General features: G+C 67.7%; 97 protein-coding genes, 2 tRNA genes, 1 other RNA gene and 1 riboswitch (2 of these 101 running past the window's edge). Of the genes, 64 read left to right on the top strand and 36 right to left on the bottom strand.

Features of this window, described 5'->3' with window-relative positions; genetic code table 11:
- Positions 1-1,165 carry the 5' portion of an MASE1 domain-containing sensor histidine kinase gene (locus ACVCL3_RS03835; protein ID WP_447100484.1) on the bottom strand. Its footprint begins 434 nt before the window's first position, so 1,165 of the gene's 1,599 nt are visible here — the first part of the coding sequence; the start codon lies at positions 1,163-1,165; its stop codon lies beyond the left edge, outside the window.
- A 96-nt stretch (positions 1,166-1,261) separates the two neighbouring features.
- Here ACVCL3_RS03835 and ACVCL3_RS03830 point away from each other — a divergent pair, with 96 nt between their 5' ends.
- Positions 1,262-1,897, top strand: a complete 636-nt coding sequence (locus ACVCL3_RS03830; RefSeq protein ID WP_395118124.1) for a response regulator transcription factor — start codon at positions 1,262-1,264, stop codon at positions 1,895-1,897.
- A gap of 12 nt (positions 1,898-1,909) precedes the next feature.
- On the opposite strand, the gene recN is transcribed toward ACVCL3_RS03830, so the two are convergent.
- Positions 1,910-3,583, bottom strand: a complete 1,674-nt coding sequence (gene recN, locus ACVCL3_RS03825) for a DNA repair protein RecN (protein ID WP_447099056.1) — start codon at positions 3,581-3,583, stop codon at positions 1,910-1,912.
- A gap of 122 nt (positions 3,584-3,705) precedes the next feature.
- Here recN and hrcA point away from each other — a divergent pair, with 122 nt between their 5' ends.
- The 5 genes from hrcA to dapB all read left to right on the top strand — a co-directional run bounded on the left by hrcA (position 3,706) and on the right by dapB (position 9,508).
- Complete coding sequence (gene hrcA, locus ACVCL3_RS03820) at positions 3,706-4,767, top strand: heat-inducible transcriptional repressor HrcA (RefSeq protein ID WP_395118128.1); 1,062 nt, start codon at positions 3,706-3,708, stop codon at positions 4,765-4,767.
- Positions 4,768-4,848: 81 nt separating this feature from the next.
- Positions 4,849-5,382, top strand: a complete 534-nt coding sequence (gene grpE, locus ACVCL3_RS03815) for a nucleotide exchange factor GrpE (RefSeq protein WP_395118130.1) — start codon at positions 4,849-4,851, stop codon at positions 5,380-5,382.
- A gap of 98 nt (positions 5,383-5,480) precedes the next feature.
- A complete protein-coding gene (dnaK, locus tag ACVCL3_RS03810; protein ID WP_447099055.1) occupies positions 5,481-7,397 on the top strand; it encodes a molecular chaperone DnaK in 1,917 nt (638 codons plus the stop codon).
- Positions 7,398-7,506: 109 nt separating this feature from the next.
- Positions 7,507-8,634: a molecular chaperone DnaJ gene (gene dnaJ / locus ACVCL3_RS03805; RefSeq protein ID WP_395118134.1), complete on the top strand. Its 1,128-nt coding sequence runs from the start codon at positions 7,507-7,509 to the stop codon at positions 8,632-8,634.
- 82 nt (positions 8,635-8,716) lie between these two features.
- Positions 8,717-9,508, top strand: a complete 792-nt coding sequence (gene dapB / locus ACVCL3_RS03800; RefSeq protein ID WP_447100483.1) for a 4-hydroxy-tetrahydrodipicolinate reductase — start codon at positions 8,717-8,719, stop codon at positions 9,506-9,508.
- Between the two features lie 37 nt (positions 9,509-9,545).
- Here dapB and ACVCL3_RS03795 read toward each other — a convergent pair whose 3' ends face one another.
- Positions 9,546-10,241: a 2OG-Fe(II) oxygenase gene (locus ACVCL3_RS03795; RefSeq protein WP_395118139.1), complete on the bottom strand. Its 696-nt coding sequence runs from the start codon at positions 10,239-10,241 to the stop codon at positions 9,546-9,548.
- Positions 10,242-10,456: 215 nt separating this feature from the next.
- On the opposite strand from ACVCL3_RS03795, the gene carA reads away from it, so the two are divergent.
- Genes carA through greA form a run of 3 tightly spaced genes read left to right on the top strand, consistent with a single transcriptional unit; the run spans position 10,457 to position 15,286 of the window.
- A complete protein-coding gene (carA, locus tag ACVCL3_RS03790) occupies positions 10,457-11,584 on the top strand; it encodes a glutamine-hydrolyzing carbamoyl-phosphate synthase small subunit (protein WP_395118141.1) in 1,128 nt (375 codons plus the stop codon).
- A 1-nt stretch (position 11,585) separates the two neighbouring features.
- The gene (gene carB, locus ACVCL3_RS03785) at positions 11,586-14,813 is read left to right on the top strand and encodes a carbamoyl-phosphate synthase large subunit (protein ID WP_447100482.1); all 3,228 of its coding nucleotides are present in this window, start codon (positions 11,586-11,588) and stop codon (positions 14,811-14,813) included.
- The gene (gene greA / locus ACVCL3_RS03780) at positions 14,810-15,286 is read left to right on the top strand and encodes a transcription elongation factor GreA (RefSeq protein WP_395118146.1); all 477 of its coding nucleotides are present in this window, start codon (positions 14,810-14,812) and stop codon (positions 15,284-15,286) included. Before carB ends, greA begins: the two co-directional genes overlap by 4 nt.
- 227 nt (positions 15,287-15,513) lie before the next feature.
- Here greA and ykgO read toward each other — a convergent pair whose 3' ends face one another.
- The 4 genes from ykgO to ACVCL3_RS03760 all read right to left on the bottom strand — a co-directional run bounded on the left by ykgO (position 15,514) and on the right by ACVCL3_RS03760 (position 19,202).
- Complete coding sequence (gene ykgO / locus ACVCL3_RS03775; protein ID WP_007080705.1) at positions 15,514-15,639, bottom strand: type B 50S ribosomal protein L36; 126 nt, start codon at positions 15,637-15,639, stop codon at positions 15,514-15,516.
- Between the two features lie 62 nt (positions 15,640-15,701).
- Complete coding sequence (locus ACVCL3_RS03770) at positions 15,702-16,613, bottom strand: LysR substrate-binding domain-containing protein (RefSeq protein ID WP_447099054.1); 912 nt, start codon at positions 16,611-16,613, stop codon at positions 15,702-15,704.
- Between the two features lie 231 nt (positions 16,614-16,844).
- On the bottom strand, positions 16,845-18,863 hold the full coding sequence (locus ACVCL3_RS03765; protein ID WP_447100481.1) for an oxidoreductase: 2,019 nt from the start codon (positions 18,861-18,863) through the stop codon (positions 16,845-16,847).
- An 81-nt stretch (positions 18,864-18,944) separates the two neighbouring features.
- Complete coding sequence (locus ACVCL3_RS03760) at positions 18,945-19,202, bottom strand: acyl-CoA-binding protein (protein ID WP_395118152.1); 258 nt, start codon at positions 19,200-19,202, stop codon at positions 18,945-18,947.
- 104 nt (positions 19,203-19,306) lie between these two features.
- On the opposite strand from ACVCL3_RS03760, the gene cmk reads away from it, so the two are divergent.
- The 11 genes from cmk to bla all read left to right on the top strand — a co-directional run bounded on the left by cmk (position 19,307) and on the right by bla (position 30,215).
- Positions 19,307-19,987, top strand: a complete 681-nt coding sequence (cmk, locus tag ACVCL3_RS03755) for a (d)CMP kinase (RefSeq protein ID WP_395118154.1) — start codon at positions 19,307-19,309, stop codon at positions 19,985-19,987.
- A 176-nt stretch (positions 19,988-20,163) separates the two neighbouring features.
- The gene (rpsA, locus tag ACVCL3_RS03750; RefSeq protein ID WP_395118156.1) at positions 20,164-21,837 is read left to right on the top strand and encodes a 30S ribosomal protein S1; all 1,674 of its coding nucleotides are present in this window, start codon (positions 20,164-20,166) and stop codon (positions 21,835-21,837) included.
- Positions 21,838-21,909: 72 nt separating this feature from the next.
- Positions 21,910-22,209, top strand: coding sequence for an integration host factor subunit beta (locus ACVCL3_RS03745; RefSeq protein WP_395118158.1), 300 nt, complete (start codon positions 21,910-21,912; stop codon positions 22,207-22,209).
- Positions 22,210-22,330: 121 nt separating this feature from the next.
- The gene (locus ACVCL3_RS03740; RefSeq protein ID WP_395118160.1) at positions 22,331-22,579 is read left to right on the top strand and encodes a DUF1049 domain-containing protein; all 249 of its coding nucleotides are present in this window, start codon (positions 22,331-22,333) and stop codon (positions 22,577-22,579) included.
- The gene (lapB, locus tag ACVCL3_RS03735; protein WP_395118162.1) at positions 22,576-23,748 is read left to right on the top strand and encodes a lipopolysaccharide assembly protein LapB; all 1,173 of its coding nucleotides are present in this window, start codon (positions 22,576-22,578) and stop codon (positions 23,746-23,748) included. The genes ACVCL3_RS03740 and lapB overlap by 4 nt, the downstream gene beginning before the upstream one ends.
- A 7-nt stretch (positions 23,749-23,755) precedes the next feature.
- Complete coding sequence (locus tag ACVCL3_RS03730; RefSeq protein ID WP_447101562.1) at positions 23,756-24,781, top strand: MraY family glycosyltransferase; 1,026 nt, start codon at positions 23,756-23,758, stop codon at positions 24,779-24,781.
- Positions 24,768-26,666: a polysaccharide biosynthesis protein gene (locus tag ACVCL3_RS03725; protein WP_447100480.1), complete on the top strand. Its 1,899-nt coding sequence runs from the start codon at positions 24,768-24,770 to the stop codon at positions 26,664-26,666. Before ACVCL3_RS03730 ends, ACVCL3_RS03725 begins: the two co-directional genes overlap by 14 nt.
- Positions 26,663-27,538, top strand: coding sequence for a UTP--glucose-1-phosphate uridylyltransferase GalU (galU, locus tag ACVCL3_RS03720; protein WP_395118166.1), 876 nt, complete (start codon positions 26,663-26,665; stop codon positions 27,536-27,538). Before ACVCL3_RS03725 ends, galU begins: the two co-directional genes overlap by 4 nt.
- Positions 27,539-27,616: 78 nt before the next feature.
- Positions 27,617-28,906, top strand: a complete 1,290-nt coding sequence (locus ACVCL3_RS03715) for an NAD(P)/FAD-dependent oxidoreductase (protein ID WP_447099049.1) — start codon at positions 27,617-27,619, stop codon at positions 28,904-28,906.
- Entirely contained in the window at positions 28,903-29,250 is a 348-nt protein-coding gene (locus tag ACVCL3_RS03710) for a tRNA-binding protein (RefSeq protein ID WP_395118170.1), read from the top strand. Before ACVCL3_RS03715 ends, ACVCL3_RS03710 begins: the two co-directional genes overlap by 4 nt.
- A gap of 92 nt (positions 29,251-29,342) precedes the next feature.
- A complete protein-coding gene (gene bla, locus ACVCL3_RS03705) occupies positions 29,343-30,215 on the top strand; it encodes a subclass B3 metallo-beta-lactamase (RefSeq protein WP_447100479.1) in 873 nt (290 codons plus the stop codon).
- A gap of 18 nt (positions 30,216-30,233) precedes the next feature.
- On the opposite strand, the gene ACVCL3_RS03700 is transcribed toward bla, so the two are convergent.
- Positions 30,234-31,157: an MBL fold metallo-hydrolase gene (locus tag ACVCL3_RS03700; protein ID WP_447100478.1), complete on the bottom strand. Its 924-nt coding sequence runs from the start codon at positions 31,155-31,157 to the stop codon at positions 30,234-30,236.
- A 151-nt stretch (positions 31,158-31,308) separates the two neighbouring features.
- On the opposite strand from ACVCL3_RS03700, the gene ACVCL3_RS03695 reads away from it, so the two are divergent.
- Together ACVCL3_RS03695 and ACVCL3_RS03690 are read left to right on the top strand one after the other, a co-directional pair.
- Positions 31,309-31,650 (top strand): hypothetical protein, encoded by a 342-nt coding sequence (locus ACVCL3_RS03695; RefSeq protein WP_447100477.1) that lies wholly within the window; start codon positions 31,309-31,311, stop codon positions 31,648-31,650.
- A gap of 9 nt (positions 31,651-31,659) precedes the next feature.
- A complete protein-coding gene (locus ACVCL3_RS03690; protein ID WP_447100476.1) occupies positions 31,660-32,088 on the top strand; it encodes a DUF2231 domain-containing protein in 429 nt (142 codons plus the stop codon).
- Here ACVCL3_RS03690 and alkB read toward each other — a convergent pair.
- The 5 genes from alkB to ACVCL3_RS03665 all read right to left on the bottom strand — a co-directional run bounded on the left by alkB (position 32,066) and on the right by ACVCL3_RS03665 (position 37,060).
- Positions 32,066-32,722 carry a DNA oxidative demethylase AlkB gene (gene alkB, locus ACVCL3_RS03685; protein ID WP_447100475.1) on the bottom strand — a complete coding sequence of 219 codons (657 nt, stop codon included), beginning with the start codon at positions 32,720-32,722 and terminating at the stop codon, positions 32,066-32,068. The two genes, ACVCL3_RS03690 and alkB, sit on opposite strands and share 23 nt — an antisense overlap.
- Positions 32,719-33,450, bottom strand: coding sequence for a 2OG-Fe(II) oxygenase (locus ACVCL3_RS03680; protein WP_447100474.1), 732 nt, complete (start codon positions 33,448-33,450; stop codon positions 32,719-32,721). The genes alkB and ACVCL3_RS03680 overlap by 4 nt, the downstream gene beginning before the upstream one ends.
- Positions 33,447-34,523: a bifunctional DNA-binding transcriptional regulator/O6-methylguanine-DNA methyltransferase Ada gene (ada, locus tag ACVCL3_RS03675; RefSeq protein WP_447100473.1), complete on the bottom strand. Its 1,077-nt coding sequence runs from the start codon at positions 34,521-34,523 to the stop codon at positions 33,447-33,449. The genes ACVCL3_RS03680 and ada overlap by 4 nt, the downstream gene beginning before the upstream one ends.
- A gap of 154 nt (positions 34,524-34,677) precedes the next feature.
- Positions 34,678-35,379 carry a pirin family protein gene (locus ACVCL3_RS03670; protein ID WP_447100472.1) on the bottom strand — a complete coding sequence of 234 codons (702 nt, stop codon included), beginning with the start codon at positions 35,377-35,379 and terminating at the stop codon, positions 34,678-34,680.
- Positions 35,380-35,497: 118 nt separating this feature from the next.
- Positions 35,498-37,060, bottom strand: a complete 1,563-nt coding sequence (locus ACVCL3_RS03665) for an SDR family NAD(P)-dependent oxidoreductase (protein ID WP_447100471.1) — start codon at positions 37,058-37,060, stop codon at positions 35,498-35,500.
- A gap of 280 nt (positions 37,061-37,340) precedes the next feature.
- On the opposite strand from ACVCL3_RS03665, the gene ACVCL3_RS03660 reads away from it, so the two are divergent.
- Complete coding sequence (locus ACVCL3_RS03660) at positions 37,341-38,237, top strand: hypothetical protein (RefSeq protein ID WP_395118189.1); 897 nt, start codon at positions 37,341-37,343, stop codon at positions 38,235-38,237.
- 15 nt (positions 38,238-38,252) lie between these two features.
- Here the strand turns inward: ACVCL3_RS03660 and gcvP are convergent, their stop codons facing one another.
- The gene (gcvP, locus tag ACVCL3_RS03655; protein ID WP_447100470.1) at positions 38,253-41,120 is read right to left on the bottom strand and encodes an aminomethyl-transferring glycine dehydrogenase; all 2,868 of its coding nucleotides are present in this window, start codon (positions 41,118-41,120) and stop codon (positions 38,253-38,255) included.
- Between the two features lie 38 nt (positions 41,121-41,158).
- Positions 41,159-41,256, bottom strand: a riboswitch (glycine riboswitch).
- A 191-nt stretch (positions 41,257-41,447) separates the two neighbouring features.
- On the opposite strand from gcvP, the gene ACVCL3_RS03650 reads away from it, so the two are divergent.
- A complete protein-coding gene (locus tag ACVCL3_RS03650) occupies positions 41,448-41,855 on the top strand; it encodes a VOC family protein (RefSeq protein WP_447100469.1) in 408 nt (135 codons plus the stop codon).
- A gap of 126 nt (positions 41,856-41,981) precedes the next feature.
- On the opposite strand, the gene ACVCL3_RS03645 is transcribed toward ACVCL3_RS03650, so the two are convergent.
- Positions 41,982-42,068 (bottom strand) — tRNA-Leu (locus ACVCL3_RS03645).
- Positions 42,069-42,202: 134 nt separating this feature from the next.
- Here ACVCL3_RS03645 and rnr point away from each other — a divergent pair.
- From rnr to ACVCL3_RS03630, 3 genes are read left to right on the top strand one after another with little or no spacing between them, the layout of a single operon-like run.
- The gene (rnr, locus tag ACVCL3_RS03640) at positions 42,203-44,902 is read left to right on the top strand and encodes a ribonuclease R (RefSeq protein WP_447100468.1); all 2,700 of its coding nucleotides are present in this window, start codon (positions 42,203-42,205) and stop codon (positions 44,900-44,902) included.
- Positions 44,899-45,645, top strand: coding sequence for a 23S rRNA (guanosine(2251)-2'-O)-methyltransferase RlmB (gene rlmB, locus ACVCL3_RS03635; RefSeq protein WP_447100467.1), 747 nt, complete (start codon positions 44,899-44,901; stop codon positions 45,643-45,645). Before rnr ends, rlmB begins: the two co-directional genes overlap by 4 nt.
- Positions 45,642-45,923: a CBU_0592 family membrane protein gene (locus ACVCL3_RS03630; protein WP_395118204.1), complete on the top strand. Its 282-nt coding sequence runs from the start codon at positions 45,642-45,644 to the stop codon at positions 45,921-45,923. The genes rlmB and ACVCL3_RS03630 overlap by 4 nt, the downstream gene beginning before the upstream one ends.
- 45 nt (positions 45,924-45,968) lie before the next feature.
- Here ACVCL3_RS03630 and rnt read toward each other — a convergent pair whose 3' ends face one another.
- Both rnt and ACVCL3_RS03620 read right to left on the bottom strand, forming a co-directional pair.
- Positions 45,969-46,658: a ribonuclease T gene (gene rnt / locus ACVCL3_RS03625; protein ID WP_447100466.1), complete on the bottom strand. Its 690-nt coding sequence runs from the start codon at positions 46,656-46,658 to the stop codon at positions 45,969-45,971.
- A gap of 12 nt (positions 46,659-46,670) precedes the next feature.
- Positions 46,671-47,177: a redoxin family protein gene (locus ACVCL3_RS03620; protein WP_447100465.1), complete on the bottom strand. Its 507-nt coding sequence runs from the start codon at positions 47,175-47,177 to the stop codon at positions 46,671-46,673.
- Positions 47,178-47,309: 132 nt separating this feature from the next.
- Between ACVCL3_RS03620 and ACVCL3_RS03615 the strand changes: the two genes are divergently transcribed.
- Together ACVCL3_RS03615 and ACVCL3_RS03610 are read left to right on the top strand one after the other, a co-directional pair.
- Positions 47,310-47,762 carry an Hsp20/alpha crystallin family protein gene (locus ACVCL3_RS03615; protein ID WP_395118210.1) on the top strand — a complete coding sequence of 151 codons (453 nt, stop codon included), beginning with the start codon at positions 47,310-47,312 and terminating at the stop codon, positions 47,760-47,762.
- A 106-nt stretch (positions 47,763-47,868) separates the two neighbouring features.
- On the top strand, positions 47,869-48,765 hold the full coding sequence (locus ACVCL3_RS03610) for a DnaJ C-terminal domain-containing protein (protein ID WP_447100464.1): 897 nt from the start codon (positions 47,869-47,871) through the stop codon (positions 48,763-48,765).
- A 204-nt stretch (positions 48,766-48,969) separates the two neighbouring features.
- On the opposite strand, the gene typA is transcribed toward ACVCL3_RS03610, so the two are convergent.
- Both typA and ACVCL3_RS03600 read right to left on the bottom strand, forming a co-directional pair.
- Entirely contained in the window at positions 48,970-50,796 is a 1,827-nt protein-coding gene (gene typA / locus ACVCL3_RS03605; RefSeq protein WP_447099034.1) for a translational GTPase TypA, read from the bottom strand.
- A gap of 221 nt (positions 50,797-51,017) precedes the next feature.
- Entirely contained in the window at positions 51,018-52,415 is a 1,398-nt protein-coding gene (locus ACVCL3_RS03600; RefSeq protein ID WP_447100463.1) for a GntP family permease, read from the bottom strand.
- A gap of 164 nt (positions 52,416-52,579) precedes the next feature.
- On the opposite strand from ACVCL3_RS03600, the gene ACVCL3_RS03595 reads away from it, so the two are divergent.
- From ACVCL3_RS03595 to ACVCL3_RS03550, 10 genes are all read left to right on the top strand, one after another.
- Complete coding sequence (locus tag ACVCL3_RS03595) at positions 52,580-54,868, top strand: TonB-dependent receptor (protein ID WP_447100462.1); 2,289 nt, start codon at positions 52,580-52,582, stop codon at positions 54,866-54,868.
- Between the two features lie 136 nt (positions 54,869-55,004).
- The gene (locus ACVCL3_RS03590) at positions 55,005-56,039 is read left to right on the top strand and encodes an extracellular catalytic domain type 2 short-chain-length polyhydroxyalkanoate depolymerase (RefSeq protein WP_447099032.1); all 1,035 of its coding nucleotides are present in this window, start codon (positions 55,005-55,007) and stop codon (positions 56,037-56,039) included.
- Between the two features lie 410 nt (positions 56,040-56,449).
- Entirely contained in the window at positions 56,450-59,860 is a 3,411-nt protein-coding gene (locus tag ACVCL3_RS03585) for a PAS-domain containing protein (protein ID WP_447100461.1), read from the top strand.
- A gap of 91 nt (positions 59,861-59,951) precedes the next feature.
- Positions 59,952-61,373 (top strand): cbb3-type cytochrome c oxidase subunit I, encoded by a 1,422-nt coding sequence (locus tag ACVCL3_RS03580; protein ID WP_447100460.1) that lies wholly within the window; start codon positions 59,952-59,954, stop codon positions 61,371-61,373.
- Positions 61,370-62,359 (top strand): cbb3-type cytochrome c oxidase subunit II, encoded by a 990-nt coding sequence (locus ACVCL3_RS03575; RefSeq protein ID WP_447100459.1) that lies wholly within the window; start codon positions 61,370-61,372, stop codon positions 62,357-62,359. The genes ACVCL3_RS03580 and ACVCL3_RS03575 overlap by 4 nt, the downstream gene beginning before the upstream one ends.
- Before the next feature lie 10 nt (positions 62,360-62,369).
- Complete coding sequence (locus ACVCL3_RS03570) at positions 62,370-62,522, top strand: hypothetical protein (protein WP_447100458.1); 153 nt, start codon at positions 62,370-62,372, stop codon at positions 62,520-62,522.
- Positions 62,523-62,536: 14 nt separating this feature from the next.
- Positions 62,537-62,986 carry a cytochrome C gene (locus ACVCL3_RS03565; protein WP_395118230.1) on the top strand — a complete coding sequence of 150 codons (450 nt, stop codon included), beginning with the start codon at positions 62,537-62,539 and terminating at the stop codon, positions 62,984-62,986.
- Positions 62,987-63,152: 166 nt separating this feature from the next.
- Positions 63,153-63,323, top strand: a complete 171-nt coding sequence (locus ACVCL3_RS03560; protein WP_395118232.1) for a hypothetical protein — start codon at positions 63,153-63,155, stop codon at positions 63,321-63,323.
- An 82-nt stretch (positions 63,324-63,405) separates the two neighbouring features.
- On the top strand, positions 63,406-63,747 hold the full coding sequence (locus ACVCL3_RS03555; protein WP_447100457.1) for a carboxymuconolactone decarboxylase family protein: 342 nt from the start codon (positions 63,406-63,408) through the stop codon (positions 63,745-63,747).
- Between the two features lies 1 nt (position 63,748).
- Entirely contained in the window at positions 63,749-64,699 is a 951-nt protein-coding gene (locus tag ACVCL3_RS03550) for a PLP-dependent cysteine synthase family protein (protein ID WP_395118236.1), read from the top strand.
- A gap of 45 nt (positions 64,700-64,744) precedes the next feature.
- On the opposite strand, the gene ACVCL3_RS03545 is transcribed toward ACVCL3_RS03550, so the two are convergent.
- Complete coding sequence (locus ACVCL3_RS03545; RefSeq protein WP_447100456.1) at positions 64,745-66,451, bottom strand: hypothetical protein; 1,707 nt, start codon at positions 66,449-66,451, stop codon at positions 64,745-64,747.
- A 198-nt stretch (positions 66,452-66,649) separates the two neighbouring features.
- Positions 66,650-67,309 carry a response regulator gene (locus ACVCL3_RS03540; protein WP_447100455.1) on the bottom strand — a complete coding sequence of 220 codons (660 nt, stop codon included), beginning with the start codon at positions 67,307-67,309 and terminating at the stop codon, positions 66,650-66,652.
- 105 nt (positions 67,310-67,414) lie between these two features.
- Between ACVCL3_RS03540 and ACVCL3_RS03535 the strand changes: the two genes are divergently transcribed.
- The 6 genes from ACVCL3_RS03535 (at position 67,415) to ACVCL3_RS03510 (ending at position 77,172) form a co-directional block, all read left to right on the top strand.
- Positions 67,415-69,265, top strand: coding sequence for a 3-hydroxybutyrate oligomer hydrolase family protein (locus tag ACVCL3_RS03535; RefSeq protein WP_447100454.1), 1,851 nt, complete (start codon positions 67,415-67,417; stop codon positions 69,263-69,265).
- A gap of 180 nt (positions 69,266-69,445) precedes the next feature.
- Positions 69,446-71,971 carry a TonB-dependent receptor gene (locus ACVCL3_RS03530; protein WP_447100453.1) on the top strand — a complete coding sequence of 842 codons (2,526 nt, stop codon included), beginning with the start codon at positions 69,446-69,448 and terminating at the stop codon, positions 71,969-71,971.
- Positions 71,972-72,098: 127 nt separating this feature from the next.
- Positions 72,099-74,393 carry a glycosyl hydrolase family 95 catalytic domain-containing protein gene (locus ACVCL3_RS03525; protein WP_447100452.1) on the top strand — a complete coding sequence of 765 codons (2,295 nt, stop codon included), beginning with the start codon at positions 72,099-72,101 and terminating at the stop codon, positions 74,391-74,393.
- A complete protein-coding gene (locus tag ACVCL3_RS03520) occupies positions 74,390-76,033 on the top strand; it encodes a trehalase family glycosidase (protein ID WP_447100451.1) in 1,644 nt (547 codons plus the stop codon). Before ACVCL3_RS03525 ends, ACVCL3_RS03520 begins: the two co-directional genes overlap by 4 nt.
- A 74-nt stretch (positions 76,034-76,107) precedes the next feature.
- Complete coding sequence (locus ACVCL3_RS03515) at positions 76,108-76,617, top strand: peptidylprolyl isomerase (protein ID WP_395118250.1); 510 nt, start codon at positions 76,108-76,110, stop codon at positions 76,615-76,617.
- A gap of 135 nt (positions 76,618-76,752) precedes the next feature.
- A complete protein-coding gene (locus tag ACVCL3_RS03510) occupies positions 76,753-77,172 on the top strand; it encodes a YidB family protein (protein ID WP_447100450.1) in 420 nt (139 codons plus the stop codon).
- A gap of 46 nt (positions 77,173-77,218) precedes the next feature.
- Here the strand turns inward: ACVCL3_RS03510 and ACVCL3_RS03505 are convergent, their stop codons facing one another.
- Positions 77,219-77,473, bottom strand: a complete 255-nt coding sequence (locus ACVCL3_RS03505; RefSeq protein WP_395118254.1) for a GlsB/YeaQ/YmgE family stress response membrane protein — start codon at positions 77,471-77,473, stop codon at positions 77,219-77,221.
- A 160-nt stretch (positions 77,474-77,633) separates the two neighbouring features.
- Here ACVCL3_RS03505 and ACVCL3_RS03500 point away from each other — a divergent pair, with 160 nt between their 5' ends.
- On the top strand, positions 77,634-78,833 hold the full coding sequence (locus ACVCL3_RS03500; protein ID WP_447100449.1) for a pyridoxal phosphate-dependent aminotransferase: 1,200 nt from the start codon (positions 77,634-77,636) through the stop codon (positions 78,831-78,833).
- A gap of 111 nt (positions 78,834-78,944) precedes the next feature.
- The gene (locus ACVCL3_RS03495) at positions 78,945-79,928 is read left to right on the top strand and encodes a malate dehydrogenase (RefSeq protein ID WP_447100448.1); all 984 of its coding nucleotides are present in this window, start codon (positions 78,945-78,947) and stop codon (positions 79,926-79,928) included.
- Between the two features lie 116 nt (positions 79,929-80,044).
- Here ACVCL3_RS03495 and ACVCL3_RS03490 read toward each other — a convergent pair whose 3' ends face one another.
- Entirely contained in the window at positions 80,045-81,253 is a 1,209-nt protein-coding gene (locus tag ACVCL3_RS03490; protein ID WP_395118260.1) for a cation:proton antiporter, read from the bottom strand.
- A 75-nt stretch (positions 81,254-81,328) separates the two neighbouring features.
- Positions 81,329-82,783 (bottom strand): MFS transporter, encoded by a 1,455-nt coding sequence (locus ACVCL3_RS03485; protein WP_447099016.1) that lies wholly within the window; start codon positions 82,781-82,783, stop codon positions 81,329-81,331.
- 183 nt (positions 82,784-82,966) lie between these two features.
- Between ACVCL3_RS03485 and rnk the strand changes: the two genes are divergently transcribed.
- From rnk to ACVCL3_RS03465, 4 genes are all read left to right on the top strand, one after another.
- The gene (gene rnk / locus ACVCL3_RS03480; protein WP_395118264.1) at positions 82,967-83,374 is read left to right on the top strand and encodes a nucleoside diphosphate kinase regulator; all 408 of its coding nucleotides are present in this window, start codon (positions 82,967-82,969) and stop codon (positions 83,372-83,374) included.
- Positions 83,375-83,435: 61 nt separating this feature from the next.
- On the top strand, positions 83,436-85,826 hold the full coding sequence (ligA, locus tag ACVCL3_RS03475) for an NAD-dependent DNA ligase LigA (protein WP_447100447.1): 2,391 nt from the start codon (positions 83,436-83,438) through the stop codon (positions 85,824-85,826).
- Entirely contained in the window at positions 85,826-86,782 is a 957-nt protein-coding gene (epmA, locus tag ACVCL3_RS03470) for an EF-P lysine aminoacylase EpmA (RefSeq protein ID WP_447100446.1), read from the top strand. The genes ligA and epmA overlap by 1 nt, the downstream gene beginning before the upstream one ends.
- 218 nt (positions 86,783-87,000) lie before the next feature.
- The gene (locus ACVCL3_RS03465; RefSeq protein WP_447100445.1) at positions 87,001-88,305 is read left to right on the top strand and encodes an MFS transporter; all 1,305 of its coding nucleotides are present in this window, start codon (positions 87,001-87,003) and stop codon (positions 88,303-88,305) included.
- Positions 88,306-88,386: 81 nt separating this feature from the next.
- On the opposite strand, the gene ACVCL3_RS03460 is transcribed toward ACVCL3_RS03465, so the two are convergent.
- Together ACVCL3_RS03460 and sbcB are read right to left on the bottom strand one after the other, a co-directional pair.
- Entirely contained in the window at positions 88,387-89,073 is a 687-nt protein-coding gene (locus tag ACVCL3_RS03460) for a DUF2461 domain-containing protein (protein WP_447100444.1), read from the bottom strand.
- Positions 89,074-89,145: 72 nt separating this feature from the next.
- Positions 89,146-90,588, bottom strand: coding sequence for an exodeoxyribonuclease I (gene sbcB / locus ACVCL3_RS03455; protein WP_447100443.1), 1,443 nt, complete (start codon positions 90,586-90,588; stop codon positions 89,146-89,148).
- A 69-nt stretch (positions 90,589-90,657) separates the two neighbouring features.
- Between sbcB and orn the strand changes: the two genes are divergently transcribed.
- The 4 genes from orn to ACVCL3_RS03435 all read left to right on the top strand — a co-directional run bounded on the left by orn (position 90,658) and on the right by ACVCL3_RS03435 (position 94,600).
- Positions 90,658-91,221, top strand: a complete 564-nt coding sequence (orn, locus tag ACVCL3_RS03450; protein ID WP_395118278.1) for an oligoribonuclease — start codon at positions 90,658-90,660, stop codon at positions 91,219-91,221.
- A gap of 37 nt (positions 91,222-91,258) precedes the next feature.
- Positions 91,259-92,167, top strand: coding sequence for a dihydropteroate synthase (folP, locus tag ACVCL3_RS03445; protein WP_447100442.1), 909 nt, complete (start codon positions 91,259-91,261; stop codon positions 92,165-92,167).
- A gap of 44 nt (positions 92,168-92,211) precedes the next feature.
- Complete coding sequence (glmM, locus tag ACVCL3_RS03440) at positions 92,212-93,564, top strand: phosphoglucosamine mutase (protein ID WP_395118282.1); 1,353 nt, start codon at positions 92,212-92,214, stop codon at positions 93,562-93,564.
- A 100-nt stretch (positions 93,565-93,664) separates the two neighbouring features.
- Complete coding sequence (locus tag ACVCL3_RS03435) at positions 93,665-94,600, top strand: isopenicillin N synthase family dioxygenase (protein WP_447100441.1); 936 nt, start codon at positions 93,665-93,667, stop codon at positions 94,598-94,600.
- A gap of 45 nt (positions 94,601-94,645) precedes the next feature.
- On the opposite strand, the gene ACVCL3_RS03430 is transcribed toward ACVCL3_RS03435, so the two are convergent.
- The 3 genes from ACVCL3_RS03430 to ACVCL3_RS03420 form a co-directional block, all read right to left on the bottom strand.
- Positions 94,646-95,059, bottom strand: coding sequence for a hypothetical protein (locus ACVCL3_RS03430; protein ID WP_395118285.1), 414 nt, complete (start codon positions 95,057-95,059; stop codon positions 94,646-94,648).
- 95 nt (positions 95,060-95,154) lie between these two features.
- Positions 95,155-95,826, bottom strand: coding sequence for a DUF6445 family protein (locus ACVCL3_RS03425; protein WP_447100440.1), 672 nt, complete (start codon positions 95,824-95,826; stop codon positions 95,155-95,157).
- Between the two features lies 1 nt (position 95,827).
- Positions 95,828-96,640 carry an SDR family NAD(P)-dependent oxidoreductase gene (locus ACVCL3_RS03420; RefSeq protein ID WP_447100439.1) on the bottom strand — a complete coding sequence of 271 codons (813 nt, stop codon included), beginning with the start codon at positions 96,638-96,640 and terminating at the stop codon, positions 95,828-95,830.
- A 98-nt stretch (positions 96,641-96,738) separates the two neighbouring features.
- Between ACVCL3_RS03420 and tpiA the strand changes: the two genes are divergently transcribed.
- From tpiA to ACVCL3_RS03395, 5 genes are all read left to right on the top strand, one after another.
- Positions 96,739-97,506, top strand: a complete 768-nt coding sequence (gene tpiA, locus ACVCL3_RS03415; RefSeq protein ID WP_447099004.1) for a triose-phosphate isomerase — start codon at positions 96,739-96,741, stop codon at positions 97,504-97,506.
- A gap of 23 nt (positions 97,507-97,529) precedes the next feature.
- Positions 97,530-97,994: a preprotein translocase subunit SecG gene (secG, locus tag ACVCL3_RS03410; protein ID WP_395118293.1), complete on the top strand. Its 465-nt coding sequence runs from the start codon at positions 97,530-97,532 to the stop codon at positions 97,992-97,994.
- Positions 97,995-98,006: 12 nt separating this feature from the next.
- Positions 98,007-98,091: transfer RNA gene (locus ACVCL3_RS03405), tRNA-Leu, on the top strand.
- 247 nt (positions 98,092-98,338) lie between these two features.
- A complete protein-coding gene (locus tag ACVCL3_RS03400; RefSeq protein WP_447100438.1) occupies positions 98,339-98,599 on the top strand; it encodes a hypothetical protein in 261 nt (86 codons plus the stop codon).
- 110 nt (positions 98,600-98,709) lie between these two features.
- The gene (locus ACVCL3_RS03395; RefSeq protein ID WP_447100437.1) at positions 98,710-99,363 is read left to right on the top strand and encodes a response regulator; all 654 of its coding nucleotides are present in this window, start codon (positions 98,710-98,712) and stop codon (positions 99,361-99,363) included.
- Positions 99,364-99,457: 94 nt separating this feature from the next.
- Here ACVCL3_RS03395 and ACVCL3_RS03390 read toward each other — a convergent pair whose 3' ends face one another.
- Positions 99,458-102,685 (bottom strand): Rne/Rng family ribonuclease, encoded by a 3,228-nt coding sequence (locus ACVCL3_RS03390; RefSeq protein ID WP_447100436.1) that lies wholly within the window; start codon positions 102,683-102,685, stop codon positions 99,458-99,460.
- Positions 102,686-103,116: 431 nt separating this feature from the next.
- On the opposite strand from ACVCL3_RS03390, the gene ACVCL3_RS03385 reads away from it, so the two are divergent.
- Complete coding sequence (locus ACVCL3_RS03385; protein ID WP_447107255.1) at positions 103,117-104,022, top strand: RluA family pseudouridine synthase; 906 nt, start codon at positions 103,117-103,119, stop codon at positions 104,020-104,022.
- On the opposite strand, the gene ACVCL3_RS03380 is transcribed toward ACVCL3_RS03385, so the two are convergent.
- Positions 104,023-104,364, bottom strand: a complete 342-nt coding sequence (locus ACVCL3_RS03380) for a 4a-hydroxytetrahydrobiopterin dehydratase (protein WP_395118305.1) — start codon at positions 104,362-104,364, stop codon at positions 104,023-104,025.
- 167 nt (positions 104,365-104,531) lie between these two features.
- Between ACVCL3_RS03380 and ACVCL3_RS03375 the strand changes: the two genes are divergently transcribed.
- On the top strand, positions 104,532-105,140 hold the full coding sequence (locus ACVCL3_RS03375; RefSeq protein ID WP_395118307.1) for an NfuA family Fe-S biogenesis protein: 609 nt from the start codon (positions 104,532-104,534) through the stop codon (positions 105,138-105,140).
- 73 nt (positions 105,141-105,213) lie between these two features.
- Here ACVCL3_RS03375 and ACVCL3_RS03370 read toward each other — a convergent pair whose 3' ends face one another.
- Positions 105,214-105,567: a c-type cytochrome gene (locus ACVCL3_RS03370; RefSeq protein WP_395118309.1), complete on the bottom strand. Its 354-nt coding sequence runs from the start codon at positions 105,565-105,567 to the stop codon at positions 105,214-105,216.
- An 18-nt stretch (positions 105,568-105,585) separates the two neighbouring features.
- The gene (locus ACVCL3_RS03365) at positions 105,586-105,909 is read right to left on the bottom strand and encodes a c-type cytochrome (protein ID WP_395118311.1); all 324 of its coding nucleotides are present in this window, start codon (positions 105,907-105,909) and stop codon (positions 105,586-105,588) included.
- Between the two features lie 267 nt (positions 105,910-106,176).
- Here ACVCL3_RS03365 and ssrA point away from each other — a divergent pair.
- Positions 106,177-106,531, top strand: a transfer-messenger RNA (tmRNA) gene (gene ssrA, locus ACVCL3_RS03360).
- 239 nt (positions 106,532-106,770) lie between these two features.
- The gene (locus ACVCL3_RS03355; RefSeq protein WP_447107244.1) at positions 106,771-107,742 is read left to right on the top strand and encodes an alpha/beta hydrolase; all 972 of its coding nucleotides are present in this window, start codon (positions 106,771-106,773) and stop codon (positions 107,740-107,742) included.
- 15 nt (positions 107,743-107,757) lie between these two features.
- On the opposite strand, the gene ACVCL3_RS03350 is transcribed toward ACVCL3_RS03355, so the two are convergent.
- The 3 genes from ACVCL3_RS03350 to ACVCL3_RS03340 all read right to left on the bottom strand — a co-directional run.
- Entirely contained in the window at positions 107,758-109,197 is a 1,440-nt protein-coding gene (locus ACVCL3_RS03350) for a c-type cytochrome (protein ID WP_447100434.1), read from the bottom strand.
- 155 nt (positions 109,198-109,352) lie between these two features.
- Positions 109,353-112,148 carry a protein kinase domain-containing protein gene (locus ACVCL3_RS03345; RefSeq protein WP_447100433.1) on the bottom strand — a complete coding sequence of 932 codons (2,796 nt, stop codon included), beginning with the start codon at positions 112,146-112,148 and terminating at the stop codon, positions 109,353-109,355.
- Positions 112,149-112,218: 70 nt separating this feature from the next.
- On the bottom strand, positions 112,219-112,484 hold the 3' portion of the coding sequence (locus tag ACVCL3_RS03340) for an ECF-type sigma factor (RefSeq protein ID WP_395118319.1). 265 nt of this gene lie beyond the right edge of the window; 266 of the gene's 531 nt are visible here — the last part of the coding sequence; its start codon lies off the right edge, out of view; the stop codon is at positions 112,219-112,221.

Genomic DNA, 112,484 nt, shown 5'->3' with positions numbered 1-112,484 from the left:
GGATCGCCGGGCGCAGGTCGTCCAGCAGGCGATGCAGGGCGCGGCGCATGTGGGCCAGGATGGTGTTGATCGAGATGCTCACGTCGTCCATCCCGACCTCGTGCAAACGCGCCTGGGCCAGTTTCACGTGGGTCTGGATCGCGGTGATGTTCTGGCCCAGTTCGTCATGCAGTTCGGCCGCAAGATGCCGCCGCTGGTTCTCGTCGGCCTGCAGGTTGCCGCGTGCGGCGTCACGCAGTTGTTGGGCCAGATGATCCAGGCGGCGATTGACGGCCCCGAGGTAGACGTTCTGCTCCGCCACCCGTTCGCTGCTGCGCCGCAGGGCGTCGGTGGCCGAACCGAGCATCAGCGCGCCGGTGCCTGCCACGGCCAGGAACAGGTAGGCGGCGGCGGTCGAGGGCGTGTGGCCCAGGTGCACGTCCACCAGGGTCATGCCCAGACTGGTGATCAGCATGGCGAGGCTGGCGCCGCGCCAGCCATGGCGGAAGGCGAAAAACAGCACCGGCGCCAGCGACAGCACCCGCGCGAACTGCGGCTGCGGCGCGGCGCGCTCGGACAGCACCAGCAGGATGGCCATGGATGGTGCCAGCACCAGCAGCACGTCCGTCAGCAGGCGCATCACCGAGGCACGCTCCAGCCGCGTGTGCAGCAGCATGATCAACACCGGCGCCACCAGCAGGATGGCCAGATAGTGGCTGAGCAATTCCTCGGCGATGACGCGGACCATCAACTCTGGCGTTTCCGACCAGTTGGTGAATGCGAGCAGCGCGGCGTCCGCGGCGGTCGTGACCGTGACCACCAGCACCACCGAAAGCAGCAGCCGGGTCACGTCCTGCGGGCTGTGCAGGCTGGGATGCAGGTGCAGCCGGCGCAGCAGCCACATGCAGGCCATCATCACCAGGAATGCCGGCAGCACGTCTGCCAGCACGCCGCTGATGTGCAGCGGTGATCCATGCCACCAGGCGGCGCCGGCGCAGGCGAGCAGTTCCGCGGCGAGCAACCAGCCCCAGTGGCGCAACGGTACCAGCAGAAGTGCGGTGAAACGCAGGCCGTAGGGCAGCATCCAGTAGGGTTGTGCCGTGGCGCCGAGCAGCAGCCACAGCACCAGATAACCTGCGCCGATGAGCGGCCCGGAATCGGGCAGGAGAGATGGCTTGAATCGCATCCGGCGATGGTACATGCGCCGTGCGCGGGGTGGCGTGCCGGGGTACTTGGCCTGGCGTGCTGTCCCGGGCGCGCCTTCCTGTGTCAGAGTAGGAAGATGTACAGCATCGTTCTGGTTGACGACCACGCCATCGTTCGAGAGGGCTTCAAGCGCCTGATCGAGCTGGAATCGGACCTGGAAGTGGTTGCCGAATGCCGCAACGGCGACGACGCGGTGGAGGCGGTCGGCCACTGGCGCCCGGACCTGGTGGCGCTGGATCTTTCCTTGCCCGACGGCAGCGGTTTGCCGTTGATCGAGCATCTGCTCAGCGTGCATGCGGCCACTCGCGTGGTCGTGTTGAGCATGCATGATGGCGACGCTTACGTTTCCGAGGCGTTGCGCCGCGGGGCCAGCGGGTTCGTCACCAAGGGCGTCGCGCCGGAGGAACTGGTGGCGGGCCTGCGCGCCGTGATGCAGGGCGAGTGCTTCCTCAGCTCGGACCTGCGCCAGCGCCGCACCGAGCGCCCCAACGACGCGCTCGATCCGGTCAACCGGCTGACCGCCCGCGAGCGCGAAGTGTTCCTGTTGCTGGCCGGGGGGCGCACGCCCAAGCAGGTCGCTGCCGACCTCGGCATTGGCCAGAAAACCGTGTACATCCACCGTGCCAGCCTGATGGGCAAGCTCGGCGCCGGATCGGAACTGGACCTCTATCGCATGGCGACCGAGCGCGGCCTGCTGTCGACGACGGTCTGAGGACAGCCGCCTTCAGGTCGCCTGCGCGCGCTCCAGCATCTGCCTGGCGTGAGCCCGGGTCTCGCGGGTGATTTCCACGCCGCCGAGCATGCGAGCCAGCTCGTCGCGCCGGCCTGCGGCGTCCAGTTGTTCGATCCGCGTGCGGGTGGTGTCGCCGTCGCTCTGCTTGCTCACCCGCAAGTGGGCGTGACCTTGCGCGGCGACCTGCGGCAGGTGGGTCACGCAGAGCACCTGGCGACGGCTTCCCAGCGCACGCAGTTTCTGGCCGACCACCTCGGCGACCGCGCCGCCGATGCCGCTGTCGACCTCATCGAAGACCATGCTGCCGATCGAATCCTTGCCCAACGTAGCCACTTCGATGGCCAGACTGATGCGCGCAAGTTCGCCGCCGGAGGCGACCTTGCGCAGCGGCCGCGGTGGCTGGCCAGGATTGGCGCTGACCAGCAGCTCGCAGCGCTCCCGGCCCTGGGCGTCGGGTTCGTCGCCGGGCGTCGGCACCAGCTCGACGCGCAGTACGCCACCGGCCATGCCGAGTTCGCCCATCAGCGCACTGACTTCCTCGCCGAGCTTCGTCGCGGCAGCCATGCGCGATTGACCCAGCAGGTCCGCCGCGCGGGAGTATTCCTGTTGCAGGCGCTGAAGCTGACCGCTCAACTGTTCCAGTGCGTCGCCGGCGCCTTCGAGTTCGGCGTGCTCGGCGCGCAGCGCCAGCAGCCTCTCGTGCAGGGCTTCCGGCGGCAGCCGGTGGCGGCGCGAGAGCGCGTGCAGATGGCTCAGCTGCTGGTCGAGCGCGGCGTAGCCGGCCGGATCGAGATCCACGTCTTGCGCATAGCGGCCCAGTCCGTCGGCGGCTTCGCCCAACTGGATACCGGCGTTGTCGAGCAGCTCCAGCCAGGGTGTCAGCCGGTCGTCCAGGGCCGCGAGCTTGCCCAGCTCGGCATGCGCTCGACCCAGTGCCCGGCGCAGGGCGAACTCGCCCTCGCCATCGAGCAGTTCCACCACGCCGGCGCTGCCTTCCGCCAGGCGGTCGGCGTTGGCCAGGCGCTTGTGGTTGGCCTCCAGTTCGGCCAGTTCGGTGGGTGGCAGCGCCCATTGCTCCAGTTCCGCCAATTCATGGCGCAGCAGCTCCAGCCGAAGTTCGTGATCCTCGCCGCCACTGAGCTTGTGCATGCGCTGGTTCAACTCGCGCCACTGCTCCGCCTGGCGGCGCACCTGGGCGATCAAGTCATCGTGGCCCGCATAAGCGTCGAGCAAGGCCAGCTGATGGGCCCGCGAGAGCAGCGCCTGGTGTTCATGCTGGCCGTGGATCTCGACCAGCAAGGCGGCCAGCTCTCCGAGCTGGCGCGTGTTGGCGGGGCGGCCGTTGATCCAGGCGCGGGAGCTGCCTTCGGCACGCAACACTCGCCGCAACTGGCAGTTGCCGTCTTCGTCGAGTTCCTCCCGGCGCAACCATGCCTGCGCGTCGGGCAGTCCGGTCAAATCGAACTCCGCGGCCAACTCGGCGCGGTCGCTGTCCGCGCGGATCATGCCGCTGTCGGCGCGTGCGCCGGTCAGCAGCATCAACGCGTCGACCAGCAGCGACTTGCCGGCGCCGGTCTCGCCGCTGACCACGGTCAGGCCGGGGCCGAAAGACACCTCGGCGGCCTCGACGACGGCAAAATGGCGGACATAGAGCGAAGTGAGCATGGGCAGTTCGGCATTGGAATGGGAGAATTGTAGCGGGAGCCCGGGTGGGCAAAACACCGCATTCGCTTGCAAGCCGCGCGTGCAGACCTTATTTCTGTCGGGTCTCAGGAACTGCTACGGACATGATCCTTCCACACGGCCATGACCTCGATGCCCGCACGCGGCGCCTGCTGCGCGCGCTGATCTCCCAGTATCTGGTCGACGGCGAGCCGGTGGGGTCGCGCACGCTGGCGCGCTCCTCGGGGCTGGACGTCAGTCCGGCGACGATCCGCAACATCATGGCCGACCTGGAAGACGCCGGCCTGGTCGCTTCGCCGCACACCTCGTCAGGCCGCGTACCCACGCCGCGCGGCCTGCGCCTGTTCGTGGACAGCCTGATCGAGTTGCAGCCCTTGCCGCGCGCCGAACTGGCGCGCTTGCAGAGCGAACTGCCACCGGGGCCGGCCACCACGCGCGACCTGCTCGGCAACGTGTCGACTTTGCTCTCGGCGATGACCCGCTTTGCCGGCGTGGTGACGGTGCCGCGCCAGGCCGACTTCCCGCTGCGCCACATCGATTTCGTGGCCCTGCCCGATGCGCGGGTGCTGGTGATCCTGGTGTTTACCGACAACCAGGTGCAGAACCGCATCGTGCAACTGCTCAAGCCGTTGCCCGCCGGTGAGCTGGAGCGGGCGGCCAATTATCTCAACACCCACTTCGCCGGGCTGCGCGTGGACGATATCCGCGCCCACTTGCTGGCCGAGGTACGCGAAACCGGCAGCGAGCTCAACCGGCTGCTGGCCAGTACGGTGGAGCTGGCCACGGCCTCGTTCGCGCCGCAGGCCAGCGATGCCGACATGCTGGTCAGCGGGCAGACCAACCTGATGGCCTGCGCCGAGCTGGCCGACCTGCAGCGGCTGCGCGACCTGTTCGACGCGTTCCAGCAGAAGAACGAGCTGCTCCAGCTGATGGAAGTCTGCGCGAAGGCGCCGGGGGTACGGCTGTTCATCGGCGAGGAGTCGGGCTTCGCGGCACTGGATGGTTGCAGCGTGGTCACGGCCAGCTATGGCGCGCAGGGGCGAATGCTCGGCGCGGTCGGCGTGATCGGACCCACGCGCATGGCCTACGAGCGGGTGATTCCGGTCGTGCAGGCCACGGCCGGATTGCTGAGCGACGCCTTGAATCGGGTCGCGGTGACCCTATAACCGGCAGCAGAGGCGGGATTTCTGGTTGATTTGGATGGCGGGCCACGGTGCCGGCCGCGAACTTTTTGTTGGGAGTGACGCATGCACGACAACGACACCCAGGCGCATGACGAGGCCATGGACCCCGGGTCGGCACCAGCCGTCGACGGCGACCAGTTCGCCAAGCTGCAGGCCCGCGTGGCCGAACTGGAGGCGATCAACGCCGAGCTGCAGGAAACGGTCTTGCGCGAGAAGGCGGAGATCGAGAACCAGCGTCGGCGCCTGCATCGGGACCTGGAGCAGGCCCGGCGGTTTGCCAACGAGAAACTGCTGAACGAATTGCTGCCGGTATACGACGGACTGGAGAGCGGCCTGGCAGCCGAGGGCGGCGACGTCGCCTCGATACGCGAGGGCCTCGGCCTCACCCTGAAAGCGCTGCTCAAGGTCGCCGGGAACCACGGCATGGCGCAGGTCGATCCGATCGGCCAGCCGCTCGATCCCGAGCGCCACCACGCGGTGAGCATGGTCGCGGCCCCCGGCCAGGCGCCGGGCACCGTGGTCAGCGTGCTGCAGAAAGGCTACGTGCTGAACGATCGCCTGCTGCGCCCGGCGCTGGTCGCCGTGGCGAAGGACTGAGCGCATCGCACGCCGCCGTCGGCATTGAATCGCTGCGGCAGAACCCCATCTGGAAACCATCGCGGCCGCCGGGCCGCCAATAGATTCGGAGCATGAACATGGGCAAGATCATCGGCATCGACCTGGGCACCACGAACTCCTGCGTGTCCGTGATGGACGGCAGCACGACCAAGGTCATCGAGAACTCGGAAGGCGATCGCACCACGCCCTCCATCGTCGCCTTCACCAAGGACGGCGAGGTGCTGGTCGGTGCCTCGGCCAAGCGCCAGAGCGTGACCAACCCGAAGAACACCTTCTACGCGGTGAAGCGCCTGATCGGTCGCAAGTTCAACGACGCCGAGGTGCAGAAGGACCTGAACATCGTGCCGTTCGGCATCGTGGCGCACGACAACGGCGACGCCTGGGTGCAGACCTCCGACGGCAAGAAGATGGCGCCGCAGGAAATCTCCGCCAAGGTGCTGATGAAGATGAAGAAGACTGCCGAGGACTACCTCGGCGAGACGATCACCGAGGCGGTGATCACGGTGCCTGCCTACTTCAACGACAGCCAGCGCCAGGCGACCAAGGACGCCGGCCGGATCGCCGGCCTGGAAGTGAAGCGCATCATCAACGAGCCGACCGCGGCCGCGCTGGCCTATGGCTTGGACAAGAAGGGCGGCGACCGCAAGATCGTGGTCTATGACCTCGGCGGCGGCACCTTCGACGTGTCGATCATCGAGATCGCCGAAGTCGACGGCGAGAAGCAGTTCGAGGTGCTGGCCACCAACGGCGACACCTTCCTCGGTGGCGAAGACTTCGACATGCGCGTCATCGACTACCTGGTCGAGGAGTTCCAGAAGGAGCAGGGCATCGACCTGCGCAAGGACCCGCTGGCGCTGCAGCGCCTGAAGGATGCGGCCGAGCGCGCCAAGATCGAGCTGTCCTCCAACCACCAGACCGACGTGAACCTGCCGTACGTGACGGCCGACGCGTCCGGCCCGAAGCACCTCAACATCAAGCTGACCCGGGCCAAGCTCGAGGCGCTGGTGGAGGATCTGGTCAAGCGCACCATCGAGCCGTGCCGCACCGCGCTGAATGACGCCGGCCTGCGCGTGTCCGACATCAACGACGTGATCCTGGTCGGCGGCCAGACCCGCATGCCCAAGGTGCAGGAGGCAGTGAAGGACTTCTTCGGCAAGGAGCCGCGCAAGGACGTCAACCCGGACGAGGCCGTCGCCGTGGGCGCGGCGATCCAGGGCGGCGTGCTGGGTGGTTCGGTCAAGGACGTGCTGCTGCTCGACGTGACCCCGCTGTCGCTGGGCATCGAGACCATGGGCGGCGTGATGACCAAGCTGATCGAGAAGAACACCACCGTGCCGACCAAGGCGGCGCAGACCTTCTCCACCGCCGACGACAACCAGACCGCGGTGACCGTGCACGTGCTGCAGGGCGAGCGCGAGCGCGCCAGCGCGAACAAGTCGCTGGGCAAGTTCGACCTGCAGGGCATCGAGCCGGCGCCGCGCGGCATGCCGCAGATCGAGGTCACCTTCGACATCGACGCCAACGGCATCCTGCATGTGTCGGCCAAGGACAAGAAGACCGGCAAGGAACAGAAGATCGAGATCAAGGCCGGCTCGGGCCTGTCCGACGAGGAAATCCAGCGCATGGTCGCCGATGCCGAGGCGAACAAGGAAGAGGACAAGAAGTTCCACGAGCTGGTCGCCACCCGCAACAAGGCCGACCAGCTGGTGCATGCCACCCGCAGCGCGCTGAAGGAGCATGGTGGCAAGGTGCCGGCCGACCAGCTGTCCACGATCGAAGGCGCGTTGTCGGATCTGGAAAAGGCCAAGGATGGTGACGACAAGGCGGCGATCGAGGCCAAGGTCGAGAAGCTGGAGCAGGTGGCGCAGGCGCTCTACGCCGCGGCGCAGGGCGGCCCGGCCGATGCCGGCGCGCAGTCCGCGCCGGGCGGCTCGGCGCAGCCGGACGACGTGGTCGATGCCGAGTTCACCGAAGTGAAAGACGACAAGAAGTAAGCGGCATCGTCATCGGCACGGCCCGATGGCCAGCCCGCGCCAGGAACGTTCCTGGCGCGGGCGGTTTTGCGGATGGTGCCATGGGGCGGACGAGCATGTGGATGCATGAATGAGCAAGCGTGATTACTACGAAGTGCTGGGTGTGGAACGCACCGTCACCGAAGTCGAACTGAAGAAATCCTTCCGTCGGCTGGCCATGAAGTACCACCCGGATCGTTGCCCCGACGACCCGACCGCGCAGGACAAGTTCAAGGAGGCCAAGGAGGCCTACGAAGTGCTGTCCGACGAGCGCAAGCGTGCCTTGTACGACCAGCACGGCCACGCGGCGTTCGAAGGCGGCATGGGCGGCCGCGGCGGCGCCGGGTTCGGCGACGTGGGCGACATCTTCGGCGACATCTTCGGCGACATCTTCGGCAGGAATGGCGGTGGCCGCGGCCGGCCGCGCCGCGGCTCGGACCTGCGCTACATCATGGATCTCGACCTCGAGGAAGCCGTGTTCGGCGTCAGCAAGCAGATCGAGATCCCCACCCAGGTCAATTGCCATCACTGCAACGGCAGCGGTTCGGCCGACGGCAAGGTAGCCAAGTGCGCGACCTGCCATGGCCACGGCCAGGTGCGCATGCAGAACGGCATCTTCTCGATCCAGCAGGCTTGCCCGCATTGTGGCGGCACCGGCCAGGCAATCGAGAATCCCTGCCGCAAGTGCCACGGCGAGGGACGCATCGAGGAGACCCGCACGCTGTCCGTGCAGATCCCCGAGGGCGTCGACAACGGTGACCGCATTCGCCTGAGCGGGCAGGGCGAGGCCGGCCCGTCCGGCACGCCTGCCGGCGACCTCTACGTGGAAGTGCGCGTGCGCGAGCATGCGATCTTCCAGCGCGACGGCAGCGACCTGTATTGCGAACTGCCGATCCGCTTTTCGCAGGCTGCGCTGGGCGCCCAGTTGCCGGTGCCGACGCTGGAGGGCGAAGTCCCGATAAGCATTCCGCCGGAGACGCAGACCGGCGCGCAGTTCCGCCTGCGCGGCCGCGGCGTCAAGTCGGTGCGCAGCAGCCGCCACGGCGACCTGATTTGTCGGGTGGTGGTGGAAACGCCGGTGCGCCTGACGCGCCAGCAACGCGAGCTGCTGGAGTCGCTGGAGGCCACGTTCAGCGGCAGCGACGCCGACAAGCACACGCCGCGCGCCAAGGGCTGGGTCGACGGCGTGAAGAAATTCTGGTCCCGCGTGACCGCCTGAGGCGAAGCGGGCCTGCGGCCGCCACCCCGCGGCCGGGCTGCGCGGTTAGCATGGACGCCTGACCCCGAGGAATGCTGCGCCGATGACACGCCCCTTTCGACTCGCCGTGAACGGTGCCTCCGGCCGCATGGGCCGCGCCTTGCTCGACTTGCTGGGTGCCGACGGCGACGCCGAACTGGTGCATGCCGTGGTGGCGCCGGGGTCGATCCACGCCGGCCAGCCCGTGCCCGGTGTGGCAAACGGAACCCTTCGTTACGCGCATGACTGGACGCAGGCGCCGCCGATCGACGTCATTGTCGATTTCAGCACGCCTGCGGCGCTGGGAGCTGCGCTCGACCATTGTCTGGAGCGCGGCATCGCACTGGTCAGCGGCACCACCGGCATCGACGGCGCGCTGACGTCGCGGTTGGCCGATGCCGCGCGGCAGATCGCGGTCCTGCGCGCCGCCAACTTCAGCCTCGGCGTGGCGATGCTGGCGCGGCTGTTGCGCGAGGCGGCGTCGGCCCTGCCGGCCTGGGATCTGGAGATCGTCGAAGCGCACCACGGTCGCAAGCGCGATGCACCATCCGGCACCGCCCTGGCGCTTGGCGAGGTGGCGGCGGCCGCACGCCACACCACGCTGGAGGCTGCGGCGGCATTCGAGCGTGGCGGCGAGCGCGTCGACGGCAGCATCGGTTTCGCCGTGATCCGCGGTGGCGACATCGTGGGCGAGCACCAGGTCATGCTGATCGGTCAGGGCGAGCGGCTGGAGCTGGTCCACCGCGCCACCGATCGCTCGATCTTCGCGCGTGGCGCGCTGCATGCGGCGCACTGGCTCGCAGGCCGGCCAGCCGGTCAGTGGCGGCTGGAGGACGTCATCGCCACGCGGCCCTGAAGCATTTCCTCCGGCGCTGCCGGAGCCTGATCCCGGCTCAATCGCGATGTGCGGCGTTGCGGCCCCGGCTGGCGCCGAACTTCCGGTCGAGGCCGCCGAAAACCTTCTTGAACGCCCGCGAGAACTTGCCGCGGCGGGTCTTGCGCAGCTTCTCTTCCTCGCTGGTGAGCCAGGCGACCTGGATGACGCGGCGTTCGCCCTCGTACGGCAAATGGCCGTGGAAGGAGTTGTCGCAGCGCTTGAACACCGCAAACTCGCCGTACAGTGGAATCAGCTCGGGCATCACCATCGCGTCGATGTCGTCCATGCTGTGCAGGAATCGCAGGCAGCCGGCGCTGGTGTCAGGCCATTGGCCGTTGAGGTAGAGCAGGGCGGTGGCGATCTTCGACCGGCTGTCGGTGTGGATCGTGCCGTGGCGCTTGTTGAGCATGCGACACAGGGTGACCAGGGTGGGATAGCGGTCCAGCTCCTCGATGCCCAGGCGCTTGCCGATGGCGCGGGCGAACTCCGGGGAGGTCAGGCCCTCGATCAGCGCATTGACGCTGGCGCCGCAATCGGCCGGTTCGTAGGGGAAGAATCCGGCGCTGGCATAGCGCGGGAAATCGCGATCGAGATCCGCACGCATCTCGTCGGGCAGTTGTCCGTGGGCGACCATGAACGGGAAAGGCTGGTGCCGGATCGTGGTATCCGGGCGATCGAGACGCGCGGGGTCCAGCAGTACGACGGCACCCATGGGACGTCCAGCTCCATTGAAATGAGGCCTAGTGTACCGTTCGCGCTCCATACGCGACGCACCGGGCATCGGCCGATTCATGCTGCCGCAAGGTGGACAGGAACGTGCCTGCAGCCTATCATTGCGACCCGCCCGGAAAGCTTCCCCTCCAAACTCCACAAGCCAGCAATACTGCGGCTTGCGGACTTTGCTGCATCAAAAAGGCGGTCCTTGTTATGTCGCATCCTGCCCTGCTGGCCCTCGAAGACGGCAGCATTTTTCATGGCCACGCCATCGGCGCCGTTGGCGAAACGGTCGGCGAAGTGGTCTTCAATACCGCCATGACCGGTTATCAGGAGATCCTCACCGATCCCTCCTACGCGCGCCAGATCGTCACGCTGACCTACCCGCACGTCGGCAACACTGGTGTCAACGAGGTGGATGTGGAGTCGAATCTCGTGCATGCCGCCGGCCTGATCGTGCGCGACGTGCCGCGGCGTGCCAGCAACTGGCGCTCCACTCGCAGCTTGCCCGACTACCTCGCCGACCACGGCACGGTGGCCATCGCCGGGATCGACACGCGCCGGCTGACCCGCATACTGCGCGAGAAGGGCGCGCTGGCCGGTTGCATCGTGGCGGGCGCGCAGGTCGACGCGGAAGATGCCCTGGCCAAGGCGCGCGGCTTCTCCGGCCTCGCCGGAATGGACTTGGCCAAGGTCGTGGGCACCGGCAAGCCCTACAGATGGAATCAGGGCTGCTATGACCTCGATCGCACGGCGTTCAACCAGCCGGCCATGCAGTTCAAGGTGGTGGCCTACGACTTCGGCACCAAGCTCAACATCCTGCGCCTGCTGGCCGAGCAGGGTTGCGACATTACCGTGGTGCCGCCGCAGACTCCCGCCGCGGAGGTGCTGGCGATGCAGCCCCATGGCGTGTTCCTTTCCAACGGCCCGGGCGATCCCGCTGCGTGCGATTACGCGATCGAGGCGACGCGCGTCTTCCTCGACGCGAAGATTCCGCTGTTCGGCATCTGCCTGGGCCATCAACTGATGGGGCTGGCGTTGGGCGGACGCACGCTGAAGATGAAATACGGCCACCACGGCGCCAACCATCCGGTGAAGGATCTGGACGACGGCCGCGTGCTGATCACCTCGCAGAACCACGGTTTCGCGGTCGATCCGGCCAGTCTGCCGGCCCATGTACGGCTGACCCACCGCTCGCTGTTCGACGGTTCGCTGCAGGGTTTCGCGCTGACAGATCGCCCGGCCTTCTGTTTCCAGGGCCATCCCGAGGCCAGCCCGGGACCGCATGACATGGGCTATCTGTTCCAACGTTTCGCCAAGCTGATGCAGGAGGCTCGCTGAGATGCCCAAGCGCAATGACATCAAGAGCGTGCTTATCATCGGCGCCGGCCCGATCGTGATCGGCCAGGCCTGCGAGTTCGACTACTCCGGCGCGCAGGCCTGCAAGGCGCTGAAGGAAGAAGGCTTCCGCGTCATCCTGGTCAACTCCAATCCCGCCACGATCATGACCGATCCGGACACCGCCGACGCGGTGTACATCGAGCCGATCAACTGGCAGACGGTGGAACGCATCATCGCCAAGGAGCGCCCGGATGCGGTGCTGCCGACGATGGGTGGGCAGACCGCGCTCAATTGCGCGCTGGACCTTGCCGACCACGGCGTGCTGGAGAAGTACGACGTCGAGCTGATCGGCGCCCGGCGCGAAGCGATCCGCATGGCCGAGGACCGCGAGCTGTTCAAGCGGGCGATGACCGAGATCGGGCTGGACAGCCCCAAGTCGGACGTGGCCAAGAACTTCGAGCATGCAGTGGAGATCCAGGCCCGACTCGGTTTCCCGGTGATCATCCGGCCCAGCTTCACGCTGGGCGGCACCGGCGGCGGCATCGCCTACAACAAGGAAGAGTTCGAGACCATCGTCAAGCGTGGCCTCGACATGTCGCCCACCCACGAGGTGCTGATCGACGAATCCGTGCTGGGATGGAAGGAGTTCGAGATGGAAGTGGTCCGCGACACCGCGGACAACTGCATCATCATCTGCGCCATCGAGAACCTCGATCCGATGGGCGTGCACACCGGCGACTCGATCACCGTGGCACCGGCGCAGACGCTCACCGACAAGGAATACCAGCGCCTGCGCGATGCCTCCATCGCGGTGCTGCGCAAGATCGGCGTGGATACCGGCGGCTCCAACGTGCAGTTCGGCATCAACCCCGACGACGGTCGCGTGGTGGTGATCGAGATGAATCCGCGCGTGTCGCGCTCCTCGGCGCTGGCGTCGAAGGCCACCGGCTTCCCGATCGCCAAGGTCGCCGCCAAGCTGGCGGTGGGCTACACGCTGGACGAATTGAAGAACGACATCACCGGCGGTCGGACCCCGGCCTCGTTCGAGCCGTCGATCGACTACGTGGTTACCAAGATCCCGCGTTTCGCCTTCGAGAAGTTTCCCGCGGCCGATGCGCGCCTGACCACGCAGATGAAATCCGTCGGCGAGGTGATGGCGATCGGCCGTACCTTCCAGGAGTCGCTGCAGAAAGCCTTGCGCGGGCTGGAAATCGGCAAGACCGGCCTCAATCCCACCGGCCTGGACATCGGCACCGACGACGGTCTGGCGGTGCTCAAGCGGGAGCTGCGCGAGCCGCGTCCCGATCGCGTGTTCCACCTGGCCGATGCGTTCCGCGCCGGCCTGTCGCTGGAGGAGGTGTTCGAGCTAAGCCGGGTCGATCCCTGGTTCCTCGCCGCGTTCGAGGACATCGTGCTGGCCGAGACGGAGATCACCCGGCAAGGCATTACCGCGCTCGACGCCCCGCGTCTGCGTGAACTCAAGCGACTCGGCTTCGCCGACGCACGCATCGCCGAGCTGCTCGGTACCGACGAGGCCTCGGTGCGCCACCTGCGCCACACTCTGGGCGTGCGTCCGGTGTACAAGCGGGTGGATTCCTGTGCCGCCGAGTTTGTCACCGGCACCGCCTACATGTACTCGACCTACGAGGAAGAGTGCGAGGCGCTGCCCACCGATCGCGACAAGATCATCGTCCTCGGCGGCGGCCCGAACCGCATCGGGCAGGGCATCGAGTTCGACTATTGCTGCGTGCATGCGTCGCTCGCGCTGCGCGAGGACGGCTATGAAACCATCATGGTCAACTGCAATCCGGAAACCGTGTCGACCGACTACGACACTTCCGACCGGCTGTATTTCGAGCCGGTGACCCTGGAAGACGTGCTGGAAATCGTCCACCTCGAAAAGCCCAAGGGCGTGATCGTGCAGTACGGCGGGCAGACCCCGCTGAAGCTGGCGCGTGCGCTGGAAGCGGCCGGCGTGCCGATCATCGGCACCAGCCCCGACTCGATCGACCTGGCCGAGGATCGCGAGCGCTTCCAGCAGATGATCGAGAAGATCGGGCTGAAGCAGCCGCCGAACCGCACCGCGCGCAACGCCGACGAGGCGCTGGCGCTGGCCCGCGAGATCGGCTACCCGCTGGTGGTGCGCCCGAGCTACGTGCTTGGTGGCCGCGCGATGGAAGTCGTGCACGACGACGCCGACCTGTCGCGCTACATCCGCGACGCGGTGAAAGTGTCGAACGATTCGCCGGTGTTGCTGGACCGCTTCCTCGACCACGCGGTCGAAGTCGACGTGGACGTGATCGCCGATGCCGCTGGCACCGTGCTGATCGGCGGCATCATGGAGCACATCGAGGAGGCGGGCGTGCATTCGGGCGATTCGTCCTGCTCGCTGCCGCCGTATTCGCTGAGCGCCGATATCCAGGACGAGCTGCGCCGCCAGGTCAGCGCGATGGCGAAGGAGCTGAAGGTCGTCGGCCTGATGAACACCCAGTTCGCGATCCAGGGCGAGACGGTCTACATCCTGGAAGTGAACCCGCGCGCCTCGCGCACGGTGCCGTTCGTGTCCAAGGCTACCGGCGTGCCGCTGGCCAAGATTGCCGCGCGCGTGATGGCCGGGCGTTCGCTGGAGAGCATGAACGCGACGCGCGAAGTGATCCCGTCGTACTTCTCGGTGAAGGAGGCGATCTTCCCGTTCCTGAAGTTCCAGAACGTCGATCCCATCCTGGGACCGGAGATGCGCTCCACCGGCGAGGTCATGGGCGTCGGGCGCAGCTTCGGCGCGGCGTTCGCGCGTGGCCACGAGGCCGCGAGCATCCGGCCGCCGTCGTTGGGCAAGGTGTTCCTGTCGGTGCGTGACGGCGACAAGGAGCTGCTGTTGCCGGTGGCCGCCGAAGTCATCGCGCGCGGGTTCAGCCTGGTGGCGACCGCCGGCACCGCCAGCTACCTGACCGCGCATGGCGTAAAGTGCGAGCGCATCAACAAGGTGATGGAAGGCCGGCCGCACATCGTCGACGCGATCAAGAACGGCGAAATCGTCTACATCGTCAACACCACCGAGGGGAAACAGGCGATCGCCGATTCCTTCTCGATCCGCCGCGAGGCGCTGCAGCACCGCGTCACCTACTCGACCACGGTGGCTGGTGCCCGCGCGCTGGTGCACTCGCTGGATTTCCGTGGCGGTGGTGAGGTCCACAGCCTGCAGGAACTGCATCAGGAGCTGAGCGCATGAGTCGTGCCCCGATCACCAAAACCGGTTCCGAACGCCTGCGCGCGGAACTGGAACGGCTGAAATCCATCGAGCGCCCGCGCATCATCGCGGCCATCGCGGAGGCTAGGGCGCACGGCGATCTCAAGGAGAACGCCGAGTACCACGCCGCGCGCGAACTGCAGAGCTTCACCGAGGGGCGCATCGCCCAGCTCGAAGGGTTGCTGTCGACCGCCGAAGTCATCGACGTGTCGCGGCTCAATGCGGGCAAGCGGGTGGTCTTCGGCGCGACCGTCGACCTGGAGGATGAGGACAGCGGCACCCCGGTGACCTACCAGATCGTCGGCGACCTGGAGGCGGACATCAAGCAGAACCTGATTGCCGTCTCCTCGCCGATCGCCCGCGCCCTGATCGGCAAGAGCGCCGGCGACAGCTTCGAGTTCACCGCGCCCAACGGCGTCAAACACTACGAAATCATCGACGTCCACTACGACTGAGGGGTTGGAAAGACTCAGCCTCGACGCCAAGGGCGGGGATGGTCGCGTGCCGGCCTGCTCTCGTCATTCGCGCGAAGGCGGAATCCATCTTGCGGTCCGCCCGGGATCACGACGGCTTTCGCATGACCGCCCCTTCAGCCGTCGTGAAGCACCTCGCAGGCCCGATTCCACACGCGCACAAAAAAAGCCGCATGAGCGGCCTTTTCTGCCGGCACGTGCGCGACGACTCAGCGCTGGCGAGCCTTGAAACGGGGGTTGCTCTTGCAGATCACGAACACCTTGCCGCGACGACGCACGATCTTGCAATCGCGGTGCCGCGCCTTGGCGGACTTCAGAGAATTAAGCACCTTCACGGCAGGCTCCTGACACCAAATGAAAAACTCAAGCTCGCAAGTATAACGAGGCTCGCGGCAGCTCACAAGCCTGGCGCGACAGCCACTTCCGTGACGGTGGCCAGGAACTGTTGCAGCGCCGGTGAGGGGTCGTTGGCCCGGCAGGCCACGGCCAGCAGCAGAAAGGCGTTCGGGTCCTCCAGCGGCACATAGGCAACACCGGGCAGCCGCACCGTCCGCAGGCTGGACGGCACCAGCGCCAGTCCCAATCCGGCGGCGACCAGCGCCAGCAAGCCGTTGATCTGCTGGGCGTGCTGGACGATGGCGGGCTGGAACCCGGCGTGTTGCGCCAGCGTCACCAGGCGGTCATACAGCGTCGCGGCGAGCGCACGTGGCTGCGACACGAAGGCATCACTGGCAACCTCGGCAAGGTCGACGCTGCTGCGTCCGGCCAGCCGGTGCCCCGCCGGCATGGCAAGCAACAGCGGCTCGCGGTCGATCACGCTGAGTCTCAGGTTGCGCGCGTCCTGCAGGTGCGCCGGCTCGCCACGGACGAAGCCGGCGTCGATCTCGCCGCCCAGCAGCGCGGCGAATTGCGGCTCGGTGTACATCTCGTCGAGTTTCAGTCCCACCTTGGGCGCCACTTGTCCGTAACGGAGCAGGATTCGCGGCAGTGCCGGGTGGAACGATGCCGACACGGTGTAGGCCAGGCGCAGGTGGCCGCTGTGGCCGGCGGCAGCGGCGACGACCTGGCTGCGCGCCTCGTCTGCCTTGGCAAGGAGGTGCCTGGCCTGTTCGAGAAATACCCGGCCCGGTTCCGTCAGCGAGACGTGGCGTTTGCTCCGCTCCAGCAGGCGCACGCCCAGATCCTGCTCCAGTGACTTGATCTGCTGCGACAGGGGCGGCTGCGAAAGATGCAGGCGCAAGGCGGCCCGCGTGAAGCTCAGCTCCTCGGCGACGGCCACGAAATAGCGCAACTGGCGGAAATCAAACATATAGCAAAGTCGAATAAAAACGAGCGTAAATATATATTGGATACTTTATTCGGTCGATCATAAAATCACCGCGTCGCCCCACTATCCCCTCCCCCAGTGGCGGTGGCCCTCGCCCCGCAGCGACGCTGAATACGACATCTGGTTCAACTCCCCCCCTGAACCCATGTCGATGCGTCGCACCATGCGGGGCGCTTTCTTTTGCGGTGCCGCGCTGGCGTCGTCGCGACCCGTTCAGAGTCGCGCCGCCAGCGCCGTGCCCTGCGCGATGGCGCGTTTGGCATCGAGCTCCGCGGCCACGTCGGCCCCGCCGATCACGTGCACGCTCATGCCCGCGGCGATGAGGGCATCGGCCAGTCGACGATCTGGCTCCTGGCCGGCGCAGACGACCACGTTGTCGACCGGCAGGACCTGCGGCTTGCCGTCGAGCGTGATGTGCAATCCGCGGTCGTCGAAGCGCTCGTAGCCGACCTTGCCCAGCATGGTCACCTGCTTGGCCTTCAAGGTGGCGCGATGCACCCAGCCGGTGGTCTTGTTGAGTCGGGCGCCGGGGCGTCCTTCGCTGCGCTGCAGCAGCCAGACCTGTCGCGCTGGCGCCTCCGGTCGCGCGTCCAGCAGGCCGCTGCGAGCGTGCAGCGCCATGTCCACGCCCCATTCGCGCGTCCAGCGGGCGACGTCGGTGGTGGGCGAGGGCGCGCGTTCGACGAGAAACTCGGCCACGTCGAACCCGATCCCGCCAGCGCCGATGATGGCCACTCTTGCGCCCACGGGTCGGTCCCGCGCCAGCACGTCGAGATAGCCCAGCACGCGCGGGTCGTCGCTGCCGGGGAAATCGACCTGGCGCGGGGTGACGCCGGTGGCAACGACCACCTCGTCGTAGCCGCCATCGCGCAGCATGGCAACGTCGGCGTTCTCGCCCAGACGCAGCTCGACGCCGGTATCGCGCAGCTGGTGGACGAAGTAGCGCAGGGTTTCGTGGAACTCTTCCTTGCCCGGGATCCGCTTGGCGACGTTGAACTGCCCGCCGATCTCGTCGGCGCGGTCGATCAGGGTCACCTGGTGGCCGCGCTCGCCCAGCGTGCTGGCGCAAGCCATGCCGGCGGGGCCGGCGCCGATCACCGCGATGCGCTTGGGCACACGGGTCGGCTCGATCTTCAACTCTGTTTCGTGGCAGGCGCGCGGGTTGACCAGACAGCTGGCGCGCTTGTTCTGGAACACGTGGTCCAGGCAGGCCTGGTTGCACGCGATGCAGGTGTTGATGCGCTCGCTGCGGCCGGCCCTGGCCTTGTTCACCCACGCCGGGTCGGCCAGCAGCGGGCGCGCCATCGAGACCATGTCGGCGTCGCCATCGGCAAGGATGCGTTCGGCCACCTCCGGCATGTTGATGCGATTGGTGGCCACCAGCGGGATCGAGACCTCGCCCATCAGACGGCGCGTGACCCAGGCGAAACCGGCGCGGGGCACGCTGGTGACGATGGTCGGCACGCGCGCCTCATGCCAGCCGATGCCGGTGTTGATGATGCTGGCGCCGGCGGTCTCGACGGCCTTGGCCAGGGCCGCGATCTCGTCCCAGTTCTGGCCGTCGTCGACCAGGTCCAGCATCGACAGGCGATAGATGATGATGAAGTCGCGGCCGACGGCCTCGCGTGTGCGCCGCACGACCTCCACCGGAAAGCGCATGCGTCGCTGCGCATCGCCGCCCCATGCATCGTCGCGCCGGTTGGTGCGCGCGGCGATGAATTCGTTGATCAGGTAACCCTCCGATCCCATCACCTCGACGCCGTCGTAGCCCGCTTCCCGGGCCAGTTGCGCGCAGCGGACGAAGTCGCCGATGGTGCGCTCGACGCCGCGTGGCGACAGCGCGCGCGGCGTGAAGGGCGTGATCGGCGACTTGATCCGCGACGGCGCCACGGACAGCGGGTGATAGCCGTAGCGCCCGGCGTGCAGGATCTGCATGCAGATGCGGCCGCCTTCGGCATGGACGGCGGTGGTGAGCTTGCGGTGGCGCGGCTTGTGCCAGGGCATCGTGAGCCGACCGCCGAAGGGCTTCAGCCAGCCCTCGATGCTGGGCGAGATGCCGCCGGTGACCATCAGTCCCACGCCGCCGCGGGCGCGTTCGGCGAAATAGGCGGCCAGTTTGTCGTAGTCGCGGGCGCGATCTTCCAGCCCGGTGTGCATCGAACCCATCAGGATGCGGTTGGGCAAAGTGACGTGGCCCAGATCCAGCGGGGCGAACAGCTTAGGATAGTTCATGCGATCCACGCGGCTTCAAACGATCGTATGAATGTGCCGGCAATGGGCCTGCAAAAGCAAGCGGGGCGGGAGACGGAGCTGTCAGGCCAGCAGTTGCTGCACCAGGGCGATGTAGCGGCGCATGGCTTCCTCGACAGGAACGCCATTCAACTGCGCCCAGGCTTCGTGCTTGGCAGTGCCCACGAAATCGAAAAAGCCCGGCTGGGTCCGCTTGAGGTCCCCCTCGGTGCCCTGCTTGTACAGGGCGTAGAGCTTGAGCAGGGTGTCGTTGTCCGGCCGTTTGGCCAGGCCTTTGACATCTTCGGCAGCTTGCTCGAACTCTCGACGCAGATCGTTCATGGGGCAATGGACCTGCGGCGGGCGGGAAACGGGATGGATAGCACGCGTTCGGAAGTGGGTCAACGCGTTAGACTGCGCGCTCTCCACGCCGCCAGGATGCTTCGATGAGCCATGCCGCCGCCGTTCCCGTGCTTGCCATCGACGGGCCGTCCGGGTCGGGCAAGGGCACGATCAGTGCGCTGGTGGCAGAGCGGCTGGGCTGGCGCCTGCTGGATTCCGGGGCGTTGTATCGCGCGGTGGGCTACGCCGCCGGCATGGCCGGGCTGGACCTGTCCGATGCCGATGCGATGGCCCGTTGCGCCCAGACGACGAAGATCCAGTTTCGCGCCGCCGAGACGGGAGGCGGGGCGCGGGTGATCGTCAACGGGCACGATGCCACCGACGAGTTGCGCACGGAAACGGCCGGTGCCGCGGCGTCGGCGATCGCCTCCATGCCCAGCGTGCGCGAGGCCCTGGTGGCGCTGCAGTTGGGCTTTCGCAAGGCGCCCGGGCTGGTGGCGGACGGGCGCGACATGGGCACGGTGATCTTCCCGGATGCCGCGTTCAAGGTTTTCCTCACCGCGAGCGCCGCCGAGCGGGCGAAAAGACGCTATAAGCAGTTGAAGGAAAAGGGGCTCAGCGTTACACTTGCCGGCCTTCAGCGCGAAATTGAGGCGCGTGACAGCCGCGATGCATCGCGTGCGGTCGCGCCACTCAAGCCCGCCGATGATGCGGTGCTGGTGGACACCACCGGCATGGCCATCGACGAGGTCGTGGCGAAAGTACTTGCCGTCGTGCAGTCCTGAGCGGATTGCGCGGCGGCTTTTGTGCCCCTGCCGCGGCAGGGGGTTTTGAACCACGGTGACAACGTTCGGCCCCGCAGGGCCGTCGCGGCCACCCCCAACCGGTGGACCGGGAAGTTCGTGCGCAACAACCAACCCAGCGCAGCGGACCCAAGGTCTTTTCCCACTATGGAATCAACATGACTGAAAGTTTTGCCGAACTGTTTGAACAGAGCCAGCAGGCCATCTCCAAGCTGAAGCCCGGCGCCATCGTCACCGGCATCGTCGTGGAAATCCGCAACGACGTCGTCGTGATCAATGCAGGCCTGAAGAGCGAAGGCATCGTCCCGATCGAGCAGTTCAAGAACGAGGAAGGTGTGCTGGAGGTGCAGGTTGGCGACGAGGTGAAGGTAGCCCTCGAAGCCCTGGAAGACGGTTTCGGCGAGACCAAGCTGTCGCGCGAGAAGGCCAAGCGCTCGATGGTGTGGGACGACCTGGAGCAGGCGTTCGACAAGGAAGAGACCATCGTCGGCATGATTTCCGGCAAGGTCAAGGGCGGTTTCACCGTCGACATCAAGGATGTCCGCGCGTTCCTGCCCGGTTCGCTGGTCGACGTGCGCCCGGTGCGCGAGCCGACCTACCTCGAGGGCAAGGAACTCGAGTTCAAGATCATCAAGCTGGATCGCAAGCGCAACAACGTGGTGGTCAGCCGCCGCGCCGTCGTCGAGACCGAGTTCTCCGAGGAGCGCGAGAAGCTGCTGGAACGCCTGGTGGAAGGCGCCGTCGTCAAGGGTGTGGTGAAGAACCTCACCGATTACGGCGCGTTCGTGGACCTGGGCGGCATCGACGGCCTGCTGCACATCACCGACATGGCGTGGAAGCGCGTGCGCCATCCGTCCGAGGTGGTCAACGTCGGCGACGAGCTCGACGTGCGCGTGCTGAAGTACGACAAGGAGCGCAACCGCGTGTCGCTGGGCCTGAAGCAGCTGGGCGACGACCCGTGGGTGAACATCTCGCGTCGCTATCCGGTCGGCAGCCGCATCTTCGGCAAGGTCTCCAACGTCACCGATTACGGCTGCTTCGTCGAGATCGAGCCGGGCGTGGAAGGCCTGGTGCACGTGTCCGAGATGGACTGGACCAACAAGAACGTCAACCCGGCCAAGGTGGTGCAGGTCGGCGACGAGACCGAAGTGACCGTGCTGGACGTGGATGAAGAGCGTCGCCGCATTTCGCTGGGTATCAAGCAGACCCGCTCGAACCCGTGGGAAGCCTTCGCCGCCATGCACAAGAAGGGCGACAAGGTGTCGGGTCAGATCAAGTCGATCACCGATTTCGGCGTGTTCATCGGCCTGGAAGGCGGCATCGACGGCCTGGTGCATCTGTCCGACATCTCCTGGCAGGTGTCCGGCGAAGACCTCGTGCGCGACTTCAAGAAGGGCGAGGAGATCGAGGCGGTGGTGCTGGCCGTCGACCCGGAGCGCGAGCGCATCAGCCTCGGGATCAAGCAGATGGAGCAGGATCCGTTCGGCCAGTTCATGGCGGCCAACCCGCGTGGCACGATCGTCAACGGCACGGTCAAGGAAGTCGACGCCAAGGGTGCCGTGATCGACCTGGGCGAGGGCGTGGAGGGTTACCTGCGCGCCAACGACATCGCCAAGGAGCGCATCGACGACGCTACCCAGCACCTGAAGGTGGGCGACAAGGTCGAGGCCAAGTTCACCGGCATGGATCGCAAGGGTCGCCAGCTGGCGCTCTCGATTCGCGCCAAGGACGAGGAAGACGCCCCCGAAGCCGCGGTCGACTACTCTTCGGCCGCCAGTGGCACGACCAAGCTCGGCGCGTTGTTGAAGGAACAGTTCAACAAGGCCGACTGATCTCTCGTTGCAGGCACGACGCGGGGCGGCACGTCGCCGCCCCGCTGTTTCACGTCACGGACATTGGGGCCCATGACCAAATCCGAATTGATCGAAGCGCTGGCCAGGCGCCAGACCCACCTCGCGTTCGCCGACGTCGAGATGGCCGTCAAGAGCGTCATCGAACAGATGAGCCTGGCGCTGGCCCAGGGCGAACGCATCGAGGTGCGCGGCTTCGGCAGCTTTGCGTTGCACTACCGGCCGCCGCGGATGGGGCGCAACCCCAAGACCGGCGAAGCCGTGGCCCTGCCAGGCAAGCACGTTCCCCATTTCAAGCCGGGCAAGGAATTGCGCGAGCGCGTCAATCTTGATCTGGAGAACAGTGCCGGTTGAGTCCATCGACCGGAGAATGCGAGGCAGGCGGCGCGAGCCGGTCCTGCCTTCTTTTTGCCTGCAGGACGGCTGGCGGCGGCAGCGCCTGTGCCCGACTGCGCCAATCGGGTAAAGTTCGAGCATGCGATTGCTTGCCCTCATCATTCTGGCCATTTTCGTCGCCGCCGGCATCGTGCTGGGCGCGCTGAATGCAGAAATGGTCGGCTACGACTTCGGCTTTGCCCAACTGCAGTTGCCCAAGGGAGCCGCGTTGCTGGGCGCCCTGGTGGTGGGCTGGTTGCTGGGCGGGGTGACCGCGTGGCTCGGTGTGCGGCCACGGCGTTCGCGACGCACTACGGGCGCGGACAGGAAGCCGCCGGCCAAGCCATGAATCCCCTGTATGTGCTGGCCGCACTGCTCCCCGTCGCCTTTGTGCTGGGTTGGTGGGCTTCGCGCCTGGTGGTTGCGCGGCGGGCCGGCGTCGACGTCAGCACCTTGTCGTCGGATTATTTCCGCGGCCTGAACTACCTGCTCAACGAGGAGCAGGACAAGGCCATCGAAGTCTTCCTGAAACTCGCCGAATACAACCGCGACACGGTGGAGACGCACCTCGCCCTGGGCAACCTGTTTCGCCGTCGCGGCGAGGTGGATCGGGCGATCCGGCTGCACCAGCACCTGGTCTCGCGACCGGGCCTGTCCGACGCAATGAAGACCGTGGCCCTGCTGGAGCTCGGCGAGGACTACATGCGCTCGGGCCTGCTCGATCGTGCCGAGGCCTTGTTCGCCGACCTGGTGGCGATGAACTCGCACGCGCCCTCGGCGCTGCGCCATCTGATCTCGATCTACCAGCACGAGCGCGACTGGCACAAGGCGATCGAGCACGCGCGGCGGCTGGAGGTGATGACCGGCGACGACGAGGCGCCGATGATCGCCCAGTTCTACTGTGAGCTCGCCGAGCGCGCGCGTCAGCATGGCGCCCGTGCCGAGGCGCGGGAATACCTGCGCCAGGCGTTCGAATGCCAGCCCGATTGCGTGCGCGCCTTCATGCTCACCGGACGCCTGCATGCCGAGGACGGGCAGCATGCCGAGGCCATCGACGCGCTGGAGGCGGCGATCAGGGCCGACAGCGCCTTCACTCCCGACATCCTGCCGCCGCTGCTCAACAGCTATGCCCGCGTGCGGCAGATGGACCGCGCCGAGACCTTCCTGCGCACCCTGATGGCGCGCTATCACGGCGTTTCGCCGATCCTGGCGCTGACCAACCTGTATCGCCAGCGCGACGGCGAGCGCGTGGCGGTCGACTTTCTCACCGCGCAGTTGCGCCAGCGGCCGTCGGTGCGCGGGCTGATGACCCTGCTCGACGCCACGATGGACAAGATCGAAGGCGAGGCGCGCGAGAATTTCCTGATCCTGCGCGATCTCACCCGCAAGCTGCTCGAAGGGCAGGCGATGTACCGCTGCAACCGTTGCGGGTTCGGGGCCAAGGCGCACCACTGGCAGTGCCCCAGTTGCAAGAGCTGGAGCACGATCCGGCCGATCCACGGGGTGGCCGGCGAGTGACATGGCCATGCTGATGACCATCGGATGGTTGCTGGCAGCCTTCCTGGTTACCGCACTGCTGGTACGCGCCGCGGTCGGTTACGCGCATCGGCGCGGCATGCTCGACCTGCCCGGACAACGCCGCTCGCATCAGGTGCCGACCCCGCGCGGCGGCGGCATCGGCATCGTCGTCGCCATGCTGGTGTGCCTGCCCGGCGTCGCCTGGAGCCTGCACGCGGCGGTTCCCGCGCCCGGGCTGCTCGGGTTGTCCTGCGTGGCCTTGCTGCTGGTGGCGCTGGCGGGCTGGTGGGACGACCATCATCCGCTTCCGGCCTGGCCGCGACTGGCCGTGCAATTGGTTGCCTGCGCCTTGCTGTGCGTCGGGCTGCAGGCCTGGTCGCCGGCTTGGTGGTGGTTGCCGTTGTTGCTGGTCGGCGGCGCGTGGAGCATCAACCTGCACAACTTCATGGATGGCATCGACGGTTTGCTGGCGCAGCAGGCGGCTTTCGTGGGCGGCGGCCTGGCCGTGCTGGCGTGGGCAGCGAACCTGCCTGCGCTGGCGCTGGCCGCGGCCTGTCTGGCGGCGTCGGCGCTGGCGTTCGGGTGGTTCAACTGGCCGCCGGCGCGGATCTTCCTGGGGGACGTGGGCAGCGGCAGCGTGGGCCTGCTGGTGTTCGCATTCAGTGCGATGCTGTGGCGGGCGAATCCGGCGTGGCTGTGGCCGGCGTTGATCCTGTCGTCGGCGTTCGTGGTGGATGCCAGCCTGACCCTGTTGACGCGGGTGTGGCGTGGGCGTCGCTGGTACAGCGCCCACCGTGAACACCTGTATCAATGGCTGGCGCGCCGCGCCGGCAGCCATGCATCGGTGGATGCGGCCTACCTTGGCTGGAACCTGCTGGTAGCGGCCCCGATGACCTGGTTGGCCTGGAGTCATCTGCACGCCGCCTTGGCGATTACCATGGTCGTTTATGCAGGGGCAGCGATCATGTGGTTGTATCTGAAACGTCGCCTGGTGCGGCGCCACCCGAGCAAGGGCCTCCATGTCACTGCGTAAGCTTGTCGGCTTCATTCACCCGCGGGTAGCGGTCGTCGTCCACGATCTGCTGATGGCGGCGCTGGCCTGGTGGATCGCCAAGTGGCTGCGCTACACGCTGCGCCCGGACGAGGTGTTCGGTTTCCAGCTGCTCGAGTTCCCGATTGTGCTGCTGGTGCAGGGGCTGATCTTCCGCTGGACCGGGCTGTACAAGAGCGTCTGGCGCTTCGCCAGCCTGCCGGATCTGGTGAACATCGTGCGTGCCGCGGTCATCGGCACGCTGGCGATCGGACTGTGCCTGTTTCTGTATGACCGCCTGCTGGGCGTACCGCGCTCGGTGTTCGTGTTGTATCCGGGGCTGCTCGCCGTGTCGCTGGGCGGTCCCCGGCTGGCCTATCGCTACTGGAAGGACAGCCGCGCCGATCTGTTCAAGGGGAGCGACGCCAAACGGGTGCTGATCGTGGGCGCCGACCGCGCCGGCGAAGTGCTGTCGCGCGATCTTCGCCGCGACAACCGCTATGCGGTGGTCGGCTTTGTCGACGACACGCCCAGCCTGCGTGGCGCCAGCATCAACGGTCGCCCGGTGCTGGGCCGGCTCGACGAGCTGCCCGAGCTGGTGCGCAGCGCGGCCGCCGACATGCTGCTGATCGCCATGCCCGGGGCCACGACGGCCGAGATGCGGCGCGTGGTGGCCCTGTGCGACAGCACCGATCTGCCCTACCGCACGGTGCCGCGCATCGAGGACATCGTGGCGGGCCGTGCCCAGCTGAACCAGATCAAGGAGGTGGCGATCGAGGATTTGCTCGGCCGCGACACGGTGGAACTGGACTGGACCGCGATCCGCGAGACCCTGAGCGGGCGGCGCGTGCTGATCACCGGTGGTGGTGGTTCGATCGGCTCGGAACTGTGCCGGCAGGTGGCGCGGCTCGGTGCACAGGCGCTGACCGTGGTGGAGGTGAGCGAGTACAACCTCTACCGGATCACCCAGGAGCTGCGCAACCATTTCCCGGAGCTGATCCTCGACGGCATCCTGGCCAATTGCTGCGACCAGGTGGCGATGCGCAAGGTGTTTGCGGAGGCGCAGCCGCAGGTGGTATTCCACGCCGCGGCGTACAAGCACGTGCCGATGCTGCAAGGCCAGCTGCGCGCCGCGTTCTGCAACAACGCGCTGGGTACCCGCACGGTGGCCGACGCGGCCTGTTCGGTCGGGGTGGCGTGTTTCGTGCTGATCTCCACCGACAAGGCGGTCAACCCCACCAGCGTGATGGGTGCCTGCAAGCGCGTGGCGGAAATCTACTGCCAGAACCTCGACGCGCAGACCGATACCCGCTTCATGACCGTGCGTTTCGGCAACGTGCTGGATTCGGCCGGCTCGGTGGTGCCGCTGTTCCGCCGGCAGATCCGCGACGGCGGCCCGGTCACCGTGACGCACCCGGAAATCTCGCGCTACTTCATGACCATTCCCGAGGCCTGCCAGCTGATCCTGCAGACCGCCAGCATTGGCAAGGGCGGCGAGATCTTCGCGCTCGACATGGGCGAGCCGGTGAAGATCCGCGACCTGGCCGAGCAGATGATCCGCCTCGCCGGCAAGAAGCCGGGCAGCGAGATCCCGATCGTCTACACCGGCCTGCGCGCGGGCGAGAAACTGTTCGAGGAGCTGTTCCATCCGCTGGAGAACTACAGCGCCACCACGCATGCCAAGATTTTCCTGGCGCAGCATCGCGAGGTGTCGTGGGAGTTGCTGCAGGCCCTGCTGCACAAGGCCGCCGAGGCGGCCGACATTTTCAATGAGGAAGAACTTCGCCGCTGCGTGTCCAGCCTGTTGCCCTCGTTCCGCTGGAGCGAAGCGGCGCAGCCTGACAACGTGGTGTCGATCCGCCGTGCCAACCCGGAGATCAATGAGTGAGCAAGCCCCTGCGCAAAGTGGTGTTTCCCGTAGCCGGACTCGGCACGCGCTTCCTGCCGGCGACCAAGGTGGTCGCCAAGGAAATGCTGCCGGTGCTCGACAAGCCGCTGATCCAGTACGCCGTCGACGAAGCGGTGGATGCAGGTGCCGACACCCTGGTGTTCGTCACCAACCGCTACAAGCACGCGATCGCCGACTACTTCGACAAGGCCTACGAGCTGGAATCGAAGCTGCACGAGAAGGGCAAGGCCGAGCTGCTGGCGCTGGTGCAAGGCACCTTGCCGCGGCACGTGCGGGCGATCTTCGTGACCCAGCCCGAGGCGCTCGGCCTGGGCCATGCCGTGCTGTGCGCCAAGCCGGTGGTCGGCGACGAGCCGTTCGGCGTGATCCTGCCTGACGACCTGATCTGGAACGGCGCCGGCAAGGGCGCGCTGCGGCAGATGGCGGAGCTCGCCGAGGCGCAGCAGGCCGGCGTGATCGCGGTGGAGGAAGTGCCGCACACCGACACTGACAAGTACGGCATCGTCGATGCCACACCGGTCGACGATCGCAGCGCCCTGATCCGCCACATGGTCGAGAAGCCCAAGCCGGCCAACGCACCGTCGAACCTGGCCGTGGTCGGCCGCTACGTGTTGCCTGGCCGCATCTTCCAGCTGCTGGAGCAGACCACGCCCGGTGCCGGCGGCGAGATCCAGCTTACTGACGCGATCGACGCGCTGCTGAAAGAGCAGGGCAAGGTGCTGGCCTACCGCTTCGAAGGCACCCGTTTCGATTGCGGCAACAAGGCCGGCCTGGTGCGCGCCACCATGCACATGGCGATGCAGGACCCGAAACTCGCGCTCACTGTGCGAGAGTTCCTCGGCCAGCTTTGAACCACGGCTGCCACGACGTCCTGGCATGAAGGATATGCTTGCCCGGTCACGGACACTGGTGCCGCCTGTCGCTGCAGCATGAAATCCCCCTCGCCCACGTCCTACTACCGCGCCACTGCCACGCCGTACCCGGCCTGGGAGCCGCTTCAGGGCAGCACGCACGCACGTGTTGCCGTGATCGGCGGCGGCTTTGCCGGCTTGAACACCGCGCTGGGCCTGGCCGAGCGCGGCGTGCGCGACGTGGTCCTGCTGGAACGTGAGCAGGTCGGGTTCGGCGCCTCCGGTCGCAATGGCGGTTTCGTCTTCGCCGGCTATTCGCTGGGCGAGCAGGCGCTGCTCGACCAGTTGGGCGAAGCGCGTGCGCAGGCCCTGTTCCAGCTGACCATCGCGGCGGTCGGGCGCATCCGACGACGTGTCGCCGACTACGCCATCCCCTGCGACGCGGTCGACGAAGGCGTGATCTGGGCCAACTGGTTCCGTGACCCCGCGGTGCTGCGCCGGCGCCAGCAACTGCTGGCCGAACACTACGACGTGAACTGGCAGTGGTTGCCCGAAGCGGAGTTGCGCGCACGCATCCGCAGCGAGCGTTATCACGACGGCCTGTACGAGCGTGATGCGCTGCACCTGCACCCGCTCAACTACGCGATCGGCTTGGCCGCGGCGGCGGCCGGGCAGGGTGTGCGCATCCACGAGCACAGCGGCGTGCGCCGCCTCGCGCGCGAAGGCCGGCAGTGGCGCCTGCGCACGGCGCAAGGTGAGCTGCTGGCCGATGAGGTCGTGCTGGCCTGCGGCGGCTACCTGGCCGGCCTGCAGAAGCCGATCGACCGGGCGATCCTGCCGATCGCCACCTACGTCATGGTGACCGAACCGCTCGGCGATCGACTGGACGAGTGCCTGCACACCCGCGCGGCGATCTACGACAGCCGCTTCGCGTTCGACTATTACCGCGCGCTGCCGGATACGCGACTGCTGTGGGGTGGGCGCATCTCGGTGCTCAACCGCTCGCCGCGCGGCGTGCAGCGCCTGCTGACGCGGGACCTGCTGCGGGTGTTCCCGCAACTGGCCGGCGTGCGGATCGAGCACGCCTGGTCGGGCCTGATGAGCTACGCACGGCACCAGATGCCGCAGATCGGCGGCAGCGGCGACGGCCTGTGGTGGGCGCAGGCGTTCGGCGGCCACGGCCTGGCCCCGACCTGCGCGGCCGGTGAACTGCTGGCGGCGGCGATCGCCGAGGGCGACGATGGCTGGAAACGTTTTGCCGACTATGGCCTGGGCAGCACGCACCGTCCGTTCGGTTATCTGGCGGCGCAAGCCAGCTACTGGTGGCAGCAGAGCCGCGATTGTCTGAAGACGAGGCTGGAAGGATGAGTGCAGCGAATTGCCCCGAAATCAGCTGGGCCGATTTCGAGAAAGTGCTGGTCGTCGCCGGCACGGTGATCCGGGTCGAACCGTTTCCCGAAGCGCGCAAGCCGGCGTGGAAAGTGTGGGTGGATTTCGGCCCCTACGGCGAGAAGAAGACCAGCGCGCAGATCGCCGCGTTGTACCAGGCCGACGACCTGCTCGGCCGACAGGTCGTGGGCGTGATCAACTTCCCCGAAAAGCAGATCGGCCCGTTCCGCTCGCAATTCCTGCTCACCGGCTTTCCCACCGACGAGGGCGTGGTGCTCACCGCGGTCGAACGCCCGGTGCCGAACGGTACGCGGCTGGCCTGAGCGAGCCGCGCCCGCAATTTGCCAGCGATGCGCCCGCGCCAGCGCCGCGTCGTCGGCGAGCATGACGGCCTCGTCCCCACGGAATCCCCGGCATGAATCCATCTCTCCGCGCGTTATGGTTTGTTGTCACCTTGACGGTGGCGGGTTTCGCGCAAGCGGATGAGGTGCGCTGGAGTGCGCCGCAAAAGCCCTTCCACATTCATGGCAACAGCTGGTACGTGGGCACGCAGGGATTGAGCGCGATCCTGATCACCTCGCCGCAGGGCCATGTGCTGATTGACGGCACGCTGGAAGGCAACGCGCCGCAGATCGAGGCGAACATCCGCGCGCTCGGTTTCCGCTTGCGCGACGTGAAGCTGATCCTCAACTCGCACGCCCACTTCGACCACGCCGGTGGCATCGCGCGTTTGGCACGTGACAGCGGCGCCTCGGTGGCGGCCAGTGCGGCCGGGGCGAAGGAGCTGCGGTCCGGCGGCAACGACCCGGACGATCCGCAGTACGGCATGGCGACACGCTATCCGGCGGTGGCATCGGTGCAAGTGGTCGCCGATGGCGCGGCAGTGCGGGTGGGGCCGATCGCGGTCACGGCGCACTACACGCCCGGCCATACGCCTGGCAGCACGTCCTGGACCTGGCGCTCGTGCGAGCAGGGGCGCTGCCTTGCGCTGGCCTATGTCGACAGCCTCACCGCGCTCAGCCGCGACGGCTTCCGCTACAGCGACGACCCGGCACGCGTGGCGGCTTTCCGCCGGTCCTTCGCGACCGTCGCCGCGCTGCCGTGCGACATCCTGATCACCCCGCATCCCGAATCCAGCGGCTTCATGCAGAAGATTGCCGCACGCGATCGCGAGCACGACTCCGCGGCCCTGATCGACGCCGGTGCCTGCCGCGCCTATGCCGCGGCGGCGCAGCCGCGTTTCGAGGCGCGGCTGGCACAAGAGCGGCGCGACGCACGCGCAAAGTGAGCTGCCAGCGGCGGGCGCTCAGCGCCCCAGCCACACCTCCAGCCCCTGCGCGTTCAGTTCGATGTCCATGCCCAGCAACTGGCGCAGCGCGTCGCGTCCCTGCTGCCAGCCATGGGCCTCCGCCCGGGCGGCATAGAACCCGGTGAGCGATTCCACCAGCACGGCATGCCGCTCGGGCGAGCCGTGCGCGGCGCGGGCGAGGGCCACCATCGCGTCGATCTGCGCATGCAGGTCGGCGGCCAGGCGCTCGACGCTCTCCACCCGGCCGTAATGGGTGAGGTACATCGCCTCGGGTTTCAGCGCGAGCAGCCGGTCGATCGACGCATGCAGCGCCTCCGGATCGAACTGCACCGGCGAGGTGGTGGGCAGGATGAACGGACCGTTCGCGGTGTCGAAGTCGCGATAGGAGAGGCCGAACACGTCGCCAGTGAAAAAGACGTTGGCGCGTGCGTCGTGGATGGCGATGTGGTGGCGCGCATGGCCCGGCGTATCGAGGCAGCGCAGGGTGCGTCCGGCAAGGTCGACGACGTGGCCGTCCCCCGCCTCGACCACGCGCTCGGCAGGCACCGGCCGCAAGCGTCCATACGTCTGTTCCATCACCGACTCGCCGTACACCGCGCTGGCGCCGGCCCACAGCACACTGGGGTCGATCATGTGGCGCGCTCCGCGCGGATGCACCACCAGCTTCGCGTTCGGCAGTTGCGCGATCAGCTCGCCGGCGCCGCCGGCGTGGTCCAGGTGCACGTGGGTGAGGATCAGCCAGTCGACGTCCGCCGGCGCGATGCCGGCCTCATCCAGTGCCGCCAGCATGCGCGGCACGGCGAAGTTGGTGCCGCAGTCGATGAAGGCGCCGCGGCCGTTCTCCACGATGAGGTAGGCCGCATCGAACCGCGGTCGCACGAAGCCGGTGTCGATGGTGTGGATGCCGTGGGTGGGTGTCATGTCTGCCTCGCGAACCGGACGATCCGACGAGGGTAGCAAGCCGCGGCGGTGCGGGCACCTGCACCATGGTCGAGCGCGGGAACCTTTGGGCAACCCGCCGCATCGGATCGAATGTTGCTCACTTCATCAACGTGCCAATCGGGGGAACGACATGCTGCTCTATGCGATTCTGGTTTTTGCGATCGCCGCCATCGGCGGCCTGGTGCTGGCTTCCAGCGTGCTGCGCGGCAAGCTGGCGCCGTGGGCAATTTCCTTGCTGCACGCGCTGCTGGGCGCCAGCGGCCTGGTGCTGCTGATCCTGGTGGTGCTGCAGGGTGCGGCGCCGGCGCGGCTCACCGCGGCGCTGGCCCTGCTGGTACTGGCCGCGCTGGGCGGTTTCTTCCTCGCCTCGTTCCATCTGCGCAAGCAGGTTGCGCCGAAGGCCGTGGTGTTCGTGCACGCCGGCGTCGCGGTGGCGGGTTTCCTGACCCTGCTCAGCCTGCTGCTGGCCTGAGTCGCTGCCATGCGCCATCCGCTGCATCCGGCCCTGGTGCATTTCCCGATTGCCTGCTGGTCGCTGGCCACCGCGGCGGATCTGGCCAGCCTGGCCTGGGGCGAACCGGCGTGGCGCTTCGCCGGCATCCTGCTGCTGGCGGGGATCGGCTTCTCGATCCCCGCCATGCTGGCCGGCCTGGTCGAACTGGCCAAGGTCGCCGAAGACAACCCGGCGCTCAAGGACGTCAACCGCCACATGCTGATGGTGATGGGCGCGCTCTGCTGCTACGTGGCCAGCCTGTTCCTGCGCCTGCACGGCACGCATTTCATCGCGCCGAGCCTGCTGGCGATCGCTCTGAGCGTGTCGGGTTTCCTGTGCCTGGCCGTGGCCGGCTGGCTGGGCGGCAAGCTGGTGTACGGACACCGGCTCGGCGTCAGCCCGCCCGACGAAACGTGAGATTGATCCGGGTCTCGCCCAGCAGCGGGTGATGATGTGGCTTCAACGGCAGCACGCCGTGATAGCGCAGCCGCGCCGGACCGCCCCACACGACCACGTCGCCGTGCGCCAGCGGCACGCGTTGCGGGCGATCCGCGCGCTGCAGGCCGCCGAACAGGAACACGGCCGGGATGCCCAGCGAGACCGACACGATCGGCTGGCCCAGGTCGCGTTCATCGCGGTCCTGGTGCAGGCTCAACCGGGCGCCGGCCTCGTAGCGGTTGAGCAGGCAGGCATCCGGCACGAAGCCGGTGAAACCGGCGTGCGCCGCCGCGGCATCGGCCAGTTGCAGGAAGACCGCCGGCATCGGTGGCCAGGGCCGGCCGCTGTCCGGGTCGATCGGGTCGTAGCGGTAGCCACGACGATCGCTGACCCAGCCCAGCGGCCCCGCATTGGTCATCGCCACCGACATGCGCAAGCCGCCGGGTGTGACCAGGTGGCGGAACGGTGCCTGCGCCACGATCGCATCGAGCGCCTGCAGCAACACCGCCTCGCTGGCCAGGGCAAACCCGCGCAACACCATCGCGCCCTCGCACAATGGCTCGTCCCGGCGGGCAGGCGCAGGCGTGGCGGCGAACAGGTCGGCGCTGATCATGTGGCGTCGTGGAAGATGATGCCAAGCGTGTGGCGATGGCCGCGGCGCATGCGGCTGACGCCGTGGCGCATGTTCACCCGGTAGCTGCCGCGGGTACCTTGCAGCGGCCGCTGGTGCACCGCGAACAGCACCGCATCGCCCTGGCGCAGCGGCACCACCTCGATGCGCGACTGCATGCGCGGGCGCTGTTCGGTCAGCACGAACTCGCCGCCGCTGAAATCGCGCCCCGGCTCCGACAGCAGGATCGCCAGCTGCAGCGGAAACACGTGCTCGCCGTACAGGTCCTGGTGCAGGCAGTTGTAGTCGCCCGCGCCGTACTGCAGCAGCAACGGAGTGGGGCGGCGCTGGCCGGCAGCGTGGCAGCGTTCGATGAACTCGGCGTGCGTGGCGGGGTAGCGCGCGGGCAGTTCCATCGACGCGTTCCAGCGGTTCGCGATCGGCGCCAACCGCGGATAGACCGCACCGCGTAGCCCGGCCACCAGCTCGGGCAGGGGGTAATCGAAATAGCGGTATTCGCCACGGCCGAAACCGTGGCGGCCCATCACCACGCGGCTGCGGAAACGTTCGTCGTCCGCGTACATGCTTGCCAGCTTCGCGCACTCCTGCGGCGACAGCAGGGCCTCCAGCATCGCGCAGCCGTGTGCGTCGAGTTCATCGCCGATGCCGGCCCAGTCGCATGCCTGCAGCCGCGCACCGGTGTCGGGGGCAGGGCGCAGTTGCGCGTTCATGCCTGCGCCTCGCGCTCCAGCAGCGCGCGTTTGCGCGGCACGCCCCAGCGGTAGCCGGACAGGTCGCCGTCATTGCGCACCACGCGATGGCAGGGGATCGCCACCGCCAGCATGTTGCCGGCACATGCCTGCGCCACCGCCCGCGAAGCCTTGGGCGCGCCGATGCGCCGCGCGATCTCGCTGTAGCTGGCCGTGCTGCCGACCGGGATCTCGCGCAACGCCTGCCACACGCGCTGCTGGAACGCGGTGCCGCGCACGTCCAAGGGCAGATCCAGTCCCAGCGCAGGGGCTTCGACAAAGCCGACCACCTGCGCCACCAGGCGCTCGTAGTCGCGGTCGCCGCCGATCAGCCTGGCCTTTGGGAAACGGTCCTGCAGGTCGCGCGCCAGCGCGTCCGGATCGTCGCCGAGCAGGATCGCGCACACGCCGCGCGCGCTCTGCGCCACCAGGATCGCGCCGAGCGAGCAGGCGCCGATGGCGAAGCGGATCTCGCTGTCGGCACCGCCGGCGCGATAGCGCGAGGGCGTCATGCCCAGCACCTCGTTCGCCGTTTCGTAGAAGCGGCTACTGGCGTTGTAGCCCGCATCGAAGATCGCCTCGGTCACCGTGTGGCTGCGCTCCAGGCCGCTGCGCACGCGGCGGTTGCGATGCGCCGTGGCGTACTGCTTCGGGGTCACCCCGGCAACCGCCTTGAACACGCGGTGGAAGTGGAAGGGGCTGAGTCCGCTCGGTTGCGCCAACTGTTCGAGCGTGGGTACGGTCTCGGCCTGCTCGATCAGTCGGCAGGCGGCGGTGACCATCGCCGCCTGCTGCTCTGCGAGCGATGGCTGGTCGGGCCGGCAGCGCCTGCACGGGCGAAAGCCGGCGCGCTCCGCCTCGGCGGCGGTGGCGTGGAACGCCACGTTCTCGGGGCGGGCGGGGCGCGCCGCGCAGGACGGCCGACAGTACACGCCGGTGCTGCGCACCGAGTAGAAGAAGCTGCCGTCGGCACGCGCATCGCGTGCCTGCACGGCGGCCCAGCGCGGGTCGGCGAGGGTGGCGGCACGTGCGGCCTGTTTCTCGGGAGTTTTCATGGCTGTTCCTTCCGTCGGATTATCGCTCAAGGCGCAATCTACGGACCGGCAGCCACCGCGGCACTCCGGGTCTTGCGATCGAATTGGAGCTGGCCGTGCCGGCGCCCGCCGGGGCGTCGGCACCGGGCGCCACTCGTGCCCGCATGCGCGAAGCTCAGGGCGCGGTATCGACCAGCACCAGCTCGGCGTCTTCCAGCGCGGTGACCTTCAGCGTCGACTCCTGGCGGATCGCGGCGCCGTCGCGGGCGTCCAGTTGCACGCCATTGAGGTCCACCTTGCCGGTGGCCGGTACCAGGTAGGCGTAGCGGCCGGGGGCCAGCAGGTACTCGGTGCTTTCGCCGGCCTTCAGCGTGGCGCCCAGCACGCGCGCATCGGTGCGCAGCGGCAGCGCCTCGGTGTCGTCCTTGAAGCCGCTGGCCAGTGCCACGAAGCGCCCGGAACGATCGCCCCTGGGAAACGGCCGCGCGCCCCACGACGGCGGCTGGCCGTTCTCGTCGGGGATGATCCAGATCTGGAAGATGCGCGTGGTCACATCCTCCCGGTTGTACTCGCTGTGGGTGATGCCGCTGCCGGCGCTCATCACCTGCACGTCGCCGGCCTCGGTGCGGCCGGCGTTGCCCAGGCTGTCCTGGTGGCTGATCGCGCCTTCGCGCACGTAGGTGATGATCTCCATGTCCGCGTGCGGGTGCGGCGGGAAGCCGGTCTGCGGCGCGATGGTGTCGTCGTTCCACACGCGCAGCGCGCCCCAGCCCATGCGATTCGCGTCGTGGTAGCTGGCGAAGGAGAAATGGTGTTTGGCGTTGAGCCAGCCGTGGTCGGCTCCGCCCAGGCGGTCGAAGGGTCTGCGTTCAATCACGGCGTTGCTCCTCATGCTTGATCGCGCCGGATGGCGCCTGTCCGCAAGATAAGGCTACGCAGTGCCGTCTGAAACCGGCGCGAAGGAAACGGATTGTCGTCGCCCCGGCACCAGTGGCTCACCAGTCGGTGGGGCGGTAGTCCTTCAGGAACTGGCCCCACACATGCTCGCCGGTGTTGATGCCGTGGATGATCGGGTCGACGATGCGTGCGGCGCCGTCGACGATGTCCAGCGGTGGGTGGAAGCGTTCCTCGCGCACTTTCTTCGCCGCCAGCTCGGCGGGGTCCTCGTCGGTCACCCAGCCGGTGTCGACGCTGTTCATGTGGATGCCGTCGTTGTGGTAATCGGTGGCCGCGGTGCGCGTCATCATGTTCAGCGCGGCCTTGGCCATGTTGGTGTGCGGGTGGCGGGTGGTCTTGAAGCTGCGGTAGAACTGGCCCTCCATCGCCGACACGTTGACGATGTGTTTGTCGCGCTCGGGCGTGCGCAGCATCAGCGGCTTCAGCCGCGCGTTGATGATGAACGGCGCGATCGCGTTGACCAACTGCACCTCCAGCAATTCGACCGACGGCACCTCGGCCATCAGCAGCCGCCACGAGTTGCGCTGGCGCAGGTCGACCTGCTGCAGGTCCTGATCCAGTCGGCCCTCGGGAAACAGGTGGCTCTGCGCCAGCAGTTCTTCCGGCAGCAGCGGCAGCTGCGACAGCTCGGCGGCCCGGCTCAGCCCGGGCAGGTCGGCGCCGCGACTGGCCAGCGCGCTGCTGCCGGGCAGGATCTCCGCGCCGCGCAGGCCTTCGTAATGGCCGACCAGCCGGCGCACGTGCTCGGGCAGCTCGTGCAGCGCAGCGGTCTCGCCTTCCATCATGTGTGCGTAGAAATCCGGCGGGCGGCGCACGGTCTGGCAGGCGTTGTTGATGATGAAGTCCAGCCGCGGCCGGGTTGCCACCAGCTCCTGGCAGAACGCCTCGACGCTGGGCGTGTGGCGCAGGTCCAGGCCGTAGACCTGCAGGCGGTGGCCCCAGTCGGCGAAGTCCGGCTCGGCCGCGTAGCGCGCCGCCGAGTCGCGCGGGAAGCGCGTGGTGACGATCAGCTCGGCGCCGGCGCGCAGCAGCTTCAGGCCGGCCTGGTAACCGATCTTCACCCGGCCGCCGGTGAGCAGTGCCACGCGCCCGCGCAGGTCGGCCAGTTCGCCGCGCTTGGCATAGTTGAACGCGGCACACTCCGGGCACAGCTGGTCGTAGAAGAAATGGATGGTCGAGTACTTGCGCTTGCACACGTAGCAGTGCTTCGGCTCGACCGACTCGCGCGGCTGCGCGGCGTCGGCCGCGGGCGGCACGTCGTGCGGCAGGAAACCTTCCGGCGCGAACGCGTTCGGCGTGGTGAACACCGGCTTGCGGCGCAGGGCGCGGATGCCGGTCTGGTTCAGCACGGTGTCTTCGGCCTGGATGCGCGCGGCGTGGCGTTGTTTCTCCGCGGCCTTGAGGCGAATCCGGCGCGCGCCCGGTTCGGGGTGGTACATCCGCGCCACGGCCTGGTGCAGCTGTTGGCGTTCCGCGACGGGCAGCCGCTCGAGCAGCCCGCGGTCGTCGGCAATGGTCTGCAGCAGCCGGATGGCGGCACGCGCCTGCGCCAGCAGTTCGGCGTCCGTTTCGTCGGCAGGGGGCGGGCAGGTCGTGGTCATGAGGGCGTCGGTCGTGGTCGAACAGGGCATCGCCGGCGCGCTGCGGGCCGGGCCGCACGCGGGTTGCGCGGGAAGCGAGCCGCCCATGATGCCTGTTTTTGCGCCAATCGCGGTAATCGGGTGTCGACGGGATCAACCCCGGAATGAGCTCTGTGCCACATTTCGTGCCTTCGACGTGTGCCATCGTGAGCGCGAGGCCGCCTGGTGAGGGCGGTCAGTCCATCAGATCCGGGGCATCGCGGCAGGACATTCGCATCAGCCCCGGCAAACAGGTCGGTTTGTGCGCAAGTCCAGTTCAGTTTTCCTCGCCCATTTCGGGCCATCGGTGATCGGCAACCCCGGGTCCCGCCTTCGTTTTCTTTTCCTGCCGGCGCGCGAGGCTTGCGACCGGCATGCGACTTACCACGGCCATCTGGTCAAGGCCGAAATCCTGCTCGACCGCATCGCCGCCGCCCAGACGGCCGGGTTGCGCGCGGTTGCGCCGGCACTGGACGATGCGGATGAAGCGCGCGCCACGGTCAAGCCGCCACGCGACCTGTTTTCCCCCACCACGCTCGAATATCGCCGCTGGTACACGCCGGATGGCAGCGCGCGGGCGCAACCGTTGACGCGTGAGGCACTGGCCGACCTGCTGGGCGCGGATGGCTTGTCGCCGCGCGAGGCACTCGACCGCGCCACCCACCGTTCGCATGCATTGCCTGCGGCGGATCAGGCATGGCTGATCCGCCGACGCAGCCTGCCGGTGCAGCAGCGTCCGCTGAATCGCCGCGAGTTCCACGAGCTGGTCGACGCGCTCGACGGTGCCTGGCAGGCTCCGGCCGGTGCGCCGGAGGTGACGCGCCACAACCGGCGGCTTGCGCTGCAGGTGGCAACGTCGCTGGCCGGCATGCTCGATGAACATGTCGCGCCGCCGTTCCGCGTCGAGGCATTGAACGAGGCGTTCAACGAACGTCTGCTGGTCCACCTGCGCCAGAGCATCGACGCATTTTGCCGGGCCAACGCAGTCTGCGCGGTGCTGCTGGCGGGGCCCAAGGCGTGGTTTGCCGCCAAGGCCGCCCGCATGCGTGCCGAACATCAGGTCGCGCTGGTGTTGTCGACGCGCGCGCACTCCAGCGGGGTCGGCCCGCGTGCCGGGAACGCGCAGCCCGCGGGCATGCCGCGGGCTGCAACCGGCTGAGCCTGCCCTTCGGGCTCAGGCCTCGGCTTCTTCCTTGTACGCATCCACCGGGATGCAGGCGCACATGATGTGCTTGTCGCCGTAGACGTTGTCGACGCGGGCGACCGGCGGCCAGTACTTCTGCAGCTTCAGGCTGGCCAGCGGGAAGGCGGCCAGTTCGCGCGGGTAGGCGTGGGTCCACTCGCTGGCGCTGACCATGGTGGCGGTGTGCGGGGCGTTCTTCAGCGGGTTGTCCTCGCGGTCGAGCTTGCCCTCCTCGATCGCGCGGATCTCGTCGCGGATCTGGATCATCGCGTCGATGAAGCGGTCCAGCTCGACCTGCGATTCGCTCTCGGTCGGTTCCACCATCAAGGTGCCGGACACCGGGAAGCTCAGCGTCGGCGCGTGGAAGCCAAAGTCGATCAGCCGCTTCGCCACGTCCTCGGCGCCGATGCCGGTGGCGTCCTTGAGAGGGCGCAGGTCGAGGATGCACTCGTGCGCCACCAGCCCGTTGCGGCCGGTGTACAGGGTGGGGTAGTGCGCTTCGAGCCGCTTGGCGATGTAGTTGGCGTTGAGCAGGGCGACCTGGGTGGCTTTGCGCAGGCCCTGCTGGCCCATCAGGGTGATGTACATCCAGCTGATCGGCAGGATCGAGGCGCTGCCGAAGCTTGCCGCAGAAACCATGCCGACCGGGCTTTCCTCGCCGAACTTCCTCGGCAGGAACGGGGCGAGGTGCGACTTCACCGCGCACGGGCCGACACCCGGGCCGCCACCGCCGTGCGGGATGCAGAAGGTCTTGTGCAGGTTCAGGTGCGACACGTCCGAGCCCCACTTGCCGGGCTTGGCCACGCCGACCAGCGCGTTCATGTTGGCACCGTCGGTGTACACCTGGCCGCCGTGCGCGTGCACGATCTCGCAGATCGCCACGATGTCTTCCTCGAACACGCCATGCGTGGACGGGTAGGTGATCATCAGCGCGGCGAGACGGTCCGAATACTTCTCGGCGGCGCGGCGGATGTCCTCGACGTCGACGTTGCCGTTGCTGTCGCACTTGGTCACCACCACGGTCATGCCGCACAGGTGCGCGGAGGCCGGGTTGGTGCCGTGGGCGGATTCGGGGATCAGGCAGATGTCGCGATGCGCGTCGCCGCGCGAGCGGTGGTAGGCGCGGATCGCCAGCAGGCCGGCGTACTCGCCCTGCGCGCCGGAGTTCGGCTGCAGGCTCACCGCGTCGTAGCCGGTGCATTCGACCAGCATCGCTTCCAAGCCGTCGATCAGTTCCTTGTAGCCCTGCGCCTGCGCGGCCGGCGCCAGCGGATGGATGTTGGCGAATTCCGGCCAAGTGACCGGGATCATCTCGGCGGTGGCGTTGAGCTTCATGGTGCACGAGCCCAGCGGGATCATCGTGCGATCCATCGCCAGGTCCTTGTCGGCCAGCGCGCGCATGTAGCGCAGCAGCTCGTGCTCGCTGTGGTGCGTGTTGAACACCGGGTGGGTGAGGAAGTCGCTCTTGCGCAGCAGCGTGCGTGGCAGCGCGTCGTGGACTTCGGCATCGAGCGCGTCGATGTCGATCTCGGCACCGAACAGGCCCGCCAGTGCGACGACGTCGGCGCGGGTGGTGGTCTCGTCCAGGCTGATGCCGAGGCTGCTGGCGTCCAGCTCGCGCAGGTTGATGCCTGCAGCGCGGGCCTTGGCATGGACAGCGGCGGCGTCGATGCCGGTGATGTGCAGCGTATCGAAGAAATCGCCGCCCACCTTCACGCCGGCCCGACGCAGCGCGACGGTCAGGATCGCGGCCAGGCGATGCGTGCGGCGCGCGATGCGGGTGAGCCCGGCGGGGCCGTGGTAGACCGCGTACATGCTGGCCATCACCGCCAGCAGCACCTGCGCGGTGCAGATGTTGGAGGTGGCCTTCTCGCGGCGGATGTGCTGCTCGCGCGTCTGCAGGGTGAGGCGGTAGGCCGCCTTGCCCTCGGTGTCGATCGACACGCCGATCAGGCGGCCCGGCATCGAGCGCTTGTACGCGTCGCGGCAGGCCATGAACGCGGCGTGCGGGCCGCCGAAGCCGAACGGCACGCCGAAGCGCTGCGAGTTGCCCACCACGATGTCGGCGCCCCATTCGCCGGGCGCGGCGATCAGGGTCAGCGCGAGCAGGTCGGTGGCGACCGCGACCACGCCGCCGCGCGCGTGCACGGCGTCGGCGATCGCCTGGTAATCGTTGATGCTGCCGAAGGTGTCCGGGTACTGCAGCAGCACGCCGAACGCATCGGTACCGGCCGCATCGCTGTCCGCGCCGACCACCAGTTCGATGCCCAGCGGTTCGGCGCGCGTGCGCACCACTTCCAGCGCCTGCGGGTGCACGCCGCTGGACACGAAGAACACGTTCGACTTCGACTTGCACGAGCGCTTGGCCAGGGTCATCGCCTCGGCCGCGGCGGTGGCCTCGTCCAGCAGCGAGGCGTTGGCGATCTCCATCCCGGTGAGGTCGGCGCACATCGTCTGGAAGTTGATCAGCGCCTCCATGCGGCCCTGCGAGATCTCCGCCTGGTACGGCGTGTACGCGGTGTACCAGGCCGGATTCTCCAGGATGTTGCGCAGGATGACGTTCGGCGTCAGCGTGCCGTAATAGCCCTGGCCGATGAAGCTGCGGAACACCTGGTTCTTGCCGGCGATCGCGCGGATCTTGGCCAGCGCGGCCTCCTCGGTGATCGCTTCGGGCAAGGCCAGCGGGGCGGCGGACTTGATCGAGCCGGGAACGATGGCGTCGGTCATCGACTCCAGCGAATCGTGGCCGATCACGCGCAGCATCTGTGCGATCTCGGCGTCGTCCGGACCGATGTGGCGTTCGATGAACGCGCCGTGGTGTTCGAGGTCGCGCAGGGAGGTCGGGTTCTTCGAGGTCATGAAAGGGCATCCGCAGACAACGTGCCGTGCCGCACGTGGGGCGCCCCTCTGTCCTTTTGCCTGAGAGTTTGGAAACGCGGCGGCGTTTCGTGCCCCTTCGGCGGCGGATTCAACCGCTCTCTCCAGAGTGTTTGACGCAGGATGGTATGGAGCCTGAGCGATTACGGGCGTTGCGCCTTCGGCAGCCGGTGCTCCGGTCGGGAGCGCGCGGCTTCTCCCACCATGCGTTTTACCCCGGCGATTATACAGGTCGGGCACGTGTGCGGCGGGCGCGGTTCAGGTGGAACCGGCACTATGCTTGGCGCCCCGTCCAGTGGAGGAACCCGCATGCTCCGCATCGGCGAGATCGACCACGTGGTGCTGCGCGCCATCGACCCGGTGGCCATGCAGCGCTTCTATTGCGACGTACTGGGTTGCCGCGAGGAGCGGCGCCAGGACGAGATCGGCCTGGTGCAACTGCGTGCCGGCGCCTCGCTGATCGATCTGGTGGCGATCGACGGCAAGCTCGGCCGTCTCGGCGGCGCGGCACCGGCTGCACAGGGCCACAACATGGACCACCTGTGCCTGCGCGTGGAGGATTACGACGAGGCGGCGATCCTGGCCCATCTGCGGGCGCACGGCGTGCGTATCGGCGAGTCGGGTTCGCGCTATGGCGCACGCGGCGAGGGCCCGTCGATCTACCTTTACGATCCGCAGGGCAACATGATCGAGCTGAAGGGGCCGGCAGTCGCTTGAAGCGCGAAGAACTGCGCTCCCCGCACGCTCAGGGTGAGCGGTGTGGGCCGGAAGGCGGCCTTCCTGACTTCAATGCAAACCCTGAAAAGACGAAGGCCGCCTTGAAAGGCGGCCTTCGTTTACAATTGGTGCCCAGAAGAGGACTCGAACCTCCACGGAGTTGCCCCCGCTAGCACCTGAAGCTAGTGCGTCTACCAATTCCGCCACCTGGGCAAGGTGCCACACCGCTCAGCGAGCTGCGTGAGCCGCGTAATGTAGGCATCGACCGCTGGCTTGTCAACTCTTTTTCACCCTCATCGCACGCGCCGTGTCATTCTCTGCGCCGCGTGACACCACAAGGATACTTAGTGACCAGAAAAACTCCCCCCACGTCCGGCCGTTCCCCGGATGCGCGCCCCCCGAAGAAAACCGGCAGTCGCTCGTCGCGCGGGCCATCCGCGCCGGACAAGCGCGGCAAGGCTGCCACCGGCGCCGTGCGCGACCCGCATGCCAATCGCGAGGCACAGCGCTATGCGCGCCCCATCCCCAGCCGCGAGGCGATCCTCGCCCTGCTGGAAGAGCGCGGCGAACTGCTGACCGAAGCGCGCATCGCCGACGCGCTGCAGATTCACGATGAAGTCGACCTCGAGGCACTGCGCAAGCGGCTCGCGGCGATGGTGCGCGATGCCCAGTTGCTGCTGGGCCGGCGCGGCGGCTACGCGCCGACGCGCAAGCTCGACCTGATCGCCGGCCGCGTGCTGGCCAACGCCGAGGGCTACGGGTTCCTGCGCCCCGACGAGGGCGGCGAAGACCTGTACCTGTCGCCGCAGCAGATGCGTACGGTGCTGCATGGTGATCGCGTGCTGGCCAGCGTGGTCGGCATCGACCGTCGCGGCCGCAAGCAGGGTGCGATCGCCGAAGTGCTGGAACGTCGCTCGCCGCGCCTGGTTGGCCGCGTGTTGATCGAGGATGGCGTCACCCTGGTCACGCCCGACGATCGCCGCCTGAACCAGGACGTGATCATCAAGCCGGGCCAGGAGCAGAGCGCCGAGTCCGGCCAGATCGTGGTGGTGGAGATCACCGACCCGCCGACGCCTTACCGCGGTCCGCTGGGCGAGATCCGCGCGGTGCTGGGCAATCGCCTGCAGCCCTCGCTGGTGGTGGAGATGGCGATCGCCAGCCACGACCTGCCGCACGAATGGCCGGCCGAAGTGTTGCGTGATGCGGCGCAGGTGGAAGCGGAGGTGACCGCTGCCGAGCGGGAAGGCCGTACCGACATCCGCAAGCTGCCGCTGGTCACCATCGACGGCGCCGATGCCCGCGACTTCGACGATGCGGTGTATGCCGAGCCGAAGCGTGGTGGTGGCTGGCGGCTGATCGTGGCGATCGCCGACGTGTCGCACTACGTGCAGGCAGGCAACGCGCTGGATCGCGAGGCATACGAGCGCAGCACGTCCACCTATTTCCCCGGCTTCGTCGTGCCGATGCTGCCGGAGACGCTTTCCAACGGCATCTGCTCACTGAACCCGAAGGTCGAGCGGCTGTGCATGGTCTGCGACATGACCGTCGACGCCGAGGGCAACGTCGCCCGTTCGAAGTTCTACGACGCGGTGATGCGCTCGCATGCGCGGCTGACCTACGACAAGGTGTGGCAGGCGGTCGGCCTGCGCGAGAAGGACGCACGCCACGAAGTCGCCGACGTGCTGCCGCAGCTCGAGAACCTGCACGCGCTGTACAAGGCGATGGCGGCGCAGCGCAAGCGCCGCGGCGCGATCGACTTCGAGACGCCGGAGGTGAAGTTCCGTCTCGACCAGAGCGGCGGCGTGGAGTCGATGGGTGCCACCGAACGCAACGACGCGCACAAGCTGATCGAGGAGTGCATGATCGCGGCCAATGTGCAGGCCGCGCTGTTCCTGGAGAAGAGGAAAATCCCCGCGCTGTTCCGCGCACACGAGCCGCCGCCGGCGGAGAAATACGAGGACCTGCAGCAGTTCCTGCGCGAGTTCAAGCTGCGCATGCCGCCGGTGGAGGAGGTGACCCCGGCCGACTTCTCCGAGATCCTCGCACTGGTGCGCGATCGCCCCGAGCGCGAACTGATCCAGAGCGTGCTGCTGCGCTCGCAGAGCATGGCCGCCTACCAGCCCGACAACCGCGGCCACTTCGGCCTGTCGCTGCAGGCGTACGCGCACTTCACCTCGCCGATCCGTCGTTATCCCGACCTGCTGGTGCATCGCGCGATCCGTTACGCGCTGACCGGCGGCAAGCCCAGCGACTACACCTACACGCCCGCCGAGGTGGCGGCGATGGCCGTGCATTGCTCGCAGCGCGAGCGTCGTGCCGAGGAGGCCGAGCGCGACGTGGACGAGCGCTTCAAGTGCGCGTGGATGGAGAAGCACATCGGCAGCGAGTTCGACGGCGTGGTCACCGGGGTCACCTCGTTCGGCCTGTTCGTGGAGCTGGACGAATCGAAGGTTTCCGGCCTGGTGCACATCAGCCAGCTGGTGAACGACTACTACCACTTCGACGCGGTGCGCAAGCTGCTCAAGGGTGAGCGCACCGGCGCGCAGTTCCGCCTCGGCGACCACGTGCGCATCCAGGTGCTGCGCGCCAGCCTGGAGGATCGCAAGATCGACTTCCGCCTGGTCTCGCCGCGCACGTCGGCCCCGGCCCCAGCCCCGACCGGCAGCGGCAAGGCGTATGACTATGCCGCCGCGGGCGAGCGCTATTCGCTGCCGAAGAAGGCGGCCGCCACGACCAAGGCACCGGGCATGTTCGGTCGCGCCGCCAAGGCGATCGGCCGCGCATTCGGCCGCAAGGAGGCCGAGGTTGCCACACCGGCGCCGGCCCTGCGCAAGGCTGCGGCGAGCGATAGTCCGCCGCCGCGTGCACAGCCGCCGGCAGGGCGCCAGCATGCCGGCGGCCAGCATCAGGGCCGCAGGGTCGAACCGTCGTCCGATCGTCGCCCGCGCAAGGACGGTTCCGCCAGGCGCGCGCCGGCCCCGGCTGCCGTCCCGCCGGCGCCGAAGAAGCACGGCGGCCGCAAACCGAAACCGAAAGGCAAGCCATGAGTGAGAGCTGGATCGTCGGCATCAATCCCGTCGAGGGCGCATTGAGCAACGATGCCGAGCGCGTGCGTGAGCTGCTGGTGGAGAACGGCCAGCGCAACGCCCGCGTGCTGGAGCTGGCCGAGCGCGCAAAGAAGCTGGGCATCGCGGTACGCCACCGTCCGCGCGAGGAGCTGGACAAGCACGCGGGCGAAGCGCGCCACCAGGGCGTGGCGGCGCGTTACGAGGCGGCGCCGGCCGCGCACGAAAGCGACCTTGCCGGCCTGCTCGAACGCGACGGCGGCGATACCCTGGTGCTGGTGCTGGACGGTGTCACCGATCCGCACAACCTCGGCGCCTGCCTGCGCAGCGCCGCCGCGGCGAAAGTCACCGCGGTGATCGTGCCGAAGGATCGCGCGGTCGGCCTCACGCCGGTGGTGCGCCGCGCCTCGGCCGGCGGCGCCGACCGGGTACCGCTGATCGCGGTGACCAACCTGGCGCGTACACTGCGCGAGCTGAAGGATGCCGGCGTGTGGATCACCGGCCTGGCGGGCGACACCGAGACCACGATCTACTGTATCGACTTCAAGGGACCGGTGGCGCTGGTGCTGGGCAGCGAAGGCGAGGGCATCCGCCGGCTCACCCGCGAACTGTGCGATTTCGTGGCGAAGATCCCCATGCCCGGTTCGATGGAGAGCCTCAACGTCTCCGTCGCCACTGGCGTGGCCTTGTTCGAGGCGTTGCGCCAGCGCGGAGCGAAGCGATGACTTTCTTCTGGTACGACTGGGCCGGCTATCTCGGCGTGGCGCTGGTGTTGCTGGCCTTTCTGCTGCTGCAGGGGCATCGCCTGCATGGCAACGGGCTGATCTACCAGACGATGAACATTTTCGGCGCGCTCGGTGTGCTGTTGTCGCTGGTATTCGGCAGCTTCAACCTGTCCGCCTTCCTGCTGGAAGCCGCCTGGATCGCCATCGGCGTCTATGGCGTGGTGAACAACTGGCGTCGTCGTCGCACGATGCCGCCGCCGGCTGGCCACGCGCCATAGGTTGACTGCCTGAATCCGCGTGCCGCCGGTTCCGCGGGTGGCCCGTCAGGCGATCGGGACGTCGCCACCTCGCGCACCGGACGCGCCGAGGTCGAGGCTCGCCCGTTCCACCAGCTCCAGTTGCCGCCAGCGGTTGACGATGCTGCAGAACAGCTCGGCGGTGCGCTCGGCGTCGTAGACGGCCGAATGCGCCTCGCGGCTGTCGAAGGTCAAGCCCGCCGCCAGCACCGCCTTGCTCAGCACGGTCTGGCCATAGGCCAAGCCGGCCAGGGTGACCGTGTCGAAACAGCTGAACGGATGGAACGGATTGCGCTTGTACCCGCAGCGGCGCACCGCCTGGTTGAGAAAGCCCAGATCGAAGGCGGCGTTGTGGCCGACCAGGATCGCGCGCTGGCAACCCGCCTCGCGCACCGCCTCGCGCACCACCTGGAAAACGTGGTCCAGCGCCTGGCGTTCGGGCAGGGCGCCGCGCAATGGATTGTCCGGATCGATCCCGGTGATCTCCAGCGAACGGGGATCGAGGTTGGCGCCGGGGAACGGCTCCACGTGGGTGGTGACCAGCTCCTTGGTGCTCAGGAAGCCGGCCTCGTCGATGCGCAGCGGTATCGCGGCGATTTCCAGCAGCGCATCGTGTTCGGCATCGAAGCCGCCCGTCTCCACGTCGACCACGACCGGCAGGAAACCACGGAAACGCTCGGCCATGCGGGCCACGGCAGGGTTGTTGACGATATCCATCGGCGCAGCATATCAGCCGCCGTGCGGTGCACCCGGCGCCTGGCCGATCGCCGCGAGCATCGCCTCGGCGGTGGACACGCGCAGTTCGCCCGGCGCTTCCAGCTGCAATTGCCGCACCACGCCATCCTCGGCATACAGCGCGAACCGGCGCGCGCGGATGCCCATGCCGAAGTCGCTGCCATCCAGTTCCAGGCCCAGCGCGCGGGTGAAGCTGGCGTTGCCGTCGGCCAGCATCAGCAGCCCGCGTGGCACGTGCTGCGCGGTGGCCCACGCCTGCATCACGTAGGCGTCGTTGACCGCGAGGCACATCACCGCGATGCCGCGCGCCTGGAACTCGGCGAACGCCGCCACGTAGCCGGGCAGGTGATGGTTCGAGCAGGTCGGCGTGAACGCGCCAGGCACGCCGAACAGCACGGCCTTGCGTCCGCCGAACAGCGCGCCTGTGTGCACGGGCCGGATGTCGCCGTCGATCATCTTGATCGCGACGTCGGGCAGGGTGTCCCCGGGTTGGATGGTCATGGATCGCTCAATGGTGAACAACGCTTGCATGCTAGTGGTTTTGGCGGTCGGGTGCCTTGAATCGCCGCGGCGAGCACCTATTTCCGGAGCAGGCGGCGATCACGCCGCAAACCCGTCAGAGGAGGCACTGAAATGAACGTGAGCCGTCAATCCGTGTGGAACCGCGAGTTCGGTACGCCGGACGATTTCCGCCAGGTCATGAGCCGCTTTTTCGGCGCCGGCGACAATGACCAGTCCACCGTGGAAACCAGCCAGTGGGCGCCGCGGGTGGACATCCGCGAGGAAGACAAGCGCTTCATGATCCTGGTCGACGTGCCCGGCGTGGACCCGTCCACGATCGAGGTGAGCATGGACAAGAGCATCCTCACCATCAAGGGCGAACGCACCGTCGACAACGAAAAGGACGGCGGCAGGCTGACCCGGCAGGAGCGCGTCTACGGCACCTTCCATCGCCGCTTCTCGCTGCCGGAAAGCGCCGACGCGGAGAACATCAGCGCGCATGGCCGTTTCGGCGTGCTGGAGATCGCGATTCCGAAGAAGCCCGAAACCACGCCGCGTCGCATCGCGATCGACACCGGCAACTGACCTGCGCTGCACACGCAACGCGGTATGAAGACCCGCCCCGTCGTGGATAATGCTCCACGGCGGGGCGCAGCCTTTCGGGCTGCGGTACCGACGAAAAGGAGCGGGTGTGGAATTCAAAGATTATTACGAGATCCTCGGCGTCAAGCCTGACGCCAGCGAGGCCGACATCAAGGCGGCGTATCGCAAGTTGGCGCGCAAGTACCACCCGGACAAGAACAAGGACGCGGGCGCCGAGGAGAAGTTCAAGGCGGTCAACGAAGCCAACGAGGTGTTGAAGGACGCCGAGAAGCGGCGCTCCTACGACCAGTTGCGCGCCGGCGGTTATCGCCAGGGCGAGCAGTTCCGCCCGCCGCCGGGCTGGCAGGAGCAACAGGGCTTCGGTGGCGACGCCGGTGATTTCAGCGATTTCTTCGAAAGCCTGTTCGGTCGCGGCGCTGCGCATGGCGGCCATCGCGGCCAGCCGCGGCCGCGGCGTGGGCAGGACGTGCAGGCCTCGGTGCAGATCGACCTGCAGACCGCCTTCGACGGCGGCCCTACGCGGTTGGCCATGCACGATTCGTCCGGCGGCGAGCGCGTGCTCGAGGTGAAGATCCCCGCCGGCATCCAGAGCGGCCAGGTGATCCGTCTCTCGGGCCAGGGTCAGTCGGGCATGGGCGGTGGACCCAAGGGCGACCTGCTGCTGGAAGTGATCATCCGCGACGACCCGCGCTTTCGCCTCGACGGTCGCAACGTCGTCCACGTGCTGCCGATCGCGCCGTGGGAAGCCGCGCTGGGCGCGACCGTACCGGTGCCGACGCTGGCGGGCACCGTGGACCTGCGCATCCCCGCCGGCTCGCAGTCAGGCCGCAAGCTGAGGCTGAAGGGCCGCGGCATGCCTGGCGGCAATCCGGGCGATCAGCTGGTGGAATTGTCCATTCGCACGCCGGCGGCCGACAGCGATGCGCAGCGCAAGGCCTATGAGGTCTTGCGGAAGAGTTTCGCGGACTACGATCCGCGAGGCTGAAGTTCCGCACGTCGTAGGGCGGGCACCGCCCGCCATCGGCGCGCCGGAAAGGGCGGTCGGCGGGCAGTGCCCGCCCTACCCAGTGCTTTCCCTCACATGACGAAGAGCATCGCGCACAGGGTGCGCTCCTGCAGATGACGCGGCCGCCGGCAAGCAAAAGGCCGCCTCGCGGCGGCCTTCCGTTCAATCACACGAGATGACCACTCAGCTGCGCGAGGCGCGCTTGCGGTCGATCTCGGTGAGGTGTTTCTTGCGCAGGCGGATTTCCTTCGGGGTGACCTCGACCAGCTCGTCGTCGTCGATGAAGTCCAGTGCCTGTTCCAGGGTGAACTTGATCGCGGGGGTGAGCTGGATCGCGTCGTCCTTGCCCGAGGCGCGCATGTTGGTCAGCGGCTTGGGCTTGATCACGTTGACGGTGAGGTCGTTGTCCTTGGCGTGGATGCCGACCAGCTGGCCTTCATACACGTTGTCGCCCTCGGCGGCGAACAGCTTGCCGCGATCCTGCAGCGGCCCGAGCGAATAGGCGGGGGTGGTGCCGCCGGCATTGGCGATCATCACGCCGTTCTGCCGCTTGGCGATCTGGCCTTCTTCCTTGGGGCCGTAGTGGTCGAACACGTGGAACAGCAGGCCCGAGCCCTGGGTCAGGGTCTTGAACTGGTTCTGGAAGCCGATCAGGCCGCGCGCCGGGATTTCGTAATCCAGCCGCACGCGGCCCTTGCCGTCGGATTCCATGTTCTTCAGCTGGCCCTTGCGCATGCCCAGCTTCTCCATCACGCCGCCCTGGTGGATTTCCTCCACGTCGACCACCAACTGCTCGATCGGCTCCATCTTCTGGCCGTCGATCTCCTTGATGATGACTTCCGGGCGTGACACGGCCAGTTCGTAGCCTTCGCGGCGCATGTTCTCGATCAGCACCGACAGGTGCAGCTCGCCGCGGCCGGAGACCAGGAACTTGTCGGCATCCGAACCCTGCTCCACCTTCAGCGCCACGTTGTGCACCTGCTCGCGCTCCAGCCGGTCCTTGAGCTGGCGGCTGGTGAGGAACTTGCCGCCGGAGAGATCCTTGTTGCCGGCGAACGGCGAATTGTTGACCTGGAAGGTCATCGAGATCGTCGGTTCGTCCACGGTCAGCGCAGGCAGCGCCTCGGGCGTGTCCAGCGCGCAGATGGTGTCGGAGATGGTCAGGTCGGCGATGCCCGAGATGGCCACGATGTCGCCGGCCTCGGCGGTTTCCTGCTCGATCCGCTCCAGGCCGAGGAAGCCGAGCACCTGCAGCACCTTGCCCTGGCGCTTCTTGCCGTGACGGTCGATCACCGCCACCGGCATGTTCTTCTTCAAGGTGCCGCGCTGGATGCGGCCGATGCCGATCACGCCGACGAAGTTGTTGTAATCGAGCTGGCTGATGCGCATCTGGAACGGGCCGTCAGGGTCCACGTCCGGCTTGCTGACGTGCTGCATGATCGCCTCGTACAGCGGGGTCATGTCGCCCTCGCGCACGTTCTCGTCCAGGCCGGCGTAGCCGTTCAGCGCCGAGGCGTAGACGATCGGGAACTCCATCTGCTCGGGCGTGGCGCCGAGGCGGTCAAACAGATCCCATACCTGCTCGACGACCCACTCCGGGCGCGCACCGGGGCGGTCGACCTTGTTGATCACCACGATCGGCTTGAAGCCCATCGCGAACGCCTTTTGCGTCACGAAGCGGGTCTGCGGCATCGGGCCGTCCATCGCGTCGACCAGGATCAGCACCGAGTCGACCATCGACAGCACGCGCTCGACCTCGCCGCCGAAGTCGGCGTGTCCGGGCGTGTCGACAATATTGATGCGGTTGCCCCGCCACGTGATGGCGGTGTTCTTGGCCAGGATGGTGATGCCGCGTTCCTTTTCCTGGTCGTTCGAATCCATCACACGCTCGGCCAGCACGGTGCGCTCGTTCAGCGTGCCGGACTGCTTGAGCAGGCAGTCCACCAGCGTGGTCTTGCCGTGGTCGACGTGGGCGACGATGGCGATGTTGCGCAGATTTTCTATGGACATGGGATCGACTCGGGTGGCGCGTGCAGCCACCACGTGGGTAATTTGAGGGTTAACCGGTCGATTATACGGGTTTGTGCGCCCGCGTGTGGGCACCCGTGCGACAGCCGGTCAAGGCACGCGACACCACCCGCCTCGGCGAAAGGCCGGTGGCATGGGTCGGTCATCGCCCGAGGCGGGCGCCGTCCCGGGGTTCAAGCGGCGGGCGGCGCGGGCGGAGTGCGCTAGACCACGCCCAGCAGGTAGTACGCGGTGATGACCACGGCCACGGCCAGGGTCTTGATCACGGTGATCGCGAAGATGTCCTTGTAGGACTGGCGATGGGTCAGCCCGGTGACCGCCAGCAGGGTGATCACCGCGCCGTTGTGGGGCAGGGTGTCCATGCCGCCGGAGGCCATTGCGGCCACGCGGTGCAGCACCTCCATCGGGATGCCGGCGGCGTTCGCGTTGTGGATGAAGGTCTCCGCCATCGCGCCCAGCGCGATGCTCATGCCGCCAGAGGCCGAGCCGGTGATGCCGGCCAGCGCGGTGACGGTGACCGCCTCGTTGACCAGCGGGTTGGGAATGGTGTGCAGCGCGTCGGCCACCAGCTTGAAGCCGGGCAGGGCGGCGATCACCGCGCCGAAGCCGTACTCCGAAGCGGTGTTCATCGAGGCCAGCAAGGCGCCGCCGACCGCCGCCTGAGTGCCTGCGGCCAGCCGCCCCATCACTGCACGCCAGGCGAACACCAGCACGCAAAGAATGCCTGCCAGCAGGGCGCCCTCGACCGCCCAGATCGCGGCGACCTTGGGCACCTCCTGCACCACCGGCCTGGCGCTGCCGACCACGCTGGGCAGGAACGATTGCGTCTCGCCGTAGAGGTGCGGAATCCAGTCGGTGAACAGCTTGTTGCATACGCCGACCAGCACCAGCGGCAGCAGGGCGATCAGCGGATGCGGCAGGCGGGTGGCGTCGAACGGCTCCGGTTCGTTGACCAGGTTGCTGCCGTAGCCCTCGCCGGCCGCCGCGGCCTTGCGCCGGCGCCAGTCGAGATAGCCCAGGCCCACGACCAGGATGAAGATGCCGCCGATCGTGCCCAGCCACGGCGCGGCCCAGGTATCGGTGCCGAAGAACGCGGTGGGGATGATGTTCTGGATCTGCGGCGTGCCGGGCAGCGAATCCATGGTGAAGGTGAACGCGCCCAGCGCGATGGTGCCGGGGATCAGCCGCTTGGGGATGTCGCTGGCGCGGAACAGTTCCGCCGCGAACGGGTAGACCGCGAACACCACCACGAACAGCGACACGCCGCCGTAGGTCAGCAGCGCGCACACCAGCACGATGGACAGGATCGCCCGGCTGCGCCCGACCAGGCCGATCGTCGCCGCCACGATCGACTTGGAGAACCCCGACAGCTCGATCAGCTTGCCGAACACCGCGCCCAGCATGAACACCGGGAAATACAGCTTGAGGAAACCGACCATCCTGTCCATGAACAGGCCGGTGAACATCGGTGCCACCAGCGCCGGCTCGGTCAGCAGCACCGCGCCCAGCGCGGCGATCGGGGCGAACAGGATCACGCTGTAGCCGCGGTAGGCCGCGAACATCAGGAAGCACAGCGCAGCCAGCACGATCAAGAATGCCATCCGTGATTTCCCCAGCCTCGTCAATGCGACAGGCGTCGAGTATCCCGGAGGCACCAGGGCGCGGGCACTGTACGAAGGTACGAGTGCCCCGGCTTGCACGGGCACCTAAGCTGATCTGCATTCAGCATCCGCGCGAGCGATGCATTCACCGCCAAGGGGACGTCATGAAACGCACGCAACTGAGCTCGGCGATCGGTCTGGTACTGGGTTTCGCGCTGATGGCGCCGCTGCAGGCGCAGCAGGTCACGGATCCGTCAGGCACGGTCAAGCCGGCGGCCGCCAAGCAGGCCGAGGCGACACAGCTGGAAGCGGTCACGGTCACCGCGCGGCGTCGCGGCGAGGCGCTGGAGAAGGTGCCGGTGGCGGTCAGCGCGTTCACCAACGAGGATCTGAAGGATCTGCAGGCGAACAACATCGACGGCCTGCAGGGAGCCGTGCCGGGCATGAACATCGTGCAGGGCCGTGGCTCGTCCTCCTCGGTGAACGTGTTCATCCGCGGCATCGGCCAGCCCGACGCGTTGCAGACCTTCGACCCGGGCGTCGGCATGTACGTCGACGACGTGTACTACTCGCGCATCCAGGGCGCCCTGTTCAGCCTGTTCGACATCGAGCGCGTCGAGGTGCTGCGCGGGCCGCAGGGCACGCTGTACGGCAAGAACTCCACCGGCGGCGCGATCAAGATCATTACCAAAGAGCCGAGCAACACGCCCGAGGGCTCGATCGAGGGCACGGTCGGCAACTATGGCCGGCGCGAGGGTCGTTTCTATGTTTCCGGGCCGCTCGGCGCAACGGTGTCGGGCAATCTGGCCGGCGTCTACACGCGCACCGATGGTTACGTCACCGATCCGGCCACCGGCCAGAAATACAACAACGACAACACCAAGGCCGTGCGCGGCAAGTTGAAGTGGCAACCCAGTGACGCCTTCAGCGCCACGCTGTCGGCCGACTACACCAGGCAGGACACCAAGCTGACCCTGGGTGAGGCGACCGCGCCGCTGTATGCCACCGACCTCGCACTGGGCCAGGTGCTGCTCTACACGCCGCCCGCCGGCAAGTACGACTTCCACGGCGCGACCTCGTTCGGCCCCGGCCACGGGCAGAAGCTCACTCACTACGGCGCGTCGCTGCACATGGATTGGCACCTGGCCGACCGCTGGGACCTGAAGAGCATCACGGCGTGGCGCAAGCTGCACAGCAATTCCTTCATCGACATCGACGCCACCACGCTGGAACTGGGCGACGTGCTGGTCGATTTCCATCAGAAACAGCTGAGCCAGGAACTGCAGCTGCAGTACGACAACGGCAGCAACCTGCAGGCCGTGTACGGCCTGTATTACCTGGACGAGAAGGTGCCCTCGCACCAGGAGGCCTACGCCGACGACCTGCTGCGCTTCGCCACGCTGCCGGTGGATTTCCTGCGCACGATCGACGACAAGCTGGAGAACAAGAGCTGGGCCGGCTTCGCGCATTTCAACTGGGAGTTCGTGCCGACCTGGACGCTCGCCGCCGGCGTGCGCTACACCCACGAAACGAAGGACTACTGGCGCACCACCAGCGCGTTCTTCGGCGCGCCGCTGCAGGCGTTCAGCCAGGACCCGCAGGCGGTGATCCAGCCGACCAGCAAGTCGTGGAGCGCGGTCACGCCGTCGCTCAGCCTGGAGAAGCAGTTCACGCCGCAGACGATGGGCTATGTCTCGGTCAACCGCGGCTTCAAGTCCGGCGGCTTCAACGGCCGCGCCAACGATCCGGCGGAAGCGGCCGACCCGACCTTCGATCCCGAGTACGTGTGGACCTACGAGCTGGGCCTGAAGATGCGCTCGGCCGACAACCGGCTGCAGGGCAATTTCGCCGCCTACCACTCCAACTACACCGACTTCCAGGCGCGCGTTTCCGAGGTGCAGAACCCGGGCTCGGCCACGCCGGCCTTCAGCTTCCCGGTGCTCAACGCCGCCAAGCTGAAGATCGACGGCCTGGAGTTCGAGGGCGCCGCCGTGCTGGGCGAGGGCACCAGGCTTTCGACGCAGCTGGCGTGGATGGATGCGCGCTACGACAAGTTCGTCGACCCCCGCACGCAGTACGACCCGAGCCTGGCCGACCTGCACGACCACGTGCCGTTCTCGCCGAAGTTCACCGCCCGCGTGGCGCTGGCGCACACCTTCGGCCTGCCCAGCGGCAGCGCGCTGACCTTCGGCGCCGACGCCTCGTATCGCAGCGACACCTGGCTCAGCGTCGACAACCGCGACGGGCTGATGCAGCAGGCGTACACGGTCACCGGCGTGTTCGGCGTGTTCGATTCGGTCGACGGGCACTGGCAGCTGCGCGCCGGCGTGCGCAACCTCGGCGACAAGGTCTACAAGACCGACGGCCAGGAGTTCTCCAGCGTCGGCAACATCCAGACCGCCTACTACGGCGCGCCACGCAACTGGTACTTCAGCGCCCGGTACAATTTCTGAGCGGAACGCACCGGGTCCCGGTGCGCCGGGCCAACCGCCACTGCACCACGGGCAAGCATGGCCTGCGGCGCAGCGGTGGGCAGGGGCGATCCGCCGCTTCCCGGCCGGCAGGCCCACCATTCGACGGAGCAGACCCATGAACAGCCGATGGTTCAACCGCTTGCTGCTGCTGACCCTGCTGGGCAGCGGCAGCGCCTGCGCCGCCGACACCGCCGGGCGCCTGCCGCATCTGGCGATCGACCCCGCCCGCGTCGCGGTGGTGGGGCTTTCCTCGGGGGCCTACATGGCCGGCCAGGCGCAGCTCGCGTATCCCGATCTGTTTCCCGATGCCGCGCTGGTCGCCGGCGGCCCGTACGGTTGTGCCGGGGGGCAGCTGGCGGTGGCGCTGAGCGCCTGCATGAAGGGAGTGCCGGCGCCCGATGTCGCCAAACTGGTGGCCAGTGCCCGTGAGCGCTCGGCCGACGGCCGGATCGGTCCGCTGAAGGATCTCGCCGGCGCCCGCGTCTACCTGCTGCATGGCAAGGACGACGCCCTGGTCGCCCCGGCCGTGGCCGAGGCCGGCGCCCGTTTCTACGAGCAGTTGCGCGACGGCACGCCCGGCCTGGACGGCATGCAGGTGCACGAGGACGGCCAGCGTGCGTTTGCGCACAACCTGCCGGTGGCCGGCAGCGGCGACGATTGCGACAAGTCGGTGGCGCCGTACCTGGGCCACTGCGGCTTCGACGCCGCCGGCGAAATTTTCGCGCGGATGTTCGGCGAGCCGGCGCATGCCGCCACCGCGGCACGCGGCGAGCTGCGCACGTTCGACCAGGATGCGCTGCGCCCCGGGGGCGCCGACGCGTTCCTGGCAAGCACCGGATACGTCTATCTGCCGCCGGCCTGCATCGCCGGCAAGCCCTGCGGCCTGATGGTGGCCTTCCACGGCTGCAAGCAGAATGCCGACGCCGTGGGCAAGGCCTTCGTCGAGGACGCGGGCTTCAATCGCTGGGCGGACGTCTACGACGTGGCCGTGCTATATCCTCAGACACGCGCAAGTTTCGCGCCCTTGAATCCGCAGGCATGCTGGGACTGGTGGGGTTATTCGGGAGCCGACTACGACACACGCCAGGGCGTGCAGTTGCGCTGGCTGGTGGACGCGGTGCACGCGCTGGGTTTGCCTGCCGGGCATTGATGTCCCCCCATGCGGATGGCTTCGACGGTATCGTGGGAGCGCGCTCGCGCGCGATGCTTTTGGTTCCGTGCAAAACTTTTGGTTCCGTGCAAAACGGAGACTGGCCGCCCGCCCGTCCTTGTAGGAGCGCACCCTGTGCGCGATGCCTTTGCTCAAAGTGACTCGGTCGCCGAAGGCGATCGACCGCTGTTCGCTTCACCGGTGTCACGAGCCAGAGCATCGCGCACAGGGTGCGCTCCTACAGGGGCCGGCGATCGGACGCTGTTGGCTTCGGATGGAGTCAAGGACATCGCGCAGAAGTGCGCTCCTACAGGTGCAGGTGCAAGGAGGCTCTTTGCCTTGAAGACAGTGCACACCGCGGCAGAAGTATCGCGGCCGGGGCCACGCCCGCAAGCAAGGGCGCAAAAACCATGCTGAGCGCCAGCGTCATTGCCATCGCTGCGCTGTGCTGGCTCGGCCTGCTGTTCGGGGTGGCGTTGCTTGGCGAGCGGCAGCCGCACATATTCGAGAAGCGATGGGCGATCGTGTATGCGCTGTCGCTGGCGATCCACTGCACCTCGTGGACGTTCTACGGCACCGTCACCCAGGCCAGCCGCTCCGGTTGGTGGCTGCCGCCGACGTTCGTGGGGGCGATCGTGATGTACCTGTTCGCGCTGAAATTCCTCGGCCGGATGGTGCAGCTGGTGCGCGAGTACAACGCCGGTTCGCTGGCCGACCTGATCGCGGTGCGGCTGGGCCGGCATTCGGGGTTGGCGGCGCTGGTCACCGCGGTGGTGGTGATCGGCATCGTGCCGTACATCGCGCTGCAGCTCAAGGCGGTGGCGATGAGCTACGGCATCCTCAGCCAGGGGCAACTGGCCGAATCCGAGCCGTGGCAGGACAGCGCGTTGTACGTGGCCTTGCTGATGGCGCTGTTCGCGATGCTGTTCGGCACGCGGCGCGCCTCGACCATGGCGCACAATCGCGGGCTGGTGCTGGCGATGGCGTTCGAGTCGCTGTTCAAGCTTGGCGCAATGCTGGCGCTGGGCAGCCTGTTGTTTGCCGCGCTGCCGGCGGATTTGCCCGCGCATGTGCCAGGGCCGCCGGACAGCGGCGGCTTCCCGGCGCTGATCCTGCTCGGCGCGTTGGCGATGTTCACCATGCCGCACCAGTTCTACGCCGGCATCGTGGAGTGCCGCAGCGACGGCAACCTGCGCACCGCGCGCTGGCTGTTTCCGTTGTACCTGCTGCTGATCTCGCTGCCGATCCTGCCGCTGGCGCGGCTGGGTGATGCGCTGCTCGGGCCCAGCGGGGTGTCGTCGGACATGTACGTGCTGGCCCTGCCGCTGGCGCAGGGCGAGCGGGGGCTGGCGCTGGTCGCGTTTCTCGGCGGTCTGAGCGCGGCGACCAGCATGGTGGTGATCGCCACGCTGACGCTGAGCCTGATGGTGGTCAACCATTTCATCGCGCCGCTGCGCGTGCGTTCGGGTTGGGGGCGCGGCGAGCGCGTCGACTTGCGCGGGGCATTGCTCAATTACCGGCGCGTGGCGATCGTGGTGGTGATCCTGCTGGCGTGGGCATACAGCCGCCTGCTGGCGCGCAACGAGGCCCTGGCCGACATCGGCGCGATCTCGTTCTCGGCGCTGGCCGGACTGACGCCGGCCGTGCTTGCGGCGATGTACCGGCCGCAACTGGGCTCGCGCGCGGTGATGGCCGGGCTGGCTGCCGGCACCGTGGTGTGGATCTACGCGGTGTTGCCGGCGCTGCTGCCGACGTCGCTGCCGTGGCTGCGCGAGGGACCGTTCGGCGTGCACTGGCTGGCGCCGGACGACCTGCTCGGCCTGGGTGACTGGAACCGCCTCGGCCGCGCCGTGGTGGTGAGCCTGGCGGCGAACGTGGCGGTGATGCTGGCCGTCGCCGGTTCGCGCTACGGGCAGGGCGGACGCGCGGTCAGCGTGGGCCATGTCGACGTCGCCGAACTGCGCGCCCTGGCGGCGCGCTTCCTGCCGCCCGAGCGCGTCGAGCATCTGTTCGATGGCGCACCGGCCAATGGTTCGTCCGGCACCACGCGGGTCAACCAGGTGGAGCACGAACTGGCCGCGGTGATCGGTGCCGCGTCGGCGCGGCTGCTGCTGGAGGTGGTGCATCGGCAGGGTCGCGACGAGCTGGACACGGTGGTCGCGATCGTGGGCGAGGCGGCGCAGGACCTGCGTTTCAACCAGCGCGTGCTGGGTGCGGCGCTGGAGAACATGAGCCAGGGCATCTGCGTGGTCGACGCGGAGCTGTGCCTGGTGGCGTGGAACTCGCCGTATGCGCGCCTGTTCAACTATCCGCCGGGCATGCTGCGGGTGGGCCGCCCGGTCGCCGAGCTGACCCGCCACAACATCGAGGCCGGCATGCTCGGCCCCGGGGCGGTCGAGACACGCGTGCAGCGCCGGCTGGAGCACATGCGCGCGGGTACCCGGCATTTGTCCGAGCGCCGTTTTCCCGACGGCAGGATCGTGGAGGTCCGCGGCAATCCGATGCCCGGCGGCGGCTTCGTGGCCACCTTCACCGACGTCACCGCGTTCCGCCAGGCCGAGGCGGCGCTCAAGCGCGTCAACGAGACACTGGAACTGCGCGTGGATGAGCGCACCCGTGCACTGGCGCTGGCCTCGGCGGATGCGCAGGCGGCCAACGAGGCGAAGGGCCGCTTCCTCACCGCGGTCACCCATGACCTGATGCAGCCGCTGCATGCGGCGCAGTTGTTCGCGCATGCGCTGACCGAGCGCGGTGGCGACAGCCGCACGGCGCAGCACCTCAACGGCGCGCTCGCCGCCACCGAGGGCTTGCTGACCGGGCTGCTCGACGTGGCGCGGCTGGAGGGCGGCCGCCTGCATCCGCAGCTGCGCGCGTTTGCGCTGGCCGAAGTGTTCGATCCGCTCGGCGCCGAGTTTCGCGCGATGGCCGCCGATCGCGATGTCCGGTTGCGCGTGGTGAGTACGCGGGCATGGGTGCAGTCCGATCCGCAGCTGTTGCGGCGGGTGCTGCAGAACTTCCTGTCCAACGCGCTGCGCCATGCCGGCCATGGCCGCGTGCTGCTCGGCGCGCGCCGGCGCGGCGCCATGCTGCGGCTGGAGGTGTGGGATACCGGTGGCGGCATTGCGCCGGAGGAGCAGCAACTGATCTTCCAGGAGTTCCGTCGCGGCAGTACGGCCGGAGGGCAGGGCTTGGGGCTGGGCCTGTCGATCGCACAGCGCATGGCGGACCTGCTCGGCCATCCGCTCGGGCTGCGCTCGTCGCCGGGGCACGGCAGCGTGTTCCATCTCGAGGTGCCGCTGGCACCGCCCACGCCGCACCGCGCGCCCTCTCCTGACACCATGCAGCCGCTGCCGGCGGGCCGCGCGCTGGTGCTGGACAACGAACCGGCGGCGCTGGCGGCGCTGACCACGCTGCTGGCCAGCTGGGGCTGGCAGGTGCACGCCGCGCGCAACGCGGCGCAGGCGTTGGCGGTGCCGTGGCGGCCGGACGTCAACATCCTGGACTTCCATCTGGATGGCGGCCAGAACGGCCTGGATGTCTGGCGACAACTCGCGGCAGGTCACCCTGACGTGCCCACGGTGATGCTCACCGCGGACCGCGACGGCGAACTGCGCCAGCAACTGCTCGATGCCGGCGCGGGTGTGCTGTACAAGCCGCTCAAGCCGCTGGCACTGCGGCAGACGCTGTTGCGTCTCGGTGCGCGCGGTGTACATGCCGCGCAACAAGTTGCGCATCCCCGCGCCGTCAGCGCGGGCACGGCGCCTTCGTCCACCGCGCCGCAGCCGGGCGATTCTTGCGGCGCCACTGCCGGCGAGACCTGATCTGGATCAATGCCGCACCGGAGATCGAGGCCTATGGTCACGGGGCTCGACGCCCGGGTGGGCGCCATACCGGATTCGACGGAATGGAACGATGCAGGCAAGCGCAGCGGCACCCCGCGCGATCGGACAGGCGGAAGACGACCGTGCGTTGACGGCGGTATTCACGGCGTACGTCACCACCGCCACGATCTGGCTGGTGATTGCCACGGCAGTCGGTCTGCTGCTGGCGTTCAAGTTCGGCGCACCGGACTTCTGGGCGGCCAAATACCTGACTTTCGGTCGCCTGCGGCCGATCCATACCAACGCGACGTTCTACGGCTGGGCCAGCATCGGCCTGGTCGGCGTGGCGTATTACATCGCCGCGCGCAGCTGCGGCACGCGCCTGTACAGCACCCGGCTGGCGTGGCTCGGACTGGCGTTGTTCAACCTTGCCGCGATCGCCGGCACGATTGCGCTGGACCTGGGCTGCAACGACGGCGATCTGGAATATCGCGAATGGCCGTGGCCGATCCGGCTGATCTTCCTGGCCGCCTTGCTGGTGACGGGATGGAACCTCATCGGCACCGTGCTCAGGCGCAGCAGCGAGGACATCTATCTTTCCAACTGGTACACCATCGCCGGCGTGTTGTGGACGTGCGTGATCGCCACCGTGGGCGTGCTGCCGTGGTACCAGCATGGCCTGGGCCAGGTGGCCATCTCCGGCTTCTACATGCACAACGCGGTCGGCATGTGGTTCACGCCGCTGGCATTGGGCACGTTCTACTACGCGATACCCAAGATCCTGAGCCGACCGATCTATTCCTACGCGCTGGGCGTGTTCGCGTTCTGGACCAACCTGCTGTTCTATCCGCTGCTCGGTGCGCACCATTTCCTGTTCAGTCCGCTGCCGTGGTGGCTGCAGACCACCGCGATCGTGTTCAGCGTGGCGATGCTGGTGCCGGTGTGGGGCGGCAGCGCGAACTATCTGCTGACCATGCGCGGGCGCTATCGTGACATGATCCATTCCTACCCGCTGATGTTCATCTTCGTGGGGGTGATCGGTTATCTGTTCGGCTCGACCCAGGGCACGGTCGAGGCGTTCCGCTCGATGCAGGCGATCTGGCACTTCACCAACTTCACGGTCGGACATTCGCACCTGACGATGTACGGCTTCGTCACGTTCGCGCTGTGGGGCGGCATCTACGCGCTGCTGCCGCTGGCCACCGGCAAGACCGCGGGACGCATCGGGCTGGCGGCGCATTTCTGGATGGCGCTGGTAGGCAGCTTCATCTACGTGATCTCGCTGTCGATCGGCGGCACGGTGCAGGGACTGGATTGGCTGCACGGCCTCCCGTTCATCCAGTCGGTGGTGGACATGCAGCCGTACTACGTGTGGCGTGGCGTGGGCGGGATGCTGATGTTCGGCTCGCACCTGGTGTTCGCGTGGAACGTGTGGCGCATGACCTCGGGCCAGCCCGGCAATGCCGCCTCGCCGGTGCTCGATGCCGACGTCACCGGGGAGGTCACGGCATGAAAAAGCTCCTGCTGATCGCCGGCGGGGCGCTGGGCATCTACATCGTCATCGTGCTGCTGGTGGCGGTGCTGCCCGCGATCGACTTGTCCGGCACACCGGCGGGCCCGGGCGTGGAACCGCTGACCGCGTTGCAGGCGGAAGGCCGCACGGTTTTTGTCGCCAACGGCTGCAGCTATTGCCACACGCAACAGGTACGCCCGCTGGACGAGGACAAGGTGTTCGGCCGGCCTTCCGCGCCGGGCGACTTCGCCTACCAGACGCCGGAGTTGCTGGGTTCCGAACGCACCGGCCCGGATCTCGCCAACGTGGGCGCCAGCAAGCCGAGCGACGTGTGGCAGTACATCCACCTGTTCGACCCGCGCGCCGTGGTGCCCGAGTCGATCATGCCGAACTTCAGGTTCCTGTTCCGCGTGGTGGACAAGGTGCCGCCCGGCGAGACCGCGGTACCGATTCCGGAAGGTTTTGCACCGACGACGGGCAAGGTGATCCCCACGCCGCAGGCCAGGGCGCTGGTTGCCTATCTGCTGTCCCTGAAGCAGACGCCGATCCCGGGTTACACGATGAACGGCAGCATGGGCGGCGCGACGAACGCGGCGCCGATGGCGAAGGCCGGACCTGCGCCGGCGACTGCTCCGGCCGGTGCGTACCAGTACGTGGCGAGCAAGGGCGAGGCGTTGTTCACCGCCAATTGTTCCGCCTGCCACCAGGCCACCGGCACCGGCATCCCCGGCGCCTTTCCGCCGCTCAAGGGCAATGCCGCGGTGGACGATGAGGACCCGACCCTGCACATCCACACGGTGTTGCAGGGCGCGCACGGCGTCATCATCGGCGGCGTGAAATACGACAGCGCCATGCCGCCGTTCGCCGGCCAGCTGAGCGACGCGGACATTGCCGACATCGTCAACTACGAGCGCAGCTCGTGGGGCAACCACGCCAAGCCGGTCACGCCGGCCGAGGTCGCTGTCGTGCGCGCGAAGGGGCAATGACATGCATCACATGACCGGGCCGCTGTGGGGCAACATCGCGATCATCGGGATCGCCGGTGCCATCACGATCGGCTGTTTCGTCGCGATGTTCTGGATGATCTTCCGGCCCGGCGAGAAGGATCCGCGCCACTGCAAGAACAACATCCTGCGGCCGGATCGGTGAGGGAGGTATCCGCGATGGCCAAGCCGCACGTGCGCATCTACATCGACGACAACCCGAAGCCGGTGATCGATCGCGAGTTGCCCACCTCGCTGACGCTGGATACGCGCCAGCTGAGCGACGGTCCGCATCGTCTGATCGTCTGTGCCGAGGACCAGGGCGGTGCCGAAGGCATCGAGGAGATTCCGTTCGTCGTGCAGAACGGTCCCGGCATCCTGGTCTCCGGCCTGCGTCCGGGCTCGACCCGGCGCGGCGAGTTGCAACTGCACGTGGATGCGTTCAGCACGGACGATCCGTTTGATCCGCGCCGCGCCGAGGCGCGTTCGTCGATCCCGGTGTGGGTGTGGGTGCTGAGCCTGTTCGTGGTGGCCTGGGCGGTGTTCTACGCCGCGCGCATGTGGGAGGTGCCCGCGCCCTATGCGAACACGCCGACCTACATGCAGCCGGCCGCACCGTCGCACGGTTGATCGCTGCCGCCGCGCGTGGCCGGCGCGACCACAGTGTTTTCACCGGTGCGCGCCCATCATGCCGGCGATCCAGCCATTCCCTGACGTGGATCAGCGCTGCGTCATGCGGCCGCGCCTAAGGTGAGGGTACGCGACGCCCGCTTGGCGCCATGCCGGGTGCACAACCATGAAACGATGCAGAAGGGCAGCGGAATCCGACGTGCGGCGGCAAACGCCGGGTGATGCGCGCCAGTCGCGCGAACGGCGCGAACGACGCATCGACGAGCAACTGGCGCAGAGCTTTCCCGCCAGCGATCCGCCCGGCTGGGTGCTCGGCACATCGCGGCCGCCACTCTGAGGCGATCGACCCGACCCCGCGCGTCCGGTCGCCGCAGGGCGAGCGGGCGTGCGCGTCCGAGAAACGAACAGGAGCAAACCCCATGGAGCCACCCATGTATCCCCCCTCCACCGTGGAACTGGCGCGCAAGCGCCGCGAGCTGGCGCCCGCGCCGCTGCAGGCCTTCAAGGCTTTCAGTGCCGCCGTGTTCGCCGACGGCGCCTTGCCCAGCGTCACCAAGCAGTTGATCGCGGTGGCGGTGGCGCACACCACGCAATGCCCGTACTGCATCAAGGGCCATACCGCCGAGGCGCTCAAGCAGGGCGCCACCGAACAGCAGATCATGGAGGCGATCTGGGTCGCCGCCGAAATGCGCGCCGGCGCCGCCTATGCGCATTCCGCGCTGGCGCTGGACGTGATGCAGCATGCGCACGAGGGCCACTGAGATGAGCGCCCGTTTTGCCACGGTCTCCGACACCATCCTCGACGCCATCGGCGACACGCCGCTGCTGAACATCGAGGGCGTCTACGCCAAGATCGAGTTCCTCAACCCGTCCGGCTCGATCAAGGCGCGCATCGCCAGGTACATGATCGAGCGCGCCGAGCGCGAAGGCCTGCTCAAGCCGGGCGACACCATCGTGGAGGCGACCAGCGGCAACACCGGCAACGCCCTGTCGATGGTGGCCGCGGTGAAGGGCTACCGCATGCAGGTGGTGATGCCCGAGGGGCTGTCCAGCGAGCGCGTGGCGATCTCCCGCGCATTCGGCGCCGAGGTGCTGTTCTGCGGCAATTTCCACGTCAACGAGGCGCTGGCGCGGGCGAAGGAGCTGGGCCAGCAGCCCGGCTATTTCTGCCCCAGCCAGTTTGAGTCGGAATGGAACGTGGAGGAGAACCGCGAGATCCTCGGCCCGGAGATCCTTGCCCAGCTGCCCGCCGGCTGCGTGCCCGATGCTTTGGTGCTCGGCGTGGGCACCGGCGGTACGCTGATCGGTGTGGGGCAGGCGTTCCGCGCGGTCAATCCCGATGTGCGGCTGTTCGCGATGGAGCCATCCGAATCGTGCACGATCCTCTGCGGCGAGATCGCCGCGCACACCATCGAGGGCATTTCCGACGGCTTCGTGCCGGGCATCTTCGAACGCCATGCCAGCCTGGTGAACGAGGTGCTGTCGGTATCCAGCGTCGATGCGGTGGCCGAGATGAAACGGTTGGCACGCCGCCACGGCCTGTTCTGCGGCCCCAGCTCCGGCGCGCACATGCTGGCGGCGCAGCGCATCCGCAAGAACTTCCCCGAGTTGAAGACGGTGGTGACGGTGTTCTGCGACGAAGGCGAGAAATACCTGCACGAGTATTTCATGGCGCCGGCCAGCAGCGAGGTCGATGCCACGCATTTCGCCTGAGTGCGTGTTGGTACGTGACGGGGATCGCGGCGGGACGCCGTGCATTCACGGATGTGCCGCGACGAACCCCTTCGCTTCGGCCAGCGCCGGCAGATCCGCATCGGCGCTGTGCCAGATGGTCATCAGTTCCTTGTAGGTGGCGGTGGCTGCCGCGGTGTCGCCGCTGGCCGATTCCGCGCGGGCGCGGCCGAGCAGGGACCGGGTGCGGCGGGGTGCGCTTTTCAGTGCGGTCCCGAATGCCGCGCGCGCCTCGGTCGCCTTGCCTTGCCTGAGCAACTGTTCACCCAGCAGTTCGTGTGGCGGCTTGATCGGCACCGGCGGACCGAAGTCGAACGCCAGTGTTTCGTAGCGGCGGGCTGCGCGGCGGATGGCATCCAGGCCACTCTGCGGCTTGCCCTCGCCGATCGCCAGCATGCCGCCGAGGTCCTCCCGGAGGATGGCCAGGTAGCTGGTCGTCTGGGCGTCGCCGGAGGTCTCGTTGCCGGCGTGCCGCGCCGACAGCGCGGCCAGCGATTTCTGCGCAGCCGGCAGGTCGTGGCGTTCGATCGCGGCATAGCCCTCGGTGAAATCGTTCCAGCCGGCGTCCGGGCCCATGCCGGTCGTATCCACCGTGGTGTGCGCGGCCGGGCCGTTGCCGTCGCCGGATTCGACCACGGCGATCGCGCGCATCTGCAACAGCGACTTGTTGAGCATTTGCGCGAACTTCGTCGGCGTGCTTTGCATCGTGGCCAGCCGGTCGGCGTGGGCGTTGGCCCAGGCTATCGAGGGCTCGATCGACTGCTGGCATGCCTGCAGCGCCCTTTCAGCATCGCGGAAACGACCCTGCTGGTAGTAGGCGTACTCCAGCCACTCCATGTAGTGACCGCATTCGGCGGGCGGGCGGCCGGCGGCTTTGGCCTGGGCATTGACCACGCGCATCGCCACCTCGTTGGCTTTCGCCACGTCATCCCACAAGCCGAGCGCCATGAAGATGTGCGACGTCATGTGCTGGGCGTGGGCGGCGTCGGGCGAGATCTTGGACAGCGCGTGCGCAGGCTCGAGCGCGCCGGCGGCGTGCGCGGGATCGTCCATCGCGTGAATCCAGTAATGCGCCGCGCCGGGGTCCTGCGGGTTCAGGCGGAAGATGCGCTCGGCAATGGCACCGGCGCGCAGATAGGCCGGGATGTCGCGCACGCCTTCGCTGCGTCCCATCAGCGCCAGCGCGTGGAAGAGCTGGGCGTTGTTGTCATGCGGCCAGGTCCTGGCCAATCGCTCCATCGCCTGGTCGTACTGCGCGTCGCGTTCCGGCTTGGTGCCGTGGCCGGAATACAGGATTTCCACGGCGGCGAGATAGGCCTTCTCGCGCGGCGTCGGCGCCTTGGCGGCGCGCGCGGCCGGGGTAGGGCCGAGCCGTTCGAGTGCCGCGCGACCGGCATCGGCATCGAGCTGGTTCCAGATGCCGTGGTTGTACGTCATCGCTTCACCCCAGCAGGCCATGGCGAAGCCCGGGTCCAGTTGCCGGGCCTCGCGGAATGCCTTGGCGGCATCCGGATACTCGAACAGGTGCAACAGCAGCGCGCCGCGCAGGAAGGCGGTTTGCGCAGCCGTCGAATGGGTCGACGTGGGGAACGAGATGCTGCCGAGGCCGGCGATGGTTTGCATCGGGGTGGCTTCGCGCGCCTGGGCGCCGGTCAGCAGGCCCGGCCACAGGATTCCGCAGACGAAGGCGGCGAGAGCCAGGACGACGAGACGAAGACGACGCGACAGATTCATGATTGACATCCTTCTGCTGGATGAAGTCACGTGCGGCGGGCGAACCCGCCGGTGCAGCGGACGAGATCATGAGGTAGCGCCCATCCTCCGGGAACGGGGCAGAGGCGTCTCGGTCTGGGCGCGCGCAGTGTGCGCCTGGCCGGCCACGGATGGAAACCCGCCAAGGGCGGTGTCGTGGCCTGGTGTCGCCGCGTGCGGCTATCCCACCCGTCCTGGCTCCCCCAGGTCGAGCGATCGCAACAGCATGCCGGCCTGCGTGCGATTGCGCACCCGCAGCTTCTCGAAGATCGCCGTGACGTGTGCCTTCACCGTGCGTTCCTGGATCGAGAGCCGGTCGGCGATCTGCTTGTTCAGCAGCCCCTCGGCGAGCAGGGCGAGCACCCGCGACTGCTGTTCGGTCAACCGGGCCAGCCGGCCAGCGAGATCGGTGTCGGTGGAATCGGCGGGCAGGGCGGCGACGGCGTCGGCGAGTGCGGCGGGCAGCCAGCTGCCGCAGTCGAGCACCTGCCGGATCGCTGCACCGATCTCGGTGGGGCTGGCGCTCTTGCAGATGAAACCGGCGGCGCCGTGGTCGAGCACGCGGCGCACCACTTGCGGTTCGTCGTGCGCGGATACCACCAGCACGGCAACCGCCGGATGCTGGCCGCGCACCGCGGCCAGCCCGGTCAGTCCGTGGCTGCCCGGCATGTGCAGGTCGAGCAGCACCAGGTCGATGTCCGGGTCCGCACGCAACGCGGCCAGTGCGGTGGCCAGGTCGGTGGCCTCGCGCACGGTGCAGTCGGGCAGGCTGTGCTCGGCGGCCTGGCGCAACGCGGCACGAAACAGCGGGTGGTCGTCGGCGATCAACAGACTCGGCATGAGCGCCAAGGTAGCCGGACGAACTGCCGGCGTCGAGTTGCCGTGGCGGCGAGGCTGGACCTTCGTACGATGGCAACGCGTCGCGTGCCTGCTTATGGTGTGGCAATGAATGCATCCCTTCGCTGGTTGGCCGCGCCGTGCATCTGCGTGCTGGTTTCCGTCATGCTGTCCGCTTGTGTCGAAGGGGCGACCACGCGAGGGGCGAAGATGCATGAGCTGGAACTGGGCAAGGTGCTTGCCACCGAGCACCGCGGCCACGATGACCTGCTCAGCGCCGGCCTGGGCCTGAGCGGATTGGCCGGCTTGCCGGCGCCGTTCGCCAATCCGCTGGCGCCTACCGCGGCGGAGCTGCGCCGCCGGGCGATCCAGGCCAGCTGGAAAGGCATCGCCGATCTCGGCCCGCTGGGCGGCTACGGCCGCGTGTACGGCGGCGTGCCGGACGTGCCGGGGCGCGAGTACCAGATGTTCGCTCGGCTGCCGGGGGCGCGTTCGCCGCATCGGGTGCTGCTGCAATTGCCCGACGGATTCGACCACGCGAAGCGCTGCCTGGTGGTGACCGCCTCGTCCGGTTCGCGCGGTATCTACGGCGCGATCGCCGTAGCCGGCGCGTGGGGTCTGCCGCGCGGTTGCGCGGTGGCGTACACCGACAAGGGCACCGGCTCGGGCTATTTCGATTATTCCGACGACAGCGGGGTAGCGCTGGACGGCCGGCGTGCGAAACGCGGCGAGCAGGAACTGGAGTTCGAGCCGCCGCCGGCAGGTGCCGGCACGGGCATCGCGGTCAAGCACGCGCACTCCGGCGACAACCCGGAGGCGGACTGGGGCCGCGACGTGATCCAGGCCGCGCAGTTCGGCCTGGCCATGCTCGACCGCGCCTATCCCGGCGAGGCGCCGTTCACGGCGCAGAACACGAAGATCATCGCCACCGGCATCTCCAATGGCGGCGGCGCGGTGCTGCAGGCGGCGGGGCTCGACCATGATGGGTTCTTCGCCGGCGTGGTGGCGCTGGAACCCAATGTCTACGCCGCGGACGGCGGCCGGCCGCTGTACGACTACGCGACCGAGGCGGCGATCTGGCTGCCATGCGCGCTTGCCGACGCCCGCTTCGACGACACGCCCATGGCGCGCGGGGCAACCCGTCAGCCGCCGCCGGCGTGGGCGTTGCGCTGCGCCAGCCTGCGCGCGCAGGGCAAGCTGCAAGGCAGCACGCTGGCCGAGCAGTCGGCGCAGGCGCGCCACTATCTGCAGCAGCGTGGCTGGAACGACGCGGCGATGGCCACCGCGGCCAGCACCACCGCGTTCGGCCTGTGGCGCGTGGTCACCGCCGGTTACGCCTCGGCCTATTTGCGCCGCGGCCCTGCCGACATGCCATGCGGGTTCCATTACGCGGCGATGGGTGTCGGTGCCCTCCCGGGCGTGACTGATCCGATGGCGCGCGCGGCGTGGTGGGCCGACGCCTCGGGCATTCCTCCCGGCAATGGCGTGGGGCTGTTCGGCGGCGTCAACGTGTCGCCCGATCCGACTCTGCTCGGCGAGGATTGCCTGCGCGCGCTGTGGACCGGCGACGAGTCGGCCGCGCAGATGCTGCAGGCCTCCATTGCTGCCACGGCGGCCAAGCTGCCACGCGCCGACTTGCCGCTGTGGGTGGTGCACGGTGCCGACGACGGCCTGCTGCCGACCGCCTTCACCTCCGAACCCTATGTCGCCTGGCTGCGCGAAGAGGGCCGTCGGCTGCTGTACTGGAAGGTGCCGCACGCCCAGCATTTCGATGCGTTCCTGCCGCTGCCAGGCTTCGGCGAGCGCCATCTGCCGCTGCTGCCCTACGGCTACGCCGCCCTCGACCGATTGTGGGCGCATCTATACGAGGGGGCTGCCTGGCCGACCAGCGTGCCCACGCCTGCAGGCCACCCGCGCGGCGCATCCGTGCTCACGCGGGAGTCGCTGGGGCTGGACTGAGGCGCTGCCTCGCGGGGGCGGGTGTTGACCTGACCGGAAAAACGGCGCGACCATGTTCAGTGTTGCGGCAAATCGTCGCAGGCGAGGGACAACAAAAATCAGGGGCTCAATGACGGCGAAGCGGCCGGTCGCGAATGCGGCCGATACCGGCGAACCGCCTTACGTCGGGAGCAGAACTTGATGAACAGACACATGCGATTGGTCTTGTCCGCGGCGATTGCCGCCTGCCTCGTGCCCGGACTCGCGCTGGCACAGGATGACGACTCGGCGCAAACCACGGCACCGCCTGCTGCCAGCAAGGCGCCAGCCAAGCCCAGTACCGCCAATACCAAGAACCTCGAACAGGTGGTGGTGACGGGCAACGCGGCCACCGGCGGCCTGAAGAAGATCGACACCAGCTACACGATCACCACGGCAACCGCCGAGCAGATCAAGATGGCCAACCCCAAGAGCACGGCCGATCTGCTGAAGATCGCGCCGGGCCTGTGGCCGGAGTCCACCGGTGGCCAGACCGGCGCCAACATCGAGATCGCCGGCTTCCCCGGCGGCGGCGATGCGCCGTTCAACACGGTGCAACTGATGGGCTCGCCGCTGTACGGCATGCCGACGCTGTCGTTCTTCGAGCAGACCTCGATCTTCCGCCTCGACGACACCGTCGATCGCGTCGAGATCATCCAGGGCGGGCCCTCGGTGGTATTCGCCGACGGCCAGATCGGCGCCAGCGAGAACTTCATCCTCAAGCAGGGCACCGAGGTGCCTTCGGGCAGCGTCGGGGTGACCTGGGGCAACGAGAACCTCAAGCGCGTCGATGGCTTCTTCGGCTTTCCGATCGCGCAGGACTGGTATGGCAGCGTGGGCGGTTTCTACCGCGATTCGGACGGCGTGCGCGATCCGCAGTTTCCCGCCGACAAGGGCGGCCAGCTCACCGGCACGCTGACCCACGACAGCGACAACGGCACGATGACGCTGTACGCGCGCTACCTCGACGACAAGAACCAGTTCATCACGCCGATTCCGCTGATCCAGACCGGCACGGACAACTTCCATGCCTATCCGGGCTTCGATCCGCTGACCGACACGTACAACAGCAAGGCCATCCAGCACGTGTTCCTGCGCGGCTATCCCGGTGGGGGCCGCAACGCCGACCTGGCCAACGGCCGCGGCGCCAAGTTCGGCTTCTTCGGCGGCAACTTCGACTACGACCTGGGCAACGGCTGGCGGCTGTCGAACAAGTTCCTCATCGACGGCGGCGACGTCGACACCAATGCGCTGTTTTCCGGCACCAACCCGGGCAGCATGAACGACATGCTGTACACCGACCAGAGCCAGATCGGCGCGTTCAACCTGGCGCCTGGTTCGGCCACCGCCACCTACGTGGGTGGCGGCGCGGTCGATCCGAACCAGAGCGTGATCCACCAGGGCTGGTGGTTCATCCACAAGCACCTGAAGAACATCAACAACGACTTTCGCCTGAGCAAGGAGATCTTCGACGGCAACACGCTCACCGCCGGCCTGTACCTGGCGCACTACACCATGGATGACGAGTGGGCACTGGGCAACCAGATGCTGATGACCAACACGCCCAACGCACGCCCGATCACGGTCAGCTACGTCGATGCCAACGGCGTCAACCAGCTCACCGACAACCAGGGCTTCCTCGACTACGGCGGCTTCAACATCACCGAGCATGGCAACGCCAACAACAAGGCGTTCTACCTGTCCGACATCTGGCGCCTGGGCAAGTGGCTGATCGACCTGTCCGGCCGGGTGGAGAACCAGAACGCCACCAACGACGTGTGCAACCTCACCAACGTCAACCTGGACGGCGACCCCAACACCAAGTACGACAACGCCGTGCCGGTATGCAACGGCAGCTTCTCGCATACGCGCTACGACAAGACGCATCCCTCGTGGACGTTCGGCGTGAACTACGAGCTGGCCGACAACATGAGCGTGTATTTCCGGGCGAACAAGGGCGCGCACTTCCCCGATTTCGACAACGGCATCCGCGGCAATGCGTCGGACAACGTCGCGCCGGTGCAGAAGATCCAGAACGTCGAGGGCGGCTTCAAGTTCCAGTCCAAGCAGTTCTATGCGGACATCAGCGTGTACCACCGCCAGTTCATCGGTCTGCTGTACCAGCCCACCGACGCCGGCGGCGTGCCGAACGGCCCGCAGAGCACCTACGGTTCGGATTCCAAGGGCGTCAACGTCAACACCGCGTGGAGCCCGACCGAGAACCTCAAGTTCCAGCTGATCGGCGACTACCTCGATGGCCACTACTCGCACAACAGCTCATGCCTGCCGTACACCAACCCGGTGGCCGGCAACGGCTGCGCGCTGATCAACGGCGTGCAGCTGCAGCGCCAGCCGAAAGTGCGCTACATGTTCACGCCCAGCTACAAGATCCCGTTCGGCTGGGGCGACGTGCTGGCCTTCGTCACCTATACCCACGTCGGCCCGCACACGCAGGACATTTCCGGCCTGCAGCAGCTGGGCAGCTACCACACCTGGGATTTCGGCGTGGTCGCCAACCTGCAGCAGAACTGGCAGGTGCGCGTGCAGGGCACCAACATGACCAACGAGCTGGGGCTGACCGAGAGCAACTCGCGCATCTTCGGTTCGGCGGCCGGAACCACCGGCGTGATCCTGGCCCGTCCGCTGGAGGGGCGTGAAGTCAACATGGAGGTCAAATACATGTTCTGACCTGCGCAGGTGGCGCTTCCACGGGTGCGGGAGTGCCACCCATTTTCCCGGGGTCATTCCCGCGAAAGCTGGAATGACCCCGGGGTACGCAGCCTTCCGGAAGCCGGGCAACAAAGAGGCATGCCCCATGAAGCGTTTTTCCGCCGGACTCGCGGCGTTCCTGCTCGCCATCACCTTGCTCGCTGCGCCGGCATCGGCCGCCACCGATCCGAGCTTCCTGTTCACCGCCACGGCGAAGGATTTCGCCAGCTACTTCCCTGGTTACCTCGCCAACGGCTACTTCTCCACCATGACCTCGCCGCGCGGCACCGAGCCGAACGCGTCGTACATGGTCGCCTTCATGGATTACAAGCCGGGCGACATCTCGCGTCCCGCGGCGATTCCCGGCTGGAGCGAAATCGACTACAACCCCGGCGGTGGCTGGCTCAACCGCACGCGACTGGATGCGGGCATCTTCCAGCGCTACGCACAGACGCTGGACATGCACGACGCCACGCTGACCACGCGCTACCGCTTCGCTTACGCCAACAAGGCCAGCGACATCGAGGTCACCAGCTTCGTCAGCCAGGCCTCGCCGCACCTCGCGGCTATCCGCATGGCGATCACGCCTCAGTTCGACGGCCAGGTGCAGCTGAGTTTTCCGATCCGGTTGTGGTCCGAGCACCAGCCGCGCTTCCCGATCGCCAGCATGGGCGGCGAGGAAATGATCGCCGCGGTGATCGCCAGCGGGCAGAGCCTGGACAACAAGCCGGTACCCACGCCCGACCGTGCGCCGGTGTGGTATCCGGGCTACACCCAGGTGCGTTCCGCCGAGGGTGATGCGAAGGCGCTGACGCTCGCGCTGAAGGGCAGGGCACAACACGGACTCGGCATGGCCGAGGCGGCCGCGATCGGGCTGCCCGAAGGGCTCTCGCCCGACACGGTGAAGCTGGAACGGACCTCCACCAGACTCTCGCTGGACATCACCGCCACGCTGCACAAGGGCCAGCGCTACGTCTTCACCAAGTACGTGGCGCTCTCGCGCGACGGCTGGGGCGACGACGGGGACGTGCTCGCCCTGGCCAGCGCCGCGCGCAAGGCCGGCTTCGACCGCCTGCTCGCCGATCACCGGGCGGCCTGGCACAAGCTGTGGCAATCGGACATCGTGATCGACGGCAAACCGGCCGTGCAGAAGGCGGTGCACTCGGACCTCTACTACCTGTTGTCCAACACCACCGTCGGCACCGCCTGGCCGATGGGTGCCTGCGCGCTGACGCCCAATTACGCGGGCCATGCGTTCTGGGACAGCGACTCGTGGGTGTTCCCGGCGCTGCTGCTGTTGCACCCGGAGCGCGCCAGACCCATCGTGATGTTCCGCGACCGCACCACCGAACCCGCGCGGGCGCGTGCCCGCCAGTACGGCGTGCAAGGCACCATGTACCCGTGGGAAGCCGATCCGCAGACCGGCGTGGACGTCACCCCGCACTTCGCCTGGGAGGTCTACCGCGAGGTCCACGTCAACGCCGACATCGCCATCGCGCAATGGCAGTACTACCTGGCGACGGGTGACAAGGCATGGTTGAAAACGCATGCGTGGCCCGTGCTGGAGGGCATTGCCACGTTCTGGACCAGCCGCGTCACCTACGACAAGTCGCACGACCGCTACGAGATCCACCACGTCACGTCGCCCGACGAGGCCTACAACGACGTGCCGAACGACTCCTTCACCAATGCCGTCGCCCGCAAGGCGCTCGAGATCGCGGTGAAGGCAGCGCGCGCGGTGGGCGCCAAGGCGGACCCGCGCTGGAGCGAGATCGCCGCGAAGATGTACATCCCGTTCGACGAGGATGAACAGCGCCATCTGGATTTCGACAAGTCGGTGCCGCACGACAAGATCACCTGGATGGGCTCCTCGCTGGCCTGGCTGATGTATCCGAACCTGGACTTGCCGATGTCGCCGCAGGTGCGCCGCAACGACTTCGACTTCCAGCTGCAGGCGCTGAAGAGCCACGGCGACGACCCCAACGAGATGATGATGGTGATGCTCGCCGTCGGTGCCGCAGAGCTGGGCGACGGCAAGGCGGCCGGCGAATGGATCGATCGCAACCTGGTCGGTTTCCTCAAACCCCCGTTCAACGTGCGCACCGAGACCGCGGCCAACAACGCCGGCTACATCCTGGCCACCTCGGCCGGCTTCGTGCAAAGCATGCTGTACGGTCTCACCGGACTGCGCATCGACGACGACGGGCTGAGCGCGAAGTACGCCCCGGTGTTGCCGCCAGGCTGGAACGCCTTGACGCTCAAGGACGTGAAGTTCCGCGGGCGCCGCTACGACATCCGCATCAGCCGCGACGCCGACGGCAAGGTGGTGCTCAGCCGCCAGCCGTTGCGTGCAACTGGCATGCGCCACCCTGATCCATTGCAGGAGGAAGCCCGCCCATGAAAGTCGTCTCCCTGTTCGCCGCCATGGCGCTGGCCTTCGCTACCGCGGCCGGTGCCGCCACGCCCGACCCGGCGCAGACGCAGGCATACATCCACAAGGCCTGGGACACGCTGACGCGCTCGCTGGACGATTGCTCGGCCCTGCACGATCCGAAAATGGATGCGCGCCCGGTACTCTACCTGCCGGCCGGCTTCCCTGCGCCCGCAGCGATGGCCGACATCAGACAGCGTTGCAAGATCGACGTGCACACGCTGCCTCGGCGCATCGAAAAGCTCGGCGACCTGATGCCGTCCGCGCTGCCGGCGGAAGGCCTGCTCTACCTGCCCAGGCCCTACGTGGTGCCGGGCGGGCAGTTCAACGAGATGTACGGCTGGGACAGCTACTTCATCCAGCTCGGCCTGCTGGCGGACGGGCGCGTCGAGCTGGCCCGCGACATGACCGACAACATGCTGTTCGAGGTCGAGCACTACGGCGGCGTGCTCAACGCCAACCGCACCTATTACCTGACCCGTTCGCAGCCGCCGTTCCTGTCGCGAATGATCGGCGACGTGCTGGCCGCGCCCGGCGCCTTCAAGGGCGAGGCCGAGCGGCATGCATGGCTGGTCCACGCCTATCCGCTGGCGGTGGCCAACTACCGCATCTGGACCCGACCCGAGCATCGTGCCGGCGACACCGGCCTGGCACGCTACTTCGACCTCGGCGCCGGCCCGGTGCCGGAGATGCACGGCAGCGCCTACTACCGCGGCGTGATCGACTGGGTGCTGGCGCATCCGAAGGACGACCCCGGCTACCTGGTCAAGGCCGCCGAGCATCCCGACGCCGCCGAGACAGCGCGCCTGAAATCCACCAGTTGCGACATCGAGGCGTCCCATGTCTGCGCAGGCGCCTGGTCGCAGGGCCATCGCCTGAGCGCCGACTACTACCTGGGTGATCGCGCCATGCGCGAGTCCGGCTTCGACACCAATTTCCACTTCGGTCCGTACGGCGGAACCACCCATCACTACGCCGGCGTGGGCCTCAACAGCCTGCTGTATCGCTACGAGCGCGACCTGCACGACTTCGCCCTGCAACTGGGCAAGGTGGCCGAGGCCAGGCAATGGGCGGACGCCGCCGCGAGGCGCAAGGTGGCGATGGACAAGTACCTGTGGCAGCCGGAACGCGGCATGTTCATGGACTACGACTTCACCATCAGCAAGGCATCGGCGCAGCCCTATGTCACCACCTACTGGCCGCTGTGGGCCGGGCTGGCCAGCAAGGCGCAGGCGGCCGCGCTGGAGAAGCACCTGGCCGTGTTCGAGCGCAAGGGCGGCCTGTCGATGGACGACCTGGGCAGCGGCGCGCAATGGGACGAGCCGTTCGGCTGGGCGCCCACCAACTGGCTGGCGATCTCGGGCCTGGACGCCTACGGTTTCCATGACGACGCCCGCCGCCTGGCGCGCAAGTTCACGGCCACGGTGGATACCGGTTTCGCCCATGACGGCACCATCCGCGAGAAATACAACATGGCGCTGGGCAACGCGGACGTGAAGATCACCGCCGGCTACACCACCAACGTGATCGGCTTCGGCTGGACCAACGCGGTCTACCTCAAACTGCACCAGTTGCTGCAGGCGGCGCTAAAGCCGGCGGCGGCGCACTGAGGATCATCCGTTCACGGCTGCAGCCGGCGGCTGGGTTATCCTTTCGGTCTTTCGCCCCAGCCTCAAGGATCGCCATGACCATCAACGTCACCTTCACCACCAACCGCGGCCCGATCCACCTGCGCCTGCACGAGGACAAGGCACCGGTGACGGTCGCCAGCTTCGTCAACCTGGCGCGCCGCGGCTACTACGACGGCCTGTCGTTCCATCGCGTGATCGCCGATTTCATGATCCAGGGCGGGTGCCCCGAGGGCAGTGGCCGCGGTGGTCCGGGCTACAAGTTCGAGGACGAGTTCAACCCGTCGCTGCGCCACGACAAGCCGGGTGTGCTGTCGATGGCCAATGCCGGTCCGCGCACCAACGGCAGCCAGTTCTTCATCACCCACGGTCCGACGCCGTGGCTGGACGGCAAGCACAGCGTGTTCGGCGAAGTGCTGGACGCGTCCGACATGGACGTGGTCAATGCGATCCAGCAGGGTGACACGATCGAGAAGGTCACCGTGGAGGGCGACGTCGACGCCTTGCTGGCGGCGCAGGTCGACCGCGTCAAGGAATGGAACGAGGTGCTGGATCAGCGCGGCTGAGCTTGCCGCCGGATACGCAGGAAATCGCCGGCCGGAGCCGGCGATTTTTTTGGGCGAATGAGTCATGGCTCCACTACTTTCACCGGCCTATGATCGGCGGGCTACACGCGTGTTCATTCATCCAGGAGAGCGCCCATGTCATTCCTCAACGATTTGCTTGGCGGTCAGGGACAGCCGGCCGGCGGTGCCGGCTCGATGATTTCGGTGGCCAGCGACCTGTTGCAGCGGGCTGGCGGCGTGCAGGGCCTGATCAGCATGCTGCAGCAGCACGGGCTGGGTGGCGCAGTGCAGTCGTGGGTGAGCAGCGGGGCGAACCAGCCGGTATCGGGCGATCAACTCGGCCAGGCGCTGCAGCATGGCGGCATGGGCTCGCTGGTGCAGGAGGCGGCCAGCAAGCTCGGCGTCGATCCCGGCGTGGTGCTCAATGGACTTTCGCAGGTCTTGCCGCAGGCGGTCGACCACCTGACACCGGATGGCCAGGTGCCGGCAGACGGGCAGGGCGGCGGCTTCAACCTCGGCATGCTTGAAGGGCTGGCGGGCAAGCTGCTGGGCTGAGGCTGCGGAGCGTCCCGACGGGGTGATCGCCCCGCCGGGAGGCCGGTCAGGTCGACTTGCGCTTGAGCAGGTGGTAGAGCAGCAACAACACGATGGCGCCGACCACCGAGGCGATGAAGCCGGCCGATTGCCCCTCCTGGTACCAGCCGAACAAGTGCTGGCCGACCCAGGTCGCCAGCAGCGAGCCGACGATGCCGATGATGGCGGTGATGATGAAGCCGCCCGGGTCCTTGCCCGGCGTCAACAGCTTGGCCACCACGCCCACGACCAGTCCGATCACGAAAACCCAGAGCCAATGCATGCGGTTCTCCTTGTAGCGGGTTGACTGCGAAGCCCGGTGCGCGGGCGCATCCATGATGCCCCGATTGGACGGCGGTGGCGCAAGCGCATGGCAGACGAGCGCCCGGGGCGGGCGGCGTGGTAAAATTGCGGCCTTTGTTTCCTCACTGCGTGAGACAGCAATGCCCCAGCTCGCCAAGCGTGTCGGCCGCGCCAAACCCAGCGCGATCATGCTCATCGCCGAGAAGGCCAGACAGCTCAGGGCTGCCGGCCGCGACATCATCAGCTTCTCCATCGGCGTGCCGAACTTCCTGCCCGGCGAGCATGTCTACGCCGCCGCGCGCGAGTCGCTCTCGCACGACTCCGGCCAGTACGGCAGCAACCGGGGCGCCGACGCGCTGCTGGATGCATTCCTCAGGCACATCGAGGCGCTCGGCTTCAGCGGCTACACGCGCACGAACCTGTCGATCGGCATCGGCGCCAAGCAGGTGCTGTACAACCTGGCCGAGGCGTTGCTGGACGAAGGCGAGGAGATCTGCTTCGCCGCGCCGTACTGGACCACCTACCGCGACATCGCCGACATCGTGGGCGCGAAGATCCACGTGATGCCGTGCGGGGCGGAGCAGAACTACAAGCTCACCCCGGCCCAGCTCGACGCCGCGCTGGCGCGCAAGCCGAAGGTGTTTCTGTTCAACAACCCGTCCAACCCCACCGGCATGGTCTACACCGGCGCGGAAATCGCCGCACTGGCCGAGGTGATCGCCCGGCACCCGGATACCTGGGTCATCACCGACGACATCTACAACGCGATGGTGTTCGACGGGCTGGGATACCACAACTTCGTGTTCGCCAGGCCGGAGCTGCGCGAGCGGGTGATCTTCGTCGATTCGGTCTCCAAGACCTACGGCATGCCGGGCTGGCGCGTGGGCCTGCTGGCTGGCCCCGAAGTGGTGGCCAAGGCGGTCACCACGCTCAATTCCAACCACATCACCAGCCTGCCGGAAGTGATCACCGCCGCGGCCGTCGCAGCCCTGTCCGGCCCGCAGGACGTGCCGCAGGCCAGGTGCAGGGAGTTCGCCGGCCGGCGCGACACGGTGTTTGCCGCGCTCACGGCGATTCCCGGCGTGGCCTGCCCGCGGCCGCAGGGCGCGTTCTACGCGTTCCCGGACATCTCGGCGGCATTCGGCAAGCGCCACGGCAGCATGAAGATCGACAATGACGTGGAGTTCTGCGCCGCGCTGCTGGAAGCCAAGGGCGTGGCCTGCGTGCCCGGCTCGGCCTTCGGCGAGCCGCGGGCGATGCGCATTTCCTACACCTGCCCGCAGGCCCAGTTGCAACCCGGCCTGGACCGTATCGCCGAATTTTTCGCCGAACTGACGTGAATCAGTGCCTGCAGGAGCGCACCCTGTGCGCGATGCCTTTCGCGACAGGAACATCGCGCGCAGGGTGCGCTCCTGCACGAGAATGAACACCCCCAGAAGGAGTCATCGTCCATGAAAGCCCCCGTTCGAGTTGCCGTTACCGGTGCTGCCGGCCAGATCGGCTATGCCTTGCTGTTCCGCATCGCCGCCGGCGACATGCTCGGCCCCGACCAGCCGGTGATCCTGCATCTGCTGGAGATCACCCCGGCCCTGCCGGCGCTGCAGGGCGTGGTGATGGAACTCAACGATTGCGCGTTCCCGACGCTGGCCGGCGTGGTCGCCACCGATGACGCCAATGTCGCGTTCAAGGATGTGGATTACGCCCTGCTGGTCGGCGCGCGCCCGCGCGGCCCGGGCATGGAGCGCAAGGATCTGCTGGAAGCCAACGGCGCGATCTTCGCACCGCAGGGCAAGGCCCTGAACGCGCATGCCAGGCGTGACGTGAGGGTGCTGGTGGTCGGCAACCCGGCCAACACCAATGCCCTGATCGCCCAGCAGAACGCGCCGGACCTGGATCCGAAGTGCTTCACCGCGATGGTTCGCCTCGACCACAACCGCGCCAAGAGCCAGCTCGCCGAGAAGACCGGCAAGCACAACACCGACGTGAAGAAGATGACGATCTGGGGCAACCACAGCTCCACCCAGTATCCCGACCTGCACCACGCCACCGTCGACGGCAAGCCGGCGCTGAGCCTGGTCGACCAGGCCTGGTACGAGAACGAGTTCATTCCCACCGTGCAGCAGCGCGGCGCGGCCATCATCAAGGCACGCGGCGCCTCGTCGGCCGCCTCGGCTGCCTCGGCGGCGATCGACCACATGCGCACCTGGGCGCAGGGCACGGCCGAGGGCGACTGGGCCTCGATGGGCATTCCTGCCGATGGCTCCTACGGCATCGCGCCGGGCGTGATCTACGGCTACCCGGTGACCGTGAAGAACGGCAAGTACGAGATCGTGCAGGGCCTGGAGATCGGCGCCTTCTCGCGTTCACGCATGGACGCCACCGACAAGGAACTGCGCGAGGAGCGCGCCGGCGTGGAGCACCTGTTCGCCAAGTAATCCCGCCGCGATGCCCGGCCCGCCCTCTGCGCAGGGGCAGCGGGCCACGGCGGCACTCCAACGGGCCGGCTTGCGCCGGCCCGTTGTCGTTTCGTCGCTGCCGCAAGCGGCAGCGGTCAGTTCGGTGCCTCGGGCAACTCCGTGGTGCCGGCAGCCTGATCGCCGCGCTTGAGCAGCCAGGCAAGGATCGGCGGCGTGACCATGGCGGTGAGCAGCGACATCGCCACGATGATCGCGTAGATGCGGTTGTCGAACACGCCGGCGGCCAGCCCCAGGGTGGCGACCACGATGCCCACCTCGCCGCGCGGCACCATGCCGAAGCCGATGATGGTGGCGCTGCGCGTGCCCAGCGTGAGCGAACCGAGCCAGCCGCCGGCCAGCTTGGATACCACCGCGATCGCGGTGACCACCGCCAGCATCCACAGCGCCTCGGCGCTGGCCAGTTCGTGCAGGTCGACCTTGCTGCCGGTGACCACGAAGAAGAACGGGGTAAGCAGGGCGAGCAGCGGGGCCGTCTGCTTTTCCAGGGTGTGCTGCTGGCGCGTTTCCGAGGCGATCATGCCGGCCAGGAACGCGCCGATGATCGCGGCCAGGCCGAAGCGGGTGGACAGCCAGGCCAGCCCCAGGCACAGCGCCAGCACGATCATCAGCGGCGAATGCGGGCCCAGCGGCTTGTCCAGCCAGGCGGAGTTCCAGCGCATCACCCGCGCGCCGCCCCAGCCAATCACCGCGATGAAGCCCGCCGCACCGGCGAGTACCACCAGCAGGTGCGAGGCATCGACGCTGCCGCCACCCTGCAGTGAAATCACGACGCCGAGCAGCAGCATGGCCAGGATGTCATCGATCACCGCCGCACCCAGGATCACCTTGCTCTCGATCCGCTGCAGTGCGCCCAGCTCCTGCAGCACGCGCGCGGTGATGCCGGCCGAGGTGGCCACGAAGGCCGCCGCGACGAACAGTGAACGGTCCCAGTCGAAGCCGTTGCCGTGGGCCCACACGCTGCCCATGCCGAACGGCACCAGCACGCCGACCACGCCGACCGCGAACGCCACCGCACCGACCTTCTTCATGTCTTCCAGCCGGGTTTCCAGGCCCACCGCGAACAGCAGCAGGATCACGCCGATCTCCGCCAGCACGTCGAGCGGGGTGCCGGTGGCGATCTGCCCCGGGCTGATCCAGCCGAGCAGGGAAGGGCCGATCGCGCAACCGGCGGCGATCTCGCCGACCACGCCGGGCAGCTTCAGTCGTTGCGCGATCTCGCTGCCGATCTGGGCGGCGACGAACACGACAAACAGGGTGAACAGGATTTCGCTGGCGTGGTGCATGCAATACGTGCCCGAGCTTGCGGCAAAGACTGCATGCTACACGCAGCCTCTCGCCGGGCGGCGCCTTGCCGCGGTTCAACCTGCCGCCGCGCCGGCTCGCGACAGCGGGCGATCGTGCCGCAGCCGGCCGAACACGCGGCTGGCCGCCGCCGTGACCAGCGCCAGCAGCAGCACCGTCCAGCGGAACGCCTCGACATAATCCGCGCGCTCATGTCCCTGCAGCAGCGCCTGCATCAGCAGCGTGGACAGCGCGATGCCGAAGCTCATCGCGAGGTATTGCACGGTCGAGGCCATCGACGAAGCCATCGAGGCGTGCGCGATGTCCAGGTCGTGGTAGATCAGCGTGTTCATCGCGGTGTACTGCAGCCCGGCGAAGCCGCCGTAGCAGAACGTCAACGTCGCGATGGCCCACACCGGCGTGGCCGGTCCGAGCAGGGCAAACGCCGCCAGCAGCACGGCCACGATCAAGGTGTTGCCCAGCAGCAGGCGGCGGTAACCCAGGTGCACCAGCACGCGATTGATCGCCCATTTGGCGCAGATCGAACCCAATGCCTGCGGCACCATCATCAGGCCGGCCATCAGCGGCGACCAGCCGCAACCGACCTGCAGGAACAGCACCAGCAACAGGAACATGCCGGAGATGCCGAGCCGGGTGAACAGGCCGCCGGCCAGCGCCACCCACACGCTGCGCACCTTGAGCAGGGTCAGGTCGGCGACCGGAAAGGCGGTGCGTCGGCTGTGCCACACATAGGCCAGGCCCAGCAGCACCGCCGCCAGACTGCATTGGCCGATGCGCATCCACGGCACCGGCGTGGCGCCGGCCAGCTCCGAGGCGATCAGCAGCAGGGCCGAAGCGGCGGCGAAAAGCCCGAAGCCGAACAGGTCGAAACGGTGTGCGCGCTCCAGCCGGTAGTCCGGCATGTCGCGCCGGTTCATCCACACCCCGGCGATCGCCACCGGCACGTTGATCAGGAAGATCAGCCGCCACGAGGTGAACTCCACCAGCGCGCCGCCGAGCAGGGGGCCGAGTACTGAACCCAGCAGGCCGAAGGTGGCCACCGTGCTCATCGCGCGCACGAACTCGCGCCTGTCGATGCTGCGCACCAGCACGTAGCGCCCGACCGGCATCAGCGAGGCGCCACCGATGCCCTGCAGCACGCGCGCGGCGACCAGTTGCGGCAGCGTCTGCGCCAGCCCGCACAGCAGCGAACCCAGCCCGAACACCACGATCGCGGCGCCGAACACCCGCCGCGTGCCCAGCCGGTCGCACAGCCACGGACTGGCCGGGATCAGGATCGCCAGGGTCAGCACGTAGCTGGTCAGCGCCGTGCGCATGCCCAGCGGGGTTACCTCCAGCGCCACGGCCATCATCGGCACCGCGGTGTTGACCACGGTGGAATCCAGCGCCTGCATGAAGAAGGCCGCCGCGACCAGCCACAGCAGGCCGCGGAAGCGCTCGCGCGTGGACGGCTCGGGCAAGGCGGCCGAAACCGTTGCTGAAGGGGCGTCCGCGGCGGCTGGGCTGGCCATGTCGGGCATGATAACTGTTGTGACAGCTTGCATTTGGCGCCGGGATTTTGCACAGTCACGTCTGATGCACCTGCCGCCGGTGATGTGCCAGGCGCGGCAGCGGATAACCGACCTCACGCGCCGGGACACCATGTTCTGGCGCGTGTTTTTGTGCGGCTGGAGCCGCGGGAACCAGGAATCACCATGAGTCATTCAGCAATCACCGTGTCGCGCATCGACCTGGATCGCATCGAAGCCCTGCTGGAGCGGTTGCCGGCAGCCGAGGCCGACAAGCTGCAGGCGCTGCGCGCCGAGCTGGATCGCGCCGACGTGGTCGAGCCGGCGGACATGCCGCCGCACATCGTGACGATGAACTCCACCGTGGTCTTCGAAGACGAGTCCGACGGCGAAAAGCTGACCCTCACCCTGGTCTATCCGGCCGGCGCCGGTGCGCCCGGTACGGTCTCGATCCTCGCCCCCGTGGGCAGTGCGCTGCTGGGCCTGGCGCGCGGCCAGCAGATCGACTGGCCGATGCCCGACGGGCGCAAGCGCCGCCTGAAAGTGCTGGAGATCACCTACCAGCCCGAGGCCGCCGGCCACCTGCACCGCTGAGCGCCGCGCGCGCGGCGGGCGCACCGGCGGGTCGCTAAACTGCGCGAAGAAGGAGACCCGCATGGCCGCAACCGCCGTTCCCGCCGACATCCTGGCCCGCGCCGCCGCACTGCGCTCGCAGATCGAGCAGGCCAATTACCGCTACCACGTGCTCGACGACGCGGACATCACCGATGCCGCGTACGACCGCCTGATGCGCGAACTGGAAGCGCTGGAAGCCGCACACCCGGCGCTGGCCTCACCCGATTCACCGACGCGCAAGGTCGGCGCACGCGCGCACGGCGGCTTTGCCGAGGTGCGCCACGCGATCTCGATGCTGTCGCTCGGCAATGCCTTCGAGCAGGACGGCGAGACCGATCGCGAACGCTTCCACGAGGTGGCCGAGTTCGAGCGGCGCATCGAGCAGACGACAAAACGGACTGAACCAGTTTTCTCGGTCGAACCCAAGCTCGATGGCCTGGCGATCAGCCTGCGCTACGAGCATGGCGTGTTCGTGCAGGGCGCCACCCGCGGCGACGGCGAAACGGGCGAGGACGTCACCGCCAACCTGCGCACGGTGCGGGCGATCCCGTTGAAGCTGCGCGGCAAGGACTGGCCCGAGGTGCTCGAAGTACGCGGCGAGGTGATCATGCTGCGCAAGGATTTCGAGGCGTTCAACGCATACGCCCGCGCCCACGACGAGAAGCCGCTGGCCAATCCGCGCAACGGCGCTGCCGGCTCGCTGCGCCAGCTCGACCCGGCGATCACCGCGAAGCGGCGCCTGAGCTTCTTCGCCTACGCGATCGGCGTGGTCGAGGGCGGCGAGCTGCCGCCGACCCATTCGGCCACGCTGCGGCAGCTGCGCGAGTGGGGGTTCCCGGTGTCGCCGGAAGTGGACATCGCACGTGGCTTCGATGGCCTGATCGCCTATTTCCGGCGCATCGGCGCCAGGCGCGACAGCCTGCCTTACGACATCGACGGCGTGGTCTACAAGCTGGACGATTACGAAGGCCAGCGCGAGATGGGTTTCGTCTCGCGCGCGCCGCGCTGGGCGATCGCGCACAAGTTTCCCGCGCAGGAGCAAACCACCCGCCTGCTCGACATCGAGGTGCAGATCGGCCGCACCGGCGCCGCCACGCCGCGCGCGCGGATGGAGCCGGTACAAGTGGCCGGCGTCACCGTCACCTACGCCACGCTGCACAACGCCGACCAGGTCGCGCGGCTGGATGCGCGCATCGGCGACACGGTGATCGTGCGCCGTGCCGGCGACGTGATTCCGGAAGTGGTGCGCGTGGTCGAGGACCAGCGCCCGCCCGGCACGGTGCCGTGGACGATGCCCGCGCAATGCCCGGTGTGCGGTTCCGCGCTGATCCGCGAAGAGGGCGCCGCCGCCTGGCGCTGCTCCGGCGGACTGATCTGCGCGGCACAGCGCAAGGAGGCACTGATCCACTTCGCGTCGCGTCGTGCCATGGACATCGAAGGCCTGGGTGAGCGCTTCGCCGAGGCGCTGGTGGAGTTCGACATCGTGCACTCGCCAGCCGATCTGTACGCGCTCACCGTCGACAGCTTCGTGGCGATGAAGCAGGCGATCGACGAACGGGATGGCACCACGCCCGAAACGGTCAAGGCCGGCAAGGTGGCGACCAAGTGGGCCGAGAACCTGGTCGCCGGCATCGAGGCCAGCAAGCACACCACGCTGGCGCGCTTCCTGTTCGCGCTGGGCATCATGCATATCGGCGAGAGCACGGCCAAGACGCTGGCCGCGTGGCTGGGCCGGCTCGATGTCGTGCGCGCCATGCCGGCGCCGGTACTGCGCGTGCTGCCTGACGTCGGCGCCGAAGTGGCCACCTCGATCGCCGGCTTCTTCGCGCAGGCGGGCAACCAGCAGGTGGTCGATGCGCTGCTCGAGGCCGGCATCGTGTTCAGTGACGAGCGCGCGCCTTCGCCGCAGCTGCGCGAGCGGCTGAATCTGGGCGTGCTGCTGGACATGGCCGGGATCAACAAGCTCGGTCCCAAGAGCAGCAAGCTGCTGGCGCAGCATTTCCCCACGCTCGATCGCCTGCTCGCCGCGGGCGCGGCGCACTGGATCACCGCTGGCGTGCCGCAGGCCGCGGCGGCGGCGTTGGAAGCCTTCCTGGCCGATCCCGCTGCACAGGCTGCGTTGCGCGATGCCGAGGCAGCGATGCACCGCCTGCTCGATGCGATTCCCGCCGGCGCGGCCGTGGCCGCGGCGCCGCTGGACGGGCAGACCTTCGTGCTCACCGGCACGCTGGCCTCGCTCAGCCGCGACGAGGCAAAGGATCGGCTGGAGGCGCTGGGCGCCAAGGTGTCCGGATCGGTCTCGAAAAAGACCAGCGTGGTGGTGGCAGGCGTTGAAGCCGGCTCGAAACTGGACAAGGCGCAGGAGCTTGGCGTGCCGGTCTGGGACGAGGCGCAGTTGCTGGCCTTGCTCGACGAGCACGGGGCGGGTTGATGAGTCTCGCCCTGCCTGACGCCCTGCGCTTGCGTGCACGGCTGTACGCCCTGATCCGCGCGTACTTCGCCACGCGCGACGTGCTGGAGGTGGAAACCCCGGTGCTGTCGGCAGCCGGCAATACCGATCCGAACATGCAGGGTTTCAGCACGACCTTCAGCGGCCATGTCGATGCCGGTGCGCGCGAGCGCTGGTTGCGCACCTCGCCGGAGTACCCGCTGAAGCGGCTGCTCGCGGCGGGTGTCGGCGACTGCTACGAGCTGGGCCGGGTGTTTCGCAACGGCGAGGCGGGCGGGCGTCACAACCCCGAGTTCACCATGCTGGAGTGGTACCGGGTCGGTTGGGATCATCGCCGGCTGATGCAGGAAACCATCGTGCTGGTGGAGGCTGCGCTGGGGCTGGTGGGGCGGCGCGCCGAGGTGCGGGTGACCACGTACCGGCAGCTGTTCCTGGACGGGCTGGGCATTGACCCGTTGCATGCGCCGGTGGACGAACTGCGTGCGCCGCTGACCGCGTTCGGCATCGGCCCGGACGGGCTTGGCCGTGACGACTGGCTCGACCTGTTGATCACCCACAAGCTGCAGCCGGCGTTTCCGCGCGACCGCATCACGGTGATCCACGACTATCCGGCCAGCCAGTGTGCACTCGCGAAGATTCGCCCCGGCGAACCGCCGCTGGCCGAGCGCTTCGAGCTGTATCTGGGCCGTTACGAGCTGGCCAACGGCTACCACGAGTTGAACGATGCGGCCGAGCAGCGCGGGCGCTTCGAGCGCGACAACGCGGTACGCCGCGAGCGCGGCCTGCGCGAGGTCCCGCTGGACGAGAACCTGCTGGACGTGCTCGATGCCATGCCCGCTTGCGCCGGCGTGGCGCTGGGCGTGGAGCGTCTGTTGATGTGCCTTGCCGACACCGACGCGATCGCCGACGTGTTGGCGTTTCCGTTTGCCCGGGCGTGAGACGCGGCGCGCGACCAGGCCGGCCGCACGCCTTGTCGCTCAGGCGGAGTCGCCCCCGCCGGTTGCTCCAGCCGGTCGACCGGGCTTGAAATCCCCGGCCAGTCGCGCCGGAGACCCATCGGAAAACGGCTCGCAGCCCGAGCACCCAGGTCGATCGGGCGGACCGGTTTTTGGGTTATGTTTCCGCGGCGGCCACGGCGGCTCCCGGAAAACTGACGATGATCGAACATGGCCTCGTGTTGCAGCGTGACATCACGGATGACCGGACTCTCGGTCGCCGCGACATCCGCACGCTGACCCTGGCGGCCCTGGGCGGCGCGCTGGAGTTCTACGACTTCGTGGTGTTCGTGTTTTTCGCGATCCCGCTGAGCCAGCTGTTCTTCCCGCACGACACCGCGCCGTGGCTGGCGCAGCTGCAGGTGTTCGGCATCTTCGCGGCGGGCTACCTCGCGCGGCCGCTGGGCGGCATCGTGATGGCCCACTACGGCGACAAGCTGGGGCGCAAGCGGATGTTCACGCTCAGCGTGTTCCTGATGGCGGTGCCCACGCTGGGTATCGGCCTGCTGCCGGTATACGCGCAGGTCGGCATGCTGGCGCCGCTGGCCTTGCTGTCGCTGCGGGTGGTGCAGGGCATCGCGGTGGGAGGCGAAGTACCCGGCGCGTGGGTGTTCGTGGCCGAGCACGTGCCGGCGCGACGGGTGGGATTTGCCTGCGCCAGCCTCACTTCGGGGCTGACCGTGGGCATCGTGATCGGCTCGCTGGCGGCGGCGGCGATCAACAGCCGGATGAGCCCGGCGACCGTGCTCGATTGGGGCTGGCGCGTGCCGTTCCTGGTCGGCGGCGTGTTCGGTTTCTTAGCGGTGTGGCTGCGGCGCTGGCTCAGCGAGACGCCGGTATTCGAGGCGATGCACGCCCGGCGAGAGCTGGCCAGCGGCCTGCCGCTGCGGCAAGTATTCGAGCAGCATTTTCCCAGTGTGCTGCTGTCGATGCTGGTGACCTGGATGCTCACCGCGGCGATCCTGGTGATCGTCCTGATGACGCCGTCGCTGGTGCAGTCGGTGTTCCATGTGGCGCCGGCGCGGGCGTTCCTCGGCAACACCGTGGCCTCCGTCGCGCTGGCGTTGGGCTGTCTGGGCTATGGCGTCCTGGCGGATCGAATCGGGTTTGCGCGCGCGCTGCTGTTCGGCGCGGCCGGCCTGGTGGTGTGCAGCTACGCGCTGTATCTGGATCTGCGCTTCGGGGCGGCGCATTTCCTCGTGCTGTACGCGCTCGCCGGGCTGGCCGTCGGCGTGGTCGGCGTGGTCCCGGCGCTGATGGTGGTGGCGTTCCCGCCCGCGGTGCGCTTCTCCGGATTGTCGTTCTCGTACAACATCGCCTACGCAGTGTTCGGCGGCATCACGCCGCCGCTGATCGGCCTGCTGGTGAAGCAGTTCGGCGTGCTGGCGCCGGCGCATTACGTGGCGTTCGCCGCGGTGATCGGGATGAGCGTGGCGTACACGCAACTTCGTCGCCGGCATGCGTAGGAGCCCGCTTGCGGGCGATGCTTTTCCCTGCGCGCACGAAGACAAGAGCATCGCCCGCGAGCGGGCTCCTGCCGTGGGCGATCAGAACTCCAGCTCCTGCGCGGCGCACAGATAGTCGACCAGCGGCGCGACGCGCTTGAAGGTGGCGACCGTCCACGGCAGCAGTTCGTCAGAGCAGGCCAGCGCTTCGCTGAAGCCGGTGCTGGCGATGAAATCCTTGCGCTTGAGATCCTCGATCAGCTCATGCGCCGGGTCGTAGCCGCGCGGCGGGCGGATCAGCGATTCACCGGCGAGCTGCAGGTGCTCCCGGAAGGTCTTGCTTCGCGTGGCGCGCTTCCATGCTTCCGGATTGTCGACCAGGAATTCGCGGATGTGCTTCAGTGCGTCCGGCTCCGGATGCCACATGCCGCCACCGGCGAAACAGTCGCCGGGTTCGATGTGGAGGTAGAAACCGGGCGCCTGGATCTCGTGGCGTCGCTCATGGGTGAAACGCGAGCCCTGCCAGGATTTGTACGGCAGCTTGTTGTTGGAGTAGCGCGTGTCGCGGTAGATGCGGTACAGCGAACCGCCGTTCTTGCGCGGGTCGGCGCGGTAGTGCGGGCTGATCTCCGCCAGCGGCGCCTGCAGATCGGCGATCAGGACGAGGAACGGCTCGCGCACGTGGCGCTCGTAGTCGTTCTTGTGCGCGTGGAACCAGTCGCGATGGTTGTAGCGTTCCAGAGCGCGCAGGAAGCGGAAGGTGGCGGGGGTGAAATAGCTCTTGGGCATGGTGGTTCGTCGAGGGTGGGGCGGGCATTGCGCCGGGCTTTGGGCGTGTCGCGGTGGCGGGCAGCGCCCGCCCTACGTTCCGTCGATGCTGTGGGCGAGTTGCTCGCCCCAGGCCTGCAACTGGTCGAGCAGGGGCAGCTTGTCCTGCGCGGCCGGATCGTGGCGCAGCTCGCCGAGGCGGGCGAAGTAGTCATCGAGCGTGAGTCCGGTCAGCGGCGTGTGGCGAGTCAGCCGTGCCTGGCGGAATGCACCCCAGCGCACGTGTTCCTCCGCGTCCAGCGTCTCGGGCCAGTTGCGCGCGCGGTAGCGGAACAGCAGCTCCGGATAGCGCGGGTCGCGGAATGGAAACGCGCGCGTGCCCAGTTCTGCCGGTGGCGTGGCACGTACCTGGGCCAGCAGGCGCTTGTCGGCATCGGGCAGGAAGCCGTTGTAGAGCGCCAGCTCCGGATCTTCCGGCGGAGGAAACTCCGCGGCGCGCTGGAACACGCGACGCAGCTTTTCGGCCAGCCCGTCGACCGCGCGCAAGGTGTCGCGATGCGCGAGGCAACGCTCCAGGTCGAGTTGCAGGCGCTGCTGGTCCACGCCTTGCAGCACCGACAGCGGCGCCAGCGCCGGTGCGTGGTTTGCCCGCACCGTGCGCAGCGGGATGCGTTCGATGCCTTCGGGGAGATCGGCACGCGGCGTGAAGATGCGGTCGGCGATCTCGTCTTCGTCCAGCGCCAGCCATTCGGCCGGATCGGTGGCCAGGTCGTACACGATCACTTCGCCGGCGCGGCCCGGATGCGCGGCCAGCGGCGCGATCAGTGCAAGGCAGTGGCGACTGGCCGGGTAGCGCGAGGAGACGTGCACCAGCGGCGTCATGTTCACCACGTCGAGCAGGTCGAACACCTTCTGCTTGCGGCGCAACGCGTAGTACCAGTCCCACAGTCGCGGTTGGCGCACACGGATCAGCCGGGCCAGGTCGATCAGCGCGCGGACGTCGGACAGGGCATCATGCGCCCGCTCCTGGCTGAGCCGGTTCGCGCTGGCCAGGTGCTCCAGCTTGAAACTCGGCGAGCCATCCTCGCGGGTCGGCCAGATAATGCCCTCGGGGCGCAGCGCCTGGCACATGCGCACCAGGTCGATCAGGTCCCAGCGCGAATTGCCGTTCTCCCATTCGCGGCCGTACGGGTCGTGGAAGTTGCGGTAGAGCATCTGCCGGGTGAATTCGTCGTCGAAACGCAGCGAGTTGTAGCCGACTCCGCAGGTGCCCGGTGCGGCCAGCTGTTCATGCACGCGGGCGGCGAAGTCGGCCTCGCCGACGCCCTCGCGCTCGGCCTGCTGCGGCGTGATGCCGGTGATCAGGCAGGCGTCCGGATGGGGCGGCATCTCCAGCGAGGGCTTGCCGTAGAACATCACGGGTTCGCCGACGATTTCCAGCTCCAACGTGGTGCGGATGCCGGCGAACTGCAGTGGGCGGTCGCGGCGTGGATCGGCGCCCGAGGTCTCGTAGTCGTGCCAGAAGAAGGTCTGCATCCGGCGATGATCGCATGCAGGCATCCGTCACGGGCAAGGCTGATAAACTGGGTCGCACAAGGAGATTCCATGAGCCAAGCCAACGAAGAAAACCTGATCTGGATCGATCTGGAGATGACCGGCCTCGACACCGACAACGATTCGATTCTCGAGATCGCCACGGTGGTTACCGACAAGAACCTCAACGTGCTGGCCGACGGCCCGGTCTTCGCGATACGCCATGAAATCGACCGGCTGGAATCCATGGACAGCTGGAACATCAACCAGCATCACAAATCCGGCCTGTGGCGCCAGGTGCTGAACTCGCAGACCGACCACGCGATGGCCGAGCAGGCCACCGTGGAGTTCCTGCGCGCCTGGGTGCCGCCAGGCAAGTCGCCGATGTGCGGCAACTCGATCTGCCAGGACCGGCGCTTCATGCACCGGCAGATGCCGCGGCTGGAGCGCTATTTCCACTATCGCAACCTCGACGTGTCCACGTTGAAGGAACTGGCGCGTCGCTGGGCGCCGGAAATCGCCAAGAGCGTGGGCAAGGAATCGGCGCACACGGCGTTGTCCGACATCCGCGATTCCATCGCCGAGCTGCGCCATTACCGGCGCTACATGGGCGAGCTGGGCGGCACGGGCGGATGAGCCCGCGGGCAGCAGGGCACGGCGCGGAGACATCAGCATGACGAACGAATGGTTTGCACCGGTACTGGACTGCGCCGGTCGCGCCCTGTCGCTGGATCGCCCGCGCGTGGTCGGCATCCTCAACCTCACGCCTGATTCGTTTTCCGACGGCGGCATCCACGCCAGCGTGGACGACGCGGTGGCGCACGGCGTGCGCATGGTCGAGGAGGGCGCGGACATGCTCGACGTGGGTGGCGAATCCACCCGTCCCGGCGCCGACGAGGTCTCCGTCGAGGAGGAGTTGCGCCGCGTGCTGCCGGTGATCGAGCAGCTGGCGGCGCGCACGACGGTGCCGATCTCCATCGACACCTCGCGCCCGCAGGTGATGCGCGCGGCGGTGGCCGCGGGTGCGGGCATGATCAACGACGTGTACGCGCTGCGCCGCGACGGGGCGCTGGAGGCGGCAGCCGAGCTGGGCGTGCCGGTGTGCCTGATGCACATGCTGGGCGAGCCGCGCAGCATGCAGGACGCCCCGCATTACGACGACGTCGTCGCCGAGGTGCATCGTTTCCTCACCGATCGCCTGTTTGCCTGCGAGCTGGCGGGCATCGACCGGCGCAAGGTGGTGGTCGATCCCGGCTTCGGCTTCGGCAAGACGCTGGAACACAATATTGCGTTGCTGTGCGCACTGGATCGTTTCACCAGCCTGGGCAGCGGGGTGTACGCCGGTCTCTCGCGCAAGCGCATGATCGGCACCCTGACCGGCCGCGCCACGCCGGCCGATCGCGCGGCCGGTTCGGTGGCCGCGGCGCTGATCGCAGTGCAGCGTGGTGCCCGCATCGTGCGTGTGCATGATGTGTTGCCCACGGTCGATGCGCTGGCGGTATGGAGTGCGGTGCAGGCAGCCGACACGGTGCCGCGCCGGGACGATCGTCCGGCGGCGCCGCGCTGGCCCGACGACGATTGAAACGCCCGACTCGACGCGATCCCTTTCTTTCTCGGAATACCACGATGACAGAACGCAAGTATTTCGGCACCGACGGCATTCGCGGCCTGGTCGGGCAGTGGCCGATCAGCGCCGATTTCATGCTGCAGCTTGGTCGCGCCGTGGGCGCCGTGCTCGGGCGCGAGGGCGGCGAGCGGCCCACGGTGCTGATCGGCAAGGACACGCGCGTATCAGGCTACATGTTCGAGGCCGCGCTGGAGGCCGGGCTGGTGGCGGCCGGTGCCGACGTCGGCCTGCTCGGTCCGATGCCTACGCCGGCCGTGGCGTTCCTGACGCGCTCCATGCGTGCCCAGGCCGGCATCGTGATCAGTGCCTCGCACAATCCGCACCACGACAACGGCATCAAGTTCTTCTCCGCGGCCGGCGAGAAGCTCTCCGATGCGGTGGAACTGGCGATCGAGGCTGAACTGGAGGCGGCGTTCACCACGGTCGCCTCCGAACGCCTGGGCAAGGCCGTGCGCGTCGCCGATGCGGTGGCCCGCTACGCGGAGTTCTGCAAGGCCACGGTAGCCGAGGATTTCAGCCTGCGCGGGATCAAGCTGGTGCTCGACTGCGCGCACGGCGCCACCTACCAGGTCGCGCCGAAAGTGTTTGCCGAACTGGGCGCCGAGGTGGTGGCGATCGGCGACAAGCCCGATGGCTTCAATATCAACGATGGAGTGGGTTCGACCCATCCGGAGGCGTTGCAGCAGGCGGTGCTGGCGCATGCGGCCGACCTGGGCGTGGCGTTCGATGGCGACGGCGATCGGGTGATCCTGGTCGATCGGCATGGCGAACTCGCCGATGGCGACGACATCCTGTTCATCCTCGCCCGGCACCTGCGTGCGCAGGGCCTGCTGGCCGGTCCGGTGGTCGGCACCCTGATGAGCAATTTCGGGTTGCAGCAGGCGCTGGACGACCTCGGCGTGCCATTCATCCGCGCCAACGTCGGCGACCGCTACGTCATGCAGCAACTGCAGCAGCACCAGGGTGTGCTGGGTGGTGAAACTTCCGGCCACATCCTTTGCCTGGACCGGGCCAGCACCGGCGACGGCATCATCGCAGCGCTGGCCGTGCTGGAAGCACTGACGCACGCCGGCCATGACCTGGCCAGCGCGCGCCAGGGGCTGCAGAAGTTTCCGCAGGTCATGCTCAACGTGCGCGCCGAGGGTGCGCGCGAGTCGCTGCGGAGCGACGCGGTGCGCGCTGCATTGGGCGAGGTCGAGCGCGTCCTGCAGGGGCGCGGCCGGGTGGTGCTGCGCGCTTCGGGCACCGAGCCGGTGGTACGGGTCACGGTCGAGGGCGCCGACGCGGACGAAGTGCGGCAACTGGCGGATCGCCTCGCCGGAACGGTAAAATCCGCCGCCGAACGCTCGTGAACCTGAGGTAGTACCGGGTCGCCATGGATTGGCCCGACGTGCCCCGCCCCCTGCGGTGGCGGATCAATCGACCGCACGACCCTCCAATGGACGTTCACCCATGAAGCACGTTCCCACCCTCGACATCCGCCGTTACGACAGCGACCGCGACGCCTTCGTCGCGGAAATCGGTGCTGCCTACCGCGAATTCGGTTTCTGCTGCATCAGCGGCCACGGCATTGCACGCGAGCTGATCGACGGCTCCTACGACGTGTTCCGGCGTTTCTTCGCGCTGCCCACCGAAACCAAGATGAAGTACCACGTGCCGGGCAGCGGCGGTGCGCGCGGCTACACGCCCTTCAAGGTCGAGACGGCCAAGGACAGCCAGTACGCCGACCTCAAGGAGTTCTGGCATATCGGCCGCGAGATCCCGCGCGATTCGAAGTTTGCCGAGCTGATGCCGCCGAACCTCTGGCCGGCCGAGGTGCCCGACTTCAAGCGCTACGGTTACGGCCTGTACGAGGCGCTCGACCAGCTCGGCACGCGCGTGCTGCGCGCGCTGGCGCTGCACATCAGGCAGCCGGAGAACTTTTTCGAGGACAAGACCGACGTCGGCAACTCGATCCTGCGGCCGATCCATTACCCGCCGATCACCGACGAGAATGTGCCGAACGTGCGCGCCGGTGCGCACGAGGACATCAACTTCATCACTCTGCTGGTCGGCGCCAGCGCCGAAGGGCTCGAAGTGCTCACCCGCGAGGGCGAGTGGCTGCCGATCACCACCGAGGGCGACGCGATCGTGGTGAACATCGGCGACATGCTGCAGCGCCTCTCCAACCACGTGTATCCGTCGACCACTCATCGCGTGGTCAACCCGCCGAACGAGAACGCGCGCAAGCCGCGCTACTCGGTGCCGTTCTTCCTGCACCCGAACCCGGACGTGATGCTCGATCCGCTCGATTCCTGCATCACGCCGGACAACCCGCGTCGCTACGACACCTCGATCAGCTCGCACGAATACCTGCTGCAGCGATTGCGCGAGATCAAGCTGATCTAGGGCCGGGATGCGGGGCGCCCCGTCGGGCGCCCCGCGATGCCGTTGCTACTGGTTTTCCAGCGCGTGGGTGTTCTGCAGGTTGCGGCGGATGTCCTGTTCCAGGTAGTCGATCCAGCCGTTGTAGTTGCGATGGATGCTGCGCTGAGCGCCCTTCTCGCGATAGTTCAGGTTGGTGCTGCGCAGGTAGGTGAGGTTCACCGCCGCGGCGTCGTAGGTGATGCGGATGGTGGCGGTATGTTCGCGAATGTGCAGCGTGCTGAGGATGTCGCCGTCGGCAAGATTGTCCAGGGTCCAGCCGCGACCTTCGAGAGCATTGATGATGCTGGTCTTGACCTGCGCCTGGCTGACCCCGGCCGGCACGGCGATCGGTGCGGCGGGCTTCAGCGGCGCCGAAGTACAGGCAACGAGCGCCAGCGTGGCCAGAAGCACGAGTACCGTCCTTTTCAACAGTCGATCCATGAGAATTTCCCCTGTGTGGTGCAAGCGCGCGGACATGCGCCGCAGGATCATAGCCGACGAACGCAGGCGGTCCGCGGCAAGCTGATTCCGAAGGATTACGCCATCCAGAAGAACACGGCGGTCATGCGCTTGGCCGCCATCTCCAGTCCCCAGTACGCGCTGGCGCTGTGGATCAGGTTGGCCTTGTAGACCAGCAGCCGGTTCCAGCGGTGCGCCACGCGCACGTCTTCGACGAACGCATCCGGGCGCACGAAACGGTTGCCCAGGGCCTCGGCCAGGTTGCGATGCGGCGCCAGCACGATGTTGCCCCCGAGCTGGCCGCCGGGCATGCGTTGGCGGAAGAAACTGGTGCCGCAGTGGTCCGGCACGTCCGGGTTGAGGTAGAGCACGGCGGCGTAGCGACACAGGTGCGAGGAATCGGTGTGCGGCTTCACCGAGCCTTCGACCGAGCCGACGACCTGCACGCAATTGTGGTTGAGCCGGGTGCCGGCTTCGCTCTGCTCGACCCAGACCCTGGCCGCACCGGTCAGTGCGCAGACTCGCGCATCCAGTGCCGCCAGTTCCCCATCGAGCAAGGCGGGCATGGCCCGCATGCCGGGCCAGACTTCACCCGTGTGCGGGTAGCCGAGTTCCCAGTCGGTGCGGGCCAGGCAGCGTTCGCGCACTTCACCGGCATTCGCCAGGACATCGTCCACCACCCAGTAATCGCGGCCTTGTTGTGGTTTGCGATAGGGGAGCGGACGCATCTGCGTCGGCATCAGCGACATGTCAGTGGGTTTCCGTGTCGCGATAACGCGTGCCTTGCCGTGCCGACAGCCGCAGTGCCAATCGGTCCGGCATCAGCTGCAGCGCCGTCTTGATGAAACGGTTGATCCGGCCCGGGATGTAGACCGCGTCGCCACGCTCCACCGCGGCAATGCCCCGGCGCACGACCTCGTCGGCGGTCAGCCACATGTAGCCGGGCAGCTTGTCCATTTTTGCGCGCGTGCCGGTGACGTCGTGGAACTCCGACCAGGTGAAGCCCGGGCACAGCGCGCTGACATGGACGCCGCACGCGCTGTTTTCCAGTGCCAGCGCCTGCGAGAACTTGATCAGGTAAGCCTTGCTCGCCGCATACAAGGTGTGGCCGGCCGGCGCCGGAACATGCCCGGCCAGCGAGGCCACGTTGATGATGCGACCGTATCCGCGCTGGCGCATGCCGGGGAGCAATCGCCAGGCCAGCTCGGTGGGCGCGGTGAGCAGCACGCGCAGGAAATCGGCATGCACCGGCCAGTCATTGGCGTCGAACCTGCCGGGCACGCCGTAGCCGGCGTTGTTGACCAGCCAGTCCACCCGCAGGGCGCGTTGCTCCATGGCATGGCAAAGGTCCACCACCGCCGTCGGCTCGGCCAGGTCGCAAGACAGCACCGTGACCGTGGTCGAGTGCGTCGCGTGCAGTTCTGTCGCCAGCTCCTGCAGGCGCTCGGTACGGCGCGCGGTGACCACCAGGTCATGGCCCCGTGCGGCAAGCTGGCGGGCGAACGCCGCACCGATGCCGGAAGAGGCGCCAGTAACCAGGCTGAGCGGGCGAGCAGGTGTCATCGGTGTTCCCTGTGAGTGCCGCCGCGCGTGACCGGCCGGTTTGCCGATGTCGCGGGCGCTGGCTAAGCTTGCCGTTTTGACGGCTACGGAAGCACACCATGCGCAAGAAACTGGTCGCTGGCAACTGGAAGATGCACGGCAGTCGCACGATGGCCGCCGCGCTCGTCGACGAGCTTGCTGCCGCCAAGCCGGCGTCGATCGACGTGAACGTGTTCCCGCCTTTTCCCTACCTGGCCGAACTGGCCGCGCAGCACCGTGACAGCGGCATCGGCTTTGGCGCGCAGGATCTGAGCGAGCACGAAGGGCAGGGCGCGTTCACCGGCGAAGTGTCCGGCGCGATGCTGGCGGATGTCGGCGCGCGCTGGGTGCTGGTGGGCCATTCGGAGCGCCGGCAGTACCACCATGAGGACAACGAGCTGGTGGCGCGCAAGTTCGCCGCTGCACGCGCGGCGGGCCTCACGCCGATCCTGTGCGTGGGCGAAACCCTGCAGCAGCGCGAAGCCGATGCCACCGAAAGCGTGATCGCCGCCCAGCTGCAGGCCGTGCTGCGCAGCTCGGGCATCGCCAGTTTCGACACCGCGGTGATCGCCTACGAGCCGGTCTGGGCGATCGGCACCGGCCGTACCGCCACGCCGGAACAGGCGCAGCAGGTGCATGCGTTCATTCGTAGCCAACTGGAAACCGAAGATGCTACACTTTCCCGTCTGACCCGACTGCTTTACGGCGGTAGCGTCAAGGCGGCGAATGCCGCCGAGTTGTTCGCGCAGGCGGACGTGGACGGTGGCCTGATCGGCGGTGCCTCATTGACTGCTGCGGACTTCCTGGCCATCTGCACCGCCGCACACCAGGCGCCCCAGGGCAGCTAGTACACAGGCTCGAATACAAACCTATGTTCGTCATTTTCAGCGTGTTTTACATCCTGATCGCTGCGGCCATGATCGTGCTGATCCTGCTGCAGAACGGTGCAGGCGCGGATGCCGGTTCCGGTTTCGGCGGCGGCGCGTCGGCTACGGTGTTCGGCGCGCGGGGTTCGTCGACCTTCCTGACCCGCGCCACCGGCGTGCTGGCCGGGCTGTTCTTCCTGCTCAGCCTCGGCATGGGCATTTACCTGCATGCCAACGGCGCGCCACAGCCCGCCGGCGGCGGCCTGGGCGTGATGGCCGGTTCGACGGAACAGCCTGCACCCGCAGCGGCGACACCGCCGGCCGCAACCAACGGTTCGGAAGTACCCGCGGCCACGCCGGCCGCCGGCAAGGCCGTTCCGGCAGCGACGCCCGCCGCCACGAACGCAGCGCCGGCCCAGAGCCAGGGCGACGTGCCGCCGGCAAAGCCGTCGGAGCCAACAAAGCACTGAAGCAACACACCTGCCCAGGTGGCGGAACTGGTAGACGCACTACCTTGAGGTGGTAGCGCCGAAAGGCGTGGGGGTTCGAGTCCCCCCTTGGGCACCAACCCTGACCTTGGCCATCTGCGGCCAGGATCGCGAACAGCCGCCGCAAGGCGGCTTTTTCGTTCGATGGCTGCGTGGGCCATGGCGCTTGCATCTCGATCGTTCCAGGCATGTGCACGGCGAGTTTCCGCACAGCTTCCGTAGGATTGCACCGACATATCGGCAGCGATCTGGCGTGCCATCCTGCCTGCGTTTGCGGGGATGAGGGTTGGGGGCTGATGTCCGGCGTCATGCAAGGGGATGGCTGCATGCTGACGATTTCGCTGCGCTGCTCGGGATACGGCTGGAGCGTGTGTCGGCACGATGCCGCACTGTTCAGCCAGTTGCCGCTGCGGCAGGCGATCGAACTGGCGCGAACCGTTGCGCGTGACGAACACCGGCGTTCGCGCCAGCCGGTCCGCGTCGAGATGGCGGGTGCGCGCGGGCATGTCGTGCTGGCCCGTTTCGCGAAGGCGGTCGACGGTCAGGGGATGCATCCGGCCCTCGACACCCGCTGCACAGGGGCCTGATTGGCGGGCGCGCGCGGTCGGTGCAGTTCAGTGCAAGAATCTGTGCCGGCCGCTTGCAATGGGGTGGCGGCCGGCCTACTTTCAAACAACCCAACCAAGGAGGGCGTCACGTGATCAGTGTGGTCCTGGTGGACGATCATGAGCTGGTGCGCACCGGCTTTCGGATGATCCTGAAACAGCAGCCGGACATCGAGGTCAGCGGCGAGGCGGGCAGTGCGGAAGAAGGCTTGCGCCTGATTCGCAACCTGTCGCCGGACATCGCCCTGGTGGACGTGCACATGCCCGGGATGAGCGGGATCGAGCTCACCGAACGGGTGAACCGATCCAAGCTGTCGACCCACATCGTCATCGTGACCGTGGTCGACGACGCGCGTTTCCCCAAGCGCCTGCTCGATGCCGGCGCGCTGGGTTACCTGACCAAGGGTTGCAACGCGGACGAGCTGGTGGCGGCCGTGCGACAGGTGGCTGGCGGGCGCCGCTACCTGGCCCCGGCGGTGGCTCAGCAACTTGCGTTGGCCACGCTCGACGGCAGCGTCTCGCCGTTCGATGCGCTCTCCAGCCGGGAGCTGGAAGTGGCCATGATGCTGGTGCGCGGCAAGCCGCTCACGATCATCGGCGAGCAGCTCAACCTGAGCCCGAAAACCGTCTCCACCTACAAGCAGCGCCTGATGGAGAAGTTGCAGGTGGATCATGTGCTCAGCCTTGCGCATCTGATGACCGTGCATGGCCTGATCGACACGCCCAGCCATCACGTCGGCAATTGAGCGCGGTTCGGTCCGGCTGACCGCCGGTACCGGATTCCGGGCACAAAAAAAACCGGACTCGCGTCCGGTTTTTTCGTTTCGACACCAGGCTGAATCAGCCGTGCGATTCACCACTCGAACGACCGTCCTCCGGCCGCGGCTCCGCTCGCGGTTTGTCGGCTTCGCTTGCCTGGACGTGAGGCGTCGCGTTGCCGGATGAGGCGAGCAGGTCGCCCTGCTTGGGCAACGATGCGGCGACCGGTGCCTGCGCGTGGGTCGTCGGGCCCGTCGATGGCTCAAGCGGTGTCGCGGCAGGCGTGACGACAGGCGCCGCCGGCGCGGTGGTCGGCCGAACGGTGTCGGCAGTGTCGGCCGCTGGGGTGGTCGGCGTCGGAGTTGCCAATGGCGCGGCCACCGGTGCCGCAGCGATTGCCACGCGAACCGGCGATTCGGTCGGCCGCGGGCCGGCGGGCAGGCTGGATGCCCCCGTCTGGGCCACCGCCGGTTCCGGGCGGAGGGACGTCGCATCACCAGCGACGCGATCAGCATGGCGCGGCAGCGGCGACTCGACCCGAACCTGGGTATCGGTACTGCGCGGTGGCGTCGCGGCAGCGGACAGGGTGGCCTGGACCGGCGCCGGTTCGGCATCGGTCGATGGCGCAGCGGAATCGGGGATCGGCGGCAGCGTCGGCAGGATGAAGCTGGCGGCGGGCAAGGCAACAGCCGGCTTGTCCATGGACTTGTCGGAAGGCACGGTGCCGGTCGCCGAGAGGATCTTGTCGGTTGCCGGTTCCCGCGCGCTCGTCGGTGCAGACGACGAAGGTGCGGTCACGGCGGAGATGCCGGCAGGGGCCGGAGCGTGGTGCGACTCCGTCTCCTTCGATGCTGCGGCCAGCGCATCCGGCGTCGCGGCGGGACGTGGCGTGCGGCGCGCAGCGGCGGTCACGGTGTCGGCGGTAGCCGGCGCCTTGCCGGGCTCGTCGCGGTCCTCGTCGTCCAGCGCTTCGGCTTGCGTCGAATCCAGCGAACCGTCGACGGCGGTCGTGTCGTCATGACGGCGACGGCGACGGCCGCCACGGCGGCCGCGGCGGCGACGCGACGTGCCGGCATCACCCTCGGCTGCCGAGTCGGTCGGATTCTCGTTCTCGCCCGGCGCCGTCGGAACCACTTCGGCGGCACCGGCGGCGAGCAGGGCTGCGGCCTTGGCAGCCTCATCCGTTGCCTCGATGGGCGCGCGCTCGGCACGCTCGGGGCGCGGCGCCCGCTCCGGACGCGGCTGTTGCGGTGCGCGTTCGGGGCGTGACGCGGCGGCGGACTCGACGGCCGGCGCGGGCCTGGCCGGCCGCTCGGCACGCGCGCTCTGACTCTGCGGCTGAGCGGGCGAACGCGACGCCGCTTCGTTGGTGCGTTGGCGATTGTTGCGCGCTTGCTGCTGGGCGCCGGACTTCTGGCTTTGCGGCGATGGCGAGTCGCGGCGCGGCTGGCGGGCGGATGATGCCTGCGTGCCATTCGTGCCGCGCGTGGCGTTGCGCGGACCGTTCTCCTCGCGGCGATTGCGTGCGCTGCTGGTCGGTGCCGGGGCGGGCGTGGGCGCGGCGGCTTCGGCATTGCGGAACCAGCCGAACAGGCGCGAGAGAAGGCCGCCGGTCGGAGCGGCGACGGCAGCACGCGGGGCAGGCATCGGGCGTCGCGGCGCCGGCTGCGTTGCCGCCACCGGGGCCGGCACTTCCTCGCGCACCGGGGCAGGGCTGCCCGGCACGATGCCGCTCACGGCGGGCTGCTCGCCGCTGCCCAGGGTCTGGCCCATCTTCGGCAAGTCCGTGGCGGTCACGGCGGTGAGCATTTCGTAGCTGGGCTTGCTGTGCTCGCCCATGTCCGCTTCGCGGATGCGCTGGATCTCGATGTGCGGGGTCTGGAGCTTTTCGTCGGCGACGATCATCACGTGCACCTTGTGGCGCAGTTCGATCTCCACCACGCTGGCGCGCTTTTCGTTGAGCAGGAAATTGACCACGCTCGAAGGAGCCTGCACCAGCACCTGGCCGGTGTTGTCCTTCATTGCGTGTTCCTCGATCAGGCGCAGGGTCGACAGCGACAGCGATTCCACGCCGCGGATATGGCCGTGGCCTTCGCAACGCGGGCAGGTGATCTGGGTGGCTTCGCCGAGGCTGGGGCGCAGCCGCTGGCGCGACATCTCGAGCAGGCCGAAACGCGAGATCCGGCCGACCTGCACGCGGGCGCGATCGAGCTTCAGCGCTTCCTTCAGGCGATCCTCCACCTCGCGCTGGTGGCGCGGACTGTCCATGTCGATGAAGTCGATCACGATCAGGCCGCCGGCATCGCGGATGCGCGCCTGGCGCGCCACTTCCACCGCGGCCTCGCAGTTGGTGTTGAACGCGGTCTCCTCGATGTCGCTGCCCTTGGTCGCCTTCGACGAGTTGACGTCGATGGCGGTCAGCGCCTCGGTCTGGTCGATCACGATCGAGCCGCCCGACGGCAGCCGCACCTGGCGGTCGAACGCGCTTTCGATCTGCGTCTCGATCTGGTAGCGGGTGAACAGCGGGGTGTCGTCCTGGTACAGCTTGAGCTTGCGCAATGCGTTCGGCATTACCTGCTGCATGAACTCGCGCGCGTCGTTGAACAGCGGCTCGTCGTCGATCAGGATCTCGCCGATGTCGCTGCGCAGGTAGTCGCGCAGGGCGCGGATGAACAGCTTGGATTCCTGGTAGATCAGGAATGGCGCCTTCTGCTTGCCGGCCGCCTCGGAGATCGACTTCCACAGGGTCAGCAGGTAGTCCAGGTCCCACTGCAGTTCTTCGGCGTCGCGGCCCAGGCCGGCGGTACGCACGATCAGGCCGACGTCATCCGGCACGGTGACGTGGTCCAGCGCCTCCTTCAGCGCCTGCCGGTCCTCGCCCTCGATCCGGCGCGACACGCCGCCGGCTTTCGGGTTGTTCGGCATCAGCACCATGTAGCGGCCGGCCAGGCTGATGAAGGTGGTCAGCGCAGCGCCCTTGTTGCCGCGCTCTTCCTTCTCCACCTGCACGACCACTTCCTGGCCTTCCTTGACCAGCTCGCGGATGCTCGACTTGTGGTGGTCGAGGCCCGGCGTGAAGTACTCGCGGGAGATTTCCTTCAGCGGCAGGAAGCCGTGGCGCTCGGCGCCGTACTCGACGAAGCAGGCCTCGAGCGAAGCCTCGACCCGGGTGATTCGGCCCTTGTAGATATTGGACTTTTTCTGCTCCCGCGAAGGGATTTCGATGTCCAGGTCGTACAGGTTCTGGCCATCGACAATGGCCACGCGCAACTCTTCACGCTGAGTCGCGTTGATCAACATGCGTTTCATGGTGGTTATCCTCGGCTTGGCCGCGCGTCGCGAGCCACGGTGGCGCCTGGAATGGCGGCCTGCCGGGAATCGCGCCGCAGCGGTTAAGCGGCAAAAAAACGGCACCGTTGCCGGTGTCGGGGATGATTCGGTCAGCTGCGCCTGCTGTCGCAATGCCGTATGGCAACGGACAAACACCAGCCCAAACCGTTACGATGAAAGGGAGCCGCGACCGGCTACCCCAAGGGCAACCGGCGCAATCCTCGCCGACGTCACGGGCGGGCACTCCACCCGATCCAGGCAACAGACGGATGGAAACCAGCGCCCGGCGAGTATCCTATCTAAGCAGGTTTTTTTCAATGCAGACGGCAACTTCCCGGGACGCACCTCACGGTGTACGTCAAGTCGAGATCGGCCCGGAGCGCGACGGGCAGCGCATCGACAACGCCCTGGTGACCCTGCTCAAGGGCGTACCCAAGAGCATGATTTACCGACTGTTGCGCACCGGACAGGTGCGCGTGAACGGGAAACGGGCCAAACCCGATACGCGTCTCGCTGACGGTGATACGCTGCGTATCCCGCCGGTGCGGATGGCCGACAAGGTCGAGGGTCGGGGGCCGGCCGAGGGACAGGTGGCCGAGGTCGCCGAGGCGGTCATCTTCGAGGACAAGCATTTCCTGGTCATCGACAAGCCGGCCGGCGTGGCCAGCCACGGCGGCAGCGGGATCAGCCATGGGGCGATCGAGCTGCTGCGCGCGGCGCGTCCGCAGGAACACCTGGAACTGGTGCATCGGCTCGACCGCGATACCAGCGGTGTGTTGGTGTTTGCCCGTACCCGGGCGGGGCTGACCGGGCTGCAGGCGGCGATCCGGGCCGGCGAGGTCACCAAGCAGTACCTGTGTTTGATGCTGGGACACCCGGCCAAGGCCAGGTTCGATGTCAATGCGCCGCTGCTGAAGTCGATCATGCAAGGCGGCGAGCGCATGGTGCGGGTGGCCGAGAGCGGCAAGCCGTCGCTGACCTTCTTCCGCGAAATGGAGCAGTACCCCAGCGCGCGCCTGATGCAGGCCACCCTGGGAACCGGCCGCACCCACCAGATTCGCGTGCATGCAGCGCACATCGGCCATCCGCTGGCTGGCGACCCGAAGTACGGCGATCGCGAGATGAACAAGCGCTACCGCGAGATGGGGCTGCACCGGATGTTCCTGCATGCGGCCCACCTGAGCTTCGACCTGGATGGGCGCTCCTACAGTTTCTCGGCTCCGCTGCCGGCGGACCTGAAGGATTTCCTCGACACGCTGGCCGTCAAGGGCAAGCGGCTGGTCTATACCCGCGAGAAGTCGCGTACCGACTTCTGATCACCGCGCCAGCAGGGCGTCGACCCGCGCGGCGCAGATGAAGTCGTTCATCGACAGCCCGCCCACGTCGTGGGTCGACCACAACAGCTGGCAATGGCCGTAGCCTGCTTCGATGTCCGGGTGGTGATCCTCGTGGTTGGCCATGAAGCCCACGGCATTGATGAAGCCCAGGGTGCGGTGGAAATCCTCGAACTTGAAATCCTTGACGATGGCCTTGCCGTCCTCGCGCAGTTGCCAGCCCGGCAATGCGCGCAGGAGCTTGGCGGCTTCCTCGGCAGCGAGCGCGTGCTGCTTGCCCTTGCGCGGTTGGCAGTGCTGGTTCGACAGTTCGGTGGCGTTCATCGCAAGGCTCCATGCAGGTTTGAAGTGAGAAGGGAAGGGTCGAAGCTGGCAAGCGAAAAGTCAAAGCGCATGGCGACGCCAGCCATTGGACTCGAAACTGGACTAAAATGGTGCTGATTCACCGGTGAGGGCTCGCCGCCCCCGGTCCATGAACAGCGGAGCCAGGCATGATCGACATTTCCCCGCGGGCGCAGCAGCACTTCCTGCGCCTGCTTGACCAGCAAGGCATCGAGGGGCTGGGCATTCGCCTGCGGGTCACGGCGCCGGGCACGCCGGCGGCCAATTGCGAGCTGGAGTTCTGCGAGCCTGCCGACCTGGCAGGTGGCGAATGGACGATCGAGTGCGCCGGTTTCGAGTTCCATGTCGATGGCGACAGCGCCAGCTGGCTGGACCAGGCCAGCATCGACTTCGAGCCCAACGCCACCGGCGGCCAGCTCAACATCCGCGCGCCGAAGATCAAGGGGCACGTGCCCGGCGTGGATGCCGGCGTGATCGAGCGCGTGCGCTACGTGATCGAGGCGGAGATCAATCCGCGGCTGGCGTCGCATGGCGGGCGGGTGACCTTGCTGGAAGTCGATGCCGATGGCGCGGTGGTGCTGCAGTTCGGCGGCGGCTGCCATGGCTGCGGCATGGTCGATGTCACCTTGAAGCAAGGTGTGGAAAAGACCTTGCGCGAGCAGGTCCCCGAAGTCACCGCGGTGCGCGACGCCACCGATCACTCCGGCGGCGAGAAACCGTACTACAGCCGGCACGAGGGCAAGTCGGCGATGGCCTGAATCCGGGCCCGCCTATCCCGCAGTCAACAAAAAGGCCCGCATGGCGGGCCTCTTGTTGCCACGTCGGCGAGCTTCAGTTGTCACCGCCGATATGGCCTTTCAGCGTGTCCAGCTTGCCGGGCAGGCTGGAGAAGTAGGCCGAGATGTCTTCGATGTCCTGGTCGGACAGCGTGGCCACCATGCCCTTCATGATCGGATTGTCGCGCTGGCCGCTCTTGTACTCGTGCAGGACCTGCTGCAGATAAAGGTTGTACTGGCCGGCCAGCCGCGGGTATTGCGGATCGACCGAGTTGCCGTCCGTGCCGTGGCAGGCGAAACAGGTGGCGGCCTTCGTCTTGCCGTTGGCGGCATTGCCGTTGGCGAGCGCTGCGGTGGAAGCGAATGCCAGCACGGCGCCGAAGGAGATCAGGGTAAGCACACGGTTCATGCGGAAGATCCTTGGCGATTACTTGGCGAGGCTGGAAAGATAGGCGGCAATGTCCTGGATGTCCGTGTCGGACAGGCTCTGCGCCTGCGCATCCATGGTCGGATGCTTGCGGTCGCCACTCTGGTAGCCATGCAGCGCGTTGACGATGTATTGCTCGTTCTGGCCGGCGATCTTCGGCACCGGGTATTGCGGATAGGCATTGGTGTAGCCGGGCACGCCATGGCAGCCGGCGCAGGTGTACACCAGCTTGCGACCGGCGGCCTTGTCGCCTTCGGCATGGGCGCTGGTTGCAGCGAAAAGAGCCGTGGCCGCAACGAGGCCAAGCATGTGCAATCGAGTCATCGAGTTCATTCCCACTGGTACGGCGACTTGGGTGATGCAACCGCGCAAGTATAGACGTTGCCCTCGCGCCTGAACAACACTCCGCCGAATCGGACCTGCCATGGAAGCGAGGTTCGCGCTTCGAAATGGCCCCCGGCAAGGCGCTTGCCGATGCGTCCCCGTCAAGACCGCGCGGCCGGACATGAACGGATCGCGCGAACGGCGCCAGCCTCGATTGCGGTTGCCGGCGACGGACCCATATACTTCGTGCGAGTCACCATTTTCCCCGGGGGTGTTCTGGCTTCGACGGGGGCAGTGAGATGGCTTGGTGCATGCCGAGGGGGCAGCTTTCCTCGTTAATCCAGCAGCAAACTCATAGTTGCCAACGACGACAACTACGCTCTCGCCGCTTAAGGCGTAAGCCCCGAACCCACTTGTGCTCATGCTCGTCGGTGTAGGGTCATTATCATGAGATCGCCGAAGACTGTCGCCTGGCGGTCGTAGGCAAGATCAATCAGGCTGGTTTCGCGGTGCGCTTTGCCTGCCGTGCTTGTCGCGAAACGAGATCGAACGGTGAGCTAAGCATGTAGATCCGGGCATTGAACGCCTTCGGACGCGGGTTCGACTCCCGCCACCTCCACCAATGCAAACCCATCAGGCGAGTGATTCGCCTGATGGGTTTTTTGTATGCGGGCACTGGTCCTTGGCCCGCCCCGCACCGGATGCCGATTGCAGCGACGGCCCCGTCTGCCCGGGAACGGGACTGAGGGGCCGTGCCGCGTGCGGCGAGTCAACCCGGGTGCTCGCGATCCGTTGAAGGCGGGCGACGTGCGCCGGCGTGGCGCGCGAGAGTTTTGGCTTCGTGGCTTCCGGGAGAGGATGATGGGTCGCAACTTTCGTTTGGCGTTCCAATCGTTCGCATGGATGAGCCTGGTGCTGTTGCCGTTGGTGGCGACGGCACAATCCGGTGCGTTGCGCGAGCGGCTGTTGCAGCGGCATGGTGCAACGGTGCAGCACGAATCGCGCGGGCCGGTGAACTTGCCGCCGGGCGCACAGTTGGTGCAGGACGTGGCCTACGGCAGCGATCCGCGCCAGCGTTTCGATGTGTATCTGCCGGCGCATGCCAGCGCAGCACCGGTGATCTTCATGGTGCACGGTGGCGGTTGGCGGCGTGGCGACAAGGCGGCGCGTGGCGTGGTCCAGAACAAGGTCGATCGCTGGTTGCCGCGCGGCTTCGTGGTCATTTCGGCGAACTACCGGTTGCTGCCGGATGCAACGCCGCTGCAGCAGGCGCAGGATGTGGCCCGCGCGCTGGCACTGGCGCAACGCAAGGCACAGAGCTGGGGAGCCGATCCTCGCGCGTTCATCCTGATGGGGCATTCGGCCGGCGCGCATCTGGTGGCCCTGCTGAGTGCCGAACCGGCGCTGGCGCGCGAGCAGGGCGCGCAGCCCTGGCTGGGCACGGTCTCGCTGGACAGCGCCGCGCTGGATGTCGTGCAGATCATGCAGGGCCGGCACCCGCGCCTGTACGACGATGCCTTCGGTTCGCAGCCCGCCGATTGGCTGGCGGCATCGCCGTACCAGCAGATGCGTGGCCGCATGGCGCCGTTTCTGGCGGTGTGCTCCAGCGAGCGGCGGGAGTCCTGCCCGCGTGCGCACGATTTCGTGCGCAAGGCGAAGTCTTTCGGTGGAGAGGCTCGCGTGCTGGAGGAAGGCCTCTCGCATGGGCGGATCAATGCCGAACTCGGCTTGCCTTCGGATTACACCGATGCCGTCGAACGCTTCATGCGCGGCCTCAGTCCCGCCGTCGCACAACGACTTGGCTCGGCGCAGCCCGCGACGTCGAGCCGCTGAGTTGCCGGCCGGCTTTCACAACGCCGAAAGGAATGCCACCAGATCGCTTTTCTGCCCGGCGCTCATGCCGATGTTGAAGCGGCTGTCGTAGAAATCGACCACGTCCATCAACGTCGCCGCCGAACCGTTGTGGAAGTACGGCGCGCGGGCGGCCAGGCCGCGCAGGATCGGTCCCTTGAACTTGCCGATGTCGGCCCACTTGCCGGTCAGCATGGCCAGGCCCGGGTCGGTGGTGCGCACCACCTCGCTGGTGCTGTAGCGGGTCAGCGTGTACAGCGGCAGATCCGGCGTGCGCCGGCTGGCGTCGGCAATGCCGATATTTACCGGCAATGCCACCGAGTGGTTGCCGATGTTCGGCGCGTTGTGGCAACTGCTGCAGCTGCCGTGGATGACCGGCACGCCGGTGACGTCGTTGAGGCCGGCCACGCCGCTGATGTCGATCGGCATGTGGTTGAACAACTGCTCGCCGCGGGCGATCGCGGCGCGTGCGCGATCGCGCGGGTCGCGGCTCAGTGACGCGCGCGGATCGTTCCAACTGTCGAACAGGCGCATGGCGCGCGGGTCGAACGGTTCACCGGTGGGATCGTTGTCGAAAGTGTCGTTGATGCCGACCCAGAAGCGCTGTTGGCCCAGGATGCTGGCCCCGCCCATGCCGCCGTCGTCGTTGAGGCGCCCGGCCTGCCGGTCGATCGACTGCGCGGTGAACAGGTGCGATTCGAACTCGACGATCCGGTCGATGACGGCGGCATCCGGCACGCTGCCCGCCTGCTCGTGGCCGAGGATGGCATCGCGCGCCTGCGAGGCCAGGCTGGCGTCGATGTCGCCGATGTCGATGCCGGCATCCATCGGCGGCTTGAACGGGGCAAAGGTCTCGCGTCCGTCCCACATCACTGCGGTGTCCCAGATCAGATTGGTGGCTGGCAGCGGGCGGCGGAACAGCGACAACTCGCGCGCGCTGGCGTAGCCGTAGGGATCGTCCACGGCAGTGAGTCTGAACTCGGCGTGCGCCGGCATCGGCATGCCGATGCGCAGCACGCCGCGCTTGAGCAGCATGGCGTAGGCGATGCGCCGCGCGTAGACGCTGGAGACGTCCGCCAGCGGCGAAACTGCGCCGTCGACCAGGGCGAAGATCGGGTCGGTGCCGTTGCTCTGCCGGAAGCGTTTACGCACCTCGGCGGCGGAGATCGTCCAGCCCTCCGCCTGGCGATGGCAGGAGTCGCACGAGCGCCCGTTGCTGCCGAGGCTGGCGAAGAACGGGTTGTCGATGTCGATGCGGCCGCTGGGCGTGCTGGTCTGCAGCCAGCCGGACGGGTCGGCGGTGACGGCGTTGTCTGCTGATGCCGGCGCCGGTCGGCTGTCCTGGGCCGACGCCATGCCGGCAAACGCGAGCAGCAAGAGTGCAGCCACGGCAGCCAGCTGCCGCGCGGCCGCATGGATCGCGTGATGATGAAACATGATGGTCGACCTCCCTGGTAGCTCGTGCGCACGCGCGCCCCTTGCGCGGGTGGACACTGCGCAGAACACCGACGCGGCGGCAATTGCGACATGCGCCAGACCAGGCGCGTGAACCATGTGGACAGCGGGTTGCCGAGGAGGTGACGGGTTTCCCGTCAGTTCGGCAAGGCGACGCAGGTGGCGATGGGTTGACGCAGCATCGCCTGCGGGCCGGTGAGCCCGGGATGGGCGGCAAGCCGGTTCGCTTCGATGATCGTGCTGGCCGCCCGTGCCCTGGCCGATGCCGCGGCGCAATCGCCCGTGCGCGCCGTTGCAATGGCGAGCCACAGCTGCGCGGCAAGCTGGCGTGGATGGGCCGGTGGCAATTCGCGGGCGGCGTTGGCGATCGCGGTGGCCAGCTCGGTCCTGGCCAGCTCCGGTTCGCCGCGCAGCAGTTCGACCCGGGCGCGCAGCGTATGCACCCACAGCAGCTGCGGGTCGTGGCGCGAAGCGGCGGCAGTCACGTCGCGATCGACGCTGGCCTGGAGATCGTCGGGACACCCCGCGCCGGGAGCCTCGGTGCAGGCGAGCAGCAAGCGCGCCTCGGCGATCAGCGGAGGCATCGGCCAGGAACGCGTGCGCAGGCCGGCGATCGCCGCCGGCAGCAGTGTGCGTGCCTGTTCGGGATGGCCCTCCAGCAGGTCGATGCCGGCCAGTTCGCTGTCGATGCGGCCGATCCGCATGCGATTGGCCGGGCTGTCGCCGTAGCGTTGGCGCGCGGCGGCAAACAATTCGCGCGCACCGGCCAGATCGCCGGCTTCCTCCAGGCCGAACGCGGTGGCTTCGAGCGAATCGCCATGCAGCGCACTGGTTTCTCCGAAACCGTCCGCCGACCATGCTTGCGCCTGGCGGCAACGCGCCTGCGCAGCGGCACGATCGGCGCGCAACCCTTCCAGCACGCACGCCTTCTGCGCCGCGTACACCTGGGTGAGTTGCGGCTGGCCGCCATGGCGCGTGTACAGCGCCAGCGCCTGCGTGAAATGCCGGTGCGCCTGCGCCCAGTCGCCGGCGCGATATTCGGACGAGGCCAGGCCGGCCAGCGCCAGCGTGGACTCGTTGCTGGACGGGCCGAAATGCGCGAGTTCGAACTGCAGGGTCTTGCGCCACATCGGGATCGCCTCGTCGTAGCGCGCCAGGCCTTCCAGCGCGGAGGCGACGTCGTTGTAGCCGATGCCGACGCGGGCGTCGTCCGGTCCCCAGGTGGCGATCCGCTCCGACAGCGCTTCGCGGGAGAGTTGCAGCGCGGCGTCGGCATGCCCTTCGCTGTTCTCGACCGCGACCAGCGGGCCGAGCAGGCGGATCAGGTCCTCGCCATGGATGCCTTGCGCGCGCATGCGCCGGCGGGCCAGGCGCAGGTCGGCGCCGCCGGCCGCGAAATCCTCCGTGCGCACCTCGGCGTAACCGCGTGCGGTGAGCGCGCGGATCGCCTCGATGTCGGTGGGCGCCAGCGCCCGCGCGGACAGGGCAACGGCCCGGTCTGCGAGCCTGCGCGACTGCGCGGGTTCGCCGAGGTTCTCGTACAGGCGCGAGAACATCGCCAGCAGGTCCACGCGACCGGCGTCGTCCAGTTGCGGCGAGTGGTCGAGCTTTGCCACGCCGCGCGCCAGCAGCTCGCCGAGGCTGGGCTGTTTCGCGGGGGCAACGCCGTACTGGATCGGTGCGAACAGGTCCTCGACGAAGTCGCGCATCATGGTCGCGCGGATGGCTTGCTGGCGCGCAACGTGCGCCTGCCACAGCGCGGTGGAGAGCGAGACGAGCATGGCGAGCACGAGCACCGTCATGATCGCCACGCCGCCGCGATGGCGGTCGATGAACTTGCCGGCCCGATACCAGGGCGAGGGCGGATGCGCCAGCACCGGCAGGTGATCGAGGTGGCGTTCGATGTCGTCCGCGAGCGTGCCGGCCGAGGCATAGCGGCGCTCTGCGTCGGTGGCGGTGGCCATCCGCACGATGTTGTCGAGGTCGCCACGCAACTGGCGCCGCCATGCTCGCGCGGTGCGCGAGTTGCTCCTGCGCGAGACGGCGTCCGAACGCGTGGACGGCGGGCCGGTCTCGCCGGCAGTCCGTCGCCGGCCCGACAGCAGTTCGTCGAGCAGGACGCCGAGCGCATAGACATCCGTGGCCGTGGTCACTGGCTCGCGGGAGAACTGCTCCGGCGCGGCATAGGCCGGCGTGAGCGCGCGGTGCTGGGTGCGGGTGGCGTCATCGGTGCGGTCGTCGAGCAGCTTGGCGATGCCGAAGTCGAGCAGCTTCACCTCGCCGTCAGTGGTGACCAGCACGTTGGAAGGCTTCAGGTCTCGATGCACGATCAGCGCGCGATGTGCTGCGGCCACCGCGCGGCACACCTTCAGGAACAGCAGCAGGCGCGGGCGCAGTGGCAGGCGGCGATCGCGCGCGTAGTCGGTGATCGGCACGCCATCGACCAGTTCCAGCACGATATAGGCCAGCCCCTGTTCGGTGATGCCGCCCTCGATCAGCCGCGCGATGCCCGGATGGCGCAACCGCGCCAGCGCCTCGCGCTCGCGCCGGAACTGGTCGCGCGCAGCCGGCGTGTAAAGGCCACGCGCCAGCAGCTTGATGGCGACCTCCTGGCGCACGCCGGCTTCCTGGCGCGCGGCGCGGAATACGGTGGAGGAGCCGCCTTCGCCCAGCACCTCGATCAGTTCGAACGCGTTGATCCGGCTGCCCGGCGGCATCGCCGCGGCGACACCGGCCTCGCCGATCACGCGCGCCGCGTCGACGGCGTCGCCGGGCAGCCAGTCGTCGTCGGCGGTGTCGGCGCTGAGCATGCGTTCGATCTCTTCACGCTGTTGCGGGTCGAGGCAGTGCGCGGCCAGCCAGTCCATGCGCGCGGCGCCGCTCAACTGCAGCGCTGTTTCGAACAACTCGCGCAATGTCGGTGTGGAGTCCACGTGGAGCGCCCTTGCCGAATGACCTGCCTGCGTTTAACCCCGCTGCGCGCCCGATTGCGACGTGACCGGCTCAGTCCATGTGCGCCTTGAGGAAGGCGCGGGCGAAGCGCCAGTCGCGGTCGATCGTGCGCCGCGCCAGGCCGAGGGTGTCGGCGATCTGCTGCAGGCCCAGCCCGGCGAAATAGTGCAGCTCCACCACTCGGGCGGCGCGCGCATCGGTCTGTTCCAGCGCGTTCAGCGCGGCATCCAGCGTCAGCGCCTGGGCGGCCGTATCCAGCGCGAGCCGGACATCGTCCTCGTCCAGGGTGACCTTCATCCATTGACCGCCGGCGCGCA

This window comes from Rhodanobacter sp. UC4437_H4, from assembly GCF_052978425.1.
Note: the sequence above shows the minus strand (reverse complement) of the source record. Positions and strands in the feature narration are given on the sequence as shown.

Bases quoted from the DNA above. Each gene is read 5' to 3' on its own strand.
- gcvP (WP_447100470.1), bottom strand. From the start codon at position 41,120: ATGACCTCGAAGAACCCGACCTCCCTGCGCGACCTCGAACACCACGGC.
- ACVCL3_RS03520 (WP_447100451.1), top strand. From the start codon at position 74,390: ATGAAAGTCGTCTCCCTGTTCGCCGCCATGGCGCTGGCCTTCGCTACC.
- dnaJ (WP_395118134.1), top strand. From the start codon at position 7,507: ATGAGCAAGCGTGATTACTACGAAGTGCTGGGTGTGGAACGCACCGTC.
- ACVCL3_RS03585 (WP_447100461.1), top strand. From the start codon at position 56,450: ATGCTGAGCGCCAGCGTCATTGCCATCGCTGCGCTGTGCTGGCTCGGC.
- carA (WP_395118141.1), top strand. From the start codon at position 10,457: ATGTCGCATCCTGCCCTGCTGGCCCTCGAAGACGGCAGCATTTTTCAT.
- ACVCL3_RS03710 (WP_395118170.1), top strand. From the start codon at position 28,903: ATGAGTGCAGCGAATTGCCCCGAAATCAGCTGGGCCGATTTCGAGAAA.
- ACVCL3_RS03600 (WP_447100463.1), bottom strand. From the start codon at position 52,415: ATGGCATTCTTGATCGTGCTGGCTGCGCTGTGCTTCCTGATGTTCGCG.
- ACVCL3_RS03575 (WP_447100459.1), top strand. From the start codon at position 61,370: ATGAAAAAGCTCCTGCTGATCGCCGGCGGGGCGCTGGGCATCTACATC.
- epmA (WP_447100446.1), top strand. From the start codon at position 85,826: ATGAGTCTCGCCCTGCCTGACGCCCTGCGCTTGCGTGCACGGCTGTAC.
- sbcB (WP_447100443.1), bottom strand. From the start codon at position 90,588: ATGCAGACCTTCTTCTGGCACGACTACGAGACCTCGGGCGCCGATCCA.
- ACVCL3_RS03770 (WP_447099054.1), bottom strand. From the start codon at position 16,613: ATGTTTGATTTCCGCCAGTTGCGCTATTTCGTGGCCGTCGCCGAGGAG.
- ACVCL3_RS03465 (WP_447100445.1), top strand. From the start codon at position 87,001: ATGATCGAACATGGCCTCGTGTTGCAGCGTGACATCACGGATGACCGG.
- ada (WP_447100473.1), bottom strand. From the start codon at position 34,523: ATGAAAACTCCCGAGAAACAGGCCGCACGTGCCGCCACCCTCGCCGAC.
- ACVCL3_RS03545 (WP_447100456.1), bottom strand. From the start codon at position 66,451: ATGAATCTGTCGCGTCGTCTTCGTCTCGTCGTCCTGGCTCTCGCCGCC.
- hrcA (WP_395118128.1), top strand. From the start codon at position 3,706: ATGATCCTTCCACACGGCCATGACCTCGATGCCCGCACGCGGCGCCTG.
- orn (WP_395118278.1), top strand. From the start codon at position 90,658: ATGAGCCAAGCCAACGAAGAAAACCTGATCTGGATCGATCTGGAGATG.
- dapB (WP_447100483.1), top strand. From the start codon at position 8,717: ATGACACGCCCCTTTCGACTCGCCGTGAACGGTGCCTCCGGCCGCATG.
- ACVCL3_RS03795 (WP_395118139.1), bottom strand. From the start codon at position 10,241: ATGGGTGCCGTCGTACTGCTGGACCCCGCGCGTCTCGATCGCCCGGAT.
- ACVCL3_RS03425 (WP_447100440.1), bottom strand. From the start codon at position 95,826: ATGTCGCTGATGCCGACGCAGATGCGTCCGCTCCCCTATCGCAAACCA.
- secG (WP_395118293.1), top strand. From the start codon at position 97,530: ATGTTCGTCATTTTCAGCGTGTTTTACATCCTGATCGCTGCGGCCATG.
- recN (WP_447099056.1), bottom strand. From the start codon at position 3,583: ATGCTCACTTCGCTCTATGTCCGCCATTTTGCCGTCGTCGAGGCCGCC.
- ACVCL3_RS03435 (WP_447100441.1), top strand. From the start codon at position 93,665: ATGAAGCACGTTCCCACCCTCGACATCCGCCGTTACGACAGCGACCGC.
- ACVCL3_RS03730 (WP_447101562.1), top strand. From the start codon at position 23,756: ATGCTGATGACCATCGGATGGTTGCTGGCAGCCTTCCTGGTTACCGCA.
- ACVCL3_RS03380 (WP_395118305.1), bottom strand. From the start codon at position 104,364: ATGAACGCCACCGAACTGTCGAACCAGCACTGCCAACCGCGCAAGGGC.
- dnaK (WP_447099055.1), top strand. From the start codon at position 5,481: ATGGGCAAGATCATCGGCATCGACCTGGGCACCACGAACTCCTGCGTG.
- ACVCL3_RS03830 (WP_395118124.1), top strand. From the start codon at position 1,262: ATGTACAGCATCGTTCTGGTTGACGACCACGCCATCGTTCGAGAGGGC.
- ACVCL3_RS03460 (WP_447100444.1), bottom strand. From the start codon at position 89,073: ATGCCCAAGAGCTATTTCACCCCCGCCACCTTCCGCTTCCTGCGCGCT.
- ACVCL3_RS03740 (WP_395118160.1), top strand. From the start codon at position 22,331: ATGCGATTGCTTGCCCTCATCATTCTGGCCATTTTCGTCGCCGCCGGC.
- ACVCL3_RS03485 (WP_447099016.1), bottom strand. From the start codon at position 82,783: ATGGCCAGCCCAGCCGCCGCGGACGCCCCTTCAGCAACGGTTTCGGCC.
- ACVCL3_RS03565 (WP_395118230.1), top strand. From the start codon at position 62,537: ATGGCCAAGCCGCACGTGCGCATCTACATCGACGACAACCCGAAGCCG.
- ACVCL3_RS03400 (WP_447100438.1), top strand. From the start codon at position 98,339: ATGCTGACGATTTCGCTGCGCTGCTCGGGATACGGCTGGAGCGTGTGT.
- ACVCL3_RS03570 (WP_447100458.1), top strand. From the start codon at position 62,370: ATGACCGGGCCGCTGTGGGGCAACATCGCGATCATCGGGATCGCCGGT.
- ACVCL3_RS03490 (WP_395118260.1), bottom strand. From the start codon at position 81,253: ATGCACCACGCCAGCGAAATCCTGTTCACCCTGTTTGTCGTGTTCGTC.
- ACVCL3_RS03540 (WP_447100455.1), bottom strand. From the start codon at position 67,309: ATGCCGAGTCTGTTGATCGCCGACGACCACCCGCTGTTTCGTGCCGCG.
- ACVCL3_RS03510 (WP_447100450.1), top strand. From the start codon at position 76,753: ATGTCATTCCTCAACGATTTGCTTGGCGGTCAGGGACAGCCGGCCGGC.
- ACVCL3_RS03745 (WP_395118158.1), top strand. From the start codon at position 21,910: ATGACCAAATCCGAATTGATCGAAGCGCTGGCCAGGCGCCAGACCCAC.
- rpsA (WP_395118156.1), top strand. From the start codon at position 20,164: ATGACTGAAAGTTTTGCCGAACTGTTTGAACAGAGCCAGCAGGCCATC.
- ACVCL3_RS03535 (WP_447100454.1), top strand. From the start codon at position 67,415: ATGAATGCATCCCTTCGCTGGTTGGCCGCGCCGTGCATCTGCGTGCTG.
- ACVCL3_RS03680 (WP_447100474.1), bottom strand. From the start codon at position 33,450: ATGAACGCGCAACTGCGCCCTGCCCCCGACACCGGTGCGCGGCTGCAG.
- ACVCL3_RS03390 (WP_447100436.1), bottom strand. From the start codon at position 102,685: ATGAAACGCATGTTGATCAACGCGACTCAGCGTGAAGAGTTGCGCGTG.
- ACVCL3_RS03620 (WP_447100465.1), bottom strand. From the start codon at position 47,177: ATGACCATCCAACCCGGGGACACCCTGCCCGACGTCGCGATCAAGATG.
- ACVCL3_RS03530 (WP_447100453.1), top strand. From the start codon at position 69,446: ATGAACAGACACATGCGATTGGTCTTGTCCGCGGCGATTGCCGCCTGC.
- lapB (WP_395118162.1), top strand. From the start codon at position 22,576: ATGAATCCCCTGTATGTGCTGGCCGCACTGCTCCCCGTCGCCTTTGTG.
- ACVCL3_RS03560 (WP_395118232.1), top strand. From the start codon at position 63,153: ATGAAACGATGCAGAAGGGCAGCGGAATCCGACGTGCGGCGGCAAACG.
- rnt (WP_447100466.1), bottom strand. From the start codon at position 46,658: ATGGATATCGTCAACAACCCTGCCGTGGCCCGCATGGCCGAGCGTTTC.
- ACVCL3_RS03500 (WP_447100449.1), top strand. From the start codon at position 77,634: ATGCCCCAGCTCGCCAAGCGTGTCGGCCGCGCCAAACCCAGCGCGATC.
- ligA (WP_447100447.1), top strand. From the start codon at position 83,436: ATGGCCGCAACCGCCGTTCCCGCCGACATCCTGGCCCGCGCCGCCGCA.
- ACVCL3_RS03495 (WP_447100448.1), top strand. From the start codon at position 78,945: ATGAAAGCCCCCGTTCGAGTTGCCGTTACCGGTGCTGCCGGCCAGATC.
- bla (WP_447100479.1), top strand. From the start codon at position 29,343: ATGAATCCATCTCTCCGCGCGTTATGGTTTGTTGTCACCTTGACGGTG.
- ACVCL3_RS03370 (WP_395118309.1), bottom strand. From the start codon at position 105,567: ATGAACCGTGTGCTTACCCTGATCTCCTTCGGCGCCGTGCTGGCATTC.
- ACVCL3_RS03590 (WP_447099032.1), top strand. From the start codon at position 55,005: ATGAACAGCCGATGGTTCAACCGCTTGCTGCTGCTGACCCTGCTGGGC.
- rnk (WP_395118264.1), top strand. From the start codon at position 82,967: ATGAGTCATTCAGCAATCACCGTGTCGCGCATCGACCTGGATCGCATC.
- tpiA (WP_447099004.1), top strand. From the start codon at position 96,739: ATGCGCAAGAAACTGGTCGCTGGCAACTGGAAGATGCACGGCAGTCGC.
- ACVCL3_RS03350 (WP_447100434.1), bottom strand. From the start codon at position 109,197: ATGTTTCATCATCACGCGATCCATGCGGCCGCGCGGCAGCTGGCTGCC.
- ACVCL3_RS03595 (WP_447100462.1), top strand. From the start codon at position 52,580: ATGAAACGCACGCAACTGAGCTCGGCGATCGGTCTGGTACTGGGTTTC.
- ACVCL3_RS03690 (WP_447100476.1), top strand. From the start codon at position 31,660: ATGCGCCATCCGCTGCATCCGGCCCTGGTGCATTTCCCGATTGCCTGC.
- ACVCL3_RS03715 (WP_447099049.1), top strand. From the start codon at position 27,617: ATGAAATCCCCCTCGCCCACGTCCTACTACCGCGCCACTGCCACGCCG.
- ACVCL3_RS03375 (WP_395118307.1), top strand. From the start codon at position 104,532: ATGATCGACATTTCCCCGCGGGCGCAGCAGCACTTCCTGCGCCTGCTT.
- ACVCL3_RS03515 (WP_395118250.1), top strand. From the start codon at position 76,108: ATGACCATCAACGTCACCTTCACCACCAACCGCGGCCCGATCCACCTG.
- ACVCL3_RS03665 (WP_447100471.1), bottom strand. From the start codon at position 37,060: ATGACCACGACCTGCCCGCCCCCTGCCGACGAAACGGACGCCGAACTG.
- ACVCL3_RS03550 (WP_395118236.1), top strand. From the start codon at position 63,749: ATGAGCGCCCGTTTTGCCACGGTCTCCGACACCATCCTCGACGCCATC.
- ACVCL3_RS03700 (WP_447100478.1), bottom strand. From the start codon at position 31,157: ATGACACCCACCCACGGCATCCACACCATCGACACCGGCTTCGTGCGA.
- cmk (WP_395118154.1), top strand. From the start codon at position 19,307: ATGAGCCATGCCGCCGCCGTTCCCGTGCTTGCCATCGACGGGCCGTCC.
- ACVCL3_RS03580 (WP_447100460.1), top strand. From the start codon at position 59,952: ATGCAGGCAAGCGCAGCGGCACCCCGCGCGATCGGACAGGCGGAAGAC.
- ACVCL3_RS03650 (WP_447100469.1), top strand. From the start codon at position 41,448: ATGCTCCGCATCGGCGAGATCGACCACGTGGTGCTGCGCGCCATCGAC.
- ACVCL3_RS03355 (WP_447107244.1), top strand. From the start codon at position 106,771: ATGGGTCGCAACTTTCGTTTGGCGTTCCAATCGTTCGCATGGATGAGC.
- ACVCL3_RS03430 (WP_395118285.1), bottom strand. From the start codon at position 95,059: ATGGATCGACTGTTGAAAAGGACGGTACTCGTGCTTCTGGCCACGCTG.
- ACVCL3_RS03525 (WP_447100452.1), top strand. From the start codon at position 72,099: ATGAAGCGTTTTTCCGCCGGACTCGCGGCGTTCCTGCTCGCCATCACC.
- ACVCL3_RS03765 (WP_447100481.1), bottom strand. From the start codon at position 18,863: ATGAACTATCCTAAGCTGTTCGCCCCGCTGGATCTGGGCCACGTCACT.
- ACVCL3_RS03630 (WP_395118204.1), top strand. From the start codon at position 45,642: ATGACTTTCTTCTGGTACGACTGGGCCGGCTATCTCGGCGTGGCGCTG.
- grpE (WP_395118130.1), top strand. From the start codon at position 4,849: ATGCACGACAACGACACCCAGGCGCATGACGAGGCCATGGACCCCGGG.
- ACVCL3_RS03615 (WP_395118210.1), top strand. From the start codon at position 47,310: ATGAACGTGAGCCGTCAATCCGTGTGGAACCGCGAGTTCGGTACGCCG.
- ACVCL3_RS03420 (WP_447100439.1), bottom strand. From the start codon at position 96,640: ATGACACCTGCTCGCCCGCTCAGCCTGGTTACTGGCGCCTCTTCCGGC.
- ACVCL3_RS03365 (WP_395118311.1), bottom strand. From the start codon at position 105,909: ATGACTCGATTGCACATGCTTGGCCTCGTTGCGGCCACGGCTCTTTTC.
- ACVCL3_RS03505 (WP_395118254.1), bottom strand. From the start codon at position 77,473: ATGCATTGGCTCTGGGTTTTCGTGATCGGACTGGTCGTGGGCGTGGTG.
- greA (WP_395118146.1), top strand. From the start codon at position 14,810: ATGAGTCGTGCCCCGATCACCAAAACCGGTTCCGAACGCCTGCGCGCG.
- ACVCL3_RS03695 (WP_447100477.1), top strand. From the start codon at position 31,309: ATGCTGCTCTATGCGATTCTGGTTTTTGCGATCGCCGCCATCGGCGGC.
- ACVCL3_RS03760 (WP_395118152.1), bottom strand. From the start codon at position 19,202: ATGAACGATCTGCGTCGAGAGTTCGAGCAAGCTGCCGAAGATGTCAAA.
- ACVCL3_RS03725 (WP_447100480.1), top strand. From the start codon at position 24,768: ATGTCACTGCGTAAGCTTGTCGGCTTCATTCACCCGCGGGTAGCGGTC.
- ACVCL3_RS03555 (WP_447100457.1), top strand. From the start codon at position 63,406: ATGGAGCCACCCATGTATCCCCCCTCCACCGTGGAACTGGCGCGCAAG.
- glmM (WP_395118282.1), top strand. From the start codon at position 92,212: ATGACAGAACGCAAGTATTTCGGCACCGACGGCATTCGCGGCCTGGTC.
- folP (WP_447100442.1), top strand. From the start codon at position 91,259: ATGACGAACGAATGGTTTGCACCGGTACTGGACTGCGCCGGTCGCGCC.
- typA (WP_447099034.1), bottom strand. From the start codon at position 50,796: ATGTCCATAGAAAATCTGCGCAACATCGCCATCGTCGCCCACGTCGAC.
- carB (WP_447100482.1), top strand. From the start codon at position 11,586: ATGCCCAAGCGCAATGACATCAAGAGCGTGCTTATCATCGGCGCCGGC.
- rlmB (WP_447100467.1), top strand. From the start codon at position 44,899: ATGAGTGAGAGCTGGATCGTCGGCATCAATCCCGTCGAGGGCGCATTG.
- alkB (WP_447100475.1), bottom strand. From the start codon at position 32,722: ATGATCAGCGCCGACCTGTTCGCCGCCACGCCTGCGCCTGCCCGCCGG.